Source organism: Actinacidiphila sp. bgisy167 (assembly GCF_965342175.1).
Taxonomy (GTDB): domain Bacteria; phylum Actinomycetota; class Actinomycetes; order Streptomycetales; family Streptomycetaceae; genus Actinacidiphila.
This window is the reverse complement of sequence record NZ_CBDRBL010000020.1, coordinates 1-91,761: the sequence shown is the minus strand read 5'-3', so window position 1 is coordinate 91,761 and position 91,761 is coordinate 1. Positions and strand designations below refer to the sequence as shown.

At 72.3% G+C, this 91,761-nt stretch carries 66 protein-coding genes, 1 tRNA gene and 3 pseudogenes; 22 read left to right on the top strand and 48 right to left on the bottom strand.

Translation table 11 applies throughout. From position 1 onward, the window contains the following. Window positions 1-492: pseudogene (locus tag ACRWND_RS10970) on the bottom strand (cytochrome P450); the annotation flags it as partial. Window positions 493-625: 133 nt separating this feature from the next. Beyond that, on the bottom strand, window positions 626-2,779 hold the full coding sequence (locus ACRWND_RS10965; protein WP_431948497.1) for a RecQ family ATP-dependent DNA helicase: 2,154 nt from the start codon (window positions 2,777-2,779) through the stop codon (window positions 626-628). A gap of 197 nt (window positions 2,780-2,976) precedes the next feature. Between ACRWND_RS10965 and ACRWND_RS10960 the strand changes: the two are divergent. Further along, a pseudogene (locus ACRWND_RS10960) lies at window positions 2,977-4,752 on the top strand (helicase-related protein); the annotation flags it as partial. 197 nt (window positions 4,753-4,949) lie between these two features. After that, the gene (locus tag ACRWND_RS10955) at window positions 4,950-5,549 is read left to right on the top strand and encodes a hypothetical protein (RefSeq protein WP_431948496.1); all 600 of its coding nucleotides are present in this window, start codon (window positions 4,950-4,952) and stop codon (window positions 5,547-5,549) included. Here ACRWND_RS10955 and ACRWND_RS10950 read toward each other — a convergent pair whose 3' ends face one another. The 5 genes from ACRWND_RS10950 to ACRWND_RS10930 all read right to left on the bottom strand — a co-directional run bounded on the left by ACRWND_RS10950 (window position 5,550) and on the right by ACRWND_RS10930 (window position 10,910). Continuing rightward, a complete protein-coding gene (locus ACRWND_RS10950; protein ID WP_431948495.1) occupies window positions 5,550-6,203 on the bottom strand; it encodes a hypothetical protein in 654 nt (217 codons plus the stop codon). Window positions 6,204-6,262: 59 nt separating this feature from the next. Next, on the bottom strand, window positions 6,263-6,958 hold the full coding sequence (locus tag ACRWND_RS10945; RefSeq protein ID WP_431948494.1) for a ribonuclease HII: 696 nt from the start codon (window positions 6,956-6,958) through the stop codon (window positions 6,263-6,265). 437 nt (window positions 6,959-7,395) lie between these two features. Beyond that, complete coding sequence (locus ACRWND_RS10940; protein ID WP_431948493.1) at window positions 7,396-8,886, bottom strand: DUF4153 domain-containing protein; 1,491 nt, start codon at window positions 8,884-8,886, stop codon at window positions 7,396-7,398. A gap of 400 nt (window positions 8,887-9,286) precedes the next feature. After that, window positions 9,287-10,189 (bottom strand): ADP-ribosylglycohydrolase family protein, encoded by a 903-nt coding sequence (locus ACRWND_RS10935; protein ID WP_431948492.1) that lies wholly within the window; start codon window positions 10,187-10,189, stop codon window positions 9,287-9,289. A 55-nt stretch (window positions 10,190-10,244) separates the two neighbouring features. Further along, the gene (locus ACRWND_RS10930; RefSeq protein ID WP_431948491.1) at window positions 10,245-10,910 is read right to left on the bottom strand and encodes a phosphoglycerate mutase family protein; all 666 of its coding nucleotides are present in this window, start codon (window positions 10,908-10,910) and stop codon (window positions 10,245-10,247) included. 245 nt (window positions 10,911-11,155) lie between these two features. On the opposite strand from ACRWND_RS10930, the gene ACRWND_RS10925 reads away from it, so the two are divergent. After that, window positions 11,156-11,947, top strand: a complete 792-nt coding sequence (locus ACRWND_RS10925) for a VOC family protein (protein ID WP_431948490.1) — start codon at window positions 11,156-11,158, stop codon at window positions 11,945-11,947. Between the two features lie 36 nt (window positions 11,948-11,983). On the opposite strand, the gene ACRWND_RS10920 is transcribed toward ACRWND_RS10925, so the two are convergent. The 3 genes from ACRWND_RS10920 to nrdR all read right to left on the bottom strand — a co-directional run bounded on the left by ACRWND_RS10920 (window position 11,984) and on the right by nrdR (window position 16,369). Further along, the gene (locus ACRWND_RS10920; protein ID WP_431948489.1) at window positions 11,984-12,592 is read right to left on the bottom strand and encodes a YdbC family protein; all 609 of its coding nucleotides are present in this window, start codon (window positions 12,590-12,592) and stop codon (window positions 11,984-11,986) included. Window positions 12,593-12,811: 219 nt separating this feature from the next. Continuing rightward, a complete protein-coding gene (locus ACRWND_RS10915) occupies window positions 12,812-15,727 on the bottom strand; it encodes a vitamin B12-dependent ribonucleotide reductase (protein WP_431948488.1) in 2,916 nt (971 codons plus the stop codon). Window positions 15,728-15,853: 126 nt separating this feature from the next. After that, the gene (gene nrdR, locus ACRWND_RS10910; RefSeq protein WP_431948487.1) at window positions 15,854-16,369 is read right to left on the bottom strand and encodes a transcriptional regulator NrdR; all 516 of its coding nucleotides are present in this window, start codon (window positions 16,367-16,369) and stop codon (window positions 15,854-15,856) included. Between the two features lie 537 nt (window positions 16,370-16,906). Here nrdR and lexA point away from each other — a divergent pair. Then, window positions 16,907-17,677, top strand: a complete 771-nt coding sequence (gene lexA / locus ACRWND_RS10905; protein WP_431948486.1) for a transcriptional repressor LexA — start codon at window positions 16,907-16,909, stop codon at window positions 17,675-17,677. Window positions 17,678-17,855: 178 nt separating this feature from the next. On the opposite strand, the gene ACRWND_RS10900 is transcribed toward lexA, so the two are convergent. The 4 genes from ACRWND_RS10900 to ACRWND_RS10885 all read right to left on the bottom strand — a co-directional run bounded on the left by ACRWND_RS10900 (window position 17,856) and on the right by ACRWND_RS10885 (window position 24,046). Then, complete coding sequence (locus tag ACRWND_RS10900) at window positions 17,856-19,853, bottom strand: ATP-dependent DNA helicase (RefSeq protein ID WP_431948485.1); 1,998 nt, start codon at window positions 19,851-19,853, stop codon at window positions 17,856-17,858. Window positions 19,854-19,932: 79 nt separating this feature from the next. Further along, window positions 19,933-20,652: a GNAT family N-acetyltransferase gene (locus tag ACRWND_RS10895; protein WP_431948484.1), complete on the bottom strand. Its 720-nt coding sequence runs from the start codon at window positions 20,650-20,652 to the stop codon at window positions 19,933-19,935. Window positions 20,653-20,673: 21 nt separating this feature from the next. Beyond that, a complete protein-coding gene (locus tag ACRWND_RS10890) occupies window positions 20,674-22,590 on the bottom strand; it encodes an IucA/IucC family protein (protein ID WP_431948483.1) in 1,917 nt (638 codons plus the stop codon). A gap of 73 nt (window positions 22,591-22,663) precedes the next feature. Then, complete coding sequence (locus ACRWND_RS10885; protein ID WP_431948502.1) at window positions 22,664-24,046, bottom strand: diaminobutyrate--2-oxoglutarate transaminase family protein; 1,383 nt, start codon at window positions 24,044-24,046, stop codon at window positions 22,664-22,666. A gap of 384 nt (window positions 24,047-24,430) precedes the next feature. Here ACRWND_RS10885 and ACRWND_RS10880 point away from each other — a divergent pair, with 384 nt between their 5' ends. Continuing rightward, on the top strand, window positions 24,431-25,588 hold the full coding sequence (locus tag ACRWND_RS10880; RefSeq protein ID WP_431948482.1) for a trypsin-like serine peptidase: 1,158 nt from the start codon (window positions 24,431-24,433) through the stop codon (window positions 25,586-25,588). Between the two features lie 60 nt (window positions 25,589-25,648). Here ACRWND_RS10880 and hflX read toward each other — a convergent pair whose 3' ends face one another. The 6 genes from hflX to miaA all read right to left on the bottom strand — a co-directional run bounded on the left by hflX (window position 25,649) and on the right by miaA (window position 33,559). After that, on the bottom strand, window positions 25,649-27,160 hold the full coding sequence (gene hflX, locus ACRWND_RS10875) for a GTPase HflX (RefSeq protein ID WP_431948481.1): 1,512 nt from the start codon (window positions 27,158-27,160) through the stop codon (window positions 25,649-25,651). 141 nt (window positions 27,161-27,301) lie between these two features. After that, on the bottom strand, window positions 27,302-28,786 hold the full coding sequence (locus tag ACRWND_RS10870) for a M1 family metallopeptidase (protein WP_431948480.1): 1,485 nt from the start codon (window positions 28,784-28,786) through the stop codon (window positions 27,302-27,304). A 72-nt stretch (window positions 28,787-28,858) separates the two neighbouring features. Next, window positions 28,859-30,991: a RelA/SpoT family protein gene (locus ACRWND_RS10865; RefSeq protein WP_431948479.1), complete on the bottom strand. Its 2,133-nt coding sequence runs from the start codon at window positions 30,989-30,991 to the stop codon at window positions 28,859-28,861. 148 nt (window positions 30,992-31,139) lie between these two features. After that, entirely contained in the window at window positions 31,140-32,024 is an 885-nt protein-coding gene (gene dapF / locus ACRWND_RS10860; protein WP_431948478.1) for a diaminopimelate epimerase, read from the bottom strand. A gap of 16 nt (window positions 32,025-32,040) precedes the next feature. Next, window positions 32,041-32,514: a hypothetical protein gene (locus tag ACRWND_RS10855; RefSeq protein WP_431948501.1), complete on the bottom strand. Its 474-nt coding sequence runs from the start codon at window positions 32,512-32,514 to the stop codon at window positions 32,041-32,043. A 103-nt stretch (window positions 32,515-32,617) separates the two neighbouring features. Beyond that, entirely contained in the window at window positions 32,618-33,559 is a 942-nt protein-coding gene (gene miaA / locus ACRWND_RS10850) for a tRNA (adenosine(37)-N6)-dimethylallyltransferase MiaA (RefSeq protein ID WP_431948477.1), read from the bottom strand. 126 nt (window positions 33,560-33,685) lie between these two features. Between miaA and ACRWND_RS10845 the strand changes: the two genes are divergently transcribed. Then, on the top strand, window positions 33,686-33,925 hold the full coding sequence (locus ACRWND_RS10845; protein WP_431948476.1) for an antitoxin: 240 nt from the start codon (window positions 33,686-33,688) through the stop codon (window positions 33,923-33,925). A gap of 59 nt (window positions 33,926-33,984) precedes the next feature. Here ACRWND_RS10845 and ACRWND_RS10840 read toward each other — a convergent pair whose 3' ends face one another. The 3 genes from ACRWND_RS10840 to miaB all read right to left on the bottom strand — a co-directional run bounded on the left by ACRWND_RS10840 (window position 33,985) and on the right by miaB (window position 36,606). Next, a complete protein-coding gene (locus ACRWND_RS10840; RefSeq protein WP_431948475.1) occupies window positions 33,985-34,680 on the bottom strand; it encodes a class III extradiol dioxygenase subunit B-like domain-containing protein in 696 nt (231 codons plus the stop codon). Between the two features lie 10 nt (window positions 34,681-34,690). Then, window positions 34,691-35,035: a hypothetical protein gene (locus ACRWND_RS10835; protein ID WP_431948474.1), complete on the bottom strand. Its 345-nt coding sequence runs from the start codon at window positions 35,033-35,035 to the stop codon at window positions 34,691-34,693. Window positions 35,036-35,115: 80 nt separating this feature from the next. After that, a complete protein-coding gene (miaB, locus tag ACRWND_RS10830) occupies window positions 35,116-36,606 on the bottom strand; it encodes a tRNA (N6-isopentenyl adenosine(37)-C2)-methylthiotransferase MiaB (protein WP_431948500.1) in 1,491 nt (496 codons plus the stop codon). Between the two features lie 321 nt (window positions 36,607-36,927). Between miaB and ACRWND_RS10825 the strand changes: the two genes are divergently transcribed. Next, complete coding sequence (locus ACRWND_RS10825) at window positions 36,928-37,911, top strand: TAXI family TRAP transporter solute-binding subunit (protein ID WP_431948473.1); 984 nt, start codon at window positions 36,928-36,930, stop codon at window positions 37,909-37,911. 183 nt (window positions 37,912-38,094) lie between these two features. Next, window positions 38,095-39,906, top strand: coding sequence for a bifunctional serine/threonine-protein kinase/glutamate ABC transporter substrate-binding protein (locus ACRWND_RS10820; RefSeq protein ID WP_431948472.1), 1,812 nt, complete (start codon window positions 38,095-38,097; stop codon window positions 39,904-39,906). 32 nt (window positions 39,907-39,938) lie between these two features. Here the strand turns inward: ACRWND_RS10820 and ACRWND_RS10815 are convergent, their stop codons facing one another. Genes ACRWND_RS10815 through ACRWND_RS10795 form a run of 5 tightly spaced genes read right to left on the bottom strand, consistent with a single transcriptional unit; the run spans window position 39,939 to window position 45,760 of the window. After that, a complete protein-coding gene (locus ACRWND_RS10815; RefSeq protein ID WP_431948471.1) occupies window positions 39,939-41,738 on the bottom strand; it encodes an HAD-IA family hydrolase in 1,800 nt (599 codons plus the stop codon). Window positions 41,739-41,768: 30 nt separating this feature from the next. Further along, complete coding sequence (locus ACRWND_RS10810) at window positions 41,769-42,860, bottom strand: ABC transporter ATP-binding protein (protein WP_431948470.1); 1,092 nt, start codon at window positions 42,858-42,860, stop codon at window positions 41,769-41,771. A 7-nt stretch (window positions 42,861-42,867) separates the two neighbouring features. Beyond that, window positions 42,868-43,704, bottom strand: a complete 837-nt coding sequence (locus ACRWND_RS10805) for an ABC transporter permease (RefSeq protein ID WP_431948469.1) — start codon at window positions 43,702-43,704, stop codon at window positions 42,868-42,870. Next, window positions 43,692-44,591, bottom strand: coding sequence for an ABC transporter permease (locus ACRWND_RS10800; protein ID WP_431948468.1), 900 nt, complete (start codon window positions 44,589-44,591; stop codon window positions 43,692-43,694). The genes ACRWND_RS10805 and ACRWND_RS10800 overlap by 13 nt, the downstream gene beginning before the upstream one ends. An 8-nt stretch (window positions 44,592-44,599) precedes the next feature. Continuing rightward, window positions 44,600-45,760, bottom strand: a complete 1,161-nt coding sequence (locus ACRWND_RS10795) for an ABC transporter substrate-binding protein (protein ID WP_431948467.1) — start codon at window positions 45,758-45,760, stop codon at window positions 44,600-44,602. Between the two features lie 272 nt (window positions 45,761-46,032). On the opposite strand from ACRWND_RS10795, the gene ACRWND_RS10790 reads away from it, so the two are divergent. After that, complete coding sequence (locus ACRWND_RS10790) at window positions 46,033-46,800, top strand: GntR family transcriptional regulator (RefSeq protein ID WP_431948466.1); 768 nt, start codon at window positions 46,033-46,035, stop codon at window positions 46,798-46,800. Here the strand turns inward: ACRWND_RS10790 and ACRWND_RS10785 are convergent. Further along, on the bottom strand, window positions 46,775-48,163 hold the full coding sequence (locus tag ACRWND_RS10785) for a sensor histidine kinase (RefSeq protein ID WP_431948465.1): 1,389 nt from the start codon (window positions 48,161-48,163) through the stop codon (window positions 46,775-46,777). The two genes, ACRWND_RS10790 and ACRWND_RS10785, sit on opposite strands and share 26 nt — an antisense overlap. A gap of 14 nt (window positions 48,164-48,177) precedes the next feature. Continuing rightward, on the bottom strand, window positions 48,178-48,885 hold the full coding sequence (locus ACRWND_RS10780) for a response regulator transcription factor (protein ID WP_431948463.1): 708 nt from the start codon (window positions 48,883-48,885) through the stop codon (window positions 48,178-48,180). 288 nt (window positions 48,886-49,173) lie between these two features. Here ACRWND_RS10780 and ACRWND_RS10775 point away from each other — a divergent pair, with 288 nt between their 5' ends. The 5 genes from ACRWND_RS10775 (at window position 49,174) to ACRWND_RS10755 (ending at window position 54,276) form a co-directional block, all read left to right on the top strand. Beyond that, window positions 49,174-49,950, top strand: coding sequence for an amino acid ABC transporter ATP-binding protein (locus ACRWND_RS10775; protein WP_431948461.1), 777 nt, complete (start codon window positions 49,174-49,176; stop codon window positions 49,948-49,950). 40 nt (window positions 49,951-49,990) lie between these two features. Then, window positions 49,991-50,911, top strand: coding sequence for a glutamate ABC transporter substrate-binding protein (locus tag ACRWND_RS10770; RefSeq protein WP_431948459.1), 921 nt, complete (start codon window positions 49,991-49,993; stop codon window positions 50,909-50,911). 111 nt (window positions 50,912-51,022) lie between these two features. After that, the gene (locus ACRWND_RS10765) at window positions 51,023-51,670 is read left to right on the top strand and encodes an amino acid ABC transporter permease (protein ID WP_431948457.1); all 648 of its coding nucleotides are present in this window, start codon (window positions 51,023-51,025) and stop codon (window positions 51,668-51,670) included. Further along, window positions 51,667-52,515, top strand: coding sequence for an amino acid ABC transporter permease (locus ACRWND_RS10760; RefSeq protein WP_431948455.1), 849 nt, complete (start codon window positions 51,667-51,669; stop codon window positions 52,513-52,515). The genes ACRWND_RS10765 and ACRWND_RS10760 overlap by 4 nt, the downstream gene beginning before the upstream one ends. Before the next feature lie 105 nt (window positions 52,516-52,620). Next, a complete protein-coding gene (locus ACRWND_RS10755; protein ID WP_431948453.1) occupies window positions 52,621-54,276 on the top strand; it encodes an FAD-dependent monooxygenase in 1,656 nt (551 codons plus the stop codon). Between the two features lie 60 nt (window positions 54,277-54,336). Here ACRWND_RS10755 and rny read toward each other — a convergent pair whose 3' ends face one another. From rny to ACRWND_RS10730, 5 genes and pseudogenes are all read right to left on the bottom strand, one after another. Beyond that, window positions 54,337-55,779, bottom strand: coding sequence for a ribonuclease Y (gene rny, locus ACRWND_RS10750; RefSeq protein WP_431948451.1), 1,443 nt, complete (start codon window positions 55,777-55,779; stop codon window positions 54,337-54,339). 138 nt (window positions 55,780-55,917) lie between these two features. Beyond that, window positions 55,918-56,559: pseudogene (gene recX, locus ACRWND_RS10745) on the bottom strand (recombination regulator RecX); the annotation flags it as partial. Next, the gene (gene recA, locus ACRWND_RS10740; RefSeq protein ID WP_431948449.1) at window positions 56,514-57,653 is read right to left on the bottom strand and encodes a recombinase RecA; all 1,140 of its coding nucleotides are present in this window, start codon (window positions 57,651-57,653) and stop codon (window positions 56,514-56,516) included. The pseudogene recX and the gene recA, both read right to left, overlap by 46 nt. A gap of 187 nt (window positions 57,654-57,840) precedes the next feature. Beyond that, complete coding sequence (locus ACRWND_RS10735; RefSeq protein ID WP_431948447.1) at window positions 57,841-59,019, bottom strand: AI-2E family transporter; 1,179 nt, start codon at window positions 59,017-59,019, stop codon at window positions 57,841-57,843. Window positions 59,020-59,153: 134 nt separating this feature from the next. Beyond that, window positions 59,154-59,348 carry a DUF3046 domain-containing protein gene (locus ACRWND_RS10730; protein ID WP_431948445.1) on the bottom strand — a complete coding sequence of 65 codons (195 nt, stop codon included), beginning with the start codon at window positions 59,346-59,348 and terminating at the stop codon, window positions 59,154-59,156. A 349-nt stretch (window positions 59,349-59,697) separates the two neighbouring features. Here ACRWND_RS10730 and ACRWND_RS10725 point away from each other — a divergent pair, with 349 nt between their 5' ends. The 5 genes from ACRWND_RS10725 to ACRWND_RS10705 all read left to right on the top strand — a co-directional run bounded on the left by ACRWND_RS10725 (window position 59,698) and on the right by ACRWND_RS10705 (window position 64,986). Then, window positions 59,698-60,279 carry a TMEM165/GDT1 family protein gene (locus ACRWND_RS10725; RefSeq protein ID WP_431948443.1) on the top strand — a complete coding sequence of 194 codons (582 nt, stop codon included), beginning with the start codon at window positions 59,698-59,700 and terminating at the stop codon, window positions 60,277-60,279. A 129-nt stretch (window positions 60,280-60,408) separates the two neighbouring features. Continuing rightward, window positions 60,409-61,617, top strand: coding sequence for a PP2C family protein-serine/threonine phosphatase (locus ACRWND_RS10720; RefSeq protein ID WP_431948441.1), 1,209 nt, complete (start codon window positions 60,409-60,411; stop codon window positions 61,615-61,617). Window positions 61,618-62,053: 436 nt separating this feature from the next. Then, the gene (locus ACRWND_RS10715; protein WP_431948439.1) at window positions 62,054-62,719 is read left to right on the top strand and encodes a response regulator; all 666 of its coding nucleotides are present in this window, start codon (window positions 62,054-62,056) and stop codon (window positions 62,717-62,719) included. After that, window positions 62,716-63,816, top strand: coding sequence for a sensor histidine kinase (locus ACRWND_RS10710; protein ID WP_431948437.1), 1,101 nt, complete (start codon window positions 62,716-62,718; stop codon window positions 63,814-63,816). Before ACRWND_RS10715 ends, ACRWND_RS10710 begins: the two co-directional genes overlap by 4 nt. Before the next feature lie 267 nt (window positions 63,817-64,083). Continuing rightward, window positions 64,084-64,986 (top strand): hypothetical protein, encoded by a 903-nt coding sequence (locus ACRWND_RS10705; protein WP_431948435.1) that lies wholly within the window; start codon window positions 64,084-64,086, stop codon window positions 64,984-64,986. Between the two features lie 6 nt (window positions 64,987-64,992). Here the strand turns inward: ACRWND_RS10705 and ACRWND_RS10700 are convergent, their stop codons facing one another. Then, entirely contained in the window at window positions 64,993-66,213 is a 1,221-nt protein-coding gene (locus ACRWND_RS10700; protein WP_431948433.1) for a PucR family transcriptional regulator, read from the bottom strand. A 258-nt stretch (window positions 66,214-66,471) separates the two neighbouring features. Here ACRWND_RS10700 and ACRWND_RS10695 point away from each other — a divergent pair, with 258 nt between their 5' ends. Together ACRWND_RS10695 and ACRWND_RS10690 are read left to right on the top strand one after the other, a co-directional pair. Beyond that, a complete protein-coding gene (locus ACRWND_RS10695; protein ID WP_431948432.1) occupies window positions 66,472-71,181 on the top strand; it encodes an ATP-dependent helicase in 4,710 nt (1,569 codons plus the stop codon). 27 nt (window positions 71,182-71,208) lie between these two features. Continuing rightward, entirely contained in the window at window positions 71,209-72,036 is an 828-nt protein-coding gene (locus tag ACRWND_RS10690) for a DNA-formamidopyrimidine glycosylase family protein (protein WP_431948430.1), read from the top strand. 267 nt (window positions 72,037-72,303) lie between these two features. On the opposite strand, the gene ACRWND_RS10685 is transcribed toward ACRWND_RS10690, so the two are convergent. The 10 genes from ACRWND_RS10685 to ACRWND_RS10640 all read right to left on the bottom strand — a co-directional run bounded on the left by ACRWND_RS10685 (window position 72,304) and on the right by ACRWND_RS10640 (window position 87,308). Then, window positions 72,304-72,663, bottom strand: coding sequence for a hypothetical protein (locus tag ACRWND_RS10685; RefSeq protein ID WP_431948428.1), 360 nt, complete (start codon window positions 72,661-72,663; stop codon window positions 72,304-72,306). Window positions 72,664-73,212: 549 nt separating this feature from the next. Further along, window positions 73,213-73,683, bottom strand: a complete 471-nt coding sequence (locus ACRWND_RS10680) for a Dps family protein (RefSeq protein WP_431948426.1) — start codon at window positions 73,681-73,683, stop codon at window positions 73,213-73,215. A gap of 212 nt (window positions 73,684-73,895) precedes the next feature. Beyond that, a complete protein-coding gene (locus tag ACRWND_RS10675; protein ID WP_089228334.1) occupies window positions 73,896-74,279 on the bottom strand; it encodes a helix-turn-helix domain-containing protein in 384 nt (127 codons plus the stop codon). A gap of 90 nt (window positions 74,280-74,369) precedes the next feature. Next, a complete protein-coding gene (locus ACRWND_RS10670) occupies window positions 74,370-74,915 on the bottom strand; it encodes a CinA family protein (protein ID WP_431948424.1) in 546 nt (181 codons plus the stop codon). Further along, on the bottom strand, window positions 74,912-75,649 hold the full coding sequence (pgsA, locus tag ACRWND_RS10665) for a CDP-diacylglycerol--glycerol-3-phosphate 3-phosphatidyltransferase (protein WP_431948422.1): 738 nt from the start codon (window positions 75,647-75,649) through the stop codon (window positions 74,912-74,914). The genes ACRWND_RS10670 and pgsA overlap by 4 nt, the downstream gene beginning before the upstream one ends. Next, complete coding sequence (rimO, locus tag ACRWND_RS10660) at window positions 75,646-77,142, bottom strand: 30S ribosomal protein S12 methylthiotransferase RimO (protein ID WP_431948420.1); 1,497 nt, start codon at window positions 77,140-77,142, stop codon at window positions 75,646-75,648. Before rimO ends, pgsA begins: the two co-directional genes overlap by 4 nt. A gap of 114 nt (window positions 77,143-77,256) precedes the next feature. Next, complete coding sequence (locus tag ACRWND_RS10655; protein WP_431948418.1) at window positions 77,257-78,057, bottom strand: helix-turn-helix domain-containing protein; 801 nt, start codon at window positions 78,055-78,057, stop codon at window positions 77,257-77,259. 220 nt (window positions 78,058-78,277) lie between these two features. Next, window positions 78,278-80,944 (bottom strand): DNA translocase FtsK, encoded by a 2,667-nt coding sequence (locus ACRWND_RS10650; protein ID WP_431948416.1) that lies wholly within the window; start codon window positions 80,942-80,944, stop codon window positions 78,278-78,280. Between the two features lie 114 nt (window positions 80,945-81,058). Continuing rightward, entirely contained in the window at window positions 81,059-81,730 is a 672-nt protein-coding gene (locus tag ACRWND_RS10645) for a response regulator (protein ID WP_431948414.1), read from the bottom strand. 265 nt (window positions 81,731-81,995) lie between these two features. Next, entirely contained in the window at window positions 81,996-87,308 is a 5,313-nt protein-coding gene (locus ACRWND_RS10640) for a HAMP domain-containing protein (protein WP_431948499.1), read from the bottom strand. A 446-nt stretch (window positions 87,309-87,754) separates the two neighbouring features. On the opposite strand from ACRWND_RS10640, the gene ACRWND_RS10635 reads away from it, so the two are divergent. Beyond that, the gene (locus ACRWND_RS10635; protein WP_431948412.1) at window positions 87,755-90,370 is read left to right on the top strand and encodes a SpoIIE family protein phosphatase; all 2,616 of its coding nucleotides are present in this window, start codon (window positions 87,755-87,757) and stop codon (window positions 90,368-90,370) included. A gap of 70 nt (window positions 90,371-90,440) precedes the next feature. Here ACRWND_RS10635 and ACRWND_RS10630 read toward each other — a convergent pair. Both ACRWND_RS10630 and ACRWND_RS10625 read right to left on the bottom strand, forming a co-directional pair. After that, a tRNA-Thr gene (locus tag ACRWND_RS10630) sits at window positions 90,441-90,513 on the bottom strand. 81 nt (window positions 90,514-90,594) lie between these two features. After that, complete coding sequence (locus tag ACRWND_RS10625; protein WP_431948498.1) at window positions 90,595-91,569, bottom strand: DegT/DnrJ/EryC1/StrS family aminotransferase; 975 nt, start codon at window positions 91,567-91,569, stop codon at window positions 90,595-90,597. Window positions 91,570-91,761 lie beyond the last annotated feature (192 nt).

The following is a 91,761-nucleotide window of genomic DNA, read 5'->3' as shown; positions in this document are numbered from 1 at the left end:
GTCACGGCGCAAGTCCAGCGCCTCGGCGCCGGGGAACACGCTGTCGTCACGGTTGCCGATCTCCTCCGGGAGGATCAGCCCCTCGCCGGCGCGGATCAGCTGTCCGGCGATCTCGATGTCCTCCACGGCCACGCGGCGGCGGCCAGGCTGGACGGTGGTCAGGTACCGCAGCAGCTCGTCGACGGCCCCGGCGACCCCGGCTTCGTCGGCGTCCCGCAGCACGGCGATCTGCTCGGGATGGAGCAGCAGGGCCAGCGTGCCCAGCGCGATCATGCTGGCCGTGGTCTCGTGCCCCGAGATCAGCAGGAACAGGACCAGCATCACCAGTTCGTGCCGGTTCAGCTGGCCGGTGGACAGCCGTTCGGTGGCGAGCTGGGACAGCAGGCCGTCATCAGGGTGGGCGAGCTTGTGATTAATCAGCTTGGCCAGGAAGTGGTACAGCTCGCGCTCGGACTTGCTCGCGATGTCGGCCGGGACATCGCTCTCGGTCACCGACCTGATGGCGTGGTGAGAAGTCGTGGTGCTGGAAGGGGACGCCGAGCACGTGGCAGATGCCCCGGACGGCATCGGCAGGGCGAACTCCGACACGAAGTCCGCCGGTTTCGGGCCGGCAAGCAGGACGTAGTCAGCCCGCCGAAGCAAGCACCAGCGGCAGTACCTGTCCGGCCCCCGTCTGCCTCAGCAGGCGAGCGGCAACCGCGAGGGTCCAGCCGGAGTCGGTGTAGTCGTCCACGAGCAGGACGGGCCCACCGGCCAGGGCGCCGGCCAGGTCCTCGGGGAGGGCGAAGGCAGCGGCCAGTGCCCGAAGCCGTTGAGCGGAGTTGCTGCGACGTGCCGCGTGCGCGCCGTTCGGCCCGGTGTACGTCAGCGTGCCCAGATAGGGCAGGCGGCCGATGGTCGCGATTCCCTGGGCGAGGGAGCCGACCAGTTGCGGGCGGGCCAGGGACGGCACGGCGACGACTCCCACCGGCCGGGCAGAGGCGTCCGGGACGTTGGATGCCCAGCCGCCCGGGGAGCGAGCCCAGTCGGCGAGGACCGCCACCGCGGCCCGCAGGACATCGTCGGGGACCGGACCATCGGGGGCGTTCTCGGCCAGCAGCGGGCGCAGTCGGTTGCCCCAGCCGATGTCCGAGAGCCGCCCCAGGGCGCGTCCGGTGGAGCACTGCTCGCCGGCGGGGATACGTCCCTTGAGGTCGATGCCCAGTGCGGGCATCCCTGTCGGCCACATCCGGCGGGGCTCAACCTCCACCCCTGGGCGGTCCAGTTCCTTCGCCGCCCCCGTCAGCATCTCCGCCGAGACGGAAGAGTCGGCCCAGGCTCCCGCGCAGTTGTCGCAGCGGCCGCAGGCGGTCGCCCCCTCGTCGTCCAGCTGTCGGCGCAGGAATTCCATGCGGCACTGGGACGTGCTCGCATAATCGCGCATGGCCTGCTGCTCGGCGGCCCGCTGCCGCGCCACCCAGGCGTACCGCTCGGAGTCGTAGACCCACGGCTCACCGGTGGAGATCCAGCCGCCCTTGACCCGTTTGACCGCCCCGTCCACGTCGAGCACCTTGAGCATGGCCTCCAGACGGGTGCGCCGGAGGTCCACCATGGCTTCCAAAGCTGGCACGGACAGCGGCCGTCCCGCGCCGGCAAGGGCCGAGAGGGTCTGGCGGACCTGCTCCTCGGGCGGGAAGGCGGTATCGGCGAAGTAGCGCCAGATGGCCTCGTCCTCCTTGCCCGGCAGCAGCAGCACATCGGCGTGCTCCACACCGCGACCCGCACGCCCCACCTGCTGGTAGTAGGCGATCGGCGAGGACGGCGAGCCGAGGTGCACCACGAATCCCAGGTCCGGCTTGTCAAAGCCCATCCCTAGCGCCGAGGTCGCGACCAGCGCCTTGACCCGGTTCTCCAGCAGGTCAGCCTCGGCCTGCAGCCGGTCGGCGTTCTCCGTGCGCCCCGTGTAGGAGGCGACCCGGAAGCCGCGCTGCCGCAGGAAGGCGGTGGCCTCCTCGGCCGCGGCCACCGTCAGCGTGTAGATGATCCCCGAACCCGGCAGCTCGTCCAGATGTTCGGCAAGCCAGGCCATGCGGTGTGCGGCGTCCGGCAGCTGGACCACACCCAGCCGCAGGCTCTCGCGCTCAAGCGGGCCCCGCAGCACCAGGGCCTCACCGGCGCCCGTACCCAACTGCTCGGCAACATCCGCAGTGACCCGCGCGTTGGCCGTCGCCGTCGTGGCCAGCACCGGCACGCCGGGGGCAAGCTCAGCAAGCATCGCCCGCAGCCGTCGGTAGTCAGGCCGGAAGTCGTGGCCCCAGTCGGAGATACAGTGCGCCTCATCGACCACCAGCAGACCGGTCGTGGCCGCAAGCTTGGGCAGCATCTGCTCGCGAAAATCCACAGAATTAAGGCGTTCCGGACTTACGAGAAGAACGTCGGTCTCGCCTCGCTCGACCTCCTCGTGGATGGCGTCCCACTCCTCCGGGTTGGCCGAGTTGATCGTGCGTGCCCGGATACCGGCCCGCGCCGCCGCCTCGACCTGGTTACGCATCAATGCCAGCAGCGGCGAGACGATCACCGTGGGACCGGAGCCACGCCGGCGCAGCAGAGCGGTAGCAACGAAGTACACCGCCGACTTGCCCCAGCCGGTGCGCTGCACCACCAGTGCGCGCCGGCGCTCCTCCACCAGAGCCGCCACCGCCTGCCACTGGTCTTCCCGCAGCCGCGCCGAACCCCCGGGGTCACCGACGAGCTCAGCGAGGATGGCGTCGGCTTCAGTGCGGAGCTCCAGGTTGTCCATGCCCCCATGCAACCCGATGGCAAGGACAATCAGCCACTTCACTCAGCGTGCCGGACATCTCACCTAAGGTCTAACGGCCACGCACTGATCGAGGATGGCCAGGGTCGAGTGCTCGGTCACGACCACCCTCGATCGATACGTTTGTGCAGGTCAGGGCTCCAGCTGCGCCTGGAATTTGAATGCCTTCCCAGTTCTGCAGCCCGGAGCGGCTCAACAACCCGGACTTCCGGGACCAGGTGCTGCCCAAGCTGGCCTCGGCCACGGGGCTGCTCGTGGTCGACGAGGCCCACTGCATCTCCGACTGGGGCCACGACTTCCGGCCCGACTACCGGCGGCTGCGGACGATGCTCGCCGACCTCACCCCAGGCGTTCCGGTGCTGGCGACGACCGCCACCGCCAACGCCCGTGTGACGGCCGACGTCGCCGAGCAGTTGGGGACCGGCGACCACGAGGGCGCCCTGGTGCTGCGCGGTCCGCTGGAGCGGGAGAGCCTGTCGCTCGGGGTGCTGCGCATGCCCGACGCCGCGCACCGGCTCGCCGACCACATCGGCGACCTCCCTGGCTCGGGCATCGTCTACACCCTGACGGTGGCGGCCGCGGAGGAGGTCACCGCCTTCCTCCGGCAGCGCGGTCACCGGGTCGCCGCCTACTCCGGGCGCACGGAGGACGCCGACCGCCGGGCCGCCGAGGCCGCACTGCTCGGCAACGACGTCAAGGCGCTGGTCGCCACCTCGGCGCTGGGCATGGGGTTCGACAAGCCGGACCTGGGTTTCGTGGTGCACCTGGGCTCTCCCTCCTCCCCCATCGCCTACTACCAGCAGGTCGGCCGTGCCGGACGCGGTGTCGACCATGCGGAGGTGCTGCTGCTCCCCGGGCCCGAGGACGAGGCCATCTGGCGCTACTTCGCCTCGCTGGCCTTCCCCCGGGAGGAGCAGGTGCGGCGCACACTGGAGACCCTGGCCGCCGCCGAGGGCCCGATGTCCGTCCCCGCGCTCGAGACCCGGGTGGACCTGCGCCGCAACCGGCTGGAGACCATGCTCAAGGTCCTCGACGTGGACGGCGCCGTGCGCAGGGTGCGCGGAGGCTGGACGGCGACGGGCAGGCCGTGGACCTACGACACCGAGCGGTACGCGTGGGTCGACCGGCAGCGCAAGGCCGAGCAACAGGCGATGCGCGAGTACGCCACGACCTCGTCGTGCCGCATGGAGTACCTGCGCCGGCAACTCGACGACGAGGAGGCCGCGCCCTGCGGCCGCTGCGACAACTGCGCCGGGGCCCGCTTCACCGCGGAGGTGTCCCGCGAGGCCCTGGAGGCCGCGCGGTCCGCCCTCGGGCGCCCGGGGGTCGAGATCGAGCCCCGCAGAATGTGGCCGACCGGCCTGCCCGCGATCGGCATCGAGCTGAAGGGGAAGATCCCGCCGGGCGAACAGGCCGCCACAGGACGGGCCTTGGGACGGCTCTCCGACATCGGCTGGGGCAACCGGCTCCGCCCGCTGTTCGCACAGAACGCGGCGGACGGGCCTGTTCCCGACGACGTGGCGCAGGCCGTGGTGCAGGTGCTGGCCGACTGGGCCAAGGGTCCGGGCGGCTGGGCGAGCGGTGAACCCGACGCCCCGCAGCGGCCCGTCGGCGTCGTCACCATCGCCTCGCACACCCGGCCGCAGCTCATCGCGTCGCTCGGCGCGCGCATCGCCGAGATCGGGCGCATACCGCTGCTCGGAGAAGTCGCGCACAGCGGCGAACTGGAACCCTCCCGGGCGCCGCGCAGCAACAGCGCCCAGCGGCTGCGGACGCTGCACGGGGCGTTCGCCCTTCCGTCCGCACTCTCCGGCACCCTCGCCGCTGCCGCGGGACCGGTACTGCTGGTCGACGACCTCACCGAAACAGGGTGGACCGTGGCCGTCGCGGCACGGCTGTTGCGTCATGCCGGTGCCACCGCGGTGTTTCCGCTGGTCCTGGCTGTGCAGGGCTGAGCGGTACTCACGATGTGAGACGGGGGTGGAATCTAAGCGGCGGAGGGCCAGATAACAGACAGGTCGGTGAAATGACCGTTGCCGCCCGCGTGTGCGACAGGAACAATTGAGCCTGGATCCCCGCATCGGCTCTTGGAGCCCCACGACCGGCATGCCCACGCACGCCCGGTCGCGGACGCATACCCGAAGGGAGGACCGTGGCCATCGGCTTCGCTCCGGAAACCGCTTCCGTGAATGCCTCCCGCCCTGCCGGACGCCATCGCACCATCGAGCCTGCCGATTGGACCGCGGCGGGCATCCCGCTGCTGATCAATCCTCGCGAGGTGGTCACCGACCTCCACTCGCGCCATCTCCCGGCCCCGGGCACCGCCGTGGTCGCGGTCTACTCCCCCGACGAACGGCTGACGGCCAGCGCGTCCTTCGCGCAGCGCCCCCTCGTCACCGACGGCTGGGAACGGCGCAACGCCATCCTCGCCCATCTGCGCCGGATCACCGCGGACGACCTCAAGCGGCGCAGGCCGGTGCGCACCGCGGTCCTGCTCGTGTGCCGGGACGGCGGAGCGGGCTGGACGGAGGTGGACGGCGCCTGGATGTGGGGACTGCGTGACGCCTGCTCGTTGTACGGGCTGCGCCCCGGGTCGTACATCACCGTGACCGACGACGGCTGGCGGGTGCAGGGCGAGAACCGTGCCGGACGCACCCCCAACGCCGCCTCCTGGGCGGCTGCCACGAGCCGCGGCGCAGCGAGCCTGCGTCCCAGCGGGACGCCGCCCCTGCGCCGCGCGGCGGCGCGGTGATCAGGCGCTGACGCCGAGCAGCGCGTTGATCCGCTGCGGGTCGCCGCAGACGACCAGCAGCTTCCCTGCCCGCGCCATGGCGGAGGGCAGCACACCCGCCACCGTCTCGTCGGAACCGCCGTTGACGGCCACGACCACGACAGGCCGGCCCGTGACGCGGTCGGCGTTGTGGGCGGCGTAGAAGACGTCGTCGCCGGCGTCGTGCTGGGCCCAGTAGGACGCCTCGCCGAAGCTCAGCTCGTGGGCCGCCCAGGGGTGCTGCTCGCCGGTGGTGAGCACCAGGACCTCACCCGGAGCGCGCCCACTGTCCAACAGCAGGTCAACGGCCTCGTCGGCGGCGTCGAGGGCGCCGTCCACCGAAGCGGGGATGAGCTGGATCTGCGCCGACGGCCCGGCGGGGACGGAGGCGGCGGCCTCGGACTCCCTCGGCGAGCGTGCTTGCGGCGGTACGACGGACCCGCGGGCCGGACCGGGGCGGCCGGGACGGGCGTTCGCCGCCGGAGCGCCACGCGGCGGCGCGGGACGCGGAGGCACAGGACGCGGGCCGGAGCCCGGTACGGGGCGGGGGGTCGGCGCGGGCCGGCCGGCGGCCGGGGCTACGCGGGGACCCGGGACACTCTCGTGAATCTGAGGCTCCTCGGGGGTGAGAGGCATGTGCTGATGTCTATCAAATGCGCCGGAACAACGCAGCGGCGGGTAGGTCACAACTCGGCTCAGAAGTCGAACCCGAGTTGCTCACCCGTATCCCCCGCCACGACGGTCTCCCGGACTTTCTTCAAGTGCTGCCAACGCGGCAGGGTATCGAGATATGCCCAGGACAGCCGGTGGAGGGGGGTCGGCCCCAGCTCCTCCAGCGCCGCCCGGTGCACCGGCGAAGGGTACCCGGCATTGGCCTCGAAACCGAACGGAGCATAGTCCAGGCCCAGTTCGGCCATCATCGTGTCCCGCCGGACCTTGGCGATCACGGACGCGGCCGCCACGGCCACGCACGAGCGGTCGCCCTTGACAACCGTCCGCACGTGCCAGGGTCCCCCGAGGTAGTCGTGCTTCCCGTCGAGTATCACCGCGTCCGGCCGCACGGGCAGGGCGTCCAGGGCGCGCGTCGCGGCGAGCCGCAGCGCTGCGGTCATCCCGAGCTCGTCGATCTCCTGCGGGGACGCGTGACCGAGCGCGAAGGAGTTCACCCATCCGGTGAGCACCCCGGCAAGCTCGGAACGGCGCTTGACGGTGAGCAGCTTGGAGTCGGTGAGTCCGTCCGGGGGCCGTCGCAGACCCGTGACGGCCGCGCACACCGTGACCGGCCCGGCCCAGGCGCCCCGTCCGACCTCGTCGACGCCCGCGATGACCTTGGCGCCGGTGGTCGCGCGCAGCGAGCGCTCGACGGCGTGGGTGGGAGGTTCATGGACCATGGCAAGGCTTAGCCTACGCCCCCGCGTTGAGCCCCCTCGGGGCAGGTCTGACATGCGCGTCCGCGACGCGGCGTGAGCCGCGCCCGCACCGGGCCGACGCGTCCTGCGCGACCGCGTCACGAGGTGCGGCGGCGGCGCGGGCACCTCGTCGGCGAGGATGGCGCCGCCCCGCACGAGGGGTCGCCGCGCCTGCGGTGGCTCGACGCGGTGCGGCCGGCGGGCCGCTCGCCCGGGTCTTCGCGCCGGTGACGTCGACAGGTCTGTCGAACCCTTTCGAGCCGCGGCAATGCGACCGAAGTCCTCCGGGACGTGCTCGCGCCGCCCCGCTATCGCCATGACGGCGGGCTTGACGCACGGCGCAATGCCGCCGCATAGGCCACCGGGCGGCCGAGCCGCCGCCCGTTCGAGGGGTCCGGGCGGCGGCACGCGCCTGCATGTCACGGCAGTGACGGGTCGCGCCACTCGTCGTAGTAGCCTTCCAGCCCTGCCGCGTCACACGGCCTGATGTCGCGCGGCGGACGTCCGTCCAGCAGGGACCGCGCCCGGACCTCGCCGAGGCTCGTGGTGTACCAGGCCTCGGTGGTGTCCCCGCGGAGGTGCTTCACGATCTTCTCCAGGGCGCAGGAGCGCTGCGGCTCCGGCAGCCGGTCCAGCTCCGGGACGGCGTCCGCGGAGAGGTTGCGCAGATACGCCAGGTCGATCTTGCCGGTGCTCGCGAAGCGGCTCACCTGCTGGTCGGCGATGAGCGCGTCGGGCGACACCAGCCCGAAGACGAGGACGGACGCCGCGGCGCTCACCGCCACGGCTCGCGGCAGCCACCGCGCGCCGAGCACGCCGGCCGCCATGATGAGGACGATCAGCAGTCCGAGCCAGAGCTCCATCCCCGCCACGGAGATCCGCAGCCGGGTCAGTCCGTACGCGTCGACGTACAGGTCCATGCGGCGCAGCGCGGAGGCGACCACGATCAGGGCCAGCACGCAGATCGTGCCGAGGACGGACCGCACGAGCACACGGTCGCGGTCGGTGTCCCGTGGGGCCCAGCGCGACGCGAGTCCGATCACCACCACGGTGAGCAGGGTGACGACGAGCAGCTGCCAGAATCCCTGCCGCGCGTACTCCGCATAGGTCAGACCCGTCGTGGCGAGCACTTTCTCGTAGCCGCCGAAGAGCACCGCAAGCTGGACGGCGTTGAAAGCGGCGAACAGCGCGGCGAGCACGACCAGCGGAAGCGCCCACTCGGCGCGCCGGCGGGAACGTCCCGGCTTCACCTCGATCCGGTCCCAGCGGCGCGGCGCCGCCGCGGTCCACGCGGCGCTCAGCGCGAACAGCGTGCCGACCACGAGGAGCAGGACGCGCAGCGGCGCGTCGGTGACGGTCACATCGGGCATGGCGCCGGCCAGCAGGTCGGCGAACGCCGCGTCGGCCCCCGCGAAGAGGGCGCCGAAGACGACAAGCAGCGCAGCGGTCACGCCGGCGGTCTTCAACATCGGCAGCAGCCGGCTCCGGCTGCGCCCGGCGCGCTCGCGCATCCCGCGCAGCGCCCAGCCGATCGCGGGCACCGGGGCGAACCACAGCCCCACGCCGCCGAGCAGGACACTCGGCCAGTTGCGGCCGCCGTGCAGGGCCAGGGAACCCAGGAATGCGGCGGCGGCGACGGCCAGGAACGACGGCCACCAGGCGTCCCGCAGGGCCGGGATCAGCAGCAGCGTCAGGCCGGCCACCGCCCAGACCACCGACCATGGGCGAAGCCGCCGCCCGTGGTCGAGGGCGGCGATCGCGGCCGCCGCGGCGGCGGGGATCGTGATCAGCAGCAGGTTGATCCCCAGGCCGCCGCGCAGAAGGATCGCGGTCAGCACACCGGTGAGCAGGGCGGCCCAGAGCACGGCTGGGCGCACCACGCGCGGGGTGCGGGCCCGGCTCGCGGTCACCCACGCCGGGGGCGGAGGCGGAGGTGGGGGCGTCCAGGGGCGCGGGTAGGGCGTACCCGGGCCGACGGGTGGGCCGTGCGTGCGCGCCGGCGCCTGCGGTGGCGTCTGCGCGGACGCCTCCGGTCGGGCCTGCTGGGACGTCTGTGATCGGGCCTGTGCCGCCGGTGCGGCGTCGGACGGCGTGTCGGACATGGAACCCCTCCCCGCCGGTCGCGCGGCGGCCGGGGCGGCGCGCGGGACCGGTGCTCGACTGCTCGTCCGGCGAAGATCGGCCGGACAGCGTGGCCGACAGGCTAGGCGCGCCGGCCGACCGAACGAACGCGGCGAGGGCCCGGCGGCCCAGTCTGTGACAGGGCCGTGACAATGTGAAAGAGGGGGCCGCGGTACGACCGGAGCCCGGTCAGTCGGCGGGCAGCCACTCCGGCAGGGCCTCGCAGCGCTCCTGCCACTCGCGCGGGGGCTCGCCGCCGGCCCCGGCGGCGACGATCCCGCCGACGATGGCGCAGGTGGTGTCCACGTCACCGCCCGCCCGGGCCGTGGTCCAGAACGCGCCCTCGTAGTCCCCGAGCCCCCGGGCAGCGGACCACAGGGCGAAGGGGACGGTGTCGTGGGCGCTGGTGCGCCGGCCGTTGCCGAGTACGGCCGCGACCGTGGCGACGTCGTCGTAGTCGAGCATGTCGACAGCGCGCCTCAGCCCGGCGTGGACCGCGCTGCGCGGCAGCAGCGCCACGACGCGGGTGATGAGGTCCTGGGGGGCGCCGGGGCCCGCCGGGTCCGCGGCGAGCGCGGCCGCTGCCGCGACGGCCATCGCTCCGACGACGGCCTCGCGGTGCTGGTGGGTGGCGTAGGCGGACAGTTCGGCCTGCTCGGCTGCCTTCTCCGGCTCGCCCGCGTACCAGGCGCCCAACGGCGCCACGCGCATGGCGGCGCCATTGCCCCAGGAGCCCTGCCCGTTGAACATCTCGGCCGCGAGGGTTCGCCAGTCGGCGCCTTCCTGCCGGATCAACCGCAGCATCCGGTTCACCCCGGGGCCGTAGCCGCGGTCGAAGTCGTGGTGCGCCGCGAAGGATGCGGCCAGGGCGTCCTGATCGATCGCGCCGTGTGACCCCAGGACCGCGACGACCGAGCAGGCCATCTCGGTGTCGTCCGTCCACTGCCAGGCTCCCGGGGGCAGCGTACGGCTCTGCAGAGCCGGATAGTGCGCCGGTACGAAGAACTGGGAGCCCAAGGCGTCGCCCAGGGCGAGACCGCGCAGGCTGGACAGCGCGCGGCGGCGTGGGAGGTCATGGAGGTCAGCGGTCATGGCGGGAGAACTCTGGCATCCGGTGCCACCCGGGTCAATCATCCTGTGCGCAATCTCACCCGTGATATCGCGCCAGGTCCGACTCGGTGGACCGCCAGCGGGCGAAGGGCCGGTCCAGCCGGTACCGGCCGTCGGGCTCGGCCAGCAGCATCCGGGTCTCTCCGTTGTCGGGATTCGACAGGCACTCGAACTCGTCGACGGTCCAGTGGAACCACCGCATGCAGAACAGCCGCATGGTGAGACCGTGCGTGACCAACAGGACGTTCGGCGGGAACTCTGGCTTGTCGAAGGCGCGGTAGAGCGTCTCCAGGAAGGACCCGACACGGTCGTAGACATCCGCCCCGGACTCTCCCTGGGCGAAGCGGTAGAAGAAGTGACCGTAGGCGTCCCTGGCCTTGCGCTGCCGCTGCACGTCGTCGGCGTCCTGGTAGTTCCCCCAGTCCTGCTCGCGCAGCCGGGGCTCCTCCTTGGCGCGGGTACGGCTAGGGTCCAGGCCGAGGAGGTGGAAGGTCTGATGCGTCCGGCGATATGGCGACACGAAGGCCTGCACCCTTTCCCCGCCGAGCAGCTCGCGCAGTTCCCGGCCGGCCGCGCGGGCCTGCTCCTCGCCCCGGGGGGTGAGGGTCAACGCGTGGTCGGGCACCCGCTCGTAGATCGTGTCATCGGCGTTGCCCTGGGACTCTCCGTGCCTGATGAGCACTATGCGACGCGGTCGGGCCATGGCCTCACTGTAATTCGTGCGGGCGGGCGAGGTCGCGGCGGGCGCTCGCCGCATCCGATTGCCCACGCCGCCCAACCGCCCGTCCTCCCACTCCACCGTCCATCCACCCACTCCCACCGCGTCCGCGGCGATCGCCGCGGTCCCGCGTCCACAGGCCGGGCGTCCTCTCCCCCGATTGTCAGTGGCGTGCCCCACACTCAGCATGAAGAGGGGGACGCCTTCGCGCGCCACTACGGGAGGCAGTCATGAAGACCACGTCGTTCGTTCCAGGCACACCCTGCTGGACCGATCTGAGCAGTCCTGACATCGAAGCCTCCCGCGCTTTCTACGGGGGCCTGTTCGGCTGGGACTCGCAGGCGGGTCCCGCGGAGGCCGGCGGCTACACCTTCTTCACCCTGCGGGGCGAGCCCGTGGCGGCCGTCGGTCCGGTGATGGCCGAGGGCGACCGGCCGCGGTGGATCGCCTACATGGCCACGAGCGACGTGACCGACACGGCCAAGGCGGTCGAGGCGGCGGGCGGCTCGGTGTGCGTTCCACCGATGGCCGTCTTCGACCAGGGCAGCTTCGCACAGTTCACGGACCCGCACGGAGCGGAGTTCGGCGCATGGCAGCCGGGCGGGTTCCGTGGCGCGGGCCTGCTCGACGAACCGGGCACGCTGTGCTGGGTCGAGCTCAATACCCGGGACGTGGACGGCTCCCGCGTCTTCTACCGCGACGTCTTCGGCTGGACGGGCGAGACTCAGCCCTTCGCCGGGGACAGTTCCTACACGGAGCTCGAAGTGGAGGGCGCACAGCGGAAGTTCGGCGGCATCCTGCTGATGGACGACGCCTGGCCGACGGAGATACCCCAGCACTGGATGCACTACTTCTCCGTCGACGACACCGACGCGGCCGCCGCGCGGGCCACCGAGCTCGGGGGCAGCGTCTCCGTGCCGCCGTTCGACCTCGAGCGCGTCGGGCGGATCGCCGTTCTCGACGACCTGCACGGCGCGTACTTCTCGGTGATCACCCGTCCCGTTCAGGGCGGGACGGGCTGAGGCGCGCGGGCGGGAGGGAGCCCCTGCGCCGTGCCGTCATATCGACCAGGCCTGCTCCAGGTCGACGACGTCACCGGCGACGGTGAGGACGTCGGCTTCCAGATCGGCCCGCTCGGACAGTCGCAGAAGGGAGCCATCCCGGTACTTGGCGTGCTCCGCAGCCGAATCCCACATCGACAGCACGAGAAAGTCGGACGCGGCCCCTTGCGCGAAGACCCCGCGCAGCATGCCCGGGGAACCGGCCATGGCCGGGTTCCACACCTTCTCCTGCATCAGCACAAAGTGCTCGACGCGCTCCGGACGCACCTTGCAGTGGGCCAGGCGCAGCAGATCCCCGTCGGCGAAGCGCGGCCGGAAGCCGACCTTCACGTCCAGGCGGTGCTCGAAGAGCTTGACGCCGAGGCTTTCATAGGTGCCGGCCTGGACCGCCGCGAGGCGGTCATGCGCGCCGGCCATGAAGGCCTCGTAGTAGTCGCGGTCCTCCCAGAAGGCGAAGAGGTGCGCGACGCCCGGCTGACTGCGGCTCCAGCCGCCGCCCTGCCCCCGGAACCCCGGCTCCCCCATGAGCCCGTTGGCCCATCGACGCTGCCCGCGCTCGAATCCGGAGCGATCGACGATTCCGCATCGAATCCACTTCACCAGCACCGCGCCATCCTATGGCCCGCCGCAGGACCTTCCGTCGCATCGAAGGGGCAACTCCCCTGAACGTGCAAGCGGCAGGGCGCCACTGCGCCTGCCGCACGTCGGGCGGCTCGCGTCAGCACCTCGTTCCGCCCGGTGCCCCTCATCCGGCGCACGACGGCGCGTGCCCTCCGGAGCACGGGGCTCCGGAGGGCACGGACGACGGCCGGATCGGCCTCGGCGTCAGCTGCAGCCGCTGGTGGAGCCGCAGCCCTCACAGAGGTAGCAGCTGCCCGCGCGGCGCATCTTGGTGCCGCAGGAGAAGCAGAGCGGAGCGTCGGCGTTCAGACCGAGCTGGATCTCCAGCAGCTCCGTCGAATTGTGCGCGGTCTTCGGAGCCGGCGTCGCGGCGGCGGCCTCGGGCTCAGGTGCGGCGGTGGCGGCCGGCTTGGGCGCCTCGGTCCGGCGCGGGGCGGACTGCGCCAGACCCTCGACGTCGACCTCCTCAGCGGCGGGCTCGTAGGAACCCGTGTCGAGGTGGCGCTGACGCTCCTCGGCGGAGTGGATGCCGAGGGCGGAACGGGTCTCGAAGGGCAGGAAGTCCAGCGCCAGGCGGCGGAAAATGTAGTCGACGATCGACTGCGCCATCCGCACGTCCGGGTCGTCCGTGAGGCCGGCCGGCTCGAAGCGCATGTTGGTGAACTTCGAGACGTAGGTCTCCAGCGGCACGCCGTACTGCAGGCCCACGGAGACGGCGATGGAGAAGGCGTCCATCATGCCCGCGAGGGTCGAGCCCTGCTTGGACATCTTCAGGAACACCTCGCCGAGACCGTCGTCGGGGTAGGAGTTGGCGGTCATGTAGCCCTCGGCGCCGCCCACCGTGAACGACGTGGTGATCCCCGGGCGGCCCTTGGGGAGCCTGCGGCGGACCGGGCGGTACTCGACGACCTTCTCGACCGCGGCGGGGGCGGTGGGCTCCGCCTCCTCGGTCTTCTTCGCATCCGCCTTCTTCTTGGCGGAGAGCGGCTGGCCGACCTTGCAGTTGTCGCGGTAGATCGCGAGCGCCTTCAGCCCGAGCTTCCAGCCCTCGTAGTAGATCTCCTCGATCTCCTCGACGGTCGCCGACTCCGGCATGTTGACCGTCTTGGAGATGGCCCCGGACAGGAAGGGCTGGGTCGCGGCCATCATCCGGACGTGGCCCATCGGCGCGATGGAGCGCTCGCCCATGGCGCAGTCGAAGACCTCGTAGTGCTCGGGCTTGAGGCCGGGCGCCTCGATGACGCTGCCGTGCTCGGAGATGTGCGCGACGATCGCCTCGATCTGCTCCGGCTGGTAGCCGAGGCGGACCAGGGCCTGCGGGACGGTGTTGTTCACGATCTGCATGGAGCCGCCGCCGACCAGCTTCTTGAACTTGACCAGGGCGAGGTCCGGCTCGATGCCGGTGGTGTCGCAGTCCATCATCAGGCCGATGGTGCCGGTCGGGGCCAGCAGGGACGCCTGCGCGTTGCGGAAACCGTTCTTCTCACCGAGACGCAGCACGTCCTGCCAGGCTTCGGTGGCCGCGGCCCAGACCGGCGTGTCGAGGTCGTCCATCCGTGTGGCGACGGCGTTGGCGTCGGAGTGCTGCTTCATGACGCGCTGGTGGGCGGTGGCGTTGCGGGCGTAGCCGTCGTACGGGCCGACGACCGCGGCGAGCTCGGCGGAACGCTTGTAGGAGGTGCCCGTCATCAGGGAGGTGATGGCGCCGGCGATAGCGCGGCCGCCCTCGGAGTCGTAGGCGTGGCCGGTCGCCATGAGCAGCGCGCCGAGGTTGGCGTAGCCGATGCCCAGCTGGCGGAAGGCGCGGGTGGTCTCGCCGATCTTCTGGGTGGGGAAGTCGGCGAAGGAGATGGAGATGTCCATCGCGGTGATGACGAGTTCGACGACCTTGGCGAAACGCACGGCGTCGAAGCGCTGGTTGCCCTTGCCGTCGTCGTCGAGGAACTTCATCAGGTTGAGCGAGGCGAGGTTGCAGGACGAGTTGTCCAGGTGCATGTACTCGCTGCAGGGGTTGGACGCGGTGATACGGCCGGTCTCCGGCGTGGTGTGCCAGTGGTTGATGACGTCGTCGTACTGGATGCCGGGGTCGGCGCAGGCCCACGCGGCCTCGGCCAGCTTGCGGAAGAGCGCCCTGGCGTCGATCTCCTCGATGACCTCGCCGGTCATCCGGGCGCGCAGGCCGAACGTGCCGCCGTTCTCGTACGCCTTCATGAACTCTTCGTTCACGCGGACGGAGTTGTTGGCGTTCTGGTACTGGACGGACGTGATGTCGTCGCCGCCCAGGTCCATGTCGAAGCCCGCGTCGCGCAGGGCGCGGATCTTCTCCTCCTCCTTCACCTTGGTCTCGATGAAGGCCTCGACGTCCGGGTGGTCGACGTCCAGGACGACCATCTTGGCCGCGCGGCGGGTGGCGCCGCCGGACTTGATGGTGCCGGCGGAGGCGTCGGCGCCGCGCATGAAGGAGACGGGGCCGGAGGCGTTGCCGCCGGAGGAGAGCAGCTCCTTGGAGGAGCGGATGCGGGAGAGGTTCAGGCCGGCGCCCGAACCGCCCTTGAAGATCATCCCCTCTTCCTTGTACCAGTCGAGAATGGACTCCATGGAGTCGTCGACCGAGAGGATGAAGCACGCCGAGACCTGCTGCGGCTGGGTCGTGCCGACGTTGAACCAGACCGGCGAGTTGAAGCTGAAGACCTGGTGGAGCAGGGCCCAGGTGAGCTCGTGCTCGAAGATCTCCGCGTCGGCGGGCGACGCGAAGTAGCCGTAGTCCTCCCCGGCCTTGCGGTACGTCCTGACCACGCGGTCGATCAGCTGGCGGAGGCTGCTCTCGCGCTGAGGGGAACCCACGGCGCCGCGGAAGTACTTGCTGGTGACGATGTTGACCGCGTTCACCGACCAGAAGTCGGGGAACTCCACGCCGCGCTGCTCGAAGTTGATCGAGCCGTCGCGCCAGTTGGTCATGACGACGTCACGGCGTTCCCAGACCACCTCGTCGTAGGGGTGCGTCCCCGGGGTGGTGTGGATGCGCTCCATGCGCAGTCCATTGGCAGCCGGGGCCGCCGAGGCCGCCTTGCCGGCCTTGGCTCGGGAACCTCGTGCCGGACCGCTCGCCGTCTCTGTCATGTGCCGCCTCCCATTACAGGCATTACAGGTAAAACGCCCTGAAACGCCGCGGTCTTCCCGCGTCGGTGTCTCTCACGGCCGGTACACCCACGGGTGCCCGGCAAGTCTGGTGCCGGTGCGCCGCCGCTACCGCGCCGCAACGGCGGCGGTGGAGGGGACGCCGCCGCCCCGCTCCCGCCCGCCGGTGTCGCCCGGAGGCCTCTGGTCGCGCAACTCGGCGATCGCCGCCTCGAAGTCCTCGAGCGAGTCGAAGGCCCGGTAGACCGAGGCGAACCGCAGGTACGCGACCAGGTCCAGGTCCTTCAGCGGGCCGAGTATGGCCAGTCCGACGTCGTGGGTCGACAGTTCGGCGCTGCCCGTGGCGCGCACCGCCTCCTCGACGCGCTGCCCGAGCTGGGCGAGGGCGTCCTCGGTGACGGGCCGGCCCTGGCAGGCCTTGCGGACCCCGGCGATGACCTTGTTGCGGCTGAAGGGCTCGGTGACCCCGCTGCGCTTGATCACCATCAGCGAGGCCGTCTCCACGGTGGTGAACCGGCGGCCGCAGTCGGGGCACTGCCGACGGCGGCGGATCGACGTGCCGTCGTCGGTCGTCCGACTGTCGACGACGCGGCTGTCGGGGTGTCGGCAGAAGGGGCAGTGCATCGTTTCCCTCTCCCTTCCTCACCCACGGTGAGCGCACGACGTATCGGCCCGAGGGGCCGGTGACGGCCCCGCGAAGCAGCCACAAGCATAGGCGATCCGAGAGGGCCGATTGACCCGGGACCACTACTTGTGGGGGCTGCACACCATCCAACCACTAGATCTGGTGCCGCGACGACCCCATGCGCCCATCGCGCGAACCGCGTGTCGAGGGCCGCCGACCGGAGGGGAGCCTACGCGACGCGGCGCCTGGCGGGAGAGCCGGGGCGCGGGTGACACACTGGGTGTACGGATCGTCACGACGGGCGGCCCCATGACCGCGGGCGAGGAACGGGGCGCTCACCGGAATACGGAGTGCCGTCGCCGGGCGGTTCGGGCGCCGAACGAACAAAGTCATTCGAAATTCCATTCGATCAATACCATCTCCAGCTTCCTGACGGCGATGGATTCGCGCAAATTCACTCGAACGTGCGTTTGGCGCAACCTTTCGAAAGCAACTACCGTTGTCCTACTAGGGAGAACATCTCGAGAGGGGCCGCCGTGACCACCACCGCCGACAGCGCCACATTGACCGCCCATGACCGCCCCCAGGACCGGGTACGCCCGACGGAAGCGATGAACGAGGAAACGACAAAGCCCGCGCGAGCGCTGCCAGGACGACCTCCAGGAATCCGGGCGGACAGCTCCGGACTCACCGACCGCCAAAGGCGCGTCATCGAGGTCATCCGCGATTCCGTCCAACGGCGCGGGTACCCGCCCTCCATGCGTGAGATCGGTCAGGCCGTCGGGCTGTCGAGCACATCGTCGGTCGCCCACCAACTCATGGCCCTGGAGCGCAAGGGCTTCCTCCGGCGTGACCCGCACCGGCCCCGCGCGTACGAGGTACGGGCCTCCGACTCCACGCAGGCGCAGCCCACGGACACCGCGGGCAAGCCGTCCGCGTCGTATGTGCCCCTGGTGGGCCGGATCGCGGCCGGTGGCCCGATCCTCGCCGAGGAGTCCGTGGAGGACGTGTTCCCGCTGCCCCGCCAGCTGGTGGGTGACGGCGAGCTGTTCGTCTTGAAGGTCGTCGGCGACTCGATGATCGAGGCCGCCATCTGTGACGGTGACTGGGTGACCGTGCGCCGTCAGCCGGTCGCGGAGAACGGCGACATCGTCGCGGCGATGATCGAGGGAGAGGCCACGGTCAAGCGCTTCAAGCGCGAGGACGGGCACGTATGGCTGCTGCCCCACAATGCGGCGTACCAGCCCATCCCCGGGGACGAGGCAACCATCCTCGGCAAGGTGGTGGCGGTGCTGCGCCGGGTCTGACCCACGACCCGCCCGTGACCGGGCCCCGGGACCTCTGCGCCGGTTCCGGGGCCCCGCTGTGTACCGGTGGCTCTGCCCACCGCGGCCCCACTGCCCGGACCACGCTGCGCCCACCGGGACGCCGCTGTGGGCCCGGGCTCCCGCGTGCGGGCTGCCCTAGCTCCCCCAGCCAGCGGCGTCACTCGGCCGCCGAGGCGGCCGATGCGGCGGCGTCGATGGCGGCCAGCGATCGACGGACCTGGTTGCGGTCGGTCGTCTGCCAGAAATCCGGCATCGAGGCCTTGATGAAGCTGCCGTAGCGTGCCGTGACCAGTCGGGGGTCGAGCACGGCGACGACCCCGCGGTCCCCGGAGGCGCGCACCAGCCGGCCGGCGCCCTGGGCCATGAGCAGGGCCGCGTGCGTGGCGGCGACCGCCATGAAGCCGTTGCCGCCGCGCTCCTCCACCGCCTTCTGCCGTGCACTCATCAGCGGGTCGTCGGGGCGGGGGAACGGGATCCGGTCCATGACCACCAGTTGGCAGTTCGGCCCGGGCACGTCCACGCCCTGCCAGAGCGAGAGGGTGCCGAAGAGACAGGTGCGGGCGTCCGAGGCGAAGCGGCGGATCAGCTCGCCCAGCGTCTCCTCACCCTGGAGCAGGATCGGGTGGTCGATGCGGCCGCGCAGTGCCTCGGCGGCGGCCTGGGCAGCGCGCATGGACGAGAACAGCCCGAGTGTGCGGCCCCCCGCGGCCTCGATCAGCTCGGCGAGCTCGTCCAGCATGTCCTCACGGCCGCTGTCCCGGCCGGGCTGCGACAAATGGCGGGCGACGTAGAGGATGCCCTGCTTGGGGTAGTCGAAGGGAGATCCGACGTCGACGCCCTTCCAGACCGGAGGCTCCTCCTCCCCCTCGGCGGCCACCGTGCCCTCCGGGGCCAGTCCGAGCGAGGCGGCGACCCCGTTGAAATCGCCGCCGAGCCGGAGTGTGGCGGAGGTCAGGACGACGGAGCGCTCGGTGAACAGCTTCTCCCGCAGCAACCCCGAGACGCTGAGCGGGGCGACCCGCAGTGAGGCGCCGAAGCGGTCGTGGCGCTCGTACCAGACGACGTCGTACTCGGAGCCCGCCACGATGCGCTCGGCGACCTCGTGGACGTTCTCCGTGGCGGCGAGGGCCATCTTCCGCACGGCGTCCTCGTCCTGCACGGAGCGGTCACGGGTCTCGCCGAGGGAGGTGATCACCTGGCGGCAGGCGTCGCGCAGTGCCATCAGGGCGTAGCGCAGATCCTCGGGGAGCTCCTCGAGACGCCCGGGGAGGGCGAGTTCCATGAGCCGTTCGAAGCCGTCCGAGGCACTCATCAGCGCGTCCGCGGCCTTCTCGTCGACCAGCTTGGCCGCGAGCTTCACCGCCCGGTTGACCCGGCCGGGGGTGAGCTCGCCGGTGGCGACCCCCGTGACGCGCGAGACCAGTTCATGGGCCTCGTCGACGATGAGCACCTCGTGGCTGGGCAGGACGGGCGCGCCCTCGAGGGCGTCGATGGCGAGCAGCGCGTGGTTGGTGACGACGACGTCGGCCAGCTTGGCCCGCTCGCGCGCCGCCTCCGCGAAGCACTCGGCGCCGTACGCGCAGCGCGAGGCGCCCAGGCACTCGCGGGAGGTCACCGAGACCTGCTGCCAGGCGCGGTCGGAGACGCCGGGGGTCAGGTCGTCGCGGTCGCCGCTCTCCGTCTCGTCCGACCAGTCGCGCAGCCGGAGCAGGTCCTGGCCGAGCTTGCTGGTCGGCGCGGCGGCCTCGAACTGGTCGAAGAGGCCGTCGCCCTCGTCCTGCGGCACGCCCTCGTGGAGCCGGTGCAGACACAGGTAGTTGGAACGCCCCTTGAGCATCGCGAACTGCGGCTCGCGGCGCAGCAGCGGATGCAGCGCGGCGACGGTGCGCGGCAGGTCGCGCTGGACGAGCTGGCGCTGCAGGGCGAGGGTCGCGGTGGCGACCACCACGCGTTCGCCATGAGCCAGCGCGGGCACCAGATAGCCGAGCGACTTGCCGGTTCCGGTGCCGGCCTGGACGAGCAGGTGGGAGCCGTTGTCCACGGCATCGGCGACGGCTTCGGCCATGGCGACCTGGCCGGGCCGCTCCACCCCGCCGACCGCGCTGACGGCGGCGTGGAGGAGGTCGGTGAGAGCGGGCTTCGCGGGCTGTGTCATAGGAGCTCCACCTTACGGGGCGACACCGACAACGCGGTCGCCGCCGGCCCCGGTCCGATCCCCCCGCAGGCGGGCCGCATCACAGGACGTGACGCAGCGCGCGGTCGCGGACCAGCAACGCGGCCCGCTTGCCGGGCAGCTCGACCTCCGCCGAGAAGCGGAAGCCGGCGGTGAGGAAGGCGGCGACGGACGGGGTGTTGCGCAGGTCCGGCTCGGCGATCACCCGGGTGCACCGGGGGCGCTGCCGCAGGACGTGGTCGGCGACAGCCCGCAGCAGGGTGCCGCCGAGGCCGCGGGCCCGGTCGGCGACGGGGCCGATGAGCAGGTGGAGCCCGGTGTCGTGGGGGCGGGCCGGGTAGTAGCGGGCCACCGGGTCGAGGTCGGCGCGGTAGACCTCCCAGTAGCTCATGGGCGCCCCGTCGAGGACCCCGACGCAGGGCACGCTGCGTCCGTCGCCGTCGAGCTGGGCGCGCAGATGGCCCTCGGCGACCTCGGGCCGGCCCGCGAGGTCCCAGAACTCCGCGACGGCGGGGTCGTTCATCCACTGGGCGATGACGCGCAGGTCGCGTTCGGGGCGTACGGGGACGAGCTGGAAGGTGCCCGCGGGCGTGCCGACCGGGCCCCAGTCGGCGACGCCGTCGAGGAGGTCGTCGAGCGCGGCCGGACCGCCGGCCCGGTCGTCGGCGGTGACATCCTCGTCGAACAGCGCGCGGACCTCGGGCGGGAGTTCCAGATCGAGGGTGTCGTCGGCGCTGCCGGGCGGTGCCACAGGCGCGGGTGTGGGGTCTGCGGTCGGCACGGCGGTCGCGGCCTCCTCTGGTCAGACGGTCAGCGGGTTGGGGACGGCGACGTAGACGGACTGGGTGGCGACGGGGCCGGCCAGCTCGTCCATCCCGTGCAGCCGCGTGAGGAGGTTCGCCTTGCAGCGCAGCAGGGGTTCTCCCAGAAGCCGAGCGGGCAGTCCGGAGCGGCCGTTCCGGGCGGCCCGTGCCAGGAAGTGGCGGAGGGCCGCGAGGAGCACGCGTTCGTCGGCGAGGTGCTGGGAGCCGAAAGCCCCGACGAGGCCGAGAACGTTGTTGACCCCGAGGTAGTAGGCGAAACGCTCGTCCGCGACGGCGTCGGCCACAAAGGTGTCGCTCTTCTCGCCGGCGCCGGGCAGCAGGGCGGTGAGGCCGGCGCGCGCGGACTCGCGGAAGTAGTAGCCCTGGTTGTCGCGGTAGCGGCCGCCCGCCGGCCAGCCGTCGGCGTCGAGGACGACCAGGGTGTTCTGCTGGTGGGCCTCCAGGGCGATGCCCGCCTCGCCGTCGAGCCACAGCACGGGCCGGACCACTGCGTCCAGGTAGCGCAGGAACCACTCGGTGGCGACCGCCGTCATCGGCCGTCCGGTACGGGCCGCGAGCCGGGACAGCAGTTCGGCGAGGTGGGACCGCAGGGCGCCGCCGTCCGGCACGGGTCGCGGGGCCGTGAGGCCGGCGAGGCAGCGGACACGGTCGCCGGGGCCGAAGGGGTTGTGCCGCACGACGACGTCGAGACCGGGTACGGGGACGCCGGAAGCGGTGTCGACGGCCAGCCAGGCGGGGTCGCGGACGATGTCGAAGCCGGGGTGGGCGGCGTGCCAGCGCACGGCGAGCCCGGCCCGGAGCAAGCGGTGCACCTCGACGCCCCGGTGGAGTTCCTTGCGGAGGTTCTCCCGGCGTGAGTTGGTGATCCGCAGGCCCAGCGACAGCTTCAGCATCGCCCGGGCGCCGGGCCGGTACACGGTGCGCAGCGAGGACGTCGGATGCCAGGGCTCGCCGGCGGCGCCGAGGTCGTGGAGGAGTCCGGCCTCCAGCAGTGCGCGCACCCCGGGGCGGTGGGCGACCTCGCGGGCCTGCCATGGGTGCAGCGGCAGGGGCACGGTGTCCGCGGGGAGCCGGGTGGTGAGCTCCGGGCCGGCGAGGGCCGCCAGCAGGCGCGCGGCGGGGACGGGGCGGCCGCGTTCGGTCCAGGCGGATTCGGTGGCCAGAAGACAGCGGTGCACGGCCAGCCAGTGCAGGGCGAAGGCTCCGCGTGACTCCGGGGCGTACACCGCGGCCTCGGCCTCGGTGAGCCCTTCCCGGCTCTTGGGCGCGGGGTGCAGGGGGTGGCCCAGGACGAGGTCCTGCTCGGCGTCGAGAAAGGGGTGGGTGCCCTCGGGGGCGGCGGGGCGAGCGCGGCGGGCGGTGAGGAATCCGGCGGTCTGGCGGACGGAGTCGGCGACGCGTGCGACGAGGCCGGACGCGTCAGGACCGGTCGCGGCGGTCTCCCGGGCGAGCAGCGCGGCAAGGGTGACAGCGTCCAGAGGGGCGCCTCCGGCGGTGGGCCGGGGGGCGCCGAAGCGGTGGTGCCCGACGGCCGACCAGTGGCGGACCGGGACGAGCAGTTCGGTGCCGCTCTTCGGCAGCGGCACCCGCAGGGTGCGGCCGTCCGGCTCGGCCGGCCGCCCCGTCTCGCGGACCCAGCAGCGCAGCAGGGCCTCCGTGCCCGCTGCGTCGGCGGCGGCCCACGGGTCGGCCTGCTCGAGCGGGTCGGCCTGATGAACTGGGTCGGCGTCCGGCTCCGGGGCGGGCGGCCGCGACGGTACGGCGCGGCCCACCGGATCGGCCCGGCCCAGCGGATCGGCCCGGCCCGGCAGATCACCGCCGTCCGGCAGTCCGGCTGCTGTGGCGCGTTGCTGGGGAACGGCCACGGTGGCTTCTTCGCCAGGACGTACGGTCATCGCTTCGCTCCCTGAGGGGGTCGGCTCCCGATGGTCTCCGCCCCGGGGCGGCGGGGACCCGGCGGGCGCAAGGTCACGCCCTGATCGCCACCGCCGCGGCAAGGGCGTCGGCGAGGCGTTCGAGGACGGCTTCTGACTGTTCTTCGGTGATGGTCAGCGGCGGCAGCAGCCGGATCACGCTGCTGTCCCGGCCACCGAGTTCGACGATGAGCCCGCGGTCGAGGGCGGCCCGCCGGACGGCCGCCGCCAGGCGCGGGGCGGTCGGCGGCACGCCCCCGAGGCCGGGGGCCGCCTCAGGGTCGACGAGTTCCACGCCAAGCATAAGGCCGCGGCCGCGGACGTCGCCGACGCAGGGGTGCTCCGCGGCCAGCGCCCGCAGCCGGGTGAGCATACGGGCCCCGAGCAGCGCGGCATGCTCGGCGAGGCCGTTGCGGCGCACATAGGCGAGGGTGGCGGTGCCGGCGGCCATGGCGAGCTGGTTCCCGCGGAAGGTGCCGGCGTGGGCGCCGGGTTGCCAGGCGTCGAGTTCCTCGCGGTAGACGACGACCGCGAGCGGGAGGCTGCCGCCGATCGCCTTGGACAGCACCATCACGTCCGGGACGACACCACTGTGCTCGACGGCCCAGAAGGCCCCTGTCCGCCCCACACCGGTCTGCACCTCGTCGGCGATCAGCGGGATGCCGCGCGCCGCGGTCAGGTCGCGCATCCGCCGCATCCACGGGTCGGGCGCGGGGATGACACCGCCCTCGCCCTGGACGGCTTCGACGAGCATCCCAGCCGGAGGCTGGATGCCGCCCTTGGGGTCGTCGAGCAGGCTTTCCGTCAGGCGGGCGGAGAGCTCGGCGCCGTACTCCCCTCCGACTCCGAACGGGCAGCGGTAGTCGTAGGGGTACGGGAGCCGGGTGATGTGCGCGTCGGCGGCGCCGGCCGCGCCGCGGACCGCGGTGTCGCCCGTGGCGGCGAGGGCGCCGGCGGTCATGCCGTGGTAGCCGCCGGAGAAGGCCAGCAGTCCGCGGCGGCCGGTGGCGGTCCGGACGAGTTTGAGGGCGGCCTCCACGGCGTCGGTGCCGGCCGGGCCGCAGAACTGGATGCGGCCGTGCTCGGCGAGTTGACGCGGCAGGGTCTCGAACAGGGCGGTGGTGAAGGCGTCCTTGACGGGGGTGGCGAGGTCCAGCACGTGCAGCGGGGCGCCGGAGTCGAGGACCGCGCGGATGGCCTCGAGGACGACGGGGTGGTTGTGGCCGAGGGCGAGGGTGCCGGCGCCGGACAGGCAGTCGAGGTAACGGCCGCCGTCGGCGCCCTCGATGGTCATGCCGCGGGCGCGCACGGGGACGACGGGCAGCGAGCGGGCGTAGGTGCGGGCGGCGGACTCGCGCAGCGACTGGCGCCGCAGGATGCCCTCGCTGTCGTCGGACTCGCCCCGGTGCACCGCCGGTCGGCTCCTCGCGCTCGGCATGGCGGCCACGTGCTCACTCCTCGGTCTCGGCGCTTGCGTCCCCGGAGCTACCAACGACGTACCCGCGCACCGGCAACTGCCCGTGGCCGAGATCGTGGCGAGGAACCGCCCCCGCGGCAGCCGCCGTCCTCCCCTTCGAGGGCATAGTGGGGCGTTGACCTCGAGCGGGCAGACGACGTGTCGACAACAGGGGGGCCGCAACCCATGGCATCCACAAGAGGCCGCGCGGACAGGCGGGGTGGAGCGAGGAGCGGGTCGAGGGCCGAGTCCGGCAAGGCGGAGAAGGAAGACGCAGCGCAGCCGCGGCCACCGACGACGACTCCGCCCGGCGAGCGCCATCGACCCGCGACGCCGGCCCGCCTGTCCGCGCGGCCTCTGAGCCGGTTGGCCGCGGCCACCGTCGCCGCGGCGCTGCTCGCCGTGACCGCGACGGCCTGCGGCCCGTCCGACGACAACGCCGACGCCAAGCCGAGCCCTGCACCCACCGCGACCGCCGGCGACGGCGGCCTCGGCCTGCCGACAGCCCTGCCCACCAGCCTCGACGACCTGGAGAAGTGGGCCGACGCGCTGAAGGACGGCGGCTGGAAGAACTGGGACAAGGACACGTGGCTGCGCGACGCGGCCGACTTCGTCAACCCCATCATCAAGGACCTCTGGGACGCCGACCGGCTCCGCGACGCCGGCAGGACCCCGGACGACGAGCAACGGCCCGACCTGGCGCAGGCGCACGAGGGCACCACGGATCCCGAGCCGGCGGCGATCCGGGCACAGCGCCTGCCGACCCCGTACCACCAGGCCTCCCCGGCCACGGGCAAGCTGCTCTTCGACATGCCCGACGGCCAGGCGGTCTGCTCGGCTACCGTGGTGAGCGACCCGGCGAACCCGGGGCGCAGCAATCTGGTGTGGACGGCCGGCCACTGCGTGCACGCTGGTGCCCGGGGCGGCTGGTACCGCAACATCGTCTTCGTCCCGTCCTTCAACGACGCGGGCCTCGCCGGCGCCGCGCTGCGCACCGCGGGCGAGGAGCGGCTCGCCCCCTACGGCACCTGGTGGGCGACGAAGGCGGGGACCTCCCAGCAGTGGATCGACGGGGGCGGCGAGTCCTCGGCCACCGGTTCCGCCTACCCCTACGACTTCGCGGTGCTGAAGGTGACCAACCCGGATACGGGCCGATCACTGGAGGAGACGGTCGGCGCCTCGGTTCCGGTCTGGTTCGACGCGCCCGACTCGGCCGGCATCGACGCCATGGACGTCCTCGGCTACCCGGCCGCGGCTCCCTTCAACGGTTTCGGCTACCAGCAGTACCACTGCTCCGGCGACCCGGTCCGCCTCGCCCTCGACGTGGACGCGCCGACCATGCACTGGCTCGGCTGCACCATGACGGCGGGCTCCTCCGGCGGCGGCTGGTTCGCCCGCGGTCCCGGCGGACGGCCGGCCCTGCTCAGCAACACGTCCATCGGCCCGCAGAGCGGTCCGCGCTGGCTGGCGGGCCCGCGCCTCGGTTCCGAGGCCGAGAAGGTCTTCGACGCCGTCCGCGGCTGAGGGACCGTCCCCGTGTACGCCAGGAGGTCCGCCCCGTGGGGCGGACCTCCTGGCTTCGGGTCAGCGGCGCGCGGCCAGCACGAACGGCTCGAGCTCCGCGGCGAGCTCGTCGTGCACCCGCGCCTTGAGCAGGGTGCCCTCGCCGGTGTGCTCCTCGGAGAGGACCTCGCCGTCCGCGTGGGCGCGGGCGACGAGCGCGCCGCGCGTGTACGGAACCAGGGCCTCGATCTCGACGGCGGGCCTCGGCAGCTCGTCGTCGATCATGCCGAGCAGCTCGGCGATGCCCCGTCCGGTGCGGGCGGAGACGGCGATCGAACGCTTCTCGCGGCGCAGCAGCGACTGAAGCAGCACCGGGTCGGCGGCGTCAGCCTTGTTGATCACCACGATCTCCGGCACGTCCAGCGCGCCGACGTCGCGGAACACCTCGCGCACGGCGGCCAGCTGCTCGTCCGGGTTGGGGTGCGAGCCGTCCACCACGTGCAGGATGAGGTCGGCCTCGGCGACCTCCTCCATCGTCGAGCGGAACGCCTCGACAAGGTGGTGCGGCAGGTGCCGCACAAAACCGACGGTGTCCGCCAGGGTGTAGAGCCGGCCGCTCGGGGTCTCCGCCCGGCGCACGGTCGGGTCGAGGGTGGCGAACAGCGCGTTCTCCACCAGGACGCCCGCTCCGGTGAGCCGGTTGAGGAGCGAGGACTTGCCCGCGTTGGTGTACCCGGCGATGGCGACCGAGGGCACCTTGTGGCGCTTGCGCTCCTGGCGCTTGAGGTCGCGGCTGGTCTTCATCTCCGCGATCTCCCGGCGCATCTTGGCCATCTTCTCGCGGATGCGGCGCCGGTCGGTCTCGATCTTGGTCTCACCGGGACCACGGGTGGCCATGCCGCCGCCCGAGGAGCCCGAGCCGCCGCCGCCCATCTGCCGGGAGAGCGACTGGCCCCAGCCTCGCAGCCGCGGCAGCATGTACTGCATCTGGGCCAGCGAGACCTGTGCCTTGCCCTCACGGCTCTTGGCGTGCTGGGCGAAGATGTCGAGGATCAGCGCGGTGCGGTCGACGACCTTGACCTTGACGACGTCCTCGAGGTGGATGAGCTGGCCGGGGCTGAGCTCACCGTCGCAGACGACGGTGTCGGCCCCGCTCTCCACGACGATGTCGCGCAGTTCCTGGGCCTTGCCGGAACCGATGTAGGTGGCCGGGTCCGGCTTGTCGCGGCGCTGGATGACACCGTCCAGGACGAGGGCGCCGGCCGTCTCGGCGAGGGCGGCGAGCTCCGCGAGGGAGTTCTCGGCGTCCTGCACCGTGCCGTCCGTCCAGACGCCGACGAGCACGACCCGCTCCAGGCGGAGCTGGCGGTACTCGACCTCGGTGATGTCCTCGAGTTCGGTGGAGAGGCCGGCGACCCGTCGCAGCGACGCACGGTCGGCGCGGTCGAACTGGTCGCCGTCACGCTCTCCGTCGATCTCGTGACTCCAGGCGACGTCCTCTTCCATCAGGGCGTCGGCCCGAAGGCTCTCGGGGAGGCGCTGGCGGCTGCGGGCAGAAGAAGCAGAAGAAGAGGAGGAGGCGAAGGAGGTCATTGGATCCTTTGCTCGGATGATCGACGGGAACGGGGGGCGCTCGACCCCTCGTACGGTGACAACGTCGCGCGGGCCCGGAGGATTCCCCTGCCGGGTGTGTCGTCGCCGTGGGTAGATGGTCGCACGACCGTCACCGCCGGGTCACGCGACTTTCCCCGCCTCGCGCCGGTGTGTGTGACCTGGCACCGGTTTGGCGGGCACCGAGCGCTTCCAGCCGGGGCGGCCGGGCATCGGCGGCGTGGTGGGCCCGTAGAGCCAGGCCCGCAGGAATCCGCCCAGGTCACGGTCGGCGATCTCGGAGGCGAGGGCGATGAAGTCCCCCGTGGAGGCGACCCCGTCGCGGTGCCGGGCGACCCAGGCCCGCTCCAGGCGCTGGAAGGCGTCGGCGCCCATCTCCTGGCGCAGCGCGTACAGCACGAGCGCCCCGCCGTAGTAGACGTTGCCGCGGAAGATGCCGAGCTTGCCGTCGCTGCCGGGCGGCTTGGGGGCGGCGACCGGTCCGCCGTCGCGGCGCAAGCGGGCGTCCGCGCCGTAGGCGGCCTCGGCGAGCTGCTCGAGCGTGACCTCGCGGTAGTGCTCGGCCGCGTAGCGCCACTGGTACCACGTGGCGTGCCCCTCGTTGAGCCACAGGTCTGACCAGGTCGCGGGCGAGACGCTGTCCCCGAACCACTGGTGGGCCAGCTCGTGCACCATCACCGGCGCGGCGTCGGCCTCCCGCGCCAGCAGCACCCGCCGCTCGAAGAGCGAGAGGGTCTGGGTCTCCAGCTCGAAGCCCGTGACGGTGTCGGCGCTCAGGACGCCGTAGGTCTCGAACGGGTACGGGCCTACCTGCTCCTCCATCCACGCGATCTGCTCTGCGGTCATCGCCAGGCGCTTCTCGAGCCTGGCCCGGTCGGGGTCGGCGGAGCGCAGGACGTCGCGCAGCGGGAGGCCGCGGGGGCCGGTGCGCCGCAGGACGGCGGAGCGGCCGATGGAGATTTGGGCGAGTTCGGTGGCCATCGGGTGGACGGTGCGGTAGTTCCAGGTCGTCACGGGACCCTTGCGGACGGCCGTCTCGGGCAGGCCGTTGGCGACGACGGTGAGGTCGCTGGGCGCGGTGACGTGGAAGGTGAAGCGGGCCTTGTCCGAGGGGTGGTCGTTGCAGGGGAAGACGGTGTGGGCGGCGGCGGCCTGGTTGGCCATGGCCAGGCCGTCCTTGGTGCGGATCCAGCCGGTGTCGCCCTTCACCACGGGGTCGCTGGTGTGGACGACCGTGACGAGCAGGCGCTCGCCGCGGGGGACGGGGACGGCGGGGGTGACGACCAGTTCCTCGCGCCAGCCGTGGAACTCCGCCGGGCGGCCGTTGACCTCGACGGAGCGGACGTCGCCGCGGAAGTCGAGGTGGAAACGGCTCAGGGTGTCCGTGGCGAGGGCGTCGACCCGGGTCATGGCGTCCAGGGGCCGGTCGTTGCCGCGGTAGGTGAACGAGATGTCGTAGTCGAGGACGTCGTACCCCGGGTTGCCGAGTTCGGGGTAGAGCCGGTCGCCGAGCCCCGCGGACGTCGTGTCGCCGGGCTGTGCGGCCGCGACAAGCGCCACCACGGCCGCCGCGGTGACGGTGGCACGGCGCGCAAAGGATCCGATCATGGGATACGGCTATCAGCGCCGCGTGCGCTCCTGTCGGCGGCGCGTCAGTACCCCACCCGATCGGGTACTCCGTTACGGCTGCGCGGCTGCCACCGTCTCCTGGGCGCGGTACACGTCGTACACCCCCGGGACGGCGCGCATGGCGCGCATGAGCGCGGGAAGCGCTCCCGGGTCGGGCAGTTCGACGGTGTACGTATGGCGTACGCGGTGCTCCTGCGGCGGCTCCACGGCGGCGTACACGATGGCGACGCCCTGGGTGGCGATCACCTCGGTGAGGTCGGCGAGCAGCCGGGGGCGCCCGAGCGCCTCGGCGTAGAGAGTGGCCCGGTGACCGCTGACGGGCGCGTCGGAGCGCCAGTGGACGGCGACCCTGGCCCGGCCGGAGGCGGCCATGCGCGCGGCGACGGGACATCCGCTGCGGTGCACCGCGACGGTGCCGCCGCGGATGGGGAAGCCGGTGATGCCGTCCGGCGGCACGGGGGTGCAGCAGCGGGCCATGCGCACGGCGGCACCGGGCGGATCGGTGTCCGCGTGCGGCTCGGCGGCCCTGCGGGCGCCCGTGGCGCCGGCGCGGACGGCGGGCGCGGCCGGCTCCTCCTCGGTGGCGGCCGGCGGATGGGCCTCCAGCCAGCGGGCGATGGCGATCCGGGCGGCGGGGGTGCGGGCATGCTCCAGCCACTCGGGCGAGGGCCCGTAGTCGTCCCCGTCCCCGTCGGTGACCTCGGTCATCAGCAGTTGCACGGTGTCGCCGTCCCGCAGGACCGTGCCGAGCGGGGCGAGCCGCCCGTTGACGCGCACGCCGACGCAGGAGTGGGCTCCCTCGCCGTGCAGTGCGTACGCGGCGTCGGTGCACGTGGCGCCGTCGGGCAGGCCCACGGTGCCGCCGTCGGCCGAGAAGACGGTGACCTCGCGGTCCTGGGCGAGTTCGTCGCGCAGGGTGCTCCAGAAGAAGTCCGGGTCGGGAGCCTCGCGCTGCCACTCCAGCAGCCGGGCGAGCCAGCCGGGGCGGGTGGGGTCGACGCGCTCGCCGTCCTCGCAGTCCGCGGTCTCGGCGGCGGCGTAGGGGTTGCCGAGCGCGATGACGCCGGCCTCGGCAACGTGGTGCATCTGCCGGGTGCGGATCAGGACTTCGGCGACGCGTCCCTCGCCGTCGCGGATGGCGGTGTGCAGCGACTGGTAGAGGTTGAACTTGGGCGCCGCGATGAAGTCCTTGAACTCCGCGATCACCGGGGGGAAGCAGGTGTGCAGTTCGCCGAGGACGGCGTAGCAGTCGGCGTCCTCGGCGACCTGGATGAGTACCCTGCCGAAGTCGCTGCCGCCCGGCACCGCGCCGCCGCGCTTGAGCCGGACCCGGTGCACGGAGACCACGTGCCGGGGCCGCACCTCCACCTCGGCGCTGATGCCGGCCTCGCGGAGCACCGTGCGGACCTCCTCGGCGACGGCGCGCAGCGGGTCGGGCAGGGCGGCGTGCTCCAGGATCAGTTCGGTGGTGCGCAGGTAGTCCTCGGGGTGGAGGATCGCGAAGACCAGGTCCTCGAGTTCGGTCTTCAGCGCCTGGACGCCGAGGCGTTCGGCGAGCGGGATCAGCACGTCCCGGGTGACCTTGGCGATCCGGGCCTGCTTCTCGGGGCGCATGACGCCGAGGGTGCGCATGTTGTGCAGCCGGTCGGCGAGCTTGATGGACATGACGCGGACGTCGTTGCCGGTGGCGACGAGCATCTTGCGGAAGGTCTCCGGCTCGGCGGCCGCGCCGTAGTCCACCTTCTCCAGCTTGGTGACGCCGTCGACGAGGAAGCACACCTCCTCGCCGAACTCCTCCCTGACCTGATCGAGCGTCACCTCCGTGTCTTCGACCGTGTCGTGGAGCAGTGAGGCCGTCAAGGTGGTGGTCTCCGCGCCGAGTTCGGCGAGGATCAGGGTCACGGCGAGCGGGTGCGTGATGTACGGCTCGCCGCTCTTGCGCATCTGGCCGCGGTGCGACGACTCGGCGAGCACGTACGCCTTGCGCAGGATGGCGAGATCCGCGCCGGGATGGCGGCCGCGGTGCACCTTGGCGATGTGCTCGATGGACTCCGGCAGCCGGCCGGCGCGCCCTCCGGGGCCCAGCAGCGCCGCGCGCCCCAGCCGGCGCAGGTCCGCGGCCCGGGGGATGCGCCTGCGTCCTGCGGCGCCCGGCGCGGTCTCCACTGCGTTGTCCGGTCTCATGCGGCACCTCCGGCAGCGTCACCCACCGGCGGGATGGCTTCCGTGCCGGTGCTTGATGCTACCGAGCCCATCACGTGCCGCCGCCGCGCTCTCGCCCAGCGTGATCGGCATCACCCGTTCGAGCGAATCCCGGCCTCGGAGGGCGACCTCAGCCCCCGTCGCCGAGCCAGGCGGGATCGATGACGCCTTCGGCGACGATCACCGCGGGTCCGGTCATCTCGACGGTGCCGTCGGGACGTTCGGTGATCACCAGGGTGCCGCCCGGCAGGTCGACCCGGTACGTCTCGGGGCGGCCGGTCACCGCCGGGTCGCGGCCGTCGCGCCGGGCCGCGGCGACCATCACGGCGCAGGCGCCGGTGCCGCAGGAACGGGTCTCGCCGGAGCCTCGTTCGTGGACGCGCATCGCGACATGGCGCTCACCCCGGTCGACGACGAACTCCACGTTCACACCGTCCGGATAGGCCGCGGCCGGCGCCCACGCCGGAGGGTCCAGCAGCTTGCCGGCGTCGGCGAGGTCGTCGACGAAGGCGACGGCGTGCGGGTTGCCCATGCTCACGTTGCGGGCGGGCCAGCGGCGCTCGCCGACCGCGACCTCGACCTCGACCTCGCCGGCAGGGAGCGCGGCACGGCCCATGTCGACGGTGATGTCGCCGTCCTTGTCGATGTGGACCCGGCGCACGCCGGCGCGGGTCGCCACGGCGACGTCTCCGGCCTCGGTGAGACCGGAGCGCTGGAGGTAGCGGGCGAAGACGCGCACGCCGTTGCCGCACATCTCCGCGACGCTGCCGTCGCTGTTGCGGTAGTCCATGAACCACTCGGCCTCTGCGGCCATGGCGGCGGCCTCCGGGTGCCTGGCCGAGCGCACGACCCGCAGCACCCCGTCGCCGCCGATCCCGGCGCGGCGGTCGCACAGTCGCACGACGGCATCGGAGGTCAGGTCGAGCGCCCCGTCGAAGTCGGGGATGATCACGAAGTCGTTCTCCGTGCCGTGCCCCTTGAGGAAAGGCAGGCCCTGCCGTGCTGCGCTGGTCATGGCCTGAGTCTACGGGTCAGCGCAGACGGGCGACCCGCCAGAAGGCGAGCAGCGCCAGCACCACCGTGACCGCCGCGTACAGCGCCACGAAGCGCCAGTCCGGGCGGCGGCCGGAACCGCGGGCCGGCAGCCCCGGCCAGGTGTAGCCGACCCGGCGGGCCGCCATGATCCCCCAGCCCGCGGAGCAGCAGCCCAGCAGGAGCCCGAGCATCGCGACGACGGGGCCGCCATCACCGGCCTCGAAGGCCAGCGGGAAGGCGAACATGAGCGAGCCCAGCACGCCGAGGGCGACGATCGGGGCGATCTGCCACACGCGCAGGCGCCGCTCGGGACGCAGTTCCTGGAAGGACTCGCCCTCCGCGAGGGACTGCTCCTCCAGCGGGTCCTCCAGGGGACCGTCGACGACGAGGCGCTCGCGCCCGTCGAGCTCACCGCCGGAGGAGCGCTCGGCGCGTTCCGGCTGCGGACCGCTGCGAGGGCCGGCTTCCATCGCCACGCGCCCTCCCAAGACGTCCGACACCGTAGCTGGCTTCGATGCTCGATGATGGCATGGCCGAGGTGCCGTCAAGTGTCGCTGGGGCGTCCCGATGCCATCACGTGATCAGGCTGTGACCGCCCGACCGGGCGGTACCGAGCAGGGCGAGCGCCTGCCCGACCAGCTCCTGCCCGCGGCCCGCGAGCCAGTGCACCCGGCCGTCCCGGCGGAACCACGAGTCCTGGCGGCGCGCGAAGCGCTTGGTGGCGCGGACGGTCTCGGCGCGCGCCTGCTCCTGCGTGCACTCCCCGGCCAGCGCGGCCAGCACCTGCTGGTAGCCCAGCGCCCGGGAGGCCGTGCGCCCCTCGCGCAGGCCGGCCGCCTCGAGGGTGGTCACCTCGCCGACCAGCCCGGTGTCCCACATCCGGTCGACCCGCAGCGCGATCCGTTCGTCGAGCGCCGGGCGCGGGACGTCGACGCCGATCTGGACGGTGTCGTACACGGAGTCGTGGCCGGGCAGGTTCGCGGTGAAGGGACGGCCGGTGATCTCCACGACCTCCAGCGCACGGACGATCCGTCGGCCGTTGCTGGGCAGGATCGCGCGGGCCGCCTCCGGGTCCACGGCGGCCAGGCGGGCGTGCAGCGGGCCCGAGCCGAGCGCGTCGAGCTCGGCCTCCAGCCGGGCGCGCACCTGCGGATCGGTGCCGGGGAACTCCAGCGCGTCTATGGCGGCACGGACGTAGAGCCCGGAGCCGCCGACGAGCACAGGGGTGCGCCCGGCGGCCAGCAGCCGGTCGATCTCGGCGCGGGCGAGACGCTGGTACTCGGCGACACTGGCGGCCTGGGTGACGTCCCAGATGTCGAGCAGGTGGTGCGGCACACCCTGTCGCTCGTCCGCGGTGAGCTTGGCGGTGCCGATGTCCATGCCGCGGTAGAGCTGCATGGAATCCGCGTTGATCACCTCGCCGTCGAGGGCCTGGGCAAGGGCGACCCCGAGGTCGGACTTGCCGGCCGCGGTCGGGCCGACGACGGCGATCACGTGGGGGACGTCGTTTCTCACGTGCACAGTTTCGCAAATTCCGGCGGCGCGGTTTCACCCGTGGACGAGTAAGATCGTTACGGGGAAGGGGATATTCCCGACTAAGGCATCACACCGCACAACGGCATCACGGGGAGACGGTGACGCATGAGCCTCAAGGACACGCTGAAGGCCAAGGCCGAGCACGCCCGGGCCGTGGCCGGAGCCAAGGCCGGCGACTTCATGGAGCAGCACGGCGAGACGATCGGCTCCCGACTCGACAAGGTGGCGCGCACGGTCGACGAGAAGACCAAGCACAAGTACAGCGGCACGATCCACAAGGGCGTGGACAAGACGAAGGGCGCTATGGAGCACCTGAAGGAGGGCGGCTCCAAGGCGACGCCCTGAAGGAGCGCGGCTCCAAGGCGACGCCCACGGGATGGCTGCGGGCGCCGGGGCCGGCAGGGCTAGGACCAGGCCGCCACGAAATAGCCGACGCCGTACGGCGCCTCGTCGTACAGCAGGGCGGCGTCGAGTCGGGCGCCCTCGGCGGCGCCAGCGAGCACCTGCCAGGGGGCGCGCCCGGCCGCCCCGAGTTCGGCGGCCAGCGGCGCGTCCAGGGCGGCCAGCGCCTCGGTGTCGGCGGCTCCCAGGGCCCGGGCCACGGACGCGTCGAAGGGTTCGGCGCGTTCGTCCAGGTATCCGGGCGCCTTGAGCGTTCGGCAGGTGCTGCCGTCGCCCATGACCAGCAGCGCCACCCGGTCGGCCAGCTCCGCCAGGCCCCGCCCCAGCTCCAGCATCCGGGCCGCCGGCGCGGTGGCGGGCACGCCGCAGGCGTGCAGGGGCGCTGTGGAGCCGGCCTGCTCGAGGAGCCAGGCCGCGAGCGTCAACGACGGGGCCAGGGGCTCGGGGTCGCTTCCGTCGCCGAGCCGAACCGTCAGGTTCACGCCATACGGGCGCAGCGAGCCCGTACCACCGCCCTCCCAGACGTGGGCGGAGGCCGCGGCGCCCACGACGACCAGCAGGTCGGGGCGCGCGGCGGCCAGAACGGCCAGCGCGTCCGCGCAGGCGGCGCGCAGGGGGTCCAGTTCCGGCGCGGCGTGCGACGCGACCCCGGGCACGAGCAGTGGCGGACAGGGGCAGACGGCGGCGGCGACCAGCATGATCGGAACCCTACCGTGCGCCCTCGGAGAAGCCCCCGGGCACACGGCCCTGGAGGTCCGCCGCTGCGGCGGACTTCGGGTCCTTGCTGTCCCGGATCAGCTCGGCGACCGTGAAGCGGCACAGGTAGGTCGTGGTCATACCCTCGTTGACCTGCACGAACCCCTCCCCCGAGCGGTACAGTCGGCTGCGCCGCACGCGCAACGGCTTGCTGGGACGGTAGGCGAGCGCCGCCTCCTCCAGCCTGTGCAGCGCGTCCTCACGCGTTCCGTCGGCGTGGCCGAGGAGCTCGAACTCCCAGCGCCGGGCATCGCCGCTGCCCACCGTCTCCTCGGCGAAGAGCCCCCAACGAGCCATCCATGCCCCCTCCGTCGGCCGCGCGGTCCTCTCGGCCCCCGCGGCCCCGTCGTCGTCCTCGCGTTCCTCGCGGTCCCGCGTCAGTCGCAGCCGCAGCCGGGTGCTGCCCCGGCAGGCGCCGTCACCGGCGCGCCGATCGTCGGCAGGCCCAGCATGACACCCGCGGGCTTGGCGGCCGCGGCCGAGTTCCGCCGCTCCCATGCGTCGCCCGCCGCTGTGCGGCGGACGCCGAACGCCGGGCTCTCGGCGAGCAGGTGGTGCGGCGCGGCGTAGCTGATCTCCGCCATCACCACGTCGCCGGGGCGGACCGGCTCGGCGGGCGGCGCGAAGTGCACGAGACGGTTGTCGGGGGCACGGCCGGACAGGCGCCGCGTGGCGTCGTCCTTGCGGCCCTCGCCCTCGGCGACCAGCACCTCCAGGGTGCGGCCGACCTGCTTCTTGTTCTCGGCCCAGGAGATCTCCTCCTGCAGCGCGACCAGCCGCTCGTAGCGCTCCTGGACGACCTCCTTGGGCACCTGCCCCTCCATCTCCGCGGCGGGCGTGCCCGGGCGCTTGGAGTACTGGAAGGTGTAGGCCTGCGCGAAGCGCGCCTCGCGCACCACGTGCAGCGTCTGTTCGAAGTCCTCCTCGGTCTCGCCGGGGAAGCCCACGATGATGTCGGTGGAGATGGCCGCGTCCGGCATGGCGGCGCGCACCTTCTCGATGATGCCGAGGTAGCGGTCCTGCCGGTAGGAGCGGCGCATCGCGCGCAGCACCGCGTCGGAGCCGGACTGCAGCGGCATGTGGAGCTGGTGCATCACGTTCGGGGTCTCGGCCATGGCCGCGATCACGTCGTCGGTGAAGTCGCGCGGGTGCGGCGAGGTGAAGCGGACCCGCTCCAGGCCCTCGATCCGCCCGCAGGCGCGCAGCAGCTTGCTGAAGGCCTCGCGGTCGCCGATGTCCGAGCCGTAGGCGTTGACGTTCTGGCCGAGCAGGGTGACCTCGATGACGCCCTCGGCGACCAGCGCCTCGACCTCGGCGAGGATGTCGCCGGGGCGGCGGTCCTTCTCCTTCCCGCGCAGCGCGGGGACGATGCAGAAGGTACAGGTGTTGTTGCAGCCGACCGAGATCGACACCCAGGCCGCGTAGGCCGACTCGCGCCGGGTCGGCAGCGTGGACGGGAAGGTCTCCAGCGACTCGGCGATCTCGACCTGCGCCTCTTCGGCGATCCGGGCGCGCTCCAGCAGCACCGGGAGGCTTCCGATGTTGTGGGTGCCGAAGACGACGTCGACCCAGGGCGCCTTCTTGACGATCGTGTCCCGGTCTTTCTGCGCGAGGCAGCCGCCGACGGCGATCTGCATGCCTGGGCGGGCGGCCTTCTGCGGCGCCAGGCGGCCGAGGTTGCCGTACAGGCGGTTGTCGGCGTTCTCCCGGACCGCGCAGGTGTTGAAGACGACAACATCTGCGGAGACCGTGCCGTCCGCGCCCTTGGGCGCGCGGACGTAGCCGGCCGCCTCCAGGAGGCCTGCCAGCCGCTCGGAGTCGTGGACGTTCATCTGGCACCCGTAGGTGCGGATCTCGTAGCTCTTCACACCCTGCTCTTCACGCTGCACCCATCCAGGGTACGGGCGCTTCGTCCGCGCCCTTACCCTGGCCCGGCCCCGGAGCGGACCGCACCCGGTGGTCCCGTTCGGCACGGGAAAGCGGGCGCCGGGCCCGGGTGGACGACTCCAGGTGCCGCCGTCGGCACAGGCCGCCTGCCGCCGGGGCGCCGGGCGTCCCCTGCGCCGGCTTCCGCGGCGGGCGGCTCCCCGGTCCAGGGCGGCGGGCGGGAGGCGGGGCGGCGGGCAGCGGGCCGGTCGGCCGCGGTGGCCCCTGGCCAGGGCGGCGCCGGGACTGGCACCATCTCCCGGATGGATCTCCCCCCTACCGGCAGACGCCGTGCCCTGCAGGTCGCACTGGCGGTGGCGGCGGCCGCCGCGCTGCTGCTGTGGTGGGTCCTGCCGTCCGACGGGCCGTCGTACCCGAAGGACGGGGTCGACTTCGCCACCGGCGTCCGCAACGGGGTGTACGACACCTACGGGAAGCGGCTCCAGCTCTACCTGCGCACGGACCTTCCCGGGGTGACGGTGCGCCTCGTGCGGTCCGAGGGGTCCGTGGACAACGTCCGGCGGGTGGCGACGGGCGAGGCCGGATTCGCGATCGCCGCGGCTGACGCCGTCGCCGACTACGACGGCCCGGGCGCGGAGCGGCTGCGTGCCTGCGCCCGGCTGTACGACGACTACATGCAGCTCGTGGTGCCCGCCGGCTCCCCTGTGCGGTCGGCGAAGGACCTGCGCGGGCTGCGGGTGGGGATCGGCCAGCCGAGCTCCGGGGTGAACCTGATAGCGCAGCGGCTGCTGGGGGCGGCGGGCCTCGGGCGGCCAGACGATGTGGTGCGCCGGCCGGTGGGCATCGACCGTGCGCCGCAGATGCTGCGCGACGGGGAACTGGACGCGTTCTTCTGGTCGGGCGGACTGCCGACCAAGGCCGTCGCGAACCTGGCGGAGACCACCGACGTCAAGCTGGTCCAGCTCGGCGACCTGGTGGCCCCGCTGCACGCCGGGAGCGACGAATCGGCGTACTACCGGCAGGCGGTCATGCCCGCGGACGCCTACCCCATGATCCAGGGCGGGCGGGCGGTGCAGACGATCGCCGTGGCCAATCTGCTGATCACCACCGACCGTATGGACACCGGGCTGGTGGAGCGCCTCACCCGGACCGTGATCGACAGCCGCGACCGTATCGGGCAGGAGGTGCACGCCGCCCAGCTGATGGACCTGCGGACGGCGGTCTTCACCGACCCGCTGCGGCTGCACGAGGGCGCCGAGCGCTACTACCGCTCCGTGAAGCCCTGAAGGGCCCGTCGCAGCAGGCCCTCGCCCGCGGGGCCTTCGGCGGCGGGACCGGCCCGACCGCCTGCTGGACCGGTACGGACCATTCCGCCCGAGATGTGATCGTTCTGCGTCCCCGGGGGCGATGTTCATCCCCGTCGCAGCCCCCTAACCTGTAGCGGACCACGTATCGATGGGGGCATACGCATGAGTTCTGGGGGTCCGCCGCACACCCTCGTGGACGGCCGCTACGAGCTGCGCCGGCAGCTGGGGCGCGGCGGCATGGGTGTGGTGTGGGAGGCGTACGACAACCGGCTCAGTCGTCAGGTCGCCGTCAAGGAACTGCTGTTCCGGGGCGCGCTGGACCCGGAGACGCAGGCGCAGTGGGTGGAGCGGGCGCGCCGGGAGGCGCGGGCCATCGCCCGGATCGGGCACGAGCACGTGGTCGCGGTGCACGACGTGATCGAGGCCGACGGCCAGGTCTGGATCGTCATGGAGCAGGTCAACCCGCATTCCCTGGCCGACCAGTTGCGCGAGAGGGGCCGCATGCCGGCGCTGCAGGCGGCACGGATCGGTCTGGAGGTGCTGCGCGGGTTGCGCGCGGTGCACGCGGCCGGCGTGCTGCACCGCGACGTGAAACCGCACAACATCCTGTTCCGCCGGGACGGGCGGGCGGTGCTGATGGACTTCGGGATCGCCACCTTCGAGGGCGCCGCCCAGGTGACGCGAACGCACGAGACCGTCGGCACGCCGCAGTATCTGGCGCCGGAGCTGGCCGACCGGCTGACGCCGACGCCCGCCGCCGACCTGTGGTCGCTGGGCGTCACGCTCTACGAGATGGTCGAGGGCCGGACCCCCTTCCGCGGGCCGACGCCGTACGAGGTGCTGGAGGCCGTCCGCACCGCGGAGCCGCCTCCGATGGCGCACGCGGGGCCGCTGCGCCCGCTGATCGACGGGCTGCTGGTCAAGGAGCCGGGGGCGCGGCTGTCGGCGCGGCGCGCCGAGCAGCTGCTGCAGCATGTGGCACAGGAGACCCCGCGGTTCCCCATGGACGTACACCGGGATGACGACCCCGACGCCACGGTGACGGACACGGACGGCGCGACTCCGTCGCATCCGGCGAGGCGGACGTGGTGGCGCAGGGCTGCGCGCCGGTGGTCCACGCTCGTGGCAGGCGGAGCCGCCCTGGTGCTCCTGGCCGTGGCGGGCTGGTTCGCCGTCGACCGCATGCGCGACGACGTGCCCCCGCTCTCCAGCTCGCCGACCTACCGGACGGCACGTGACCGCGGCTACCTGGTGGTGGGGGTCAAGAGTGACCAGCCGGGCCTCAGCGAGGCCTCGAGCACCGCCGAGGACGGCTACGAGGGCTTCGACATCGATCTCGCACGGGCGATCGCCAGGCATCTGGGGTTCGGCAAGGTGCAGTTCACGGTGGTGGACACGCAGTCGCGCGAGTACCGCCTGAGTGCCGGAAACGTTGACTTCATAGTGGCGAGCTACTCGATCACGAAGGCGCGCAAGGAGAAGGTCGACTTCGCCGGTCCCTACTACCAAGCCGGCCAGGACTTCCTGGTGCGCACCGACGCCCCCGTCCACAGCGTTCAGGACCTGTTCGGCCGCAAGGTCTGCACCGTCACCGACTCGACACCCGCGCAGCGGTTGCGCGAGGAGTACCCGCAGATAAGGACCGCGCTGCAGGCCTCGTACGGGCGTTGCGTCGACGAGTTGCTCGCGGGCGAGGTCGACGCCGTCTCGACCGACGACATCATCCTGGCGGGCTACCGGGCCCAGCACACCGAGCGACTGCGGCTGCTGGGCGCGCCCTTCGGGAACGAGGAGTACGGGGTCGGCCTGCAGAAGAACGAGCCCGCACTGAAGCGGGCCATCTGCGACGCGATAAAGGAGGAGATCACCTCGGGCGCCTGGCGCGCGTCGTACGTCAAGCACCTCAAACCGCTGACGTCGCAGGAGCTGGCGGACCAGCGCCCGCGCCTGGACGAGATGTCCGAGTGCCTGTAGGCCCGCGCGACCGCGCCGGCCGGGCCCGCGCCTTATGACACGGCGAAGGTGGTGACCACGGCGGCGTGGTCGGAGGGCCAGTCGTTGGCCGCCACGTGCGGTTCGGGGAGGGGCTTTCCGGTGACCAGGGTCGTGGAGTCCAGCACCCGCAGGGCCTGCCCGGCGTACAGCACGTAGTCGATCCGGTCCTGCGGCTCGGGCACGGGGTTGACCGGGGACCATGTGGCGCCCGGGTCGCGCACCGGGTCCGGGTGGGCCTCGCGGTAGGAGTCGCGCAGTCCGGCGGCCTCGGTGGCGAGGGTGACGGGCCAGGGCACGGCTCCGTACCCGCCGTGCAGGGGCGCCGCCTCGGCTGTCCAGTCCAGGTGGGAGGGGGCGTTGAAGTCGCCGACGAGGACGACCGGGGTGGTGTCGCGGGCGGCGAGGTCGGCGGCCATGTCGCGCAGGATTCCCCGAATCTGGCCCAGGCGTCCGGACGCGGCCTCGTGCGCGACGAGTTCCTCGACCGGCTGCCGGTCGTGGAGGGCACCGTAGGGGCCGTACGGCGTGCAGCCGAGGTGGGCGCTCCACAGCGTGACGTCGCGGCCCTCGTCGAGCCGGACGGTCGCCCCGAGGCCGCCGTAGAACGGGGCCGCGGGCACTCCGTGGCGGGGGACGATCGGGTAGCGGCTGATGACGCCGAGGTTGTCGCCGGCCTGGTGGTGGTCCCAGCCCAGCGCCTCGGCGAGTTCCCTGGCGGAGTGCGTCCAGGTCTCCTGGAGGCCGACGACGTCCACATCGGCGTCCAGCAGCACGCGCAACTGCTTGTCGCGGTGGTCGTCGACGCGGCTGCCGCCGAGCCACAGGTTCCAGCTCATGACGCGCAGGCGCCGCACCATGGGCTCGTCCGCCCCGCCGACCGGCACGCGCACGGTGACGGTCGCGAAGCGGCCGGCGGCGTCGGTGGCGGTCACGGCGACCTCCGCGTCGCCGGGTTCGTCGGGAGTCCCTGTGACGGAGCCGTCGGAAGAGACCCGCGCCCAGCCGGGGCCCGCGGCCTTGGCGTACGCGACGGAGGGGGCGTCGCGCAGCAGCCCGGCCACGGTGACCCGCACCGGCTCACCGACACGGGCGCGGCGGCTGGTGAAGGCGGGCACGAGGAAGGACGGCGGTCGGCCGACCAGGGCCCGCAGCAAGGGGACGTCGGCCCGTTCCAGGCTGGCGAGCACCATGCGGCCTGCACCGGGTCCGATGGGCGCCAGGGACGGCACGGCGAGCACCCGGCAGCCGGCGGCCTCGGCGGAGGCGACACCGGTCGGGGTGTCCTCCACGGCCACGCACCCGCCGGGGTCCGCGCCCAGGGCGCGGGCGGCGGCGAGGTAGGGGTCGGGGGCTGGCTTGGTGCGGGGAGTGTCGTCGGCGCTGAAGGACACCGCGAAGCGCTCCCGGCCGAGTACGCCGAGCACGGTGTCCACGACCTCGCGGGGGGAGGCCGAGACCAGCGCGATGGGGATGCCCTGGCGGGCGAGTTCGTCCAGCAGGTCCAGCGCACCGGGGCGGGGCACCGTGCGTACGCGGACCCGCTCGGCGAACTCGCGGTGCAGGACGGCGGCCAGCTCGCCGGCGCCGGTCGCCGTCCCGGTCGTGGCCGCCAGGTGGGCGGCGGTGTGCTCGACGGCGCGGCCGAGGACCTCGGCCACGTCCGCGTCGCCGAGTTCGTGCCCCAGCCCGGCGGCCACCTCGGCGACCGCCTCCCACCACAGTTCCTCGGTGTCGACGAGGGTGCCGTCCATGTCGAACAGGACGGCCTGGAGCGCGTGCCGCGGTGGGTGGGTCACGGGGTTCTCTTTCATGGGGGGTGAGGGGGCCGGCGGTGCAGCCGGTCAGACGGCGCGCGCGGTGACCAGGACGGGACGGTCGGGCAGGGACACGGTGACGAGGGCGCCCGGCGGCAGGGCGGCGGCCTCGTCGCCGGCCAGGTCCGCCTTGACCGGGGTGCCGTCGGCCAGTCGCACGGTCACCCTGGTGACGGCGCCCAGGAAGGAGGCCGCCACGACACGTGCGTCGCCGTCGGAGTCGGCGTTCACGCGCACCGCCTCGGGCCGGACGAGGACGTCCACCTCGGCGCCGGCGGCCAGATCGCCCTGGGCGGGGAGTCGCCGGCCGAGGACCTCGACCTGGCCGTCGCCGACGAGCCGGCCCGGCAGACGGCTGTTGGTGCCGACGAACTCGGCGACGAAGGCGGTGGCGGGGCGGCCGTACAGCTCGGCGGGGGCGGCGCACTGCTCCAGCCGCCCGGCGCTCATGACGGCGACGCGGTCCGCCATGGACAGCGCCTCCTCCTGGTCATGCGTCACGAAGAGCGTGGTGATGCCGAGTTCGCGCTGCAGGCGGCGGATCTCCTCGCGCAAGGCGGTGCGCACCTTGGCGTCCAGCGCGCTGAGCGGCTCGTCCAGGAGCAGGACGCGCGGCCGCAGCGCCAGGGCGCGGGCGAGCGCCACGCGCTGCTGCTGGCCGCCGGAGAGCTGGTGAGGGTAGCGGTCCCGGTGGTCCGGCAGGCCGACGAGCTCCAGCAGTTCGGCGGCGCGGGCGCGCCGCTCGGCGGCGCCTACCTTGCGCATGCGCAGCCCGAAGGCGACGTTGTCGGCGGCGCTCAGGTGCGGGAAGAGGCTGTAGGACTGGAAGACCATGCCCGCGTCCCGGCGGTGCGCGGGAATCCTGGTGACGTCCTTGCCGTCGACCAGCACCTGACCGGAGTCGGGGTGCTCGAAGCCGGCGAGCATCCGCAGCGCGGTGGTCTTCCCGCAACCGGAAGGACCGAGCAGGGCGAGGAGTTCACCGGGCCGGACGGTCAGGTCCAGCCCGTCGAGGGCGGTGGTGGGGCCGAAGGCGCGGCGCAGCGCCCGGAACTCGACGGTGGCGCCGCCGGGCACGGCCGGGGCCGCGTCGGCCGGGGCAGGGACGGTGTCGGTCATGTCTTCGTCACTTCCGGGAGTCGGTACGCGAGATGGGACGGCGTCCGCCGACGGCGGCCAGGACGAGCAGCAGAGCCCAGGTGACCAGCAGGCTGAGCACCGAGACGGCCACCGAGAGCTGGGCCTGCGAGCCGCTGACCGTGACGATCCACACCGCGAAGGGCTGGAAGCCCAGCACCTGGGCGACGGTGAACTCTCCGAGCACCAGGGCGAGGGTGAGGAAGGAGGCGCTCAGCAGCGCCCCGCGCAGGTTGGGCAGGACGACCCGGACCAGCGCGCGCGGCCAGTCGGCGCCGCAGGAGCGGGCCGCCTCGACCAGGGTGCGGACGTCCACCGCCCGAAGTCCGGCGTCCAGGGCGCGGTACACGAAGGGCAGCGCCATCACGACGTAGGTGAGGACGAGGACGACCGGGAAGGAGGGGTTCTGTACGGCCACGAAGGTCTGGTACAGCGGCGTACTGGCCAGGTGCTCGGGCCCCCAGCGGAGAACGCTGCTCACCCCGGCGACCAGCGCGATCGGCGGCACGACCAGAGGCAGCGAGCAGACGATCTCGACCACCGGGCGCAGCCGGGGCGCGGACAGCCGCAGGCCCACCATGGCCGGGACCATCAGCAGCAGGACGACGGCGATGGTGGCGGCCGCCAGCTCCAGAGAGAGAAGCAGGCTGGAGGTGAAGCCCTCGGCACCCAGGATCTGCCCATACGCGTCGAAGGTGACGCCTTCGCCGGGGACGTCGACCGTGAAGACCATCGAGGCCGCCAGCGGCAGCAGGAAATAGAGACCGGCGCCCGCGAGGACGAGGCTTCGCCCGGGCCGGAACGGTGCTCGGGTCAGACCAGCCATCGCGCGCTCCGTCGTTGCAGGGGCAGATGGACCGCCATGACCAGGCCGGCGACGACGACCATGTCCAGGCTGAGAGCGAGAGCGACGTTCTCCTGCCCGACCAGGACGTTGCCGGAGATGGCGTCGGCGATCTGCAGCGTGACCAGCGGCACCGAGCTGCCGACCATCGCCGCGGCGGTGGCGTAGGCGGCGAAGGCGCTGCCGAAGAGCAGCACCAGGCCGCCGAGGAGCGCGGGGGCCAGCACGGGCAGGGCCACGTGCCGCCAGTACTGGGCGTTGGTGGCGCCGTTGTTCTGGGCCGCCTCGCGCCACTGGACCCGCAGCCCCTCCAGCGCCGGGGTCACGGTGAGCACCATGAGCGGGATGAGGAAGTAGAGGTAGACGATGACCAGGCCCCAGAAGCTGTAGAGGCTCCATCCGTGGTCCGCGAGGCCCAGATGACGGGTGAGCACGCCGGAGTTGCCCAGGGTGGCCACGAAGGCGAAGGCCAGGGGCACACCGCCGAAGTTGGCGAGCACACCGGAGGCGGTGAGCACGGCCTCGCGCAGCGCGCGGTACCGCGAGGTCACCACTGCCTGCGCGAGCAGCAGCCCGAGCAACGCGCCGATGGCGGCGGAGACCGCGGACAGCTTGACGCTGCCCCACAGGGCGGTGAGGTAAGCGCCCTGCAGTGAGGCCGTCAGGTTCGCCGTGGTGTACGAGGAGGCCCCGCTCGCGGGGTCCTTGACGGTGAAGGCGCCGTTCAGCATGGCGACCGCTGGGGCCCCGAAGCCGATCGCCACGAAGACGAGCAGCGGGAGCACCGCGAGCCGGCCGGCCGAGCGCCGCCGCCGCGCCGGGGCGGCGGCCCCGGCAGTGGCGGCGACGGGCGCCTCGGTGGCGGTCATCGGGCCGGTCATCCGGAGACGGCCTTGCCCCAGCCCTGGGCCAGCACTTCCTTGGCCTTGGCCTGCTGGTCCTCGGTCGGGAAGGACGGGGTGCCGGTGACCGCGGGGAGCTTGGCGGCGGCGGTCCTGTCGAGGGTGCCGGCCTTGTCCATGGCGGGCATCAGGACGGGGCGCGCGAAGCCGGCGAGCCAGAGGTTCTGCCCCTCGGGGCTGTAGAGGTACTCCTGCCACAGGCGGGCGGCCGCCGGGTGCGGGGCGTCCTTGTTGATCGCCTGGGCGTAGAACTGGGCGTACTGGCCGTCGGTCGGGACGGAGACCTTCCAGTCCACCCCCTTGCCGGCGAACTCCTCGGCGTAGCCGGCGTTGAGGTAGTCCCAGTCGATGCTGATCGGGGTCTCACCCTTTTCGATCGTGGCCGGGGTGGACTCCACGGGGTTGTAGTTGCCGTTCTTCTTGAGCTTGCCGAAGAAGTCCAGGCCGGGCTGGATGTCGTCGAGGGAACCGCCGTTGGCGAGCGCCGCCGCGAAGACGCCGCCGAAAGCGGAGGCGGCCTTGGTGGGGTTGCCGTTGAGGGCGACCTTGCCCTTGTACTCGGGCTTGAGGAGATCGGCGAAGGAGGTCGGGCAGTTCTTGACGCGCTTGGCGTCGCACCCGATGGAGACGTAGCCGCCGTAGTCGTTGTACCAGCGGGCCCGGGCGTCCTTCTGGGCGGCGGGGATGCCGTCGAAAGCGGCGACCTCGTAGGGGGCGAGCAGACCCTGCTGGGCGGCGCTGATGGCGAAGGAGGTGCCGAGGTCGAGGACGTCGGGGGCACGGCCCTGGCCCTTGCGGGAGGTGACGGCGTTGATCTCGTCCTGGCTGGAACCGTCGGGGTTCTCCACCTGGACCTTGATGCCGTACTTCTTGGTGAAGCCGTCGATCAGCGCGCCGTAGTTCGCCCAGTCGCGGGGCAGGGCGATCGCGTTGAGCGTGCCCTCCTTCTTGGCGGCGGCGATCAACGCGTCCATGCCGCCGAACTCCTCGGCAGAGGTCGCGGTGGCCGCACTCGTGCCGTTCTTTCCGCCGGTGGTGGTCTGAGTGGTGGGAGCCGAGCCGCATGCGCTGAGCGCCAGCGCGGTCACGGCGAGGCCGGCGGCGAGGGCTGCCGCCTTCGGAAGGGACGCGGGCACGGAAGTCTCCTGAGGGGGAAGTCGGGTCCTGGGAGGTCGGCGAGCAATTCGACTTGTCCGAACAAGTTGGCTCTCAGTAGGCCGTGCTCCGATGGCCTGTCCGTGAACGGCGGGCTAACCGGGACGAGCCCGCAGAGGGCGGTCGTCCCTTCTTCCGTCACGGAGCCGGCGGAGATGTCCGGCCGCCGCGCAGCCCCGCGAGCGACCGTCGCCCGACTCGTCTACGCTGAGCGGTGTTGTGCGCAGATTGCGGTTGAACAGAAGGGGGCGCGGTGGCGGCGCGGCATGAGCAGATCGCCGAGGAGCTCCGGCGGGCCATAGACGACGAGGAGTACACGGTCGGCGCCCTGCTCCCCGCGGAGACCGCACTGGCCGCCCGCTACGGCGTCTCCCGCGGCACCGTGCGCCAGGCGGTCGCCGCGCTGACCGCGGAGGGGCTGATCGGCTCCCGCCAGGGCGCCCGCCGGGTCGTGCTGGCCAGCCGGCGCAGCCAGAGCTTCGCGGAGCTGCGCAGCTTCGCCCAGTGGGCGCGGGCCATGGGCCGCGCCGCAACCGGCGCCGTGGTGCACACCGAGACCCGGCCTGCCACCGCCGAGGACGCCACCCGCCTTCACCTGCGCGCGGGCGCCGACGTCCTGTACGTGTTGCGGGTTCGCGGCCTGGACGGTGAACGCGTCCTGGTGGAGCGCACGACCTACGCCGACTGGATCGCTCCGGCCGTGCTGCGCATAGAGCCGGACTGCGAGTCGGTCACCCAGCGGCTGTACGACGACACCGGTCTGGTCTTCGCCTACGGGGAGCACCTGATCGACGCGGTCGCGGCCGGTACCCGGGACAGCGCACTGCTGGGCGTGCGACGCGGCAGCCCGCTGCTGCGGGTCCGCCGGGTCACCACCACCCGTCAGGGCCGCCCGGTGGAGTGGTCGGACGACCGCTACCGCTCCGACGCCGTCAACTTCAGCATCCACAACTCCATCGGCTCCAACCCCCTGGCCCGCCAGGCCGGCCCCGGGCTCAGGGAGCCGTGCGCGGCACCGTGAGAGTGACCCGCAGCCCGTAGGGCTCGTTCGGGGCATAGGCGATGCGGCCCCCGCCCTGGGCCAGCAGGACCCGCGCGATGGACAGTCCCAGGCCCGAGCCGTCGACGTTCTGGTGGCGGGGGCTGCGCCAGAAGCGGTCGCCGATCCGGACGAGTTCGTCCTCGGTCAGGCCAGGGCCGCCGTCGCAGACCGTCACGTCGACGGCGCCGGGGCCGCCCCGCGGTGCGGTGGTGACCGTGACCCGTTCACCGCTCGGCGTGAACTTCACGGCGTTGTCGATCACGGCGTCGAGGGCGCTGGACAGCGCCACCGGGTCTGCCCAGCCGGTCACGGCGGCCGCGCCCCCGTAGCGCAGTTCCACGCCGTCGCGCTCGGCGACCGGCCGCCATGCCTCGACGCGTTCGGCGGCGAGGGCGGCGATGTCGGTCAGAGCGAGGTTGGCCTCCGCGTGCTCGGCGGTGGCAAGGCCCAGCAGGTCCTCCAGGACCGAGGCGAGGCGCTTGCCCTCCTCCCGGACCGAGGCGACCTCCGCGTGGCCGTCGGGCAGTTCCAGGGCCAGCAGATCGATCCGCAGCAGCAGTGCGGACAGCGGGTTGCGCAACTGGTGGGAGGCGTCGGCGACGAAAGCCCGCTGCTGGTCGAGGACCTCCTCGACGTTGTCGGCCATCTCGTTGAAGGAACGCGCCAGGCGCCGCAGCTCGGGCGGCCCTCCGGAGACCGCCACCCGGGACTTCATGCGGCCGGTGGCGATGTCGTGGGTGACCCGGTCCAGGATCCGCACCGGGCGCAGCACCCAGCCGGTCAGCCGGAAGGCGGCCATGACGGCCACGGCCATCGCGGCCAGTTCCCCGGCCGCCAGCAGCAGCCAGCCGCGCAGGATGCGCGAGCGCATGGCGCCGGCCGGCGAGTCGGTGAGCACCACCGCGACGACGTCCCCGTCCCGGACGACCGGGGAGGCGACGGGCAGCGAACGGTGCTGCCAGGGCCAGATCTGCCCGGCGTCGTGGCTGCGCCGCCCGGCGAGGGCCTCGCGGTACGCGGTGAAGGCCTCGCCGCCGGTCGGCAGCGTCCAGCCGGACGGGGCGGAGGTGATCGGCTTGCCGTCGCGGTCGAAGACGCCGGCCCTGATGCCGTACACGTCGTGATACTGCAGCATCTCCGCCCGCAGCGTGGCCTCCCGTTCGCCACCGCCGTCGGTGCTGACGTACTGCGCGAGCGCGGCGAAGCGCGCGGTGTCGTCGATGCGGTCGACGACGACCCGCTGCTGCTCGGCGGTGGCAAGGCTGGCGGCGAGCGGGAAGCCGAGCGCGAGCAGCACACCGGCCATCAGCACGATGAGCAGCGGCAGCAGCCGGGTACGCACGGAAGGGCGGTCTCCTAGGAAGAGGGCACGACGAGGCGGTACCCGACCCCGCGCACGGTCTCGATCAGGGCGGGCAGACGCAGCTTGGACCGCAGCGACGCCACATGCACCTCCAGCGTGCGCCCCGTCCCCTCCCAACTCGTGCGCCACACCTCGGTGATGATCTGCTCACGGCGGAAGACCACACCCGGCCGCTGCGCGAGCATCGCGAGGAGGTCGAACTCCTTGCGGGTCAGTGCGACCGGATCCTCGCCGACGGTGACCTGGCGGGTGGCCAACTCCACCCGGACCGGGCCGAGTGCGATCACGCCGGGCGTCCGCGCGCCCTCCGCGACGGCCTCCGCCGGCACCGACTGCGCCTTGCGACGGCAGACGGCGTGGATGCGCGCGAGCAGTTCCCCGGTGTCGTACGGCTTCACCACGTAGTCGTCGGCGCCGAGGTTGAGGCCGTGGATGCGGGAGCGCACGTCGGCCCGGGCGGTCACCATGATCACGGGAACGGCGGTGCGCACCCGGATGCGACTGCACACCTCGAAGCCGTCCTGGTCGGGCAGGCCGAGGTCGAGCAGCACCACGTCGAAGCCGGGCCCGTGGTCGGGCAGCAGCGCGTGCAGCGCCTCCTCGCCGCTGCGGGCGTGCGTGACCTGCAACCCGTGCTTGGCCAGCACGGCGGACAGCGCGGCGGCGACCCGGTGGTCGTCCTCCACGAGCAGCAGCCTCATCCGGTGACCTCCCACGGCTCGGCCCCGCACGCCCCGTCGGTCGTGCTCCCCCGAATACACGCCGATGGGCCACGTTCGCGTCAAGCGCCGCCCGGGCCCGCGCGGTGACTGTTACTGAGCCGGTACGCTGCGGCAACCGGCCGGGCTCACCCACAGTGCGCCTTTTGCGCCAGTCGGTGACCGGATCGTAATGCTCAAGTTCCCCTCAGATGTGCTGACTCGGTTTACCAAGCGTCAATAGGGTGATCACCAAGGTCTGGTCAACCGACGAGGATGGAGCACACGCCGATGACCGAAGTCCCGGTGACCGAGGACGCCGTGCCGGCGTCCGACGACCTGGTCGTACTGAAGGACGTGAACAAGCACTTCGGCGCGCTCCACGTGCTCCAGGACATCGACCTCAGCATCGGCCGCGGCGAGGTGGTGGTCGTCATCGGCCCCTCGGGGTCGGGCAAGTCGACGCTGTGCCGGGCGATCAACCGCCTGGAGACGATCGACTCGGGCAAGATCACGATCGACGGGAAGCCGCTGCCCCAGGAGGGCAGGGAGCTGGCCCGGCTGCGCGCCGACGTAGGCATGGTCTTCCAGTCCTTCAACCTCTTCGCCCACAAGACGGTCCTGGAGAACGTCACCCTCGGCCAGATCAAGGTGCGCAAGGTCGGCAAGAAGGCCGCCGAGGAACGCGCCCGCGCCCTGCTGGACCGGGTAGGCGTGGGCAGCCAGGCGGACAAGTACCCGGCGCAGCTCTCCGGTGGCCAGCAGCAGCGCGTGGCGATCGCCCGGGCGCTGGCGATGGAGCCGAAGGTGATGCTCTTCGACGAGCCGACCTCGGCGCTCGACCCGGAGATGATCAACGAGGTGCTGGAGGTCATGCAGCAGCTCGCACGCGACGGTATGACGATGGTTGTCGTCACCCACGAGATGGGCTTCGCCCGGTCCGCCGCCAACCGCGTCGTCTTCATGGCGGACGGACGGATCGTCGAGCAGGCGACGCCCGACCAGTTCTTCAGCAACCCCCGGAGCGACCGGGCCAAGGACTTCCTTTCGAAGATCCTTCACCACTGAGAGCGACACCGACGGTTCGCCGACTCTAAGGATGATCACGATGAGGTTCAAGACCACTGCCGCCGCCGCTCTGGCCGTCCTGGCACTGACCGCCACCGCCACCGCGTGCGGCAAGGAGGGCTCGCCCTCCTCGGGCTCCACCGACAAGGGCGCCTCCAGCAGCGCGCCCGCCGCCGCGCTGCCCGCCTACACCGTCAAGACCGGTGTGGACCTGGCCGGCTCGAAGACGTGGGACCGGATCAAGAAGAACGGCAAGCTCGTCGTCGGCGTCAAGGCCGACCAGCCGAACCTGGGCTACCAGGACCCGGGCAGCAAGAAGTACTCCGGCTTCGACATCGAGATCGCCAAGATGATCGCCGCCGACCTCGGCTTCGACGAAAGCAAGATCGAGTTCAAGACGATCCAGTCGGCCAACCGTGAGACCGCCATCTCCGGCGGCCAGGTCGACTACTACGTCGGCACGTACACGATCAACGACGAGCGCAAGAAGGTCGTCTCCTTCGCCGGCCCCTACTTCGTCGCGGGCCAGGACCTCCTGGTCAAGAAGGGCGGCGACATCAAGAGCACGGACGACCTCAAGGGCAAGAAGGTCTGCTCGGCGACCGGTTCCACCTCCATCCAGCGCATCAAGGAGGGCGGCTACGGCGCCGAGCCGGTCGAGTACGACTCGTACTCGCTGTGCGTGCAGAACCTCCTCTCCGGCCAGGTGGACGCGGTGACGACCGACGACGCCATCCTCAAGGGCTACGCCGCCCAGGACCCGGCCAACCTCGAGGTCCTCGGCAAGCCGTTCTCCGAGGAGCCCTACGGCGTGGGCCTGCTCAAGGACGACAAGGTCATGCAGGACGCGGTCACCAACGCCCTGAAGAACCACGAGGACAACGGCGACTGGAAGAAGGCGTACGACGCCACGCTCGGCAAGTCCGGCGTGAGCGCCGAGATCCCGCAGCTCCAGTCCTGAAGCGGTCGGGACCCGGCCTGACCCGGGTCCCGACCTTCCTCCCCGGCACAGCCCGAGCCTGATGCGCCGGCGGCCCGGAGCGGCCGTCGGCGCACCCCTTTCGGAGAATCGATGAACGTACTGCTGGACAACTTCGCGCTCTTCCGCGAGGGGTTCCTCGGCACGGTCGAGCTGACCGCGCTCAGCGGGGCGATCGCCCTGGTGCTCGGGGTGATCATGGCCGCGTTCCGGGTGTCCCCCGTGCCGCCCCTGCGCGCCTTCGGCGCGGCGTGGGTGACCTTGCTGCGCAACACCCCGCTGACCCTGCTCTTCTTCATCGCGGTGCTGGTGCTCCCCCGGCTGGGGCTGAACACCTGGAGCTTCTTCCGGCTCGCCGTGCTCGCCCTGAGCTGCTACACCTCGGCGTTCATCTGCGAGGCCGTGCGCTCGGGCATCAACACCGTCCCGCTCGGGCAGGCGGAGGCCGCCCGCAGCCTCGGGATGACCTTCGCCCAGACCCTGCGGCTGATCATCCTGCCGCAGGCCACCCGGACGGTGCTGCCGCCGATCGGCAGCCTGCTGATCGCGCTCACCAAGAACTCCGCCATCGCCGGTGGCTTCAGCGTCACCGAGCTGTTCAGCGTGCAGAAAGAGCTCAGCGAGAACGGCTTCGACATCTTCGCGACCTTCATCTGGGTGGCAGTCGCCTACCTGGTCATCACCCTCTTCATCAGCGCGGTCTTCCGACTGCTCGAGAACCGGCTGGCGGTGGCCCGATGAGCGCGAACGTCCTCTTCGACGCACCCGGCCCCCGGGGCAGGGCTCGCAACCGGATCGTCGGCGCGATCGCCGCCCTCGCGATCCTCGCCCTGCTGTGGTTCGTCTACCGGCGGCTGGACGACTCCGGGCAGTTCGCCGCGTACCTGTGGGAGCCCTTCCAGTACACCGACATCCAGCAGCGCCTCGTCGACGGTCTCGTCTCCACACTGAAGGCCTTCGCGCTCGCGGCGGTCTTCTCGCTGCTGCTGGGCGCCGCGCTGGCGGCGGGCCGGTTGTCGGACCACGCCCCGGTGCGGTGGGTGGCGACCGTCATCGTGGAGTTCTTCCGCGCGATGCCGCTGCTGATCATGATCTTCGCGCTGTACGTGGGCCTCTTCACCACCGCCCCGCTGTGGGCGCTGGTGATCGGCCTGACGCTCTACAACGGCTCCGTTCAGGCCGAGATCTTCCGGGCCGGCATCAACGCCGTGCCGAAGGGGCAGCGCGAGGCCGCCTACGCCATCGGCCTGCGCAAGACGCAGGTCATGGTCTTCGTGCTGATCCCCCAGGCGGTCCGGGCGATGCTGCCGTCGATCATCAGCCAGCTGGTGGTCACCCTGAAGGACACCTCGCTCGGCTACATCATCACGTACGAGGAACTGCTCTACGTGGGCAACCTCATCGCCAAGAACAGCACGGGCTTCCCCTTCATCCCGATGATCATCATCGTGGCGCCGATCTACATCCTGATGTGCCTGGCCCTCAGCTCCCTGGCCAACTGGATCGAGCGCCGCGGCCGGCGCAGCCGCAAGGGCGCGCCGCCGAAGGCCGGGGACATCAAGGCGGTGGAGGCCGCGGCGGAGTGACGGTGCGCCAGGCGCACCACCGCACGACGGGTGTGGTCACTTGACGCGGGCACGCGCAGTAGGTTGCATACGCAATGTGACCGCACACCTTCCCGGGACCGCGCAGTGGACCCGGTGATCATCGCGGGGGCGGGCCCGGTCGGGCTCGCCCTCGCGCTCTGCCTGGCTCGGCACGACGTGCCGAGCATCGTGCTGGGCGAACACGACCACGCGCCCTCGCTCTCCGCGGAACGCACGGCCGTCCTGAGTCCCGAGACCGCCGGACTGCTCGTCCGGCTGGGCCATCGCGGACTCCACGCGTCGGGCGCCACCTGGGAGGCGTGGCGGACGCTGCGCCGCCGGCAGGAGGTCGTGCGCGTGGAGTTCGGCGACCCGGCGTCCGGTGGGCAGGGCCCCTCCCCGCTGCACATCGGGCAGGAGCACCTGGAGCGCGGGCTGCGGGAAGCCCTCGCCGAGCAGGCGCTGGCACGGATCGTCCCCGGGGCACGCGTCGACGCCGTCGAGCAGGACGACCGGGGCGTCAGCGTCCGCACCAAGGGCGCCAACGCCACCTGGTGGCGCGGGAGTCATCTCATCGGCTGCGACGGCCCGCGGTCCACCGTACGCAAGCTGCTGGGGGTGCGCTTCCCCGGCCGCACAGCCGTCGACCGGCACGCCGTGGCCGCCCTGCGGGTGGCGCTGCCCGACAAGGGCGTGGCGCTGCTGCACCGCGAGCCGCCGGGGCCCGGCGCGGGCACCGAGGTGACGGCCCGTCCGCTGCCGGACGGGGTGTGGCGCCTGGACTGGCTGCTTCCCGCACGCGGCGGGCCGCTCACCTCCGACGAACTGGTCTCACGCATCCGCGGGACCCTCATGGCCTGGTGCGGAAGCGTGCCCTCCTATGAACTGCTGGGCTCCTCGGAGTACCCGGTGCACCAGCGGCTGGCCCGGCGCTGGCGCGCCGGACGGGTCTTCCTGGCGGGCGACGCGGCGCACCTCATGGGCGCGCTGGGCGCGCAGGGCCTGGAGGAGGGCCTGCGCGACGCCGACAACCTCGCCTGGAAGCTCTCCCTGGCCTGGCACCACGGGGCCTCGGACACCCTGCTCGACAGCTACCAGGCCGAACGGCGCGGCGCCGTGGGCGCCCGGCTGCGGGCCACCGACCAAGTGCTGCCGCTGCTGCGGGCCGGAGGTGTCTGGCACACGGTGCGGCGCTCCGTGCTGTCCGGTTCCGCCCGGCGGCACGCCGAACTGCTCACCGACGGCCACCTCGGCCGGGGCCCGCTCGGCGCTGCGCCGGTGTACGCCCGCTCACCGCTCGCTCTGCCCGCGCCCCGCGGTTCGGGCGCGGCGACCTCGGCCTCCTCGGCGGCCGCGCCGTCACCTCTCCTGGGGTCCTGTGCCACTCCAGTGGGCGGTGCGGTCGTGGACGTCCCCGTCACGGCACTGGACGGCTCCAGAGCGCGCCTGTACGAGCGCCTCGGACGGGACCTGCTGGTCGTCCTGGTCGCGCCCGGCACCGGCGTGTGGGAGAGCCGGCACTGGCTCACCGCGGGCCTGATGCCCCGGCTGGCCAAGGCGGTGGCGGCTCTGCCCACCACGGCGGAACTGCTCGTCGCGGAGGCCTATCCCGGGTCGACGGCGCACAGCGTGCTGCTGATCCGCCCGGACGGCCATCTGGTGACGGTGATGACCGGCTGCCGCCCGACCGAGCTGTACGCCTACGCCGACCTTGCCCGCGGCGGCCCGCCGACCCCGGTCCAGGACCGGGTGCCGCACTGACCGTCCGTGCCCTGGCCGGGCTCCGCTCGCACACCCGTCCAGGACCCGTCCGCGGTGTGTTCAGCGGGCGCACTCCGTGGTGCGGGACTCCCGGACGACGGTGATGCGGATCTGGCCCGGGTAGGTGAGCTCCTCCTCGACCTGCTTGGCCACGTCGCGGGCGATGACCTGCGCCTGGATGTCGTCCACGTCCTCCGGACTCACCATGACCCGGACCTCGCGGCCCGCCTGCATGGCGAAGACCTTGACGACGCCCGGGTGCGCGGCGGCGATCTGCTCCAGCCGCTTGAGCCGGCGCACATAGCTCTCCAGGGACTCGCGCCGTGCGCCGGGACGCCCCCCGGAGATGCCGTCGGCGGCCTGGGTGAGGACCGCCTCGACGGTGCGGGGCTCGACCTCGTTGTGATGAGCCTCGATGGCGTGGACGACGTCCTCGCACTCCCCGTGCCGCCGCGCCAGGTCGGCGCCGATGAGGGCGTGGCTGCCCTCGACCTCGTGGGTGAGTGCCTTGCCGATGTCGTGCAGAAGCGTGCCGCGCTTGGCCACGGACGGGTCGATACCGAGCTCGGCGGCCATCATGCCTGCGATGTGGGCGGACTCCAGAAGGTGGCCGAGCACGTTCTGGCCGTAGGAGGTGCGGTAGCGCAGCCGCCCGAGCAGGGCGACCAGTTCGGGATGCATGTCGGTGATACCGATCTCGGTGAGCGCGTCCTCGCCGTGGCGCACGCACAACTGCTGGACCTCGGCCTGCTTGCGCTCGTAGACCTCCTCGATGCGGTGCGGGTGGATGCGGCCGTCGGTGACGAGCGCGTCGAGGGCGAGCCGGGCGACCTCGCGGCGCACCGGGTCGAAGCAGGAGAGCAGCACCGCCTCGGGCGTGTCGTCGATGATGAGGTTGACCCCGGTGACGGCCTCGAAAGCACGGATGTTGCGGCCCTCGCGGCCGATGATCCGGCCCTTCATCTCGTCGCCCGGCAGGTGCAGCACCGAGACCACCGACTCGGCGGTCTGCTCGGTGGCCACTCGCTGGATGGCCCCGGCGACGATGCGCCGGGCGCGTTCCTCTCCGCGGTCACGGGCGGCCCGCTCGATATCGCGGACGATCACCGCCGCCTCACGCTTGGCCTGTTGCTCGGCGGAGCGCACAAGGTCGGCGCGGGCCTCGGCGGCGGTATAGGCGGCCACGCGCTCCAGGACCTCGCGCCGCTCGTCCTCCAGCCGGTTGAGCTCGGCGCGGCGGTGCTCCAGTTCCTCGCGTTCCTCGGCCAGTTCGCGGCGCCGCCGGTGGAGTTGCTCCGACTCGGCGTCGATACGGGACTCCCGGTCTGCGAGCCGCTGCTCGCGCCGTTCCAAGTCGGCCCGGATCTCGCGGACTTCCTCCTTCGCGGTGGCCCGGATCTCCCGGGCCTCGCGCTCGGCGGCCGCCCTGAGCCGCTCACGCTCCGCATGGAGCCGTTGGAGCAGCACGCCCGCGAGGACGGCGACGGACACGGTGACAGCCACGGCCACGACCGTGAAAACGGATTCGGTCCCCAGCGCGATGCCCATGGCACCAACTCCCGTATCTGCGAGGCCCCAATCCCTCACCCGTTGTGAGGCTAAGTGGACACACAGGTACGGTCAAGGAACCTCAACGGAGGTTCAGTCGGGCAGGTACTGCGCCAGCGATTCCGCATCCTCGCCCTCCTCCTCCAGGGCGCGGCGGACCACTCTCAGGGCGAGCCCTTCGGCATACCCCTTGCGGGCCAGCATCCCGGCGAGCCGGCGGATCCGCTTCTCCCTCTCCAGGCCGCGAGTGGCTCGGAGCTTGCGGTCGACGAGAGCGCGCGCCGTCTCCTCCTCCTGCTCCGCGTCGAGCTGCCCCACCGCGTGACCGATCGCCTCGGCGTCCACCCCCCGGGTGCGCAGTTCCTGGGCGAGGGCGCGTCGGGCCAGGCCCCGGCCGTGGTGCCGGGACTCCACCCAGGCGTTGGCGAACGCCTGGTCGTCGATCAGCCCGACGTCCTCGAACCTCTCCAGCACATGCTCCGCCGCCTCCTCCGGAATCTCCCGGCGGCGCATGGCGTCCGCAAGCTGCTTGCGAGTACGCGGGGTCCCGGTGAGCAGGCGCAAGCAGAGCGCCCGCGCCTGCTCCACGGGGTCCAGCGGGCGCTCCGGCTCGACCCCGGGCCTCTCCTGCCCGAAGGCAGGCGAGGAGGGAGAGAAGGCTCCGCGACCCTTGTGCCCGGACGCCACCGTCAGGCCTTGACGGCCGCGGCCTTGGTGGCCTTGGTGGCCTTGAGCGCCGGGATGGTCGTTGCATCGGCCTTGGCCGGGTCAGCCGCCGCTGCGTCGGCGGGAGCGCCCGCGGCGGTGCCGGACTCCTCGGCCAGGGCCTCGGGCCGGACGCCGATGCCGAGCTTCTCCTTGATCTTCCTCTCGATCTCGTCGGCGAGGTCGGGGTTGTCACGCAGGAAGTTCCGCGCGTTCTCCTTGCCCTGACCGAGCTGGTCGCCCTCGTACGTGTACCAGGCGCCGGACTTGCGGATGAAGCCGTGCTCCACACCCATGTCGATCAGCCCGCCCTCGCGGCTGATGCCCTGGCCGTACAGGATGTCGAACTCGGCCTGCTTGAAGGGCGGCGCGACCTTGTTCTTGACGATCTTCACACGGGTGCGGTTGCCCACCGCCTCGGTGCCGTCCTTGAGGGTCTCGATGCGGCGGATGTCCAGACGCACGGAGGCGTAGAACTTCAGCGCCCGGCCACCGGTCGTCGTCTCCGGGGAGCCGAACATCACGCCGACCTTCTCACGGAGCTGGTTGATGAAGATCGCGGTGGTCTTGGACTGGCTCAGCGCACCGGTGATCTTGCGCAGCGCCTGGCTCATCAGACGGGCCTGCAGACCCACGTGCGAGTCGCCCATCTCGCCCTCGATCTCGGCGCGCGGCACGAGGGCAGCCACGGAGTCGATCACGATGAGGTCCAGCGCGCCGGAGCGGATCAGCATGTCGGTGATCTCGAGGGCCTGCTCACCGTTGTCCGGCTGGGACAGCAGCAGCGAGTCCACGTCCACGCCGAGGCGGCGGGCGTACTCCGGGTCGAGGGCGTGCTCGGCGTCCACGAAGGCGACCTTGCCGCCGGCTCGCTGGGCGTTGGCCACCGCGTGCAGGGTCAGGGTCGTCTTTCCGGAGGACTCCGGGCCGTACACCTCCACCACACGACCGCGCGGGAGACCGCCGACACCGAGGGCGACGTCCAGGGCGGTGGACCCCGTCGAGATGACCTCGATGGGCTCGTTCGGCCGATCACCGAGGCGCATGACAGCACCCTTGCCGAACTGTCGTTCAATCTGTGCGAGCGCGGCGTCGAGCGCCTTGTCGCGGTCGGTTCCTGCCATGGGTTCCACCCTGGGTGTCTGAGTCGTTCGCTTCACGTCCATGACGCTACTGCCTGCCACTGACAATGCGCCCCGACGCCGCCCCGGCCTGTGGACAACCCCACGGGAGTCCGTGGAAGCCCTTGGGAAACCGGGCCCGGACATCCATGAGAATGGATGTTCGATTTTCATGTCAAGCGACCCGGCCTCAGGCGCCCCCGCCGTCCGCCCCGCCACGGCCGGTCCCGGCGGCCCCGCCGGTGTCGCCGTCCTCGCTTCCGCCGTCCGCCCCGCCCGGACCGCCTTCGTGCGATCGCCGGCGAAACAGCGGCCGCCGCTGCGGCCCGTGCGCGCGCGGATCCGTCACGGCGTACCGCTTCACGTACGCCCCGAGGAAGCCCTGCAGTGTCGCCGTCGCCGGGATCGCCACCAAAGCGCCCACCGCGCCAAGGAGCGCGGCGCCGGCGATCACCGATCCGAAGGCCACCGCGGGGTGGATGTCGACGGTGCGCGCGGTGATCCGCGGCTGCAGCACATAGTTCTCGAACTGCTGGTAGAGCACCACGAAGCCGAGCACCCACACCGCGTCCCAAGGGTCCTGCGTGAAGGCGATCAGCATCGGCAGCGCCCCTGCCAGGTAGGTGCCGACCGTCGGCACGAACTGCGAGACCACGCCGACCCAGACCGCCAGCGCCGGCGCGTACGGCACCCCGACGACCACGAACAGCACGTAGTGGGCGGTGCCCGAGATCAGCGCCATCAGCGCCCGCGAGTACAGGTAGCCGCCGGTCTTGGCCACCGCGATCTCCCAGGCCCGCAGCACCTCGGCCTGCCGGGCGGGCGGCAGCACCGAGCACACCGCACGGCGCATCCGGGGGCCGTCGGCGGCGAAGTAGAAGGTGAAGAGGCTGATCGTCAGCACCTGGAAGACCCCGCCGAGCACCGTCGCCGACAGTCCCCACACGTTGCCGGCCTGCCGCTGCACGTAAGTGCGCAGCCAGTCGGAGTGCAGCACGTTCTCCTGCAGCTTGCCCACGGACAAGTCGGTGCCGAAGGTCTGGTTGATCCACACGACCACGTCGTCGACGTACTCCGGCAGGTTGCGGCCGATCGTGGTGATCTGGTCCACCAGCAGGGAGCCGAGCAGCACCACGAAGATCCCGCCGGCGGCCAGCACGAGCAGGAAGACCAGCCCGGTCGCCCATCCCCTGCGCATACCGCGCGCGGCCATCCAGTCCACCGCCGGCTCGATCGCCAGGGCTCCGAAGAAGGCCAGCAGGATGTTCACCAGCAAACCGATGACCTGGTGGAATGCCCAGTTCGCCAGTTGGAAGACGGCCAGCAGCGCGAAAGCCAGCAGCATCGCCTTCGGCAGCCAGCGCGGCATACCGGAACCCCCGGCGCCCTCCCCCGCCCCCGTCCCCCGTCCCGGATCCCCGGGCTCCCCCGGCGACCGCGTCCCCTCGCTCGCCCCGGCTATCGTCTCGTCTCTTCCCGCCACGGCGTCAGCCCCACCCCGGCTCAGCGGCGGGACGCCGGAACGTCGACGGCCGCGCACACCGCCCGCCACACGTCCTTGGTCTCCCAGCCCTCGTCCAGTGCCTGGTGCACGGTCCGGCCGCCGAGCTCGGACATCACGTGGTCGCGCGCGAAGGAGTCGGCGTACGCCTCGCCGAAGTGCGCGCGCATCCGTTCCCAGAACACCGTCAGCTTCATGTGCCCCATTATCGCGCGCCACCGACCGAACGGGCGGGCGTCGCACTGAGGCGCAGGCGCCGGCTACCAGGCCCGCCGCACCCGCGGGGGCCCGTCGGCGCCTCGGGTAGACTGGGCGCAGCGAAGGGGAGTAGTCCCGCAATACCGGCTGGTCGACATACTGGACGTCCGTGGACGTCCCGGCCGCCGGGCCGCCGCACCGGGTGCGGGGTGGACGAGACCTTCGGCCAAGGCAAGACCTGGCCCGCACCAGTGTGCGGGCCACTCCGTCGTGCCGGGCCGTTGGCGCTTCCCGTCGCCCTCTGGGTGCCGTCGAGTCTGCGGTCCGGCCCCAGCAGAAAGCACCGGAATGACCTTCGACCCCCTGGCGCTCGTCACCGCCTTCGGGCTGATCTTCCTCGCCGAACTCCCGGACAAGACGATGTTCGCCTCGCTGGCGATGGGCACGCGCATGCGCCCGCTGTACGTCTGGTTCGGGACCTCGACCGCCTTCATCGTGCACGTGGCCATCGCGGTGGGCGCCGGCAGCCTGATCAGCCTGCTGCCGAGCATGGCGGTGAAACTGGTCTCCGCCGCCTTGTTCGCCTTCGGCGCCGTGGTACTGCTGCGGGGCGGGGGCGACGACGATCACGACGAGGCCGGCAGGACCGTGTCCGGGTTCTGGCCGGTGTACTCCACCGCGTTCACGGCCGTCTTCATCGGCGAGTGGGGCGATCTCACGCAGATCACCACCGCCAACCTCGCCGCCACCAACGGCTGGCTGCCGACCGCGATCGGATCGGCCGCCGCCCTGATGGCGGTTTCCGCCCTCGCCCTGGTGGTGGGCCGCTTCATCGCGAAGAAGGTCCCCCTGCAGACCATCCAGCGCGCCGGAGGCGTCTGCATGGCGGGCCTGGCCGTCTGGACCCTGGTCGAGGCGTTCACGGGCTGACGTTCCCGACGGCCCTGTCGAGCAGCGTGATGACCGGTGATGTTGCAGGGCGTACATTCGGTTTATGCGACCGCCGGCGCTGGAGGGCGACCTCCGTGCTTCGGCTCCCGCCGGGGGCCCGGAGCCGCGATGAAGGGCGGCATCCTACGGCGGCTGCCCCGGCGCCGGGCGGCCCCGCCCGGCGCGCGGACCGGCACCTCATGGGTGACGTTGTTGACCCAGGGCCACGGGCCGCTGGGTCTGGCCCTGTTCATGATCGGCTCCATCGTCGCCGCCGGCTTCATCCTGCCGCCCACCGAGCACCTGGCCTCGCTGATGGTGGTGGTCCCCGCCACCACGGCCGTGCTGGCGGGGGCCTGGACGACGGCCCTGAGCGCCGCCCTGTCGTGCGTCGCCGCCTTTGTGCTGGACGTCCACGACAACCTGCTGGGCACGACCATCCCCGCCGTGCACCAGTTGGAGATCCTCCTCGTCTCGGCGTTCGTCATCGCCTCCCGCAACATCCGTGACCGCAGCGTCCGGGAGCTGATGGAGGTACGGATCGTGTCCGACACCATCCAGCGCGTCCTGCTGCGCCCGCTGCCTCCGCGCATCGGGCCGCTGCTCGTGCGGGCGGCGTACCACGCCTCCCATCCCTACGCACAGATCGGCGGGGACCTGTACGCCGTGGCCCGGAGCGCGACTGGGGTGCGCTTCCTCATCGGGGACGTCAGGGGCAAGGGGCTGACCGCGGTCGAGGACGCGGAGGCCCTGCTCGGGGCGTTCCGGGGGGCCGCCCGCAGGATCGACTCGCTCCCGGAACTGGTGGCCGACCTGGAGCACACGGTGCGCGGCCATTTCGAGGAGAGCGGCCGGACCGACGCCAACGCCTTGGAGCGGTTCATCACCGCACTGGTCCTGGAGGTTCCCGACGACTGCGCCGAGATCCACATGGTCAGCTGCGGGCACCCCCCGCCCTACATGGCGCACCGGTCCCGCACCCGGCTGCTCTCCCCGGCCGAGCCCTCTCCCCCACTCGGCCTGGGCAGCCTGAACGCCGAGGACTACGTCGTCGACACCTTCCCCTTCGGCAGCGGGCCGACGCTGCTGCTCTACACCGACGGCGCCCTCGAGGCCCGCAACGGCGAGGGTCAGTTCTACGACCTGGCCGCGACCGTGGCCGCCTGGCCCGGTTCCCAGCCGGAGGAGCTGATCCAGCACGTGTTCGACGGACTTTCCGCGCACGTGGGCGGCGACATCACGCTCGAGGACGACATCGCCATGATCGCGGTGCAGTACGGCGACGGGTACCGCCCGGCCTCCCCGGCCACGTCCGGCGATCGGCTGCTCACCTCCTGAGGGACCGGGCGGATGGGCCCTTGCCCGACCGGTGTCGGCCAGCCGACCGCCGACAGCGCCCCGTTGCCCGGGAGGCCGCCGTACCGGCCGCGGGCGGGGCTCCTGCGGAACCGGAGGTGGGCGCGGGCACGGACGTCGCCCAGGCGGCCGGCAGCGTCCCACGGCCTGGCGGCCGCGGACGGTGGGACGGCGGTAGACCTCCACGTCGTCTCCTTGCGGTCGTGAACGCCCGGCGCCGGGGCGCCGACCGCCGGGGTCGCGACGGCCGGAGCGGTCACCGTGCGCATGCGAACCGCCCGGGTCCCGTCCCGGTCGCCCGCGACCGCCTTCCGCTCGCGGCGCCCTCCCCGCCCCGGCCGGACGCCCTGCTCCGCGCGCCGGACGGCCCGAGGCATGGTAGGAATCGGGCAGGGGTCCGGTGGCGAGTGGAGCACGCGTGATCCGGGTACTGGTGGTCGACGACGAGGCGCTGATCCGTACGGGCTTCCAGCGCATCCTGGATGCGGCGGACGACATCGAGGTCGTGGCCACTGTGCCCGGCGGGCAGGCGATCCGCACCGCGCAGGAGACCCAGCCCGACGTCGTCCTGCTGGACATCCGGATGCCCGACGTGGACGGGCTGACCGTGCTGGCCGGGCTCCGGCGGCTGCCGCGTCCTCCGGTGGTGGCGATGCTGACGACCTTCGACATGGACGAGTACGTGGCCACGGCGCTGCGTTCCGGCGCTGCCGGCTTCCTGCTGAAGGACACGGACCCCGAGGAACTGCCGTTCCTGGTGCGCAGCCTGGCGGGCGGCGGCGCCGTACTGTCGTCCAAGGTCACCCGGACGGTCGTGGACGGGTACCTGGGCGCGGGCCCGCAGGAATCGGCCGCCCGCGGCGTGGCCCGATTGACCGAGCGCGAGCGCGCCGTCCTGCTCCTGGTCGCCGAGGGGCTGTCGAACGCGGACATCGCCGGGCGGATGCACCTGGGAACGGGCACGGTCAAGGACCATGTGAGCGCCATCCTGACCAAACTGCAGGTGGGCAGCCGGGTGCAGGCGGCGCTGCTCGCCGAGCGCGCGGGGCTGCTCAGACGGCCGCAGGACGGTGAGGGCGCATGAGATTCCGGCGTCCGTCGCCCGTGGCGATGGACCTCGCCGTCGTCGCGGTCTCGCTGTTCGACATCTGGGCCAACGTCGACCCCGAGGAGTCGGTGCGCTTCGGCTGCGCCCTCGGCGGCGCCGTCGCCCTGATGCTGCGCCGCCGCGTGCCGCTGGTCACCTTCGTCCTGACGGTGCCCGCCGTGCTGGTCTCGGACGCGGCCTTCGCCACGCTGGCCGCGCTCTACACCCTCGCCTCGCTCACCCGCCGCCGGTGGCTGCTGGCGGTGTGCGCGCTGTGCTTCACCATCGCGGACATGGTGCCGTGGCCCGCGCCGAAGGTCGACCTGCTGGAGCCGTCGACGCTGATCACCTTGACTTACACGGCGGCGACGGCCGCGGCCCCGGTCTTCCTCGGCCAGCTGGTCCAGGCCCGGCGAGACCTGTCGCTGCGGCTCGCCGAGATCTCGGAGGCCCGCGACCACGAGCGGCTGCTCACCGCGCAGACGGTCCTCGCCAAGGAACGCGCGCAGCTCGCCCGGGAGATGCACGACGTGGTCTCCCACCAGGTCAGCCTGATCGCCGTACGGGCCGGTGCGCTCCAGGTCGGCACGCGGGACGCCGAGGTCAAGGAGGCCGCGGCGACGATCCGGCGGCTGAGCGTGCAGACCCTGGACGAGCTCCGGCACATGGTCAGCGTGCTGCGCGCCGCCGGCGGCCGACCCACGGAGCTCACCCCGCAGCCCTCGCTGGCCGACCTGGAACGGCTGGTGAGCGGCAGCGGGATCGAGGCCGACCTCCAGCCGGACCTGCCGGGCGGGCTGCCGCCGACAGTGCAGCGCGCGGTCTACCGCACCGTGCAGGAGGCGCTGACCAACGTGCGCAAGCACGCGCCCGGGGCCTCGGCGCGGGTCCGGATCAACCACCAGGGCGGCACCGTCCGGGTCACCGTCACCAACACCGCGCCCACCCGGCCGGCGCTCCCGCTGCCCAGCGCCCACTACGGCCTGGTCGGCCTGCGGCAGCGCGCGGCGCTGCTCGGCGGCACCGTCACCTCGGGCCCGACAGCCGACGGCGGCTACGAGCTGAGGCTGGAGCTGCCCGCCGCGGGCGCCTGAAGCGGCGCCACCGCCGCCTGGCCCGAACGAGCGCCGCCGGCCGTGCCCCGACACGGCGCCCGGGCCCCGCACGGGGCCTCGCCGGTACGACCAGGGCCCCGCACGGCGCGCAGCCGCCAGCGGCGCCGCGTGCTGCGTTGGGGGAGCGGCGGGGTCGTCAACGGCGCAGGCGGCCCGTGACCCGTACCGGGGGCGCGCGGTCGCACACCCGGGTGCTCCCTGCGCACCTGCGCGTGCGGGCCGCTCACGGAGGCCTACTGTGCGCACATGCCAGCCAACCCGCTAGATCGCGCCGAGCACTTCGTGTGGTTGACCGCACGGGTTCTCGAGCAGCACAGGTTCGCGTACCACTTCCGGAACGGCCCGGCGGACGCGGTGGAGACCGCGTTGTCCGCCTACCGCAACGCCGACGAGGGCTACGGCCACGCCCTCGACCCCGACCTGCGCGGCACGGCCAGCCAACCGCGGCACGTGGTCCACGCACTGCGCGTGCTCGACGAGATCGGCAGGTGCGGTGGCCGGCGCGCGGAACAGATCTGCCGCTATGTGACGGCCGCATCGACCCCGGAGGGCGCGCTGCCCGCCCTCCACCCCTCCCTGCGCGGTTTCCCGGCCGCCCCGTGGCTGACTCCGGTCGAGAGTCCTCCGGGCGACCTGCTGGCGACCGGGCCCGTGGTGGGCACCCTGCACCGCAACCAGGTGTGGCACGCCTGGCTGTTCCGCGCGACGGACTTCTGCTGGGCGACGGTCGAGACCCTCGACAAGACCCACCCCGGCGAGGCCGTGGCCGCGATGGCCTTCCTGGACCACGCGCCCGACCACGCGCGGGCCCATGACGCGGCGGCGCGGCTGGGACGGATCGTGCGCGAGCAGCGGCTCGTCGCGCTGGACCCCGGCCGGCCCACGGAGCGCGCGTCACGAACGGGCTCCCCCGGCGGCTCGCCGCGCTGCGCGTACGACTACGCCCGTACTCCCCAGTCCCTGGCGCGGGAATGGTTCACGGACGCCGAGATGGACCGCGCTCTCGACCACCTGGCGGCATGCCAGCACGAGGACGGCGGCTGGCCCGCGCGCCGGCCCGGATGGACACCCGCGTCGTCCCTGGAGTGGCGGCCCCTGGCCACCCTCGACGCGCTGCTCACCCTGCGGGCGTACGGGCGTCTCGCCTGAACCCGCTCAACCGGCGGCGTCGCGCAGCAGCAGCGCGGCCAGCGCCAGGGTCGTACCGTGCGGCGCGGCGAGGTCGAGCCCGGTGAGCTCGCCGATCCGTGCGAGCCGGTTGTCGACGGTATTGGGGTGCAGTCCCAACTGCCGGGCCGTGCTGCGCCGTTCCTGGCGGCAGCCGAGGTAGGTCCGCAGCGTCTCGACCAGATCCTCGCGGTGCGCGATCGGGTCGAGCAGGGCGGCTATGCGTCCGCTGCTCTCGTCACGCCGCGACAGGTGGTACTCGAGCAGTACGTCGTCGAGCCGGTGAAGCCCCGGCGGCAGCCCGCCCGCGCGGGCCACCCGCAGCACTTCCGAGGCCGTGCGGGCAGCGCCCGGGATCTCTTCGGGGCCGGCCGCCCGGACGGCGGCCAGCCGTATGTCCGGGGAGCAGGCGCGGCGCAGCGCGGCGAGCAGCGCGTCGTCAGCGGACGGGGCCAGGCGGGCGGGCACGACGGCGTGGCCGCCGCATTCGTCGAGCAGAGCCGGGACCTCGATGCCGAATGCGCGGTCCAGCGCGGCCTGGACGCGGCGGGGCCTGCGGTACGCGGCGGCCGGGGGGCGTGCGTCGGAGCCCTCGGCCGGGAAGTGGAGGGCCAGCACAAGGGCGCCGCCGGTCAGGCCCAACAGCCCGGCGGGGAAGCGTTCCGGGGGCAGGAAGCCGTCCAGCAGCGCCCGCACCAGGGCGCGGCGTTCCTCACGGCGCTCGCTGGCACGGGTGCTCCGCTCGTCCGGATACGTCTCGCAGACGGCGCCGACGATGCCCTCCTGGACATGGATGAGGACGTCGGCGAGTTCGGCGAGCGCGGCCTCCTCCCCGGGGCGGGCCACCGCGCGCAGCGCCCGCCAGAGCACGGCGGTGCCGCGCAGACGGCTCCGCAGCACGAGGTGCGGGGGCGCCCCTTCCTCGGCATACCGCGCGGCGCATTCCCTGAAACGGTCGACGCCGGCGGGCTCCGGCCGCTCGGTGGGGCCGCCCTCGGCGCCCCGGCCCAGAAAGAGCCGCAGGCAGTCGCGCGCGGTGGCGGCGATCTCCCCGTCCTCGGCGCCGGCGGGCGGCTCGGCGTGACCGCTGAGATCGGTGGAGGGGGCGCCCGTCGTCATGGAGCGGGCGATCTCGTTCACCTTGCGCTCGCAGCGCGCGGCGAGGGCGCGGGCCGCGTCGGACAGGAGCGGCAGGGTGTCGGCCGCCATCGTCCCACCCCTCACGTACGCGCCTGTTGTGACGGGTCACATTAACCCGTCACCCGGTGACGTTGCGCTGTCCTGCGGTCACCTCCGCGGCCACGGCGACGGCCGGCGCCAAGGATCGCGCCCCGGTACCGGAGCCGAATCCGGGCCGTCGCGGGAGCCGAATCCAGGCCGTCGCCTCCCCGCCCGTCCCGGCCGGTGAGAGGGGCACGGGCCCGAGGCGAGGGCGCTTTGTCAGTGCGGCGAGGCAGGATGGATGACATGTCGCCACGGAGCACTGGGCGCACCCCGCAGGAGCCGGATCCCGCGGGGGCCCTCGACGCGTTCGCCCCCGCCACCCGCGCGTGGTTCACGGGGGCCTTCAGCGCGCCCACGGCCGCCCAGGCGGGAGCGTGGCGGGCGATCGCCGGCGGTTCGGACGTGCTCGTGGTCGCCCCCACCGGCTCCGGCAAGACGCTCGCGGCGTTCCTGGCGGCCCTGGACCGGCTGGCGTCGACGCCGCCGCCGGCCGAGGCAAAGCGTCGTTGCCGCGTGCTGTACGTGTCGCCGCTGAAGGCACTCGCCGTCGACGTGGAGCGCAATCTGCGCAGCCCGCTGACCGGTCTGCGGCACGAGTCCGTGCGGCTGGGGCTGCCGGAGCCGCAGGTGCGGGTGGGGATCCGCTCGGGCGACACCCCGGCCGCCGAGCGGCGCGCGCTCGCGACCCGGCCACCGGACATCCTGATCACGACCCCCGAGTCGCTGTTCCTGATGCTCACCTCCTCGGCCAGGGAGTCGCTGCGCGGCGTCGAGACCGTGATCCTGGACGAGGTGCACGCCGTGGCGGGCACCAAGCGCGGCGCGCACCTGGCGCTGTCGCTGGAGCGGCTGGACGAGTTGCTGGAGCGCCCCGCGCGGCGCATCGGGCTGTCGGCGACGGTCCGCCCGGTGGACGAGGTGGCGCGCTTCCTGTCGCCGCGGCGCAAGGTGACGGTCGTCCAGCCCCCGTCGCAGAAGGAGTTCCACCTGTCGGTGGTCGTCCCCGTCGAGGATCTGGGCGAGCTCGGCGGCTCTCCGGCCACCGAGGGCGACGACCCGAGGCCGTCGATCTGGCCGCACGTCGAGGAGCGCATCGCCGACCTGGTGCAGGACCACCGCTCGACCATCGTCTTCGCCAACTCCCGCCGTCTGGCCGAGCGGTTGTGCAACCGGCTCAACGAGATCGCGTACGAGCGGGCCATGGGCGCACCCCTGCCTGAGGGAGCGCCGCCCGCGCAGATCATGGCGCAGTCCGGGGCGGCGCAGGGGGCACCCCCACTGCTGGCCAGGGCCCACCACGGATCGGTCTCCAAGGAGCAGCGCGCCCTGGTGGAGGAGGATCTCAAGGCCGGCCGGCTGCCGGCCGTCGTCGCCACGTCCAGCCTGGAGCTGGGCATCGACATGGGCGCGGTCGACCTGGTCGTGCAGGTGGAGTCCCCGCCCTCGGTGGCGTCCGGACTGCAGCGCGTGGGCCGGGCCGGACACCAGGTGGGCGCCGTCTCGACGGGAGTGGTCTTCCCCAAGTACCGCGGCGACCTGGTGCAGTCGGCGGTCGTCACCGAGCGGATGCGGGAGGGGGCGATCGAGGCGCTGCGCGTCCCGGCCAATCCCCTGGACGTGCTGGCGCAGCAACTCGTCGCGATGACGGCGCTGGACACCTGGGACGTCGACGAACTGCTGGCGGTGGTGCGCCGAGCGGCGCCCTTCGCGGCGCTTCCGCACTCGGCGTACACCGCGGTGCTCGACATGCTGGCCGGGCGCTACCCCTCCGACGCCTTCGCGGAGCTGCGCCCGCGCGTGGTGTGGGACCGGGTGGCGAACACCGTGACGGGCCGGCCGGGCGCGCAGCGTCTGGCGGTGACCTCGGGCGGCACCATCCCCGACCGCGGGCTGTTCGGGGTGTTCCTGGCCGGCGCCGACCCGAAGAAGGGCGGCGGCCGAGTCGGCGAACTGGACGAGGAGATGGTCTACGAGTCACGGGTGGGCGACGTCTTCACCCTGGGCACGACCTCCTGGCGGATCGAGGACATCACCCGCGACCGGGTGCTGGTCTCCCCTGCCCCAGGTGTGCCGGGGCGGCTGCCGTTCTGGAAGGGCGACCAGCTCGGCCGTCCACTCGAGCTGGGGCGCGCGCTCGGCGCCTTCCTCCGGGAGGTCGCCGCCCTCGATCCGCGAAAGGGACGGGCTCGGCTGGCCGCCGCGGGCCTGGACCCCTGGGCTGTCGACAATGTGCTGGCCTACCTGGAGGAGCAGCGCAAGGCCTGCGGCCATGTGCCGGACGACCGTACCATCGTGGTCGAGCGCTTCCGGGACGAACTGGGCGACTGGCGGGTGGTCGTCCACTCCCCCTTCGGCGCCCAGGTCCACGCCCCGTGGGCGCTCGCGCTGGGCGCCCGGCTCGGTGAGCGGTACGGCTTCGACGCGCAGGTGATGCACGCCGACGACGGCATCGTGCTGCGCCTTCCGGACGCGGACCTGATGGGCCTCGAGCTGCTGGACGCGGAGCCCGCCCGGCAGGGCGCCGAGTACGACGCCGACCGGTCACCGGTGGGCGCCGCCGACGTCGTCTTCGACAAGGGCGAGGTCGAACAGCTCGTCACCGACCAGGTCGGCGGTTCCGCCCTGTTCGCGTCGCGGTTCCGGGAGTGCGCGGCCCGCGCGCTGCTGCTGCCCCGCCGCGATCCTGGCCGGCGCACCCCGCTGTGGCAGCAGCGCCAGCGGGCCGCCCAGCTGCTCCAGGTGGCCTCGGAGTTCGGTTCCTTCCCCATCGTGCTGGAGGCCGTCCGCGAGTGCCTGCAGGACGTCTTCGACGTCCCCGGGCTGGTCGAGCTGATGGGCGACATCGAGTCCCGCAAGGTACGGCTGGTCGAGGTGACGACACCCGAGCCGTCGCCGTTCGCCAAGTCGCTGCTCTTCGGCTATGTGGCGCAGTTCCTCTACGAGGGCGACTCGCCGCTGGCCGAGCGGCGCGCCGCGGCCCTCTCGCTGGACTCCCGGCTGCTGTCGGAGCTCCTGGGCCAGGCGGAGCTGCGGGAACTGCTGGACGCCGACGTCATGGTGGAGCTGGAGCGCGAGCTGCAGTGGCTCACCGAGGACCGGCGGATCAAGGATCCCGAGGGCGTCGCCGACGTGCTGCGGCTGCTCGGCCCGCTGGACGACGCCGAGCTGGCCGCCCGCGGAGCGGAGCCGGGGTGGGCGGCCGGGCTGGAGGGCGCGCGCCGGGTGATCAGGGTCCGTGTCGCGGGCGCGGACCGCTGGGCCGCCGTGGAGGACGCCGGGCGGCTGCGGGACGCGCTCGGCACCGCGCTGCCGGTCGGCGTGCCGGAGGCCTTCACCGAGCCCGTCCGGGACCCCTTGGCGGATCTGCTGGCCCGGTACGCGCGTACCCACGGCCCGTTCACCTCGGCCGAGGCCGCCCAGCGCTTCGGCCTGGGCACCGCCGTCGCGGACGGCACCCTGCACCGGCTCGCCGCGTCCGGCAGGATCGTGCAGGGTGAGTTCCGGCCGGGCGGCGCGGGCCACGAGTGGTGCGACGCCGGAGTGCTGCGGCGGCTGCGACGGCGCTCGCTGGCGGCGCTGCGGCAGGAACTGGAACCCGTGCCGCCGACCACCCTGGCCGCCTTCCTGCCGCAGTGGCAGCACGTGGGCACGCACAGTCTGCGCGGTCTCGACGGCCTGGTGCGGGCCGTGGAGCAGCTCCAGGGCGCCGCGGTGCCCGCCTCGGCCCTGGAGAAGCTGGTCCTGCCGGCCCGCGTGGCGGACTACACCCCGGCGATGCTGGACGAGCTCACGTCGGCCGGCGAGATCGTGTGGGCGGGGGCCGGCGCCCTGCAGGGCAAGGACGGCTGGGTGTCGCTGTATCTCGCCGACTCCGCACCACTGCTGCTGCCGCAGCCGCAGCCCTTGGAGCTCTCCCCGGTCCACCGCGCGGTCCTTGACGGCCTCTCGGGGGGCTACGGGCTGTTCTTCCGCCAGATCTGCGAGCAGGTCCGCGCCGCCGGGCACGAGGTGTCCGATCCCGAACTCGCCGAGGTGCTCTGGGAGCTGGCCTGGTCGGGCCGGCTGACCAATGACACGCTCGCGCCGCTGCGCGCCCTGCTCGGCTCCGGCCGCACGGCCGGCTCCACCGCGCACCGGGCACCGCGTGCGGTGCCCCGAGGCCGCTACGGCGCCTTCACGGCCCGTACCGGCCGGCCCTCGCCAAGGGCGACGGCCTCGCGGAGCGGCCCGCCGACGACCGCCGGCCGCTGGTCCCTGGTGCCGGCCGTGGAGCCCGACGCGACGCACCGGGCGCACGCACTCACCCACACCCTGCTCGACCGGCACGGCGTGGTGACCCGCGGCGCGGTGGCCGCCGAGGGTGTGGAGGGCGGTTTCTCGGCCGCGTACCGGGTGCTCTCGGCCTTCGAGGAGACCGGCCAGGCGCGCCGCGGCTACGTCGTCGAGGGCCTGGGCGCGGCGCAGTTCGCCATGGACGGCGCCGTGGACCGGCTGCGGGCCATCAGCAACGCGCGGGAGCGCGAGGAGGCCCGGCACGACAAGGCGCGCACCGTTGTGCTGGCCGCAGCCGACCCGGCCAACGCCTATGGGGCCGCCCTGCCGTGGCCCGAACAGCCCGCGGGGGTGACCCACCGGCCGGGACGCAAGGCGGGGGCGCTGGTCGTCCTGGTCGACGGCGAGCTCACGCTGTACGTGGAGCGCGGCGGGAAGACACTGCTGGCCTGGCCCGGGCCCGCCGGGGCGGCGGCCGACGGCCGAGAGGGCGGCGGCGCGGACGAGGAGCGGTTGCAGGCGGCCGCCGACGCACTCGCCCTGGCTGTGCGGGACGGGGCGCTCGGCCGGCTCACCGTGGAGCGCACCAACGGCGAGTCGGCTCTCACCTCGGCGCTCGGCCGCGCCCTGGAGGCGGCCGGTTTCCACGCGACACCCCGCGGCCTGCGGCTGCGGTCCTGAACGCACACGACGGGAACAGGGGGAGCCGTGCCCGAGGGCGACACGATCTGGCTGGCCGCGCACCGGCTGCACCGGGCGCTGGCGGGCCACGTCCTGCTCCGCGCGGACCTGCGCGTGCCGCGGCTGGCCACGACCGACCTGTCGGGACGCCACGTGCAGGAGGTCGTGGCCCGAGGCAAGCACCTGCTGATCCGGATCGAGGGCGGGTTGACCCTCCACTCACATCTGCGCATGGACGGTTCCTGGCAGGTGTACGCACCCGGCGAGCGCTGGCGGGGCGGCCCCGACCACCAGGTCCGGGCGGTCCTCGCCCATGCCGAACGGGTCGCGGTCGGTTACCGGCTGCCCGTGCTGGAGCTGCTGCGGTCTGCCGAGGAGGATCGGGCGGTCGGCCATCTCGGGCCGGATCTGCTCGGCCCGGACTGGGATCCGGTGGAGGCGGTGCGCCGGCTGACCGCCGACCCGGCAAGGCCGGTCGGTGACGCGTTGCTGGACCAGCGCAATCTCGCCGGCATAGGCAACGTCTACAAGTGCGAGGTGTGCTTCCTGCGAGGCGTCACGCCCTGGACGCCGGTCGGCGACGTCCCCGAACCGGAACGGGTCGTCGCACTCGCCAGAAAGTTGCTGCAGGCCAACAAGACCCGGCACGGCCACATCACCACCGGCGACACCCGGCGCGGCCGTACCCACTGGGTGTACGGCCGCGACCGGCACGGCTGCCTGCGCTGCGGCACGCAGATCCGCGTCGCCGAACTGGGACCGCCCGGGCAGCCCCGGGTGACGTACTGGTGCCCGCACTGCCAGCGGGGGCCGGCACCGACGCCATCCTCCCGGCCGGCGCCGCGGTCCCGCTGAGGACAATCGGCGTGACCGGCCCCGTCGGCTCCGACGGCGGAGGCCCTCGCCCGGCCGTCACCCCGCACACCGGTGGCGGCGTCACCGAGGGCTTCCGTCATCCAGCCCCGTCCCGCGCCCGTCTCGGGGGCTCGGTGCGAGGTGCGAGGTGCGAGGTGCGAGGTGCCGCAGGCACCGGTGTGCGCCGCGCCCGAGGACCGCGAGAGGGCCCGGGCGCGGGCACCCGCGTTCGCACCGGCTTCCACAACCGGTCACCCGTGCCCCGTGTCAGCCCTGCCGACCGGCCGCACCCCGCGCCCTGACGGGGGCGTCGTCATGGCCGAGCCGTGACGTGCTCCGGGGTCCCGGCACTCTTCCCGGAAGCCCTCCCGGCACCGGGCCCTCAACCTCGCGGACGGCCGCCCGGGCGGCGGACGATGATCCCCGTGACCACCTCGCCGTGTGCAGGGGGACGATGCTGAGCCCCCAGCCACCGGCGACGACCAGGCCCTCGAAGGAGCCTGCCTGTGCGGGCTGGGCGACGAGCCTCAGCAGGGCCCACCACCACACCACACCCGCGACGAAAGCGATCGCCCAGCGGACCGCCCGCTGGGCCCACAGCTCGTGAAACAGGCGGAGAACATACATGGCCGCCTCCTTCGGAGCCCCGAGGTTGCGGCGGGAATCACCAAGGACCCAGTCCCGGGCTTTCCCCGTACACAGGTGCGATCCCCTGCCGGCAAGATCTCTAGACCTCCGCCGGTAGGCCTCGGACCGCGTTCACTCGAACGGAGGACGCATACCGCTACTACCTGCGACATTTTGCGGCGGACGGCGACCCAGGGCGACGACGCCCTTAGCCTGCCCTTAGCCCCGGGGTGACCTCCGGGCCCCCGCCGGTCTCGTCGCTCAGCCGACCCGTCGACGCCCGTGCGGCCCGTACCCCGAAGACCCGGCCGGTGCCGCCGCCCGTCCGCCCCCACCACGGCACGCCCGAAAAGGACAGCAACGCCGGCACGGGGGTGTGAGCGGAACGCTCCACCCGTCTTCCGGTCGCGTTCCGGCCGGCCGGAAGGATTCCGGGATCCTTCCGCTACCCGATAACCCACGGCACGCCGTGAGACGCGCCGGCACACCTCGAAACCGTCGTTTCCGCAGTTCAGACACGTGTGAGTCACGTGCGAGGCCCTGATCGGGTCACACGTTCTCCGCCTGGAACATCCAGTGGTGCTTCTCGAGATCGGCGGCCAGGCCGATCAGGATGTCCTGGGTCACCGGATCGGGCTTCTCCGTCGCCTCGATCCCCGCGCGCACCCGCCTGATCACGGCGTCCAGTGCGGCGATCATGACCGCGACCACCTTGTCGTCCTTGATCCAGCCGTCCGACACCTCGTCGATCCTGCTGCCCTTGGACACCGTCCCGGCACGCCCGTCGGGCGTGACGCCGATGGCGGCCGCCCGTTCCGCGACGGTGTCGGCGTAGGTCCGCGCGGTGGTCACCACGTCGTCGAGCTGAAGGTGGATGGACCGGAACCGCGCCCCCACAACGTTCCAGTGCACCTGCTTGGCGACGAGCGACAAGTCAATGAGGTCGCTGAGGGTGTGCTGGAGCGCCTCGCCCACGATCCGGCGGTCGGCCTCGGGCAGCGTGCTCTTCACGAATGTCATGCCGCTCCTCCTCGGGAATTGCTCACGTAGCGGGACCGCCTCTCGGCGGAACCCGTCATATGAGCGCCTTCCCCGGATCCGCGAACCAAACGCCGCCGACCCACCGACACCGACGGACCGACCGACACCGCCGCCCGCCGCCCCCGGACACACCATGGCCCCGGCCGGTGGTCCACCGGCCGGGGCCATGGTTCGGAACCGCTTGGTGTCGCTCAGGCCGCGACGACGTCCACGGCCTCGGTGGGCGCCTTCGGCGCCTTGATGGTGACCCGCTCGTCCGGACCGGACGGTACGGACGGAACCGCGCCCAGCAGCGGCCGCATAGGCGCGGCTGCCGACTCGACAGCAGCCGACTCGGCAAGCTCGGCAAGCGCCAGATCGTCGCTGACCTCCCGCATCACCTCGGACATCGGGACGTCCAAGGCGTCACAGATCGCGGAGAGCAGTTCGGAGGAAGCCTCCTTCTGCCCTCGTTCGACCTCCGACAGATAGCCCAGGGAGACCCGGGCGGATGAGGAGACCTCACGCAGGGTGCGGCCCTGACGCTGGCGCTGCCGACGCAGCACGTCACCGAGCAGGCGACGGAGCAGAATCATCGGTGGCTCCCTCCTCGGACCGCGAATTCGCAACCTTCTCGCCCCACCGTACCGCCTCCGGCACCGGCCGTGCGGGGAGCGATGACGTGTTCACTCAGGGCTGCAAACATCCCTTCCCCCCGCCGTCTTCCCTACCCTCGCCGCCGCGGATCCGTCGGGGGTATCCCGGCCCTTCACAAGCGTCTGCCGCAGGAGGGTCAGAGCGGCGTTCACCGTGGTGGCACGGATGGTGGCGCGGTCGCCGTCCAACCGCAGTCCCTCGCACCGCGTGCCGGCCGGCCCGGCGACCGCCACATAGACCGTTCCGACCGGCTGCCCGTCCTGCGGATCGGGTCCGGCGACACCGGTGGTCGCCAGCCCCCAGTCGGCGCGCAGCACGCCCCGCACACCCACCGCCATCTCTCGCGCGACCTCGGGGTCGACGGCCCCACGTTCGGCCAGCAGCGTGCCGTCCACGCCCAGGACGTCCCGCTTCAGTTCGGTGGCGTAGGCGGTGACCGAGCCGCGGAAGCACCGGGAGGCGCCCGGCACCGAGGTCAACTCGGCCGCCACCAGGCCGCCGGTCAGCGACTCGGCGACGGCCAGCGACTCCTGCCGCGCCTGCAGCAGGCCCAGGACGTCGGCGGCGGTGTTCACGCGCCCGTTCCCTGCTCCTCCGGGAGCTCCAGCGGCGTGTCCTGCGCGAGCCTCCCCTCCGTCCCGGTCGCCCGCTCGTGCGCCCGGCGCGCGGCGTCCGCGCGCTGCGCGGCCCGTCCGGCCCGGCGCATGACGACCGCCTGGCGCACGTAGTCCAGGCCCGTCACGACGGTGAGCACCACCGCGGCGCCCATCAGCACCGCCCGCGACGTCGCCAGCGGCCCGGTGAGGACGAGGATGTACATGCCGACGGCGACGCCCTGGGTGAGCGTCTTCAGCTTGCCGCCGCGGCTGGCCGGGATGACGCCCCAGCGGATCACCCAGAACCGCATCAGGGTGATGCCCAGCTCGCGGAAGAGGATCACCGCGGTGACCCACCAGGGCAGGTCGCCGAGGGCGGACAGCCCGATCAGCGCCGCGCCCATGATCGCCTTGTCCGCGATGGGGTCGGCGATCTTACCGAAGTCGGTGACCAGCCCGTAGCGCCGGGCCAGCTCGCCGTCGAAGAGGTCGGTGATCATCGCGATGGCGAACGCCGCCCATGCGAAGGAGCGCCACGCCGGGTCGTGCCCGTCGTCGTGCACCAGCAGCACGACGAAGCCCGGCACCAGGAGCAGCCGCACCATCGTCAGGACGTTGGCGATGTTCCACAGCGAGGGCCGCCGGGCCGCGGCCGCCTGGACGGCGGGCGCGGTCCCGTGATCGCCGGCGGCGGACGCCGGGACTCCCGTCATCTGCGGGCCTCCTCCGTCGTGCCAAGCGGCTCCGCGACCAGGTCGACGCCTTCGGTGTCCACCACCTTCGCCGCGGCGAACGTACCGGGCGCCAGGCCCTCCTGTGAGGTCAGGACGACCTGGCCGTCGGTCTCCGGCGCCTGGTGGGCGGCGCGGCCGACCGCGCCCTCCTCCTCGTCCACGGACTCGACCAGCACGTGCACCGTGGAGCCGAGCCGCTCCTCGGCGCGCTGCGCGGTCAGCTCCTCGGCCAGCCGGGACACCCGGGCCAGCCGTTCGGCCACCACGTCCTCGTCGAGCTTGTCCGCGTAGCCGGCCGCCTCCGTGCCCTCCTCGTCGGAGTAGCCGAAGACGCCGATGGCGTCCAGCCTGGCCGCGCCCAGGAAACGCTCCAGCTCCTCGAGGTCGGCCTCCGACTCCCCCGGGAAGCCGACGATGAAGTTGGAGCGGACCCCGGCCTCCGGCGCCTTGGAGCGGATGGTCTCCAGCAGCTCCAGGAAGTGCTCGGTGTCGCCGAAGCGGCGCATCGCGCGCAGCACCCCGGGAGCGGAGTGCTGGAAGGACAGGTCGAAGTAGGGCGCGACCTTCGGCGTCGAGGTGAGCACGTCGATCAGGCCGGGGCGCATCTCGGCGGGCTGCAGATAGCTGACGCGCACGCGCTCGATGCCGTCGACGGCGGCCAGTTCGGGCAGCAGCGTCTCCAGCAGCCGGATGTCGCCGAGGTCCTTGCCGTACGAGGTGTTGTTCTCGCTGACCAGCATGATCTCCTTGACGCCCTGCTCGGCCAGCCAGCGCGTCTCTCCGAGCACGTCGGAGGGGCGGCGGGAGATGAACGAGCCCCGGAAGGAAGGGATGGCGCAGAAGGAGCAGCGGCGGTCGCAGCCGGAGGCCAGCTTCACCGAGGCGACCGGGCTGTCGTCCAGGCGGCGGCGCAGCGGGGCGCGCGGTCCGGAGGCGGGTGCGAGCCCCTCGGGCAGGTCCTCGGGCAGGTCCTGCGGGGCGGAAGCGGGCTCGGGGGCGGCCTGCGCGTGGCCGGGCAGCGCCACCTCACTCGCTGCCTGCCGGTCGGACGGGCTGATCGGAAGCAGCTTGCGGCGGTCGCGCGGGGTGTGCGAGGCGTGGATGCCGCCGGAGAGAATCGTCTGCAGGCGGTCGGAGATGTTCGCGTAGTCGTCAAAGCCGAGCACGCCGTCCGCCTCGGGAAGGGCCTCGGCCAGCTCCTTGCCGTAGCGCTCGGCCATGCAGCCGACCGCGACCACGGCCTGGGTACGGCCATGGGCCTTGAGGTCGTTGGCTTCCAGCAGGGCGTCGACGGAGTCCTTCTTGGCGGCCTCGACGAAGCCGCAGGTGTTCACGACGGCGACGTCGGCGGCGGCGGCGTCGTCGACGAGCTGCCACCCGTCCGCCGCCAGCCGGCCGGCGAGCTCCTCGGAATCCACCTCGTTACGGGCGCAGCCGAGCGTGACAAGAGCGACGGTACGGGGTTCGGACATAGGCTCAGCCTACTTTGTCCCCGACGGGGCTCCGACGCGCAGCGGCGCCCGGCGCCGGGACGGGTGTCCTGCGCCGGGCGCCGCGGTGTCCGTGCGCGCCCGTGGAAGGGGGCGTCACCCTGCTTCCGGATCGCCGGGGGTGAAGGCGAGGCGCTGGACCTGACCGGGGTCGCCCGCCGGCCCGAGGTCCTTGCCGTTGACGAAGAGGTCGACCGCGCCCGCGTTGCCGATGATCAGGTTGATCTTGCTCTTGTCGGTGAAGGTCTTGGAGTCGCCCGGCTCCAGACTGCCCTGGTAGAGCTGCTTCCCGTTGCTGCCCACCGCCTGGATCCAGCTCTTGGCGTTCGTGGCGGTGAGCTTGACGGTGACCTTGTCGGCCGGCGCGGCGGCGATCGCGCTGTCGGACTCCTCGGGCCTCGGTGTGGTGCTCGTGGTGTTGCCGGGCGTCGTGGCCGCCGGGCTCGCCACGCTCGGCTTGCCCGCCACGGGCTCCTTGCCGCCTTCCTCGCCGCCGTTGAAGAGGGTGAAGCCGACGAAGCCGACGACGCCGACGATCGCCGCCACCATGGCGGCGGTCCAGTTGGGGCGGCGCGGCTCGGGACGCATCCGCTCCGCCTCGTACAACGGGGCCACGGGCGTCGGGGCGGGCGCACCGCCGTGCTCCGCCGTGAACTGCTCGACCAGGGCCTCGGGATCGAGGCCCACGGCGCGCGCGATCGCACGAATGTGGCCGCGGGCGTACACGTCGCCGCCGCAGCGGGAGAAGTCGTCCTGCTCGATCGCGTGCACGATGGGCGCGCGTACACGCGTTGTGGTACTGACCTCCTCGACGGTCAGGCCCGCGGCGACGCGGGCCTGTGCGAGGGCACGACCGACCGGGATCCGGTCGTCGGGGGGCGGGTTGCCGATGGACACGGGGGCGCCTTTCGAGCGTCTAGCCACCTGCTGGAGACCCAGTCTAGGGGGGTGTGCAAACGGACGGGCAAGCGGGCGGGCGTGGTTTGTCGGCCATCAGGATTGCCGTCCTCACCGGCGCCGATGGCAGTCGGCCATACGCCTTCCTCCTGCAATAACTTGACGTGCGGGCAGGAGCAACGGTTGCGCGCGACCCACTTACGAGTGAGCCACGGAACGGCTACGAACCGGCCTCGCCGCGGAGCACCGCGAGCACGGAGTCCATCTCGTCCGGCTTGACCAGAACATCCCGGGCCTTCGACCCCTCGCTGGGGCCGACGATCCCGCGCGATTCCATCAGGTCCATGAGCCTTCCCGCTTTCGCGAAGCCGACACGCAGTTTGCGCTGGAGCATCGAGGTCGAGCCGAACTGCGTGGAGACGACCAGCTCCGCGGCCTGGCACAGCAGGTCCAGGTCGTCGCCGATCTCCTCGTCGATCTCCTTCTTCGGTCCCGAGCCGACGACCACGTCCTCACGGTAGGAAGGGGTCAACTGCGCCTTGCAGTGGGCGACGACGGCGTGGATCTCCTCCTCCGTGATGAAGGCGCCCTGCATGCGGACCGGCTTGTTCGCGCCCATCGGCAGGAACAGACCGTCACCCTTTCCGATCAGCTTCTCGGCGCCGGCCTGGTCGAGGATGACCCGGCTGTCGGCCAGGGAGGAGGTCGCGAAGGCAAGCCGGGAAGGCACGTTGGCCTTGATCAGACCCGTGACGACGTCGACGCTGGGCCGCTGGGTGGCCAGGACGAGGTGGATGCCGGCGGCCCGGGCGAGCTGGGTGATGCGCACGATCGCGTCCTCCACGTCGCGCGGCGCCACCATCATCAGGTCCGCGAGCTCGTCAACGATCACCAGCAGGTAGGGGTAGGGCGCCAGTTCCCGCTCGCTGCCCTCCGGCGGCTTCACCTTGCCGCCGCGCACGGCCGCGTTGAAGTCGTCGATGTGCCGGAAGCCGTAGGCGGCCAGGTCGTCGTAGCGCAGGTCCATCTCGCGCACGACCCACTGCAGCGCCTCGGCGGCCCGCTTGGGGTTGGTGATGATCGGGGTGATCAGGTGCGGGATGCCCTCGTACGCGGTGAGCTCGACGCGCTTGGGGTCGACGAGCACCATCCGCACCTCGTCGGGTGTGGAGCGTGCCAGGACGGAGGTGATCAGGCAGTTGATGCAGGACGACTTGCCCGACCCCGTGGCGCCCGCGACGAGGATGTGCGGCATGCGCGCGAGGTTGGCCATGACGTAGCCGCCCTCGACGTCCTTGCCGAGACCCACCGTCATCGGGTGCTCCTCGCCGGCGGCCTCCGCCGAGCGCAGCACGTCGCCGAGGTTGACCATCTCCCGGTCGCTGTTGGGGATCTCGATGCCGACCGCCGACTTGCCGGGGATCGGGCTGATGATCCGCACGTCCGGACTGGCCACGGCGTACGCGATGTTCTTGGCGAGGGCCGTGATCCGCTCGACCTTGACGGCCTGGCCCAGCTCCACCTCGTAGCGGGTCACCGTCGGTCCGCGGGTGAAACCGGTGACCCGCGCGTCGACCTTGAACTGCGAGAAGACGCTCGTCAGCGACTCGACCACGGCGTCGTTGGCGGCGCTGCGGGTACGTCCGGGACCACCGCGCTCCAGCAGGTCCAGGGACGGCAGGGCATAGGTGATGTCCCCGGACAACTGGAGCTGCTCAGCACGCGGCGGCAGCGCCGCGCCCCGCTCGGGCGGGGCGGCCTTGGTGAGGTCGGGCACGGCCGGCCCCGACGCCTCGGCGGCGCCCGGGGCGGCCTCGGACGCGTCCGCCTCAGCGGTGCCCCGGATCTGCGGCAGGGAGTGGCTGACGAGGTCCGCGACGACCGACGAGCCGGGCACTCCGTAGGTGAGGGCGCCGTCGAGGTCCGCGGCCACCCCGTAGGCGAGGTCGACGGCGCCCAGTCCGTCGCTGGGCGTCAGATCGGGCAGGTCCGTCTGCTCCTGGCGGCGCCTGGAGCGGCGGCGCGGCTTGTCGGCGGCCTCCGGGGAGCCGCTCCCCTCCTCCAGCAGGTCGCTGAAGGGCACCGCGTCCTCCTCGGCCTCGGCGGCGCCCTCCTGCTCCACCAGGCCCAGCCGGATGCCGAGTTCGCGCAGTCGGCGAGGGATGGCGTTGACCGGGGTCGCGGTGGTGACCAGCAGTCCGAAGAAGGCCAGCAGCGCCAGCAGCGCCACCGCCAGCGGCGCCCCGACGGTGTAGTCGAGGGGCGCGGACGCGGCCCAGCCGATCAGCCCGCCCGCGTCGCGGATCGCCTCGGTGCCCTGGCTGCGGCCCGGGGAACCGCAGCCGATGTGCACCAGGCCCAGCACACCGACGCTGAGGGCGGTCAGGCCGATGACGATGCGCCCGTTGGCGTCGGTCCTCTGCGGATGGCGCATCAGCCGCCACACCACGGCGCCGACGAGGAACGGCACGAGCAGGTCCAGCCGCCCGAACAGCCCGGTGACCAGTATCTCGACCAGCTCGCCCACCGGGCCGCGCAGATCCGACCAGGTGCCGGTGGCCACGACCAGCGCGAGGCCGAGCAGCAGCAGCGCCAGGCCGTCCTTGCGGTGCGCCGGGTCCAGTCCGCGTGCGCCGCGCCCGACGCCGCGAAAGAGGGCGCCCACGGTGTGCGCCAGGCCGAGCCACAGCGCCCGGGCGACCCGGTACACGCCCCCCGTCGGGGAGGGCGCGGGCTTGGCCGCCGGTTTCGGCGCCGCCTTGGCCGGCGGCTTCTTGGCAGGAGGCTTCTTGGCCGCCGCCTTCTTCACGGGGGCCTTCTTCCCCGCGGGCCTGGCCGCAGGTGTGGCGGCAGCCTTCTTGGCGGTGCCGGACGTACGTGAGGCCATGACGGTGAGGTTACCGCTCCGTCCCGCGCACGACACGTGGGACCACGCGTACCGCCATTCGTGTCGTGCCTCTGGCGCGCCAAGGATGACTTTGCATCATATGGCGCATCCGCTTCACTCTTGCGGGGGAATCTTCTTGTCGCCGCCGGCGCCCGGCTTCAGCGCGTCCAGCGCGCGGCGCAGCCCGGTCAGCTTGCGCTCCAAGTGGGCCGCCGTGGCCACCGCCGCGGCGTCCGCGGACTCGTCCAGCTGCTTGGACAGCGCCTCCGCCTGCTCCTCCACGGCGGACAGCCGTGAGGAGAGCTCCACCAGCAGGCCCACGGACTCCTTGCCGCCGCCGGACCCCGCGCCCTGTTCCAGTTGCAGCCGCAGCAGGCCCGCCTGCTCCCGCAACTGGCAGTTCTTCTTGTAGAGGTCGACGAAGACCGAGACCTTGGCGCGCAGCACCCACGGGTCGAAAGGCTTGGAGATGTAGTCCACCGCGCCGGCCGCATAGCCGCGAAAGGTGTGGTGCGGACCGTGGTTGATGGCGGTGAGGAAGATGATCGGGATGTCCCGGGTACGCTCTCGCCGCTTGATGTGCGCCGCGGTCTCGAACCCGTCCATGCCCGGCATCTGGACATCGAGCAGGATCACCGCGAAGTCGTCGGTGAGCAGCGCCTTGAGCGCCTCCTCCCCGGACGATGCCCGCACCAGCATCTGATCGAGCGCGGAGAGGATGGCCTCCAGCGCCAGCAGATTCTCCGGCCGGTCATCGACCAGGAGGATCTTGGCCTTCTGCACCATGGCCCGCCCTCCTCGCCCCGGCACTGCACCGGTCGCCGCCCCCATGGACGACTCCTGAGCGCCGTCCGTCCTTGTGCCGGTCATGGTAGCCGTACCCCGCGTCCGCCACACCCTGTCACCGCCATGTCACTGCGCACGTAGCCGAAACGAAAGCGGAGTCCAGAAGGTTCCCGGACTCACGCACTTCCACACCTGTCCGCACACACGGCTCAGGGGCGGCTCACCGCCCGTCGCCGCCCGGTCGCCGGGAGGTGACGGGGCGGCGTCACCTGGACCGCATCCACTGCTCCATCTTCGCCAGCAGGTGATCGGTGTCCACCGGCTTGGCCACGTAGTCGGACGCCCCCGACTCGATGCTCTTCTCCCGGTCTCCCTTCATCGCCTTCGCCGTCAGCGCGATGATCGGCAGCCCGGCGAACTGGGGCATCCTGCGGATCGCCGCCGTCGTCGCGTAGCCGTCCATCTCGGGCATCATGATGTCCATCAGGACCACCGCGACGTCGTCGTGCTGCTCCAGGACCTCGATCCCCTCCCGGCCGTTCTCTGCGTACAGCACGGTCAGTCCGTGCTGTTCCAGCACGCTGGTGAGGGCGAACACATTGCGGACGTCGTCATCGACGATGAGCACCTTCTCGCCGCTGAAGCCGCCCGCGAAGCCGGTGTAGGCGTCGCTGTGCGCGCCCTCCGCCCACGGCTCGGACAGCGCGTGGCGCTCCGCCGGGCCGGCCGCCGCGGGCCGCTGCGCCGCCGAACGCCGGCGCAGCCTGGCCAGGCTGCTGCCCGCGCCCCGGCCGCGCACCGCCATGTGGCCGTGCGCCGGGACGGGCAGCGACTCGGCCGGCGCCCCCTCGACGTCCTCGGCCTCGGCGGAGGGGAGTTGCGGGTAGCCCTGCGGCGGCAGATCGGTGGTGTTGAGCGGCAGATACAGGGTGAAGGTCGAGCCACGGCCGGGCTGGCTGTCGGCGTGGATCTCGCCGCCGAGCAGCCGGGCGATCTCCCGGCTGATCGACAGGCCCAGGCCCGTACCGCCGTACTTGCGGCTGGTGGTGCCGTCCGCCTGCTTGAACGCCTCGAAGATGACCCGCATCTTGCTCGCCGCGATGCCGATGCCCGTGTCGGTCACCGAGAAGGCGACCAGCGGCTCGTCCGCGTCCCGCAGCGAACCGGACTCCAGCAACTGCTCCCGGATCGCCTGCGGCACGTCGGGGCCGGCGGGGCGGATGACCAACTCGACCGAACCGCTGTCGGTGAACTTCACCGCGTTCGACAACAGGTTGCGCAGCACCTGCAGCAGCCGCTGCTCGTCGGTGTGGAGCGTCGCGGGAAGCTCGGGGGAGACCCGCACCGAGAAGTCCAGGCCCTTCTCCGCGGTGAGCGGGCGGAAGGTGGCCTCCACGTAGTCGACCAGCTGGACCAGGGCGATACGGGTCGGGCTGACGTCCATCTTGCCCGCCTCGACCTTGGACAGGTCCAGGATGTCGTTGATGAGCTGCAGCAGGTCGGAACCGGCGCCATGGATGGTCTCGGCGAACTCGACCTGCTTGGGCGAGAGGTTGCCCTCGGCGTTGTCCGCGAGCAGCTTCGCCAGGATCAGCAGCGAGTTGAGCGGGGTGCGCAGCTCGTGCGACATGTTGGCCAGGAACTCGGACTTGTAGCGCATCGAGACCGCCAGCTGCTCGGCGCGCTCCTCCAGGACCTGCCGCGCCTCCTCGATCTCCGTGTTCTTCACCTCGATGTCCCGGTTCTGGCGGGCCAGCAGCTCCGCCTTCTCCTCCAGCTCCGTGTTGGACATCTCCAGCTGCTTCTGCCGGTTCTCCAGCTCCGCCGAGCGCTCGCGCAGCTGCTCGGTCAGCTCCTGCGACTGCTCCAGCAGGTACTCGGTCTTGGTGTTCACGCTGATGGTGTTCACGCTGACCGCGATCATGTCGGTGATCTGGCCCAGGAAGTCCTTCTGGATCTGCGTGAACGGCTGGAAGGAGGCCAGCTCGATCACCCCGAGCACCCGGTCCTCGAAGACCACCGGCAGCACGATGACATGCGCCGGCGACGCCTCGCCGAGACCCGAGGTGATCTTCAGATAGCCCGGCGGCACGTCCTCCACCAGGATCGAGCGCTTCTCGATCGCCGCCGTGCCGATCAGCCCCTCCCCCGGCAGGAACACCGTCGGCATCGTCCGCTTGGAGAAGCCGTACGAGCCGCACAGCCTCAGCTCGTAGCCCTCCTCGTGCTCCTCCCCGCCGGCCGGCTCCTCCGCGATGAAGAAGGCCCCGTGCTGGGCGGAGACCACCGGCGTCAGCTCGCTCATGATGAGCGCCGCCACGTCGTTGAGATCCCGGCGGCCCTGCATCAGGCCGGAGATGCGGGCGAGGTTGCCCTTGAGCCAGTCCTGCTCCTTGTTGGCGAGCGTGGTCTCGCGGAGTCGGACGATCATGGTGTTGATGTAGTCCTGCAGCTCCAGGATCTCGCCCGCCGCGTCCACGTCCGTGCGGATGTTGAGGTCGCCGCGGGTCACGGCGGTGGCCACCTGGGCGATGTTGCGCACCTGACGGGTCAGGTTGTTCGCCATCAGGTTCACCGACTCGGTGAGGTCCTTCCAGATGCCGGACACGCCCGGCACCCGCGCCTGACCGCCCAGGCGGCCCTCCGTGCCCACCTCGCGGGCCACCCGGGTCACCTGGTCGCCGAAGGCCGACAGCTGGTCGACCATCGTGTTGATGGTCGTCTTCAGCTCCAGGATCTCGCCGTGCGCGTCGACGTCGATCTTCTTGGACAGGTCGCCGCGGGCGACCGCCGTGGTGACCATGGCGATGTTGCGGACCTGGCCGGTCAGGTTGGAGGCCATGTTGTTCACCGACTCGGTGAGGTCCTTCCACGAGCCGGACACGCCCGGCACCCGCGCCTGACCGCCGAGGATGCCGTCGGTGCCCACCTCGCGGGCCACCCGGGTCACCTCGTCGCCGAAGGCGGAGAGCGTGTCGACCATCGTGTTGATGGTCTCGGCGAGCTGGGCCACCTCGCCGCGTGCCTCGACGGTGATCTTCTTGGTGAGGTCGCCGTTGGCGACGGCGGTGGCGACGGAGGAGATCGAACGCACCTGGCTGGTCAGGTTGTTGGCCATCAGGTTGACGTTGTCGGTGAGGTCCTTCCAGATGCCGGAGACGTCCCGCACCCGCGCCTGGCCGCCCAGTTGGCCCTCGGTGCCCACCTCGCGGGCCACCCGGGTCACCTCGTCGGCGAACGCGGAGAGCTGGTCGACCATCGTATTGACGGTGGTGACCAGGGCGAGGATCTCGCCCTTGGCGTCGACGGTGATCTTCTTGGACAGGTCGCCCTGGGCGACGGCGGTGGTGACCTCGGCGATGTTGCGCACCTGCATCGTGAGGTTGTTCGCCATGAAGTTGACGGACTGCGTCAGGTCCTTCCAGGTGCCCGACACGCCCTTCACCTCGGCCTGACCGCCCAGGATGCCCTCGGTGCCGACCTCGCGGGCCACCCGGGTCACCTCGTCGCCGAAGGCCGACAGCTGGTCGACCATGGTGTTGAGGACGTTCTTGAGCTCCAGGATCTCGCCGCGCGCGTCGACGTCGATCTTCTGCGACAGATCGCCGCGGGCCACCGCCGTGGCCACCTGGGCGATGTTGCGGACCTGCGCGGTCAGGTTGCCCGCCATGCCGTTCACGGAATCGGTGAGGTCGCGCCACACGCCGGCCACGCCCGGCACCTGCGCCTGGCCTCCGAGCCGGCCCTCGGTGCCGACCTCGCGGGCCACCCGGGTCACCTGCTCGGCGAAGGAGGACAGCTGGTCGACCATCGTGTTGATGGTGTTCTTCAGCTCCAGGATCTCGCCGCGCGCGTCGACGTCGACCTTCTGCGACAGATCGCCGCGCGCCACCGCTGTCGTCACCTGGGCGATCTGGCGGACCTGCGAGGTGAGGTTGCCCGCCATGAAGTTGACGGAGTCCGTGAGCTCCTTCCACACCCCGCTCACGCCGTCGACGCGGGCCTGACCGCCGAGGCGGCCCTCCGTGCCCACGTCCCGGGCCATGCGCGTGACCTGTCCGGCGAAGGAGGACAGCTGGTCCACCATGCGGTTCACGGTGTTCTTCAGCTCCAGCATCTCGCCGGAGACGTCGACCGTGACCTTCTGCGACAGGTCGCCGTTGGCGACCGCCGTCGTCACCTGCGCGATGTTGCGGACCTGGCCGGTCAGATTGCGGAACGCGGTGTTCACCGAGTCCGTCAGGTCCTTCCACAGACCCGCCGCACCCGGCACCTGCGCCTGACCGCCCAGCTCACCTTCGACACCGACCTCACGCGCCACCCTGGTCACTTCGGCGCCGAAAGCCGACAGCTGGTCGACCATCGTGTTGACGGTGTTCTTCAGCTCCAGCATCTCGCCGGAGACGTCCACCGTGACCTTCTGCGACAGGTCGCCGTTGGCTACCGCCGTCGTCACCTGCGCGATGTCGCGCACCTGGCCGGTCAGATTGCGGAACGCGGTGTTCACCGAGTCCGTCAGGTCCTTCCAGGTGCCGGCGGCACCGGGCACCTGCGCCTGACCGCCGAGCCGGCCCTCCGCGCCGACCTCGCCCGCGACCCGGGTCACCTCGTCGGCGAAGGTGCGCAAGGTCTCGGTCATCGCGTTGACGGTCTCGGCGAGCTGCGCGACCTCGCCGCGCGCGCCGATGGTGATCTTCTGCGACAGGTCGCCGTTGGCGACCGCGGTGGTCACCTGCGCGATGTCGCGCACCTGGGCGGTGAGATTGCCGGCCATCAGGTTGACGGAGTCCGTGAGGTCCTTCCACACCCCGTCGACGCCGGCCACCTTGGCCTGCCCGCCCAGCTGCCCCTCGGTGCCCACCTCGCGCGCGACGCGGGTCACCTCGGCGGCGAAGGAGGAGAGCTGGTCGACCATCGTGTTGACGGTGTTCTTCAGCTCGAGCATCTCGCCGTCCACGTGCACGGTGACCTTGCGCGACAGGTCGCCCTTGGCGACCGCCGTCGTGACGAGAGCGATGTCGCGGACCTGCGCCGTCAGACGGGACGCCATGGTGTTGACCGAGTCGGTGAGGTCCTTCCAGGAACCGGACATGCCACGCACCCGCGCCTGACCGCCCAGCTTGCCCTCGGTGCCGACCTCGCTCGCCACCCGGGTCACCTCGTCGGTGAACGTGGAGAGCTGGTCCACCAGCCCGTTGACGGTGCGGCCCACCTTGAGGAACTCTCCGCGCAGCGGGTGCCCGGACCCGTCGGCGCCCTGCGAGCGCAGGTCCATCCGCTGCTCGAGGTCGCCCTCCGCGACCGCCGACAGCACCCGGCCGACCTCGGACACCGGGCGTACGAGATCGTCGACGAGCGCGTTGGAGGCGTCGATGGCCGCCGCCCAGGCGCCCTCGCACGTTCCCGTCTCCAGGCGCTCGGCGAGCTTGCCCTCGCGGCCCACGACCCGCCTCACCCGCGCCAGCTCCCCCGTCAGGTGCTGGTTGCGGTCGGCCACCTCGTTGAACACCGCGGAGATCTCCGCCATGAGCCCGTCGCCGGTGACCGTCAGCCTCTTGCGGAAGTTGCCGTCCCGCATGGATTCGAGCGCGGACAGCAACCGGTGCAGGGCCGCCGAGTCGACCTCCACCGTCCCCGCGCCGGCCCCGCTCGGACGCGACCGCACGTTCTTGACCCGTGCGGTACCGCCCCGCTTCGCCGCGGATGCCGCGCCGCCTCGCGCCGATGCGCCAGACTCCACCGTGTCCCTCCCGGAGGGTCGACCGACCTGCAGGTGCCTCGTTCAGGCATGACCAGTGTTTCACCATGCCCGGGCCCGGCCATAACAGTTCGGCAGCATCGCATATGACCGGCGTCACGATCGGGGCAGGAACACGCCCAACCGGCACACATGCGGTCGCCGGGGGTAAGTAACCTGGCATGCGGTTGCCCACCTTGGGCCGGGCGTACACCTCGAAGTGGGGGCCGGTGGTGACAGTACAGCGGACGACAAACGGTGACGTCCCGGGACAAACAAGGAGATCAGTGATCACGGCGCGCGCGGCGGCCACCTTCGAACCCGTGGGACGCTCGGTCGCCACCGCACGCGCGTTCGTCCGGGACACCCTCCAGGGATGGGGCTTCTCCGAGGTGGTCGACGACGCCGTCGTCCTCACCAGTGAACTCGTCACCAACGCCGTCGTCCACGCCGGCACCGCGGCGGACGTCCGGTGTCTGCGCTTCGAGTCCGCCGTACGGATCGAGGTCGCCGACCGCTACCCCGAACGCGAGCTCCCGCTCCACGACGCCAAGAAGCAGGTCCACCCCGACCACGAGGGCGGCCGCGGGCTGCTCCTGTGCTCGGCGCTGGCAAGCCGCTGGGGCGTGGAGTACACCTCGGCCGACAAGCAGGTCTGGTTCCGCCTCGACCTCCCCCGGCGCCCCGCGGGAACCCGCTCGGCCGGACCGGCCCTGCCGGTCCAGGCGCTGCCGCTGGCCGACGAACGGGTCCGCGTCGCCGTCGTCCAGGTCGACCGGGACGGCATCATCACCCGCTGGAACCAGGACGCCGCGGAACTCTTCGGCCACCCCGGCGACCAGGTCACCGGCAAGCCCCTCGGCGACTTCGCCGCCTGGCCGCAGACCCCGGGCACCGGACACGGCATCGCGGAGGCACTGCGGCTGTCCCGCTGGGAGGGCAGCTACGGCGTCCGCGATGCCGACGGCCGGATCCTCCCCGTCTACGGCACGCACCTGCGGGTGCGCGACTCCTCCGGAGATCCGTCCACCGTGTGCCTGCTGGTGCGCGAGGGCGAGCGCGCCGTCCTGCAGAACCCGGGGCGCGGCATGGTCGCCGTCGAGGGCGGCGTCGAACGCGGCAAGGCCGTGGACCCTTTCGAGTCCTTCATCGGCTCCCCCGCGCCCGACGACCTCGACGGGCTGCTGCAGCGCACGGTCGAGCGCGCCCGCGACATGCTCGACGGCGACGCCGCCTACCTGCTGCTCGCCACCGACGACGAGACCGAGTTGGAGGTGCGGGCCTCCACCGGCCTCCCGTCCGCCCGGCAGCGCTTCGCACGCGTCCCCGTCGAGGCCGGCACCGGTCGCTACGGCAGCGCCCGCATGCCCGCCGTCCACGAGGACCTCACAGCGGTGCCCGGGGCCGTCCCGCTGCTCGCCGGCACCGGCATGCGCTCCGTGGTCACCGTCCCCCTCAAGGTCGAGGGCCGCCTCACCGGCTCGCTCGGCGTGGCCGCGGAAAGCCCCGGCCGCTACACCAACGAGGAGGCGTTGCGACTGCAGTTCGCCGCCGACCGCATCGCGCTCGCGGTGGAGAGCGCCCGCCTCACCGAGCTCGAACGGCTGCGCCGCGGCTCGCTGTCCTTCCTGGTCGAGGCCTCCGACCTGCTGGCGGGCACCTTGGAACGCGACCAGACGCTGGCCCTGATGGCCCAGATGACGGTGCCCACCCTCGCCAACTGGTGTGCCGTGTACACGATCGCCGACCAGTCCTCGGAGCCCGAGCTCGCCTTCGTCCTCCACGAGGACGAGGACCGCATCGACGGCATCAAGGCCCTGCTCTCCCGCCTCGCCCCTCCGGAGCCCGACCCCACCCCCGGGGCCCGGACGTGGACGGCCCCCACCGACGCCGCCCACTCCACGGCCCTGCGCGCCTCCCTGCGCAGCCTCGGCCTCGGCGAGGCCGGGCGGCCCGCTTCAGGGCCCGGCACGGCCCTGGCCACCGCTGCCGCCGTCGGCGGCGAGACGGTCGTCCTGCCGCTGGTGGCCCGCAACCGCGTCATCGGCATGCTCACACTCGGCAAGTCCGCCGACGAACGCTTCCGACAGGAGATCCTCGAACTCGCCGAGGACCTCTCCCGCCGCGCCGCCCTCGCCCTGGACAACGCCCGCCTCTACAGCGAGCGCACGGCCATCAGCCAGTCCCTCCAGCGCAGCCTGCTGCCGCCCGGCGTGCCGGCGATCCCCGGCGTCGAGGTCGAGGTCGTCTATCGCGCGGCCGGTGAGGGCAACGAGGTCGGCGGCGACTTCTACGACGTGTTCCCCATCAGGGACGGCTGCTGGGGCTTCGCCATCGGCGACGTGTGCGGCACGGGCCCCGAGGCCGCGGCCGTGACCGGTCTCGCCCGGCACGCGCTGCGTCTGCTCGCCCGTGAGGGCTTCAGCGGCCCTTCGGTGCTGGAGCGACTCAACGCGGCCATTCTGGACGAGGGGGCACGAAGCCGCTTCCTCACCTTGCTCTACGGCGAGATGTGGCCGCAGAGCGACGGCAGCGCCCTCCTGAAGGTCGTCTGCGCCGGTCACCCGCTGCCGCTGCGACTGCGGCAGAACGGCGTCGTGGAACCCGCCGCGGAACCGCAGCCGCTGCTGGGCGTCATCGAGGACCTCGAACTCGTCGAGCAGAGTGTGACCCTCGACCCCGGCGACGTCCTGCTCTGCGTCACCGACGGCGTCACCGAACGCCGCGAGGGCGCCCGTATGCTCGGCGACGACGGTCTCGCCGACGTCCTCGCGACCTGCACCGGCCTCACCGCCGGAGCCGTCGCCGCCCGCATCCAGCGGGCCGTGGAGCGCTTCGCGTCGGACGCGCCCTCGGACGACATGGCCATCCTGGCGATGCGCGTCCCGGAACTGCCGGTTTGACGGGGCCGGTCCCACAGCGCACGGAAACAGGAAAGGCCCCCGCCATCGGGCGGGGGCCTTTCCTCTTCAGAGCCCCAATACGGAATCGAACCGTAGACCTTCTCCTTACCATGGAGACGCTCTGCCGACTGAGCTATTGGGGCGCGTCGACGTGAAGGATCTTAACCCATGCACGCCCTGGTCCGGAAATCCGCTCGACGCGCGGCCGGCCCGAAGGCCACGGCTCAGAGCAGACCGCCGAGCGTGTTGCACGCCGTGGCCAACCGCTCCAACTCCTTCTCCGTCAGCCCCGGGTGGACGGGCAGCGACAGCGTCTCGCCGGCCGCCTTCTCCGTCCTGGGCAGATACGAGCTCGACCGGTACTCCGGCATACGGTGCAGGGGCGTCCGGATACTGACGTCCGCCCGCACGCCCCGGCCGGCCAGAGCCATGGCGAACGCGTCCCGGTCCGGCCTTCCGTTGCCCGGTATGCGGACCGTGTACCGGTGGTAGACGTGGTGGGCTCCGGGCTCCACATACGGCACGAGGACGCCGGTGAGCGCCGAGTCCAGGTACCGGCAGTTGGCCCGCTGCCTGGCCACGGCCCCGGGGAGCTTCGCCAACGACCCCCGGCCGGAAGCCGCCTTGGCGTCGGTCATCCTGGCCCTCATGTGCACGGTGTCCCGGAGCCGCTTGACCGCGCCGGCCAGTTCGGGGTGCTCCGTGGTCACCACGGCGCCCTCCTCGACGGCGAACACGCTCAGCGCGCCGTAGGTGCCCACCCGCCGTCCGGCCAGTGTCGCCGCCTGGGCCTGCGTGGCGTCCTCGACGATCGCCAGACCGTGCCGAGCCGCGACGTCGACGATCTGGTCCACGGCCGCGGGGTGTCCGAAGAGGTGCACTGGCAGGATCGCCGCCGTGAGGGGGGAGGTCACCGCGGCGACAGCCTCCGGGTCGAGGCAGAACGTTTGCGGGTCGATGTCGGCGAAGACCGGCACCGCACCGGCCTGCCGCACCGCTGCCGCGGTCTCCACCGGCGCGAACGACGGCAGGATCACTTCCTCGCCGGCACCGATGCCGAGCGACACCAGCGCCAGCCTCAGAGCGGAGGTGGTGGAATCCACGGCAACGGCATGACGCCCGTCCACCGCGGCTGAGAACTCGTCCTCCAGCGCGGCCACTTCCGCACCCCGAACCAGAGACTGCTGCATCAGGCTCACCTCCACGTACCCGGTCCGGCAAGGATTGCCGCAGCGGATGATGCGCTCCTGATCTGCACATGAACAGAGGGTGTGGATACGCCAAAAAGCGGTGCCCCCGGACCAGGTCCGGGGGCACCGCTTTCAATGATTGTTCGGCGGCGTCCTACTCTCCCACAGGGTCCCCCCTGCAGTACCATCGGCGCTGAAAGG

Bases quoted from the DNA above. Each gene is read 5' to 3' on its own strand.
- ACRWND_RS10640 (WP_431948499.1), bottom strand. From the start codon at position 87,308: ATGCGGGACGGCAACTTCCGCAAGAGGCTGACGGTCACCGGCGACGGG.
- ACRWND_RS10720 (WP_431948441.1), top strand. From the start codon at position 60,409: ATGAAGGGCGGCATCCTACGGCGGCTGCCCCGGCGCCGGGCGGCCCCG.
- ACRWND_RS10695 (WP_431948432.1), top strand. From the start codon at position 66,472: ATGTCGCCACGGAGCACTGGGCGCACCCCGCAGGAGCCGGATCCCGCG.
- ACRWND_RS10685 (WP_431948428.1), bottom strand. From the start codon at position 72,663: ATGTATGTTCTCCGCCTGTTTCACGAGCTGTGGGCCCAGCGGGCGGTC.
- ACRWND_RS10950 (WP_431948495.1), bottom strand. From the start codon at position 6,203: ATGCCTCTCACCCCCGAGGAGCCTCAGATTCACGAGAGTGTCCCGGGT.
- ACRWND_RS10710 (WP_431948437.1), top strand. From the start codon at position 62,716: ATGAGATTCCGGCGTCCGTCGCCCGTGGCGATGGACCTCGCCGTCGTC.
- ACRWND_RS10925 (WP_431948490.1), top strand. From the start codon at position 11,156: ATGAAGACCACGTCGTTCGTTCCAGGCACACCCTGCTGGACCGATCTG.
- ACRWND_RS10845 (WP_431948476.1), top strand. From the start codon at position 33,686: ATGAGCCTCAAGGACACGCTGAAGGCCAAGGCCGAGCACGCCCGGGCC.
- ACRWND_RS10915 (WP_431948488.1), bottom strand. From the start codon at position 15,727: ATGACAGAGACGGCGAGCGGTCCGGCACGAGGTTCCCGAGCCAAGGCC.
- ACRWND_RS10840 (WP_431948475.1), bottom strand. From the start codon at position 34,680: ATGCTGGTCGCCGCCGCCGTCTGCCCCTGTCCGCCACTGCTCGTGCCC.
- ACRWND_RS10865 (WP_431948479.1), bottom strand. From the start codon at position 30,991: ATGAGACCGGACAACGCAGTGGAGACCGCGCCGGGCGCCGCAGGACGC.
- ACRWND_RS10730 (WP_431948445.1), bottom strand. From the start codon at position 59,348: ATGAAGCTGACGGTGTTCTGGGAACGGATGCGCGCGCACTTCGGCGAG.
- rimO (WP_431948420.1), bottom strand. From the start codon at position 77,142: ATGTCCGAACCCCGTACCGTCGCTCTTGTCACGCTCGGCTGCGCCCGT.
- ACRWND_RS10900 (WP_431948485.1), bottom strand. From the start codon at position 19,853: ATGACACAGCCCGCGAAGCCCGCTCTCACCGACCTCCTCCACGCCGCC.
- ACRWND_RS10855 (WP_431948501.1), bottom strand. From the start codon at position 32,514: ATGGAAGCCGGCCCTCGCAGCGGTCCGCAGCCGGAACGCGCCGAGCGC.
- ACRWND_RS10825 (WP_431948473.1), top strand. From the start codon at position 36,928: ATGGATCTCCCCCCTACCGGCAGACGCCGTGCCCTGCAGGTCGCACTG.
- nrdR (WP_431948487.1), bottom strand. From the start codon at position 16,369: ATGCACTGCCCCTTCTGCCGACACCCCGACAGCCGCGTCGTCGACAGT.
- ACRWND_RS10805 (WP_431948469.1), bottom strand. From the start codon at position 43,704: ATGGCTGGTCTGACCCGAGCACCGTTCCGGCCCGGGCGAAGCCTCGTC.
- ACRWND_RS10835 (WP_431948474.1), bottom strand. From the start codon at position 35,035: ATGGCTCGTTGGGGGCTCTTCGCCGAGGAGACGGTGGGCAGCGGCGAT.
- ACRWND_RS10765 (WP_431948457.1), top strand. From the start codon at position 51,023: ATGAACGTACTGCTGGACAACTTCGCGCTCTTCCGCGAGGGGTTCCTC.
- recA (WP_431948449.1), bottom strand. From the start codon at position 57,653: ATGGCAGGAACCGACCGCGACAAGGCGCTCGACGCCGCGCTCGCACAG.
- ACRWND_RS10645 (WP_431948414.1), bottom strand. From the start codon at position 81,730: ATGGTGCAGAAGGCCAAGATCCTCCTGGTCGATGACCGGCCGGAGAAT.
- ACRWND_RS10800 (WP_431948468.1), bottom strand. From the start codon at position 44,591: ATGACCGCCACCGAGGCGCCCGTCGCCGCCACTGCCGGGGCCGCCGCC.
- ACRWND_RS10820 (WP_431948472.1), top strand. From the start codon at position 38,095: ATGAGTTCTGGGGGTCCGCCGCACACCCTCGTGGACGGCCGCTACGAG.
- ACRWND_RS10770 (WP_431948459.1), top strand. From the start codon at position 49,991: ATGAGGTTCAAGACCACTGCCGCCGCCGCTCTGGCCGTCCTGGCACTG.
- ACRWND_RS10885 (WP_431948502.1), bottom strand. From the start codon at position 24,046: ATGCCGAGCGCGAGGAGCCGACCGGCGGTGCACCGGGGCGAGTCCGAC.
- ACRWND_RS10780 (WP_431948463.1), bottom strand. From the start codon at position 48,885: ATGAGGCTGCTGCTCGTGGAGGACGACCACCGGGTCGCCGCCGCGCTG.
- ACRWND_RS10945 (WP_431948494.1), bottom strand. From the start codon at position 6,958: ATGGTCCATGAACCTCCCACCCACGCCGTCGAGCGCTCGCTGCGCGCG.
- ACRWND_RS10705 (WP_431948435.1), top strand. From the start codon at position 64,084: ATGCCAGCCAACCCGCTAGATCGCGCCGAGCACTTCGTGTGGTTGACC.
- ACRWND_RS10965 (WP_431948497.1), bottom strand. From the start codon at position 2,779: ATGGACAACCTGGAGCTCCGCACTGAAGCCGACGCCATCCTCGCTGAG.
- ACRWND_RS10760 (WP_431948455.1), top strand. From the start codon at position 51,667: ATGAGCGCGAACGTCCTCTTCGACGCACCCGGCCCCCGGGGCAGGGCT.
- ACRWND_RS10680 (WP_431948426.1), bottom strand. From the start codon at position 73,683: ATGACATTCGTGAAGAGCACGCTGCCCGAGGCCGACCGCCGGATCGTG.
- ACRWND_RS10930 (WP_431948491.1), bottom strand. From the start codon at position 10,910: ATGGCCCGACCGCGTCGCATAGTGCTCATCAGGCACGGAGAGTCCCAG.
- pgsA (WP_431948422.1), bottom strand. From the start codon at position 75,649: ATGACGGGAGTCCCGGCGTCCGCCGCCGGCGATCACGGGACCGCGCCC.
- ACRWND_RS10650 (WP_431948416.1), bottom strand. From the start codon at position 80,944: ATGGCCTCACGTACGTCCGGCACCGCCAAGAAGGCTGCCGCCACACCT.
- hflX (WP_431948481.1), bottom strand. From the start codon at position 27,160: ATGACCTCCTTCGCCTCCTCCTCTTCTTCTGCTTCTTCTGCCCGCAGC.
- ACRWND_RS10810 (WP_431948470.1), bottom strand. From the start codon at position 42,860: ATGACCGACACCGTCCCTGCCCCGGCCGACGCGGCCCCGGCCGTGCCC.
- ACRWND_RS10700 (WP_431948433.1), bottom strand. From the start codon at position 66,213: ATGGCGGCCGACACCCTGCCGCTCCTGTCCGACGCGGCCCGCGCCCTC.
- dapF (WP_431948478.1), bottom strand. From the start codon at position 32,024: ATGACCAGCGCAGCACGGCAGGGCCTGCCTTTCCTCAAGGGGCACGGC.
- ACRWND_RS10815 (WP_431948471.1), bottom strand. From the start codon at position 41,738: ATGAAAGAGAACCCCGTGACCCACCCACCGCGGCACGCGCTCCAGGCC.
- ACRWND_RS10890 (WP_431948483.1), bottom strand. From the start codon at position 22,590: ATGACCGTACGTCCTGGCGAAGAAGCCACCGTGGCCGTTCCCCAGCAA.
- ACRWND_RS10675 (WP_089228334.1), bottom strand. From the start codon at position 74,279: ATGATTCTGCTCCGTCGCCTGCTCGGTGACGTGCTGCGTCGGCAGCGC.
- ACRWND_RS10935 (WP_431948492.1), bottom strand. From the start codon at position 10,189: ATGACCGCTGACCTCCATGACCTCCCACGCCGCCGCGCGCTGTCCAGC.
- ACRWND_RS10775 (WP_431948461.1), top strand. From the start codon at position 49,174: ATGACCGAAGTCCCGGTGACCGAGGACGCCGTGCCGGCGTCCGACGAC.
- ACRWND_RS10870 (WP_431948480.1), bottom strand. From the start codon at position 28,786: ATGATCGGATCCTTTGCGCGCCGTGCCACCGTCACCGCGGCGGCCGTG.
- ACRWND_RS10735 (WP_431948447.1), bottom strand. From the start codon at position 59,019: ATGCCGCGCTGGCTGCCGAAGGCGATGCTGCTGGCTTTCGCGCTGCTG.
- ACRWND_RS10725 (WP_431948443.1), top strand. From the start codon at position 59,698: ATGACCTTCGACCCCCTGGCGCTCGTCACCGCCTTCGGGCTGATCTTC.